Below are 113,039 nucleotides of genomic sequence, written 5' to 3'. Positions count from 1 at the left end.
GCCGCTTGCTGAGTACTCACGAGACTTCCTCCTGTCCGGTGGACTTTGCCCACCGACGAAGGAGGCCGCCCGGGATGGACATCGGCCGGGCGACGAAGTTCGAGTACAGCCCTTTCCCGCCCCGCCGGCTCCGCAGGCTCCGCCGGCTGCCATCCCCCGGTCGTCAGAGCTCGCGGAGGCGGCCGGACAGGTAGCGGCGCTCGGACTCGGTGGGCGCGAGCTTCCGGGCTTCCTCGTACGCGGCCTTGGCCTCGGCGGTACGGCCGGCCCGGCGGAGCAGGTCGGCCCGGGTGGCGGGCAGCAGGTGGTACTCGCCGAGCCGGCCGGACGCCGCGATCTCGTCGACGAGGGCCAGGCCGGCCGGGATGCCGTCGGCCATCGCGACCGCGACGGCCCGGTTGAGGTCCACGACCGGGGACGGCGCCACTCGTGCCAGTTCGGTGTACAGGGTGGCGATCTGCGGCCAGTCCGTGCTCGCCGCATCGGGCGCGGTCGCGTGGCACGCGGCGATCGCGGCCTGCACCTGGTAGGGCCCGGTACGCCGCATCGCCAGAGCCTGATCGAGCGTCTCCACTCCCTCGGCGATCAGCGTCCGGTCCCAGCGGGATCGGTCCTGGTGCTCCAGCGTGACCAGCACACCGTCCTCCGTGCGGGTCGTCCGGCGGGCCTCGTGCAGCAGCATCAGCGCGAGCAGTCCGCGCGGCTCGGGTTCGGCTGGCATCAGCCGGACCAGGATCCGGGTCAGGCGGATGGCCTCGGCCGTCAGGGCCCGGCGTACGTCCTCCTCGTCGTAGCCCTCGTTGAAGATCAGATACAGCACGGCGAGCACGGCGGCGAGTCGCTGTGGCAGGAGCTCGGCGGGTGGGACCCGGTACGGGATACCGGCCTCCTGGATCTTGCGCTTGGCGCGGACCAGGCGTTTCGCCATCGCGGGCTCGGCGGTCAGGAACGCGCGGGCGATCTCGGCGGTGGTGAGGCCGGCCAGCGTGCGCAGGGTGAGCGCGACCCGGGCCGGGAACGGCAGCGCAGGATGGCAGCAGGTGAAGATCAGCCGCAGCCGTTCGTCGGGGATCTCCTCGACCGTCGGCTCGTCCGGGGTGCGGGCCAGCACGGCGAGCTGACGGAGCTTGACCGCACCGGCGGCGTCACGGCGCAGCCGGTCGGTCGCCCGGTTGCGGGCCGTCGTGGTGAGCCAGGCGCCCGGGCGGTGCGGGACACCGTCGCGCGGCCAGGCCGCCAGCGCGGCGGCGAACGCGTCCTGCGCGGAGTCCTCGGCCAGGTCCCAGTCACCCGTGAGCCCGATCAGGGTCGCGACCACCTGACCCCACTCGTCGCGGTAGGCGGCGTCCACGGCCGTCCGGACGTCGTCGGGTGCGGTCATCCCCAGACCGGGCGGATCTCGACACCGCCCCGGCGCGCGTACGGATGGCCGGCGGCGATCTCGATCGCCTCGTCCAGATTCGCGCACTCCACGATCACGATCCCGCCCACGAAGTCCTTGGTCTCGGCGAACGGCCCGTCCGATACCAGGGTCTCGCCGTCGCGGACCCGGACCGTGGTCGCGTCCACCACCGGCCGCAGCCGCTCACCAGCCAGCTCGGCGCCGCGCCGCTCCAGGTCCGCCTCCCAGGCCTGGTGCACCGGATCTGCGGCCAACTCCTCGTTGGTCGGCGAGTCGGTCTCGTCGTCGCAAATCAGCAGCACGTACTTCATGCCGCCGATTGTGCCCCGACGGCACTGGCAGGACGGCCCCCTGGACCTGCGGATCCACCGCTCGACATCAGAGCTCGCGAATGATGATCAGCTTCTCGAACCTCACGAAGGTACGAACCACGGGGGTCACGAACCGAGGCCGGCCTCGCGGGCCAGGAGGCCCAGCTGCGTGCGGTTGGTGCAGCCGAGCTTGTCCAGCGCGTTGGAGACGTAGCCCTTCACCGTCGCCTCGGTGAGGTGCAGCCGCCGCGCCACCTCGGCGTTGGAGCAGCCCTCGCCGAGCAGCGCGACGACGTCGCGCTCCCGCTCGGTCAGCGACGCGAGCCGGCCCTTGGCGCGGCGGCGGGCCACGTGCACGTCACCGGCGCGGTCCACCAGCCGGCGGGCCGCCGACCGGGACAGCACGGTGTGCCCCTGCGCCGCCACGCGCACCAGATCGACCAGCTCGTCCGGTGGCGTCGACTTGAGCAGGTAGCCCGCGGCGCCGGCCCGCAGAGCTCGGTGCACGTGCTCGTCGCCGTCGAACGTCGTGAGCGCCACCACCGGGGGCGCGGAGGGGAGCTCGACGATCCGCGCGGTCGCCGCGATCCCGTCGACGCCGGGCATCCGCAGGTCCATCACGACGACGTCCGGCTCGTGCAGCACGACGGCCTCCACGGCCTCCGCGCCGTCCGCGGCGCTCGCGACGACCTCGAGCCCGTCCGCCGCCCCGAGGATCGTGCGCAGGTGAGCGCACACCATCGGCTCGTCGTCGACCACCAGCACCCGGACAGCCACCGTCTTCTCCTTCATCGCGCCATGGGGAGCTGCGGGTCCTGCTGCGGGCCGACGAGATGCGCCCGTACCGCTTCCTGGCCGTGACCTTCCTCGTGCTGTACGCCGTGTTCGTCGCGGCTCCGGGCCGTCCTTACTACCTGGGCGGGCTGTACGGGATCGTCGCCGCGGCAGGCGCGCTCGGCCTGCAACGGCGCCGGGAGGCCGGGAGGACCCGGTTCCGCTGGGTGGCCTGGCCCGCCTACGCGCTCAGCGCCGTCGCGGCGGGCGGGCTCCTCCTCTTCTCCGCCACGACGATCACGTCGACGTCGGACGAGATCGGCAGGGCGATCGCGCAGCGCACCTCCACCGCCCACCGGGCGCTCGCCCCCGAGACGCGCGAGCACACGGCGGTGCTGGGCGGCTCCTACATCGTCGCCGCCTACCTCGACGGCTACTCGCTGCAGTACGGGCTCCCGCAGGCCTACAGCAGCAGCCGCGGCTACGGCTGGTTCCCTCCTCCGCCGGAGGACGACACCACGGTGCTCTTCGTGGGCGGCGACCCCGACGCGCTGCGGCCGCACTTCTCGGACGTGCGCATGGTCGCCGACGGCGGGCAGGACGCGAGCGTGTGGCTGTGCACCGGCCGCCGGGAGCCGTGGGTGGACCTGTGGCCGCGGCTGCGCACCCTCACCGTCGGATGAAGCTGTTAGGCCAGGCTAACATCACCGGGTGAAGCTCATCCCCACGATCGCGCTCGCCGCGCTGCTCACCCTCGTCGCCGCGTGCGGCTCCGCCCCGCAGACCACGCAGGCGGAGGCACCATTCCGGGTCGTCACGCACGCCATGGGCGAGACCGCGATCCCGGCCCAGCCGAAGCGGGTGGTCGCGCTCGACCAGAGCTTCGTCGACGCGGTGCTGACGCTGGAGACCCCGCTCGTCGGCTACACCACCTATCGCGCGATCGAGGGCGGGCTCCCCACGTACCTCGGCCCGCTCGCCGCGACCTACGGCACGGAGGCCGTTTCGGTCGGCGAGCTCGAAAAGCCGAGCCTCGAGCAGATCGCCGCGCTGAAGCCGGACCTCATCCTGTCGGCCAAGGTGCGACACGAGGCGCAGTACGCGCAGCTCTCCCAGATCGCGCCCACCGTATTCAGCGAGACGACGGGGCCCACGTGGAAGGAGAACCTCCGCCTCACGGGGCAGGCGCTGGGCGAGGAGGAGCTCGCGGAGGCCAAGATCACCGAGTACGAGCAGCGGGCCGCCGCGATCGGCCGGGAGATCACCGCCAAGTCCGGCGGCACGCTACCCACCGTCTCGATCGTCCGCTTCGCGGGCGAGGACACCGTGCGCCTCTACAGCGAGAAGTCCTACGCCGGGATCGTGCTGCACGACGTCGGGTTCCCGCGCCCCGCCACCCAGCCCACCACCGACAAGATCGCGGTGGACGTCTCCCAGGAACGCATCCTCGACCTCGACGCCGACCAGATCTTCGTCGCGACGTGGGCCGACCCCACGGCCACCGGGCCGAAGGCGCAGTTCACCACCAACCCGCTGTGGAGCCGGCTCACCGGCGCCCAGCACGAGATCGACGACCTGACGTGGATGAGCGCCGTGGGGCTCCAGGGCGCGCACACGGTGCTCGACGACGTCGCCAGGGCCTTCTCGGTCGACCCGGTCAGGCCATGAGCGCGGCGTAGCCGGGCTTGATCACCTCGTTGATCAGCGCGAGCCGCTCGTCGAAGCCGATGAAGGCCGACTTCATGGCGTTCACGGTGAACCACTGCAGATCGGCCCACCCGTAACCGAACGTGTCGGCCAGCGCGGTCATCTCACTCGTCATCGACACGTCGGACATCAGCCGGTTGTCGGTGTTGACGGTGACCCGGAACCGCAACTGGGTCAGCAGCCCGATCGGGTGGTCTGCCAGCGATTTCGCCGCACCGGTGTGCACGTTCGACGTGGGGCACATTTCGAGCGGGATCCTCTTGTCACGCACATAGGCGGCAAGAAGGCCCAACCGGGGGGTTCCATCGGCACCCAGAGTGATGTCGTCGACGATTCGGACGCCGTGCCCGAGGCGGTCGGCACCGCACCACTGCAGCGCCTCCCAGATCGACGGCAGGCCGAATGCCTCACCCGCGTGGATCGTGAAGTGCGCGTTCTGCTGGCGCACGTACTCGAACGCGTCCAGGTGACGCGTGGGCGGGAACCCGGCCTCGGCTCCGGCGATGTCGAACCCGACGACGCCGAGGTCCCGGTAGCGCACCGCCAGCTCCGCGATCTCGCGCGAGCGCGCCGCGTGCCGCATGGCCGTGAGCAGGCAGCCCACCCGGATCCGCCTGCCGTGCTCGGCCGCGCGCGCCGCGCCCACGCGGAAGCCCTCGATCACCGCCTCCACCACGGCGTCCAGCTCCAGACCGGCCTCCACGTGCAACTCGGGGGCGAACCGCACCTCCGCGTAGACGACGCCGTCGGCCGCGAGGTCCTCCGCGCACTCGGCCGCCACGCGGACCAGCGCGTCCGCGGTCTGCATCACCCCGACCGTGTGCCCGAACGTCTCCAGGTATCGCACCAGCGACCCGGAGTGCGCCGCGGCCAGGAACCACCCGCCCAGCTCCGCCGCGTCCGTGGACGGCAGGTCGCGATAACCCGCGGCATCGGCGAGCTCGATGACCGTGGCCGGCCGCAGCCCGCCGTCGAGATGGTCGTGGAGTAGCACCTTCGGGGCGTCGCGGATGGTGTCGACGGTCAAGGGTGCAGGCACCGGGCCACGCTAGAACACGCTCCCTACCTTGGGGTATCCGGGCGCGGGCCACTGCTCCGATCGGGGCACGACACCTCCGATCGGGGAGCCGCGGAAGGGTGATCGGCCACGGTCGCTACCCTCATTGCCGCACGACCCGATGTCCGGCTCAGAGGAAGCTCCCCCGCCGCCATGAGCAATGACTCCACCCTCTCGTTCGACCGCATGCGCGGGATGCTGATGCGCGCAGCGGAGATCCGCGACAGCGAGCAGCAGCAGATCTTCGATTCGCTCGACGAGATCCACGCTCGGCTCGCGGCCCTGGACGCTCTCGGCACAGTGCGCAAGCGCCTCACCGAGCTCCCCGACCGCACCGAGGTCAGCGTCCTCGCGGAGCGCCTCGACGAGACGGTCGCCAAGCTCGACGCGCAGGACGCCTCGATCGCGTCCGTCCTTCGCGCGGTCGAGGCGATGCCGGACAAGCTGGCGAAGCCGATCGCACAGCTCGACGGCCGCCTCGACGGGATGGCCGGTCGCCTCGAAGGCGTCTCCGGACGGATGGACGGGCTGGACGACCGCCTCGGCGGCCTGCACAAGCGCCTCGACGACCTGGACAACCGCCTCGACCGGCACGAGATGCGCCTCGACGCCATGCCGTCTTCGGTGGGTGCGCCGATCAAGGAGCGCGTCGACGGGATCGAGCGCATCGTCCGCGAGCAGCTCGACAACGCCCTCCGCTCGGTCGACGAGTCCGGTGAGGGCCTGCGCAACCTGCTCGGCGACACCAGCATCGGCCTGCACCGCAGGCTCGAGGACCTGGCCGCCCGCCCCGCCGTCGACCCGACCGAGCCGCTGAGCAACCTCGAGAAGCGCCTCGAGAACCTCGCCGCCCGCCTCGACGCCATCGAGGAGAGCATGTCCGGGCGCCTCGGCAACCTCGGTGGCACCATCGACGAGAAGCTCGGCAAGCTCGACGCCGCGATCGTGGAGCGGCCCGACACCAGCTCGCTGCGCTCGCTCGTGGAGCGCGCCAACGCCGAGTCGGAGCGGCGCAACGCGGGCCAGCTGGACGAGGCCATGGCCACGTTCGCCGAGCTCATCCTCGGCCGCGGCCCGTCGGTGCACCAGATGCCGCCGCCCCCGCCCCGCCAGACCCCGCGCCGCAACCGCAGCAAGGTCACGGTGAAGAGCCCCAACGGCGCGTCCGCCCACGACACGGTGACCGACGACCCCGACGTCTGAGACGAGCGGGGCCTCGCGGGCGGTGATCGCTCCGAGATCCGGCCCTGCGCCCTGGTGAGAGCGTATCCACGGATCTCGCGACGATCATCCCTTCTCGGCGGCCCCTCGCACGGCCCGTCAGCCCCGCACTGCGTCCAGCAGCAGGGTGGGACGCGACATGGGCTCGTCGGACACCAGCACGCCGCCGTTCAGCGCCGCGCGGGCTCCGGGAACGGCGTCGGGGGTGTCGGTGTGCAACTCCAGCAACGGGTGCCCGGCCTCGACCTCGTCACCCACGTCCACCAGCAGCCGCACGCCCGCGGCGGCCTGCACCGCATCCTCCTTGCGGGCCCGACCGGCGCCGAGCCGCCAGGACGCCACCCCGATCGCGTAGGCGTCGAGCCGGGTGAGCACGCCCGATCGCTCGGCCACCAGCTCCTCCACGTGGGCGGCGACGGGCAGCGGTGCGCCCGGGTCGCCGCCCTGCGCGGCGATCATCCGCTCCCACACCTCGTAAGCCTTGCCGGAGGCGAGCACCTGCGCCGGGTCGACGTCGGTGATGCCGGCCAGCACGAGCATCTCGCGGGCCAGCGCCACGGTCAGCTCCACGACGTCGGCCGGGCCGCCCCCGCGCAACACCTCGACCGACTCGGCCACCTCCAGGGCGTTGCCCACCGCGCGACCGAGCGGCACGGACATGTCGGTCAGCAGCGCGGTGGTGGCGAGGCCGTGCGCCGTCCCGATCGCGACCATCGCCTCGGCGAGCTCACGCGCCCGCTCGGGCGTCTTCATGAACGCCCCGGACCCGAACTTCACGTCGAGCACCAGGCCGTCGGTGCCCTCGGCGATCTTCTTGCTCATGATCGAGCTGGCGATCAGCGGGATCGACTCGACGGTGCCGGTGACGTCGCGCAGCGCGTAGAGCTTGCGGTCGGCCGGGGCGAGGGTCGGGGTCGTCGCGCAGATCACCGCGCCGACGTCCGCGAGCTGCGCCGCGATCTCCTCCTCCGAGAGCGACGCCCGCCAGCCGGGGATCGACTCCAGCTTGTCCAGGGTGCCGCCGGTGTGGCCGAGCCCGCGCCCGGACAGCTGCGGCACCGCCGCCCCGCACGCCGCCACGAGCGGGGCGAGCGGCAGCGTGATCTTGTCGCCGACCCCTCCGGTGGAGTGCTTGTCCACCAGCGGCCGCCCGACGTCCCCGAATGCCAGCACGTCGCCGGAGTCGATCATCGCCTGGGTCCACCGGGCGATCTCGCCCGCGTCCATCCCGTTGAGCAGGATCGCCATGGCCAGCGCCGCCATCTGCTCGTCGGCGACGACACCGCGGGTGTAGGCATCGACTACCCAGTCGATCTGCTCGTCGGTGAGCCGGGCACGGTCGCGCTTGGCGATGATCACGTCGATCGCGTTCACGGCCCCGACCCTATTCCGGTTCCGACGAGCGGCGCGTTCGTCGGTACCTATCCGACGAACGCGCCGTTCGTCGGGTCAAGAGGGCAGGTCCTCCGGGCCGAACGCGTCCGGCAACACCTCGCGCAGCGGGAGCACGCCCCTGGGGGTGTCCAGGAGGCAGTCGGGGCCGCCGAACTCGTAGAGCACCTGGCGGCAGCGGCCGCACGGCATGAGCAGGTCGCCGGTGCCCGAGCGGCAGGCGACGGCGGTGAAGCGGCCGCCGCCGGTGAGGCGCAGCTGCCCTGCCATCGTGCACTCCGCGCACAGCCCGAGGCCGTACGAGGCGTTCTCGACGTTGCAGCCGGTCACGACGCGCCCGTCGTCGCACAACGCGGCCGCCCCGACGTGCAGGCGGGAGTACGGCGCGTAGGCCGAGGCGGCGGCCGCGACCGCGGCGTCGCGCAGGGAGGGCCAGTCGGGATCAATCACCTTCACCTCGCCGGTACTCGACACCGATCGCGGCGGGCGGCCGCAACCGTTGCGATGCCACCGCGAGCACGAGCAGCGTCACCAGCTGCGGCGCGTAGGACGCGAACTCGCGCGGCACCTCGGGGATCGCCCAGTACACGGCGTAGACGACCACGCCGGCGGCGAGCGCGACCGCGGCCGAGCGCCAGTGCCGCCGCGCCGCCCAGAACACCGCCACGATCACCGCGAGGATCGTGGTGGCGTAGAGCAGGGCGTGCACGGCCTCGCCACCGGCGCGCAGCTGGACGCCGTCGACGTACCCGAACAGCGCGGCTCCGGCGAGCAGGCCACCGGGCCGCCAGTTGCCGAAGATCATCGCCGCCAGGCCGATGTAACCCCGCCCGCCGGTCTGTCCCTCGAGGTAGCCGAGCTGTCCCGGGTTGAGCGTGAGCGCCGCGCCACCGAGCCCGGCCAACCCACCCGAGACGATCACGGCGATGTACTTGTACGTGAACACCTGCACGCCCAGCGACTCGGCCGCCACCGGGTTCTCCCCGCACGAGCGCAGCCGCAGACCGAACCGGGTGTGCCACAGCACGTAGTAGCTCACCGGCACGAGCAGGAACCCGAGCACGACGAGCGGGGTGAGGCCGGAGACGAGGCCGCCGAGCAGCCCGGCAGCGTCGGAGAGCAGGACGCGTTGTTCGCTCTCCAGGGCGGAGAGCCAGTCGGCGAGCGGCTGGACCGAGAACGTCTCGAAGCCCTCGATGCGCGGCGACTGCCGCGGGTTCTGCGAGAGCGGCACGAAGATCAGCTGGGCCAGGTACTGCGTGATGCCCATCCCGAGCAGCGTGATCGCGACACCGGACACGATGTGGTTGACGCCGAAGGTCACGGTGGCGATCGCGTGCAGCACGCCACCCAGCGCGCCGAACACGAGCCCACCGATCACGGCCGCCCACGGGCCCCAGTAGAACCCGGCCCACGCCGCGCCCCAGGTTCCGAGGATCATCATGCCCTCGAGACCGATGTTGATGATCCCGGAACGCTCGGACCAGAGCCCGCCGAGCGCGGCGAACAGGATCGGCAGCAGCAGCCGGACCGCGGCCTGGGTGGTGCCGCTCGAGGTCAGCTGGTACTGCCCGGTCAGCGTCGTGGTGACCGCCAGGATGCCGACCCCGATCGCCACGACGATCGCGGCCCGCGCCCAGCCGGGAAGCCGCCGCCCGTTCCGGGTCTGGGGGACGGGCGCGGCCGCCGTGTCGACCGTGGTCACGATCCCACCTCCGCAGGCACGCCCGCGCCGGCGCGCAGCTGCGCGGCGACCCGACGCTGCTCGGCGGCGAGCTCGTAGCGGCGGACGATCTCGTACGCGATGATCACGGACAGCACCACCGATCCCTGCATGATCAGCACGATCTCGCGCGGCACCCCGACGTTGTCCAGGGCCAGCGCCGACTTGTCCAGGAACGCCCAGAGCAGCGCACCGAGTGCGACGCCGACCGGGTGGTTGCGCCCGAGCAGGGCCACCGCGATGCCGGTGAAGCCGTAGCCCGCGGGCGAGGTGAGTGTGTAGGCGTGGTCGCGGCCGAGCAGCTCGGGCAGGCCGACGAGCCCTGCCATCGCACCGGACAGCAGGAGCGCGACGATCACCATCCGGCGCGCGTTCACCCCGCCCGCGGCCGCCGCTGTGGGCGACTCGCCCGACGCCTTCAGCTCGAACCCGAACCTCGTGCGGTTGAGCATGAACCCGTAGGCCAGTCCGAGCGCGGCGGCCACGAACACGAACCCGAAGATCGTGCCGCTCGCCCCGAACGAGAGGCCGATCAGGTGCCCGGTGGGCTCGATCGGATCGGTCGAGATGTTGTTGCCCTGCAGCACGCCGAACGCTTCGGTGCTGATCAGGTAGGCGATCAGGCCGGTCGCGATGAAGTTCATCATGATCGACGAGATGACCTCGTGCACGCCGCGAAATGCCTTGAGCAGCGCCGGCACCGAGGCCCAGAGCGCGCCCACCGCCGCGCCCACCAGGATGATCGCAACCGTGTGCAGCACCGGCGGGAGCGAGAGCGCGCCGCCGGCGATCGCGGCCACGCACGCGGCGAGTCGGAACTGGCCCTCGATGCCGATGTTGAACAGCTTCATCTGGAAGCCGATCGCCACGGCGAGCCCGGCGATGTAGTAGATCGCGGCGCTGTTGACGATGTCGACGGCGGTGGTTCCCTCACCGACCTGGGTGACCATCACCGTCAGGGCCGTGAGCGGCGAGTCGCCGCTGATCAGCAGCGCCACCGCGCACAGCAGGGCGGAAAAGACGATCGCCAGCGCGGGCGGCAGCAGAGCCGTCCGAATGCGGGTCACGCCGCCCCCTCCGCATCGGCCCCGGTCATCGCGGCCCCCAGCTCCTCCGGTGTGACGGTGGCCGGGTCGGCGTCGGCGACGAGCCGTCCCCGCAGCATCACCTTGATCGTGTCGGACAGCCCGATCAGCTCGTCCAGGTCGGCGCTCACGAGCAGCACCGCGAGGCCGTCGGCCCGGGCGCGCCGCAGCACGTCCCAGATCCCGGCCTGCGCGCCGACGTCCACGCCGCGCGTCGGGTGGGCGGCGATGAGCAGCACCGGGTCGCCGGAGAGCTCGCGGCCCACCACCAGCTTCTGCTGGTTGCCCCCGGAGAGCGCCGCCGCGGGCACGTCGACGCCCGGCGTGCGCACGTCGAACTCCTCGACGATGCGCTCGGTGTCGCGCCGCGCCGCCGCCCGGTCGAGCACGCCGAGCAGCCCGCCCGAGGCGACCGGTTTGCGGCTCTGGTAACCGAGGATCCGGTTGGCCCACAGCGGCTGGGTGGCGAGCAACCCGTGGCGGGTGCGGTCCTCCGGCACGTAGCCGATGCCCGCCTCGCGGCGCTGCAGCGTGTGGGCACGGGTGATGTCCTTGCCGGACAGCACGATCGTGCCGCCGCTCGCCCGCCGCATCCCCATGATCGTCTCAACGAGCTCGGTCTGCCCGTTGCCCTCCACACCGGCGATCCCGAGCACCTCGCCCGCCCGCACCACGAGGTCCACCCCGTCGAGCACCGGGCGACCGCCGCCCTCGGCGTCGAGCGTGAGACCGGTGACGCGCAGCACCTCGCGGTCGGTGACGGTGGACTCCCGGGTCTCGGGGCTGGGCAGCTCGCTGCCGACCATCATCTCCGCGAGCTGGCGGGTCGTCACCGTCTTCGGGTCGGCGCTGCCCACAACGGCCCCGCGGCGGATGACCGTGACCGTGTCGGCGATGGCCCGCACCTCGTCGAGCTTGTGGGAGATGAAGACGAACGTGAACCCCTCCGCCCGCATCCTGCGGAGCGTGGTGAACAGCTCGTCGACCTCCTGCGGTACGAGCACGGCCGTCGGCTCGTCCAGGATCACCGTGCGCGCGCCGCGGTAGAGCACCTTGAGGATCTCGACGCGCTGCCGATCGGCCACCCCGAGCCGCTCGACGAGCATGTCGAGCCCGGCCCGCAGGCCGACCGTGCCCTCGAGCTCGGCGATGCGCTGCCGGGCCTTGGCACCCATGCCGTGCAGCGCCTCCGCGCCGAGCAGGATGTTCTCGGCGACGGTGAGGTTGTCGGCCAGCATGAAGTGCTGGTGCACCATGCCGATCCCGGCCTTGATCGCATCGGCGGGCGACCGGAAGTGCACCACCTCGCCGTCCACGGAGATGGTGCCCTCGTCGGGCTGCTGCATCCCGTAGAGGATCTTCATCAGGGTCGACTTGCCCGCCCCGTTCTCCCCGCACAGGGCGTGCACCTCGCCGTGGCGCACCCGCAGCGAGATGTCGCTGTTGGCGACCACGCCGGGGAAGCGCTTGGTGATCCCCGCCAGCTCGACGGCGTACTCGGTGCGCGGTGGCGCGGTCTCGACTACGGCCATTCCCTCCCAGCCTTCCAGGGATCTACGGCACGGGGGCCGGGATCCGTTCGGACCCGGCCCCCGATGGTGCCTCACGCGACTCGCCGCGCCCTACTGCCGCGCACTGGGCACCTTGATCTCGCCGCTGATGATCGCGGCCTTGTAGGCGTCCAGCTGATCGGTGATGTCGTCGATCTTGCCGCCTGAGGTGGAGTACCCCACGCCGTCGACGGAGAGGTCGAACGCCTCCGGCAGCGAGCCCGTGGAGCCGCCCGCCACCGCGTTGATGTAGTTGAACACCGCGACGTCGACCCGCTTGAGCATCGAGGTCATGATCACCTCGTTGACCGGCGCCGCGACCGTGTTGTACTGGTCGGAGTCGACGCCGATCGCGAACTTCTGCGCATCCGGCGTGGTCGCCGTGTTGACGGCCTCGAACACGCCCTGGCCGGAGGCACCCGCGGCCTGGTAGACGATGTCGGCCCCGCCGTCGAGCTGGCCGCGCGCCACCTCGGTGCCGCGGGCCGAGTCGTTGAAGCCCGAGAAATCACCGGCGGGGCTGATGTAGTCGACGTCGACCTCGATGTTCGGCGCCACCGCCTTGGCGCCCGCAACGTAGCCCGCCTCGAACTTGTGGATCAGCGGCACGTCGACGCCACCCACGAAGCCGATCTGGCAGGACGTCGTCTTCAACGCCGCCGCGGCGCCCACGAGGAACGAGCCCTGCTCCTCGGCGAAGACCAGCGGGGTGACGTTCGGCAGCTCGACCGTCGCGTCGTCCACGATCGCGAACTGCACGTTCGGGTTCTCGGCGGCGACGGTCTGCAGTGCCGTCGCGTACTTGAAGCCCACGGCGATGACCGGGTTGAAGCCATCGGCCACGAGCTGGCGCAGGCGGGTGGCCGCCGCGTCCTCGCTCTCGTTCTCGGCAGCGGCGAGCTCGCGGGTGTTGGCCTGCTGCAGGCCGAGGTCGCTGATCGCCTTCTCGAGCCCGGCGGCCGCGGAGTCGTTGAACGACAGGTCGCCACGCCCGCCGATGTCGTAGGCCAGCCCGACCTTCAGCCCGCTGGCGTCGGCGTTCGGGGCGATCGGCGCCGGGGTGGCGGCGGTGCCGCCTGCCGCGGCCGGGGCGGGGTTGCGGGTGCACTCGGTGCCTGCCGTGCCACCACCGCCCTGCTGCGGGGTGCCGGTGTCGCGAGCGCAGCCCGTCACCACCAGTGCGCTGGTCAGCACAGCGGCTGCCAGAACGAATCCTCGACTGATCCGCAAGGGAGACCTCTCCTGTTCCGGCCCGGGACGACGGTGGGGAACCGTATCCGAGGCTCCCGGGTGTTCACATGATCGACCGATGGGCGTGACCGAATCGTCGACTCCGGAGCGTGACCGGGTGACCGCGTCCCCCATTCGATGATCATCCCTGTTCTCGCCGGGCGCGCGCGGACGACACCGATCTACAGTCGATGACGTGCGATGGGTCGCTGCGGTGACGCTGGTGCTCGCACTGGCGTGCCCGACCGTCGCGGTCGCGGATCCGCAGCCGGTGGCGAGTGTGACGGTCGGCTGCCCGGGCGCGCAGGTCCCGCCCGGCCCGCCCGCCGACGAGGAGAAGGCGGACCCCCCACCCGCCCCGCTGCCGTGGCCGCCCGAACCCGTCGGCGGGCCGCAGATGGGCGCGTGCGACGAGATCGGCCCGGGCGGAGGCCCCGAGCTGACCGCCGCCTCGTGGGTGCTCGCCGACCTCGACACCGGCGAAGTGCTCGCCGCGCGCGCCCCGCACGCGCGGCACCGCCCCGCGTCCACGCTCAAGGTCCTCACCGCGCTCACCGTCGTGCGGTCGCTGAACCCGGACCAGGTCGTCCAGGGCACGGCCGAGGACCAGGCGATCGACGGCAGCAAGGCAGGCATCGGCCCCGGCGGGCAGTACACCGTGCGCCAGCTGCTCGCCGGGCTCATGCTCAACTCCGGCAACGACACCGCGCAGGCGCTGGCCCGCTCGATGGGCGGCGACGGCCCCACGCTCGCGCGGATGACCGACATCGCCCGCGAGGTGGGTGCACTCGACACCCGCCCCGCCACGCCCTCCGGGCTCGACGGTCCCGGTATGGCGTCCTCGGCGTACGACCTCGCCGTGCTGTTCCGGGTGGCCATGCGCGAACCGCTGTTCGCCGAGACGGTCGGCCTGCGCTCGATCCCGTTCCCCGGCTACGCCGACCACCCCGGGTTCGTGCTCTACAACAGCAGCAAGCTGCTCGCCAACTACGAGGACACGATCGGCGGCAAGACCGGCTTCACCGAGGCCGCGCGGCACACCCTCGTCGGTGCGGCCGAGCGGGGCGGGAGGCGCCTCGTCGTAGCGCTGATGCGGGGCGAGCAGACGCCGGTCCCGACGTGGAAGCAAGGCGCCCGCCTGCTCGACTGGGGATTCGAACTGCCCGCCACCACCCCCGCCGTCGGCCGGCTGGTGGACGCCGCTCCGGTCCCACCGGCCCCGCCGCCCGTGGCGGACCTGGCGGCCGGCAGGACCCTCGCCCTCAGGCCCGTCCCCCCGCTGCTCCCGGTCAGCCTCGGCGTGATCGCGGTCACCGGGTTGGTCATCGGCGGCCTCGCCCTGCGCCGCCGCCGCTGACACGCGGGTCGCAGGCGTCCCGAGCGCGCGACTCACCCGCCCCGAACGGCGGACTCGCCGTGTCCGTTCGTCGGACTCGCCGTGCTCGAACGCAAGACTCGCCGTGCTCGGACGCAAGACTCGCGTGACGCAGGCGAGTCCGACATCCCAGCACGGCGAGTCCGACATCCCAGCACGGCGAGTCCGACGTTCGAGCACGGCGAGATCTGCGTTCGGGCTCAGGCGGGTTGCTGGGCGGGGATCGGGAACGCGCGCTCGGGGCTGTAGCGCGGCGAACCGTCCGGGGCGTCGCCCAGGTAGAAGTGGGTGGCCATCGTGCGGCTCTCCAGGTCGAAGACGGTGCGCCACAGCGTGCGGACGGGGTAGGGCGTGTCGGTGGCCGCGTCGACGCGCACCGCGTCGAGGGCCTCGCGCATCCGGGCGGCGGAGAGACCGGCGCCCGCCGAGCGATCGGCGATCGTCCGGTAGCGCTGGTAGGTCAGCAGCGCCTCGTCGGTGTCCTCGGGAAGGGCCGCCTGGTCGCGGTGGCGGTGCAGCGGGTGGTTGGTCATGCAGAGCGCGCCGCCGGCCGCCTCCACGATGTGCTCGTCGCCGCCCGGTCCGCGCTCCCACACGAACGCCGCCCCGCTCGGGTCCGCGACGAGGTAGTGCAACGAGACGCCGAGGTCGTACTGCTTCGCCCCGAGCAGAGCGGCCTTCGCTTCCTCGACGGTCCTGCAGGTGTCCAGCAGGAACCGCAGGAGCTGGCTGCTCGACACACCGACCTGAGGACCTGCATCGACCGGCCCGCTCGTGTTCTCGGCATCGGCCAGGTTGAACACGGCGGCGAGGCCGTGCTCGTTGATCCCCTCCATGCAGCCGTCGAGCTCGTTCATCGTGAGCACGGTGGTGGCCGGGCCGTCATCAGGGACAGTCGTGATCACGTAGGGCCGCGCGCTGAGGGGCATCTCGTCGCTCGGCGCGGAGTGTCCTCCGGCGAGCATCGCGAAGAGCTCGGTGGCGCTGGTGGTGAAGAAGTCGTAATTGCGGCCGAGCACCCCTCGGCCGTCCGCGGTGACGGCCGGTGGGTAGTAGCTCGCCGAGCAGGCCGAGCCGAGCGGGATCCCGCCGGCTCCGTCCAGGTGCACCTCGTCGGTGTCCGGGTCGAGGCCGAGTGCCTGCGCGGCACCCCGCATCCGGGCCAGGTGCTGCGGCCAGTGGCGGGCGAACCAGGCCCGCCGGGCACGGGCCTTGACGGGGTCGGCCGGTGCGGGCGTCCAGCCGTAGGCGCGCTGCGCCTCCAGGGCGAGTGCGCGCCCGATGTCGGCCTGGCGACCGGACGCGACGACGTGCCGCACGGTCATGAAGTCGGCGCTGCCGCCGGCGACGATCTCGGTGGTGACGGTCATGTCTTCTCCTTGTCGAACGGACTTCAGGGGCGGGCGGGGCGCCACATCGGCCAGACGGTCGGGCCGTCGGGCAGGTGGATCGGGTCACCGGTGTCGCGGAACCCGTGGCGCTCGTAGAGCGCCCGGCTGCTCCGCGACGTCGCCTCCAGGTATGCGGGCAGGCCCGCGGCGTCGGCGCGGCCGAGGCGCTCGCGCAGGAGCGCGCCACCGAGCCCGCGGCCCTGCGCGCCGGGCACGACACCGAGCAGCACCAGGTACAGGTGCGCGGTGCCGGTGGGGTGCCGCGCCTCGGTCAGCTCCATGAACGCGCGGAGGTGCGCGAGCGCCTCCGGGATCGGCTGCTGGTCCCGCTCGGGGGGATCGGCTGCGCGAGGAAGCCAGACGGCGGCCGCCGTCGCGTCCGGGGCGACCGCGAGCTCGCCGTGCGACGACGAGGCGTGCACGAGCGGGCCGAACACGATGTCGGCGGCCGCCCCCGCCGGATGGCCGGGCAGCAGCCACCGCGCAAGGGGATCGTCGGCGAAGGCCGCCGTCAGCACGCGGACCGCGGTATCGGTGTCACCCATGCGTACACCGTATTGGCAGAACTTTTTCCGCAGTTGAATTGCCAGTGCGCTTTTCCTTCGCACTAGTACAGTTGCCGTGTGACGGAGCCTCCGTACCTGCACATCGCCGCGGCCATCCGCCACCGGATCGAGACAGGCGCCCTGCGCCCCGGTGACCGCGTGCCGTCCACTCGACAGGTGGTCCGCGACTTGGGGGTGGCGATGGCGACCGCGACCCGTGCCCTCGCAGTACTGCGGGACGAGGGCCTCGTCGTCACGCGCCCCGGCTCGGGCACCGTCGTGCGCACGCCGGACCCGCCGGCCCGCAGGCGAGCGCCGGTCCAAGAGCTCACCACGGACCGCATCGTGACCACGGCCATGGCCGTGGCCGACGCCGAGGGACTGGAGGCCGTCTCGATGCGCAGGCTCGCCGCCGAGCTCGGGGTCGGCCCGATGTCGCTGTACCGCCACGTGGCCGGCCGCGACGCGCTGGAGGTGCTCCTCGTCCGTGCCGTGCTGCGCGAGCACCCGCTGCCCGAGCCGGGACCTCCGGGCTGGCGGGCGAAGCTCGAGCTGGTGAGCCGCGTGCAGTGGCGCGCCTACCGCACCCACCCGTGGCTACCCGAGCTGATCTCGATGACGAGACCCGTGCTCGTCCCCGAGGCGATGGCCCACACGGAGTGGACGCTGCAGGCGCTGGCCGGCCTGCCCCTGCCCCAGGCCGAACGCTTGCGCGAGGCGCTCACGCTGCCCGCGCTGGTCCGCGGCCTGGCCGCGAGCGTCGCCGCGGAGACCCGGGCCGAACGGGAGACCGGCCAGGACAACCACGAGTGGTGGACCACCCTCGGCGGGGAGGTGCGCGCGTTGCTCGGCTCGGGCCGGTTCCCACACCTCGCGGCGGTCCAGGGCCAGACCCTCGAGGACATGGACGCGCTCCTGGAGCACGCGTTGACCCGCCATCTGGACGGCCTGGAGATGCGCCTGCGGGCCGCTACCTCCGCCGGCGGATCAACCAGCCGGTGAGCGCGCCCGCACCGAGGAGGCTCAGGGCTGTGGTGGCGGTCGGCCCCTTCCGGAGCACCACTTCCGTGCGCAGCACCGGCGGTTCCGGAACGGGCACGGGCTTCTCCTGCTCGTTCTCCCGAGCGGTGGCGGCCCACGCCGTGACGAAGAGGACGAAGCGGGACCCGAAGAACACGAAGACCAGCAGGCCGAGGAACGAGCCGAACACCGCCCCGCTCGGCGACGACGTCACGGTCGCCAGGTAGTAGGTCATGACGATCTTCAGGATCTCGAACCCCACCGCACCGAGCAGGGCGGCCTTGGCGGCGCTGCGCAGCGTGGCGTGCTCACGTGGCAGCCGGGCGATGACCCACAGGAAGATCAACCAGTTGGCGAGCAGACCGAGCAGGAACCCGAGCACGCCGAGCAGGAACAGGGCCCAGCCCTCGTCGGCGAGCCCGACGAGCCCGAGCAGGGTCTCGGCGAACCCGGCGACCGCACCCGTGATGGCGAAGGATCCGACCAGCGCCAGGCCGAGCCCGCCGAGCGTGAGCAGGTCGAACAGGATCCGCTTCGGCAGGGCAGGAACGGCGGGCACCTGCGCCCACTGCTCCGAGAGCGCCTCGCGCAGGTTCGACATCCATCCGATTCCGGAGTACAGGGCCGCGAGCAGGCCCAGGAACCCGACGGCCCCCCGCTGGTCGATCGCCTGCTGGATGACCTGATCGATGGTGTCGCTCAGCCCGGGCGGGACGTTCTCCGTGATCGCGGCCAGCAGTTCGTTCAGCAACTCCGGGTTGAAGAACAGCACGTACCCTGCGGCGGCGAACGCGATCATCAGCAGCGGCACCACCGACAGCACGCTGAAGAACGTGATCGCCGCTGCGTAGTGGTCCCCGTGCCGCTCCGTGTAGCGGATGCCGGCCCGCACCATGTGATCGAGCCACTTGTACCGGGCGCGCAGCCGCTCGAGCTTCGACGGCGTCTCGTCAGCTCGCTCGGCCACGCCCGTCATCCCATCACGTCGGCGGCAGGAAACCGATCCTCTCGTGGACGACCGCGAGGGTGGCGCAGGCGACCTCGCGCGCCCGGGTGGCTCCGCGGGCGAGCACCCGATCCAGCTCCGCCGGGTCGTCCCGGTAGGTACGTACCCGTTCCCGCAGCGGTTCGACGAACTGGGCGACGACCTCGGCGAGATCCTTCTTCAGGTCGCCGTAGCCCTTGCCGGCGTAGTCGGCCTCGATCTCGGAGATCTTCCGGTCGGTGAGCGCCGAGTAGATCGTGAGCAGGTTGGAGATGCCCGGCTTGGCCTCCGGGTCGAACCGGATCTCCCGCTCGGTGTCGGTGACCGCAGAGCGGATCTTCTTGGCGCTCACCTTCGGGTCGTCGAGCAGCTCGATGATGCCGGCCGGGCTGGAGGCCGACTTGCTCATCTTTGCCGACGGGTCCTGCAGGTCCTGGATCTTCGCGATCCCGGCGGGGATGAACGGCTCCGGCACCGTGAACGCCTTGCCGAAGCGGGTGTTGAAGCGCTGCGCGAGATCGCGGGTGAGCTCCAGGTGCTGGCGCTGGTCCTCGCCCACCGGCACGCCGTCGGCCTGGTAGAGCAGGATGTCGGCGGCCTGGAGGATGGGGTAGGTGAACAGGCCGACGGTGGCCCGGTCGGCACCCTGGCGCGCTGCCTTGTCCTTGAACTGGGTCATCCGGCTCGCCTCGCCGAAGCCCGTGAGGCAGCCCAGCACCCACTCGAGCTGCGCGTGCTCCGGCACGTGGGACTGCACGAACAAGGTGCAGCGTTCCGCGTCCAGGCCGAGAGCCAGCAGCTGCGCCACGGCGTTGCGGGTGCGGTCGGCGAGCGTCTTCGGATCGTGCTCGACGGTGATCGCGTGCAGGTCCGGGATGAAGTAGAACGCGTCGGAGGTGTCCTGCATCGCCACCCACTGCCGGACCGCGCCCAGGTAGTTGCCCAGGTGGAACGAGTCCGCGGTCGGCTGGATGCCGGAGAGCACCCGCTGGCGACGGTCGGTGGGGGCGGTCATGCCCCCGATTCTCCCAGCTCCCGCGATCGGGCTACGCCGGGGCGGTGCCGTCCTGCTCGGGCTCGTCGGCAGCGACGCGCTGCACCTGGACCGTGCGGTTGTCCAGATCGATCGGCCCGAGCTGGAAGTGCTCCTGGCCGTCGCCTGCCTCCGTCGACTCGTCCTTGATCTCCCGCCCGGGGAACATCTCGCCAAGCACACCCATGCGGCCACGGTACGCGTCGCACCGGACGGGATCGCCGCAGTGGACGCCACCGAACTGCTGGTCACGGGATGCGCGGTGCGCGACGAGGGCACGGGCCGTGAACCGTCCCATGATGAGACAGGATGCAGTGACCTGCCTCACTAGCGTCGCCGGTGCCGACCCGCCCGACCAGCGGCGAGTCCGGCACGCGACCAGCGGAGGCACCAGATGAAGGCACTCGTCTACCACGGTCCGGACAACAAGGCCTGGGAGGACGTCCCGGACGCGACCGTGCAGGAGCCGACCGACGTCGTCGTCAGGGTCGACACCACCACGATCTGCGGTACCGACCTGCACATCCTGCAGGGGGACGTCCCCGCTGTCACCGACGGGCGGATCCTCGGCCACGAGGCCGTGGGGACCGTCACCGAGGTCGGCGACGCCGTCCGCGGGTTCTCGGTCGGCGACCGGGTGCTGGTGCCGGCGATCACCAAGTGCGGCCGCTGCGAGTACTGCCAGCGGGGGATGCCGTCGCACTGCCAGACGGTCGGCGGGATCGGCTGGATCTTCGGGCACCTGATCGACGGCACCCAGGCCGAGTACGTCCGCGTCCCGTACGCCGACACCTCCCTGTACGCGGTACCCGAGGACGTCTCCGACCAGCAGGCGATCTTCCTGGCCGACTCGCTGCCCACCGGGTACGAGGTCGGGGTGCTCGCCGGCAACGTCCGCCCGGGCGACACGGTCGCCGTCGTCGGGGCGGGAGCCGTCGGGCTGGCCGCGGTGCTCACGACCGGCCTGTGGGGCGCCTCGAAGGTCATCGCCGTCGACACCAACAAGTTCCGGCTGGAGAAGGCCATCGAGTTCGGCGCCACCGACACCGTCGAGGCCGGCCCCGGCGCGGTCGACGAGGTCACCGCGCTCACCGACGGCCTCGGCGTGGACGTCGCGATCGAGGCGGTCGGCTACCCGGAGACCCTGCTCACCGCGGCCTCCCTGGTCCGGCCGGGCGGCACGATCGCCAACATCGGCGTGCACGGGGTCCCGGTGGAGATCCCGATGCAGGACATGTGGATCCGCAACGTCACGATGACGATGGGCCTGGTCGACACCGTCTCCATCCCGACCCTGCTCAAGATGGTCGCCGGCGGTCGCATCCCGGCCGAGAAGATGGGCACCCACTCGTTCACGTTCGACCGGATCGACGAGGCCTACGACGTCTTCAAGAACGCCGCGGCCAACCAGGCGCTCAAGGTCGTCATCACGCCGGGCTGACGACGCAGAAGTCGGTCGACGCCGCCGCAGCCCTGACCTACCGTCCGGGCCGTGGCGGACGTCGTCGTGGTGGGCGCCGGGATCATCGGGGCGTCGGTGGCCTACCACGCGGCCCGGCTCGGAGCGACCGTGACGATCGTCGACAAGGCGCTGCCGGGCACGGGTGCCACCGGCGAGTCGTTCGGGTGGATCGGCGCCTCCCAGCGGGTGCCGGGCCCGGGTGGCGCCCTGCGCGCCGTCGCGACGCAGGAGTACCGGCGATTGGCCGCCGAGCTCCCCGACGTGCGCGTGTCCTGGAGGGGTTCTCTGCAGTGGGGTGGGCCGGAGCCGCTCGGCGACCTCGAACCCGGCCGGCACCTGGTGGACGCCGAACAGGTCGCCGCCATGGAGCCGAACCTGCGCACACCTCCGGCCCGGGCCGTCCACATCCCCGGCGACGGGGCAGTGGATCCGCCGGCCATCACCGACGCCCTGGTCTCCGCTGCCCGCGCGAGGGGTGGCCGGCTCGAGGCGGGCACCGCGGCCACCCGGCTGCGGGTCGCGCGGGGCCGCGTCGTCGGCGTCGAGACGACGAGCGGCCTCCTCGAATCCGGCACCGTGGTGCTGGCGAACGGCGCCGACGTCGCCGTGCTCTGCGGGCCGCTGGGCGTCGCGGTGCCGGTCGCGCCGTCACCGGCGATCCTGCTGCGGCTCGCCGGTCCACCGGATCTCGTGCGGACCGTCGTGGCCACCCGGGACGTGGAAGTTCGCACTGCCCGCGACGGCGAGCTCGTCTCCGCTGTCGGGTACGCCGGGGAGACGACGGCCGCCGAGCTGGCGCGTTCCGCTGGACGCATCCGCGGGCGGATCTCCGAGATGTTCCGCGGGGGCGAGGAGGTGCGGCTGCTGGGCGCGCGCGTCGGGATGCGGCCGATGCCGGCCGACGGACACCCGGTGATCGGCCCGCTCCCCACGGTCCGTGGTGCCTATGTGGCGGCGATGCACTCCGGCGTGACGCTCGCGGCGGTCGCCGGACGGCTCGTCGCCGAGGAGATCGTGCACGGCGTCGATGCCCCTGAGCTGCGCGGCTGCCGGCCGAGGTGAAGCGTGCCGAGGCCGCGACCCGCGGGCTGGGTGCACCGGGATCGTGGTCAGGGCTCCAGCGCGACGACCGTCATCCCGGCGGGCGTCGGGCCGTCCATCGCCGCGAGCGCCGGGCCGGCCTCCTCGAGGGAGACGACCCGCCCGACCAGTGCCGCCGGGTCGAGGCCTGCGGTCGTGATGAGGTCGAGCAGACCGCGGTACTCGTGGGCGGCGATGCCGTGCGAGCCGTGGACCGACAGCTCCCATGCGAGCACCCGGTCCATCGGCAGCGGCGGTGTGGCGGACGCGCCCAGCAGCAGGCCGACCTGCACGTGCCGGCCCCTGCGGCGCAGCGACAGCACCGAGGACGCCGCGGTCGCGGGCGAGCCGAGCGCGTCGAGCGAGACGTGCGCGCCTCCGCCGGTGATCTCGTGGATCGCGGCCTCGACGCCGTCCGGGGCGGAGGCGTCGAGGACCGCCTCTGCGCCGCGGGCCCTGGCCAGCGCAAGGGCCTCCTCCGAGACGTCCACGGCGATCACCCGGGCGCCCAGCGCCGTCCCGAGCAGCACGGCCGACAGGCCCACGCCGCCGCAGCCGTGCACGGCGAGCCACTCCCCCGCAGCGAGCCTGCCGTGTGCGGTGAGGGCCCGGTAGGCCGTGGCCACCCGGCAGCCGAGCCCGGCGGCCGCGACGAACGACATCGCGTCGGGCAGCCGCACCAGGTTGAACTCCGCGGCCCGCACGAGCACCTGCTCGGCGAAGGAGCCGGGGTGGGTGAAGCCGGGCTGGGTCTGGTCGGGGCAGACCTGCGGGTCGCCGGACCGGCAGTACGCGCACCGCCCGCACCCGCACACGAACGGCGCCGTGACCCGGTCCCCCGGCCGCCACGACCTGACGTCCGCACCCACCCGTGCGACGACGCCGGCGAACTCGTGCCCCGGCACGTGCGGCAGCGCCACCGGGTCGTGCCCGCGCCAGGCGTGCCAGTCCGACCGGCACACCCCGGTGGCGTGGACGTCGAGCACCACGCCGTCCGGCGGGCAGTCCGGCTCGGGCACGTCCCGGACCTCGAGCGGCCCGCCGACGGTGTCGAAGACGACCGCGCGCACTACGCCGTGGTCAGCGGCAGCAGGCGCGGGGCGGGCCGCTGGGCCGGCACCAGTCGCTCGACCGGCTCCCGGTAGGTCGTGCTGCGCTGGCGCACCGGCCGCCCGGCCGCGGTGGCGATCGCGGTCAGCTCCGTGACCGTGCGCGCGGAGCCGTTCTCCGACCCGGCCATCCGGCTGATGGTCTCCTCCATCAGCGTGCCGCCCATGTCGTCGGCGCCGCCGCGGAGGATGTCGGCGGCGGGTCCGTCGCCGAGCTTCACCCACGAGCACTGGATGTGGTCGATCCGCCCGTGCAGGGCCAGCCGGGCGAACGCGTGCACGGCCCGGTTGTCCCGCACCGTCGGGCCGGGGCGGGCGATGCCTGCCAGGTAGATCGGCGCGTTGTGGTGCACGAACGGCAGCGGCACGAACTCGGTGAACCCGCCGGTCTCGTCCTGGAGCGCGGCGAGCGTGCGCAGGTGCCCGAGCCAGTGGCGGGGCTCGTCGACGTGGCCGTACATCATCGTGGACGACGACGGGATCCCCAGCCGGTGCGCCGTGCGCACCACCTCCAGCCACTGGGCGGCCGGCAGCTTGCCCTTGGTGAGCACCCAGCGGACCTCGTCGTCGAGGATCTCGGCGGCGGTGCCCGGGATCGAGCCCAGCCCGGCGTCGCGCAGCTCGGTGAGCCACTCCTCGATCGACACGCCTGCCTTGGCCGACGCGGACACGATCTCCATCGGCGAGAACGCGTGGACGTGCATGCCCGGTACCGCTGCCTTCACCGCGCGCACGAGGTCGGCGTAGAAGGTGACCGGCAGCTGCGGGTCGATCCCGCCCTGCATGCACACCTCGGTGGCGCCCGCCTCGGCCGCCTCGACCGCGCGGGAGGCGACCTCGTCGAGCGAGAGCCGGAACGCGTCGGTGTCGCGCTCCCGCTGCGCGAAGGCGCAGAACCGGCAGCCGACGTAGCAGACGTTCGAGAAGTTGATGTTGCGGTTGACGACGTAGGTGACCTCGTCGCCCACGACGTCCGCGCGCACGGCGTCGGCGAGGCGGGCCAGCTCGTCCAGCGCGGGTCCGTCGGCGGTGAGGACGGCCATCGCCGACGACTCGTGGGCGGGGTCCAGCAGCGCCGCGGGGTTCGACGCCGCGAGCTCGAGCCCGGCGCGCACGTCGGCGTCCAGCCGCTGCGGGGCCGACCGCTGCGTGGCGGCCAACTCCTCGGCGACCGCGTCCCAGTCGCCGTAGACGGACGCGAAGTCGCCGCGCCGGTCGGCCGTGCGACCTTCGCTGTCGATCGCCGTGTTCAGGTCGACCCGACCGGTGGAGTCGAACCCGCCGTCCGGCTCCTGCCACGGCCGCCCGATCACGACGGCGCTCTCGTCTGCCAGACCGGTCTCCTGGTCGGCGAGCGCGGCGATGTGCACGGAGATCCGGGAGTCGATCCACGGCGAGCCGGCCAGCACGTACTTCGGGTACACGGCGAGCCGCTCCCGGATCCGGAAGCCGGCCGCGGCCGAGCGGGTGGCGAGCTCGTCGATCGCGGGCCACGGCATCTCCGGGCTGACGTGGTCGGCGGTGACCGGCGAGACGCCGCCCCAGTCGTCGATCCCGGCGCGCAGCATGAGCGCGAACTCGTCGCCGATCAGGTTCGGCGGCGCCTGGATTCGCATCTTGGGGCCGAGCACGATCCGCGCGACGGCGATCGTGGCGGCGAGGTCGTGCAGGTCCGCGTCCGGGTCCTTCGCCATCGCGGTGTCCGGCTTGGCCCGGAAGTTCTGGATGATCACTTCCTGGACGTGCCCGTGGGCCCGCGCTGCCGAGCGGATCGCGAACAGCGAGTCGGCCCGCTCGGTGCGGTTCTCGCCGATCCCGATCAGGATCCCCGTGGTGTACGGGACGCCGACGCGCCCGGCGTCGGTGATGGCGCGCAGCCGGACCGCGGGCTCCTTGTCCGGGCTGCCGAAGTGCGGTCCGCCGGGTTCGCTCCACAATCGCTCGGCCGTGGTCTCCAGCATCATCCCCATGCTCGCGGCCACCGGCTTGAGCCGCGTCAACTCGGCCCAGGACAACACGCCCGGGTTGAGGTGCGGCAGCAGGCCGGTTTCCTCCAGCACCGCGATCGCCGAGGCCCTGACATAGTCAAGGGTGGAGTCGTACCCGCGCTCCTCCAACCACTCCCGGGCCGCGGGCCAGCGGTCCTCCGGCCGGTCGCCGAGGGTGAACAGCGCCTCCTTGCACCCGGCGGCCGCGCCGGCGCGGGCGATCTCCAGCACCTCGTCGCGCTCCAGGAACGCGGCCGGCAGCCGGTGCGGCACGGTGGCGAACGTGCAGTAGTGGCAGCGGTCGCGACACAGCCGCGTGAGCGGGATGAACACGTTCTTCGAGTACGTGACCACACCCGGCCGCCCCTCGGCCACCAGGCCGGCATCCCGCACCCGGGACGCCACGGCGAGCAGCTCGTCCAGCGCGTCGCCGCGGGCGGCCAGCAGCACGGACGCCTCGGCGACGTCGATCGTGACGCCGTCGCGGGCTCGCCGCAACGCGCGGCGGAGGGCGGCGTCGGACGGCGCGGTCTCGCGGGGCACCTCGACCATGTCCTGAACAGTAGGTCGGCCGGACGGGCACGGTCGACCTACCGGGCGCCGCTACAGATCACAGCGCACCTGGGAATAAGACGGCGCCGTGGTCAGGTCAGGACGGCTGAGATCTTCCCGACCAGAGCGTCGATCACGGTCGGGAGGCTGAGCACGGTGCCCCACGTCCACGCCGCGGAGACCATCGGGTCGTCGACGAAGATCGCGCGCCCCTCCTCCACGACGTTCAGCCGCGAGTACAGCGGCGCGCGCTCGATGTCCTCGCGCACCTCCGGCGAGAAGCCGGTGTTCCACAGCAGGACGTCGCGGTCGAGGAGGGCCATCTGCTCGTCGCTGATCGTCGCGCCGTCCATGTCGCCTGCGAGTTCGCCGATCTCGGGCGGGATCGTGAACCCGAGCGCGGCCACCAGCTGCGAGCGCGGGTCGTTCGGCGAGCGGACGAAGGATTGGCCGCCCTCGAACCGCTCCGCGACCACGGCCGTGCGCCCCTCGAACCGCGGATTCGCGGCGGCCGCCGCCTCGAGCTGCGCGTTGACGCCGGTGATCAGCTGCTCGGCCCGGTCCGGGACACCGAGCGCGCGGCCGGCGAGACGGGTGTACTCGTCCCACGGCGCACCCCACTCCGGGTAGCCGGCAGGCGGGGCGACGGTGGGGGCGATCCGCGAGAGCGTCTGGTACTGCGTGTCGTCCATCGACGTGTAGAGCCCGACGATCAGGTCCGGGGAGAGCGCGGCGATCTCCTCGTACCGGTAGTCGGGGGTGCCGGTGAACGCGCCCCGGTTCAGCACCACCGGCTGCGCGTCGCCGAGCTCGTCCTGCGCCCACGGCCAGGTGGCGTACGGGTGGTCGCCGTACCAGTCCGTGACGGCCACCGGCCGGACACCCATCGCGAGCACCGGGTCCTGGTCGCTGAACCCGACCGTGACGACCCGCTGCGGGGCGCTCTTGATCTCGGTGGCGCCCTTGCTGTGCTCGACGGTGAGCGGGAACGCGCCCGCCGGGGCCGGCCCGGCCGCCGGCGGCGGCGGCGTGGAACCGCCCCCGCAGGCGGTCAGCAGGCCCGCGGCCCCGAGTGCTCCGACGCCGGCGAGCAACTGGCGGCGGCTGAGGTGACCGAGGAGGCGGGGAACGGCAGGCACAGTGCCTGAGGTTAGCCTCCCTTAACGACCCGCGTCGCGCCGGTGTCATTCATGCCGGCCCCGATCCCCGAGGCGGCGTCTCCCAGGCGGTCGGGGTCCCCACCGGGGTTCCCGACCCGTCGACAGCGACGAATCGGAACCGGTGGATCGTCCTGGACTCGGTCTCGCCCCGACAGGACGGGGTCGCCGGACGCCGGGTGTAGAAGTCGTCCCTACCGTCCGTGGGGTCGATCTGAATGCCGATCGATGTGCCGTCCCGGTTGAAGTCGCAGGCCGCGAAGATCGTCCAGGATTTGCCCTCGACGTATTCCAGGCTCCCGATGTCGGTGGTGCTCTCGCCGGGATCCGGGGTGCCGCCGGGCCACCACCGGCGAATGCACTCGAGCCGGCCACCACTGACCTCCGCGCAGCTGCCGGCCGTCGCCGAGTCCTCGTCCGAGTCGTCGTCCGGGGCCTGGCTCGGTTCGCGAGTCCCGGCGCGGTCGTCCTCGGACGACGGCGGTACGGGTGCATCCGGCTCCGGCGGGGTGTCGAGGACCCGCAGCAGGGTCGCAGGCTCCGCCGCCCGCGCCGGCTCCACCGTGCTCGTCGCGACCGACAGGATGGACGACAGCGCGACCACAGCCATGCCGGCGAAGGTCATCCTCAGGAAAGCAGTCACCGCAGCTCCGTTACGTTGGTGAACGATTTCAAGGCGTACCTGCTACCGCCGGGCCCAGAGGACCTTTCCGTCGGGCGTGCGGAGGGTCAGGTTCTCGTCGTCCTGAACGTGCAGGGTCACGTTCTTGCCCTTGGTACCGGTGTGGAACAGCGCCTTGCCGTTCTTCGTGACCGTGAGGTTCCCGTCGGCCTGCATCGTGGCCACGGCGCCCGCGTTCGGGGCCGTAGCCGTGTGCCACAACACCTTGCCCGCGGCGTTGGTCAGGACCAGGTTCCCGTCCGTCTGCATGCGCAGCGTGTTCTTGCCGTTGAACGACTTGCGCTCCTCGCCGCCCTTCAGTGCCTGCCCGGTCCGGAGCTCGGCCTTCGACTGGTTCACGTCACTGAGCGCCCAGAGAACCTTGCCGTCGGGCGTCCGCAGAGTGAGGTTGCCGTCGTCCTGGACGTGCAGGGTCACGTTCTTGCCGGTGGTACCGGTGTGGAACAGCGCCTTGCCGTTCTTCGTGACCGTGAGGTTCCCGTCGGTCTGCATGGTGGCCACGGCACCCTCGTTCGGGGCCGTTCCGGTGTGGAACAGCACCTTGCCCGCATCGTTGATCAGGACGAGGTTGCCGTCCGTCTGCATGCGCAGCGTGTTCTTGCCGTTGAACGACCTGCGCTCCTCGCCGCCCTTCAGGGCCTGCCCGGTCCGGAGCTCAGCCTTCGACTGGTTCACGTCACTGAGCGCCCAGAGGACCTTGCCGTCGGGCGTGCGGACGGTCAGATTGCCGTCGTTCTGGATGTGCATGTTCACACCGGTGCCCGTGGTGCCGGTGTGGAAGAGCGCCTTGCCGTTCTTCGTGACCGTGAAGTTCCCGTCGGTCTGCATGGTGGCCACGGCACCCTCGTTCGGAGCCGTACCCGTGTGGAACTTCACCTCACCCTTGTCGTTCAGGAGAACGAGGTTCCCGTCCGTCTGCATGCGCAGGGTGAACGTCCCGTTGGCGGACTCGACCTCCTGGCCGCCCTCCAACTTCTCCCCGGACTTCAGCACTCCGCTCGTCGCGGCCGCCGACGCTGCGCTCGCCGCCGCCACCGGCTGATCCGCCAGGGCGGTGCCCGCGGTGGTCAGGATCGAGCCCGCGAACACCACGGCGGTCGCGACGGCGGCCGCCCCGGCCCGCAACCCGACACGTCTCGGCCTGATCGACATATGTCCCCCCACTGTTACGAGATGCGTTCGGACCCGATTCGTTCCCATCCATCGGCCGCTGACGCGCAAATTCGGGCCAAGGTGCCGGCGAATGCGCGAATCAGGCCGGAGGGAAGATCTCCGGGCGTGCGGACGCTATCAACGGAGATCTCCCGGCCGTAAGGCGGAGAATGGACAAGGATCGCCCTGTTCTTGCCACCGCCGTCCATTCGGCGACAACGAAACGGGACAACCTATCCGATCCGATCCGGCCTGAATCATTCAGGGTGGGTTCGCAGCGCCCTTCGCGGTCCTGATCCGACGCGAGCCCGCACGGGACCGAGCCTGCGTCCGGAGCCGGGCCGGGCATCGATCGGCCCCGACCACGCCCTGTGATCAGGGTCACGTGCCCGTTCCTGAAGCGGAGGGGTCTACCGGCATACGTACCTGTGAGCAGCAGTGAAACCGACGGGGACGTGCCTGTCGGCACTGCAGATGGGGGAACCAAGTGACGAGGTTCTGTGCCCGCGCGATCGCTGTCGCCGGCCTTGTGATCGCGGCGATGCTGTCCGTCGCCACCATCGCGTCCGCAACCGAGGCGATGGGAGCGGTTCCGCACCCACGGCCGTGCCCGGCACTCCGGTCTCGTTGTACATCGAGTACGGGATCGACCTGGGCATCGACCTGCTCGCGATCTTCCTGCTGGCCTACGTGCTGTACTACCGCCGCCACCGCCGCGCCGACCTGTTGCTGGCCTACGTCACGCTCAACATCGGGATCTTCGTGGCGATGTCGTTGCTGAGCACGGTGCGGGTGGACCTGGCGCTGGGCTTCGGGCTGTTCGCGATCCTGTCGATCATCCGGCTGCGCTCGTCCACCGTGACCCAGCAGGAGGTCGCGTACTACTTCGTCGCGCTGGTCGCCGGCCTGGTCAACGGACTGAGCCTGGACGACCGCGTCCTGGCCGTGGGGATCAACGTGCTGTTGGTCGCGACCATGCTGGTGGTGGACAGCAGGCCGTTGCGTGCCCGCGCCCAGCGCCTGGAAGTCACCCTCGACGTGGTGCACCACGACGACGACGCGCTGATCGCCGACCTCGAACGCCGCCTGGGCGGCCGGGTGATGCACCACGTGGTCGACCAGATCGACTACGTGCGCGACGTGATGATCGTCGACGTGCGGTTCCAGGCCGCCACCCGCGCCCCCGACCCCTCCGTGAACCAGCAGGTCGCAAACGCCCAGCAGGCCCTGCTCAACCAGCAGCCCGCGATCAACCAGAAGCCCGCGATCAACCAGCAGGGCCCGATCAACCAGCAGCCCGCCATCCACCCGCGGCCCTCCGTCGGCCGCCGGGCCGCGGTCCGCCCGCAGCCCGGCAACGGTCAGCAGCCCGGGAACGGCCGGCAGATCGCCAACAGCGGGCAGCCCGCCGACAACTCGCGGACCGTCATCGTGGACCGGCGATGAACACCCGCACCCCGTGCGCCGCACCCGGCTACCGCGCATTCTCGCCGGCAACCCGGGTCACCCCGGCCGAGCGGGCGGCGGGCGAAGCCGCCGCGATGGTCGCCCCCATCGGGCTGGAAGAGCTGATGGCTCTGGCCGAACTGCAGACCCGCGTGGACCGCAAGTACTTCGTGCCCGCCGCGATCTTCCACCGGATGATCGCCGAACTCGCCCCCGGGATGCAGGTGCTGGAGATCGACGGGCGGCGCACCTTCGGCTACGAGTCGATCTACTTCGACACCCCCGGCCTGGACGGCTACCACTCCCACATCCAGCGCCGCCGTCAGCGGTTCAAGGCCCGAACCCGCACCTACACCGACAGCGGGCAGTGCATGTTCGAGGTCAAGCTCGAGGGCGCCCGCGGGGAGACGGTGAAGCGACGCGTGCCGCACCCGGTCGAGCACAGCGGCGAGCTCACCGGTGCGGCGCTGGCGCACCTGCGCACCGCTCTGTCCGACGCCTACGGCTGGTCCCGGCCACTCCGCCTGCACCCCGCCCTGGCCACCACCTACCGACGCACCACCTTCGTCTCCCGCACCGGCGACGTCCGACTGACCTGCGACGTCGCGCTGTCCTGCCTCGATGCCCACCACGAGGTCCGCGACACCGGCACCCACGTACTCGTGGAGAGCAAGTCCGCCGGAGGCGGCAACGCCCCCGACCAGATCCTGCGCCGCTTCGGCGTCCGCCCCGTCTCGGTCAGCAAGTACTGCGTCGGCATCGCCGCCCTCCACCCCGAACTGCCGTCCAACCCCTGGCACCGCACCCTGCGCCGCTACTTCGGACCCCTGCGGGTCGCCGCATGAGGCCGACCGAGGATCCGGCTCGTTCACTCGCCGGCGGAGCCGTGGAAACCGCCCCGATCACGGATGGCGCGGTGGACCAGCCTTTTGGCCGACGCGGGGGCCGAAGATCCGGCTTTGTGGCCGAGGCCGTCCGACCCGAACTCGGTGACCATCGCCTCTCTGCACGAGATGATCAGTGGAATCGGCGTGACACCGGTCGAAGCAGTCCTGGTGGTGGGCGCACTCGCGCTGGTGTCGGCCCGTTGGTTGCCGCCGCGGTTCCGGCGCCGAGTCGCGATCGGCGCCGCAGCGGTGTCGTCGGCGTCGGCGGCGGTGCTCCCGGTGGTGGGTCTTCGCTGGCAGCTGGTCCCGGTGCTGGTGGCGGTCGCGGTGGCGCTGCCGATCGCAGCCCGGACCATGATGGGGAAGCCCGACGGCCGGCGGATCCGCTGGTGGCTGGCCGGACCGGGTTCGGCGGCCGGCGTCCTGGCGATCGTCGCCGGTGTGGGCGCGGCGATCGCCTTCCCGATCCCGGACTTCCCGACACCGACCGGCGAGTACGCGGTCGGCACCACCGTCGTCGAGTGGACCGATCCCGATCGGCCCGAGACGTGGACGACCGATCCCGACGACGTGCGTGCGGTGCAGGCCCAGATCTGGTACCCGGCCGAGGCGAGCCCGGACGAGGTGGAGCGGGCGCCCTACCTGGGCCGCTCGGAGGCCGAGGCGAACGCCGTCGCCGAGGGCGTCGGAGACTTCCTCGGGATCCCCCGGTTCCTCTTCGACGGGCAGGTGGTGGCCCGCACCAACGCGGTGCCCGAACCGCCCGTCGCCTCCGGCGATGAGCGGTTCCCGGTGGTGCTGTTCTCGCCGGGTGGGGGCATGGGGCGCACCACGAACACCGCATGGGCCGAGGAGTTGGCCAGCCACGGCTACGTGGTCGCCGCGCTCGACCACCCCTACGACTCGACCGCGGTCGTGTTCGCCGACGGCCGGACGGTTCGCAGGGCGGAGCACTCCGTCAGCTCCGAGGCCGAGGCCTTCCGGTTGAGCGAGGAGTTGGCGGCGGTGAAGGCCGGCGATCTCCGTTCGGCCCTCACCCACCTCGGCCGCCTCGACAACGGCGAGGTGGGGAGCGTCCTCGCCGGTCGGCTGGACACCGGCCGCGCCGCGGTCGTCGGCATGTCGGCCGGCGTGGGCGGCGCCTTCCAGGCAGCCCGCAGCGATGAGCGCTTCTCCGCGGTGGTCGCCCTCGACGGCCGTCCGTACGACGCCCATCCCGGACCGTACGACCAGCCGGCGCTGGCGCTGACCAGCCAGATCGGGCTCGAGGACAACCCCACCTACCTCCCCCATCTGGCGGGGGCGCTCGAGCGCACCACGACGACCGGCTACATGCTCACCATCCCCGGCACCGCCCACCCGACCTTCACCGACGCGCCCCTGTGGATGCCGCCGGTGCCGTCGCTGGTCGGCTCCCTCGGGCGCACCGAAGGCAACCGCATCATCACCGAGGTGACGATCGGCTTCCTCGACGCCGAGCTCCGCGACCGACCGACGGACCTTCCCGTCCTCTTCTCCGAGCACGGCGAGCTGAGCGTCCACGACGCCGGTGGATGGCGGTGGCACACGTAGGTCTGGCCGAGCTGAGAACGGATCTCGCTACGCCACGTCCGCCGGCGTGCCGCCCGTGACCGCCACCAACTCGCCGTACGTAGTGGGAAAGACAGCGTGCGGGATCCCGCCGGCCGCCCACACCTCGTCGTAGGCCTCGAGCGCCCGGTCGACCAGCGTGCGCAGCGGTTGCGGGTGCCCGACGGGGGCCACGCCGCCGATCGCCTGCCCGGTGGCGGCCCGGACGAACTCCGGCGAGGCCCGCCGTACGCGCTGCGCGCCGATCAGCTGGGCGACCTTCGCGGTGTCCACCCGGTGCGCGCCGGAGGTCAGCACGAGCAGCGGGTCGCCGTCGGCGTCGAAGACCAGCGAGTTCGCGATCTGCCCCACCTCGACGCCCAGTGCGGCCGCCGCGGCCGCGGCGGTCGTGACGGCGTCGGGCAGCACCTGCAGGCGCGCCACCCGGGAGGGGTCGGCGCCGCCCGCGGTGAGGGCGGCGACCACGAGGTCGATGTTGCGGTGGGTCGCGGTGCTCACCCTGAGAATCAGACCACGCGCGTCATCCCACTTTCCCGGGGGAGCGCGCCACGCAGTGCACGATCCGCTCACCGGCATCGAACGCCGCCTGAGTGGGGACCAGCGCAACGAGTTCCAGGCTCGCCCGCCGGGGCCGCTCGACCACGGCGTCGAACGCCGGTGTGCACGCCCCCGCCGCGAGCCCGACGAGCGCGTCGCGGCCGGGGAAGCGTTCGCCGGACAGCTGGAGGGACGCGACGATCTCGGCGCCGTGCGGACCGGCACAGTCCGCACCGCTGATCACGGCACCGGGAGCCGGCGCCGCGTCGAGGCACGCGGCCGGACCGGAGAGCCGCACGTCGCCGTCCGGCCCGTAGGTGAGCGCCTGGATCCGCGGCGTCGCGAGCGCGAACCCGGCGGCCAGCCCGACCAGGAGGCCGACCACCACTCCCGTGACCGCGAACCACCAGCGGCGCCCGCCGCGGGGGGCCGCGCCTGCCAACATCCGCGCGGCGTCGAGCGCACCGACCACGTGCTGGGCCGCCGGCCGGTCCCGCGGCGCCGGCTGCAGCAGCCCGGCGAGGGTGCTCCCCAGCACGCCGCCCCCGAACTCCGGCACGACGCCGTCGGCGGGCGGGCGGCCGAGCAGCGCGACGTGCAGCGTGGCGCCGAACGCCCACAGGTCCGATTCCGGGGTTGCCGGCGCGCCGTCGCGCAACTCCGGAGCCAGGAAATGCGGATCGCGGGTCGTGCGCAGCGGGTCGACCGCCTCGGCGACGCCGACACCGGCGAGGAGCACCTTCCCGTCCGCTCCGAGCAGCACGGTGTGCGGGGTGATGTCCCCGTGCACGATCCCCGCGCCGTGAGCCGCGTGCAGCGCGGCTGCCAGCTGGCGCGCCATCGCGGACGCCGCGCGCTCGTCCAGCGGCCCGTCGCCCGCCACGCGCTCGGCGAGTGTCGACGCGTCGACGAGCTCGGTCACGATGTGGTCGACGTCGCCGTCGGTGACGACGTCGTGGATGGCGACGAACGCGGCGTGGTCGAGCCGACCCGCTGCACGCGCCACCCGCAGCAACCGCTCGCGCACGATCCGCCGCTCGTCGGGATCGGGGGGCAGGTGCAGTTCCGCCACCGCCACCGACCGGCCCGTCACGCGGTCGGCGGCACGCCACACCACGCCCGCGCCCGCGCTGCCGATGTCCCCCAGCACGACGTACCGCCCGCCGATGACCCGGGTGGGGCTGAGTCCGGTCATGAAGGGTCACCGATCGACGGGCGGACCATGATCATCGCTCAGGCACAGTCCGAACCCGGCAGCGGGGCCAGGAACTGGTCGGCCGCCCACCGGCCCGCCTCCAGCTCCCGGAATCCGTCCGTGACAACCTTCGTGCCGTCGACGCGCATGCCCCGCGTCAGCGTCTCGACGGACGCGGCACCCGGGCTCGGCCCGTTGCGGACGTTCAGCTCGTCGGCCACCACTTCCAGCTGGCAGCCGGTGGAGCCGTTGGCGACCGTGGTCGCGCCGAGCCCGCCCCGGTCGACGATCGCGAGGAGCGCCAGCACCACGCCCGCGACCAGCACGAACGTCCACCCCTTGAAGGTGGAGGCCTCCAGCTTGGGAACCGTGATCCTGGCCACGACCGTGCCTCCCCGAGAACGTGTGGAAACCCACGGTAGCGGGCATGTGGCCTCCCGCGCCTCATGACGCGGTCCACTCCCGGTTCGGGATAGCGTGTCCGGGTCCGACCACCCGTCCCGAGGCAGGCCGAAGCAGAAGATGAAGGTCATCTACACCTACACCGACGAGGCGCCCGCGCTGGCCACGCACTCGTTCCTGCCGATCATCGAGGCGTACGCCGGCAAGGCGGGCGTCGAGGTCGAGACCCGCGACATCTCCCTCGCCGGGCGCATCCTCGCCGCGTTCGACCTGGCGCCCGACTCGCTCGCCGAGCTCGGCGAGCTCGCCAAGACCCCGGCCGCCAACATCATCAAGCTGCCCAACATCAGCGCCTCGATCCCGCAGCTCAAGGCCGCGATCAAGGAGCTGCAGGCCGCCGGCTACACCGTGCCGGACTTCCCGGACGACCCGAGCACCGACGAGGAGCGCGCCGCGCGTGCCGCGTACGACGCGGTGAAGGGCAGCGCGGTGAACCCGGTGCTGCGCGAGGGCAACTCCGACCGCAGGGCGCCCGCGTCGGTCAAGAACTACGCGAAGAAGCACCCGCACTCGATGGGCGCGTGGTCGGCCGACTCCACCTCGCACGTCGCCACGATGTCGGACGGCGACTTCCGGCACTCCGAGCGCTCGGTCACCGTTTCCGAGGCAGGCGAGCTGCGCATCGAGCACGTGGCCGAGGACGGCGCCGTCACCGTGCTCAAGCCGTCGGTGCCGGTGCAGGCGGGCGAGGTGGTCGACGCCGCCGTCATGCGGGTCGAGGCGCTGCGCGCGTTCCTCGCCGAGCAGGTCGCCGACGCCAAGGCCAAGGGCGTGCTGTTCTCGGTGCACCTCAAGGCCACGATGATGAAGGTCTCCGACCCGGTCCTGTTCGGGCACGCGGTGCAGACCTACTTCGCCGACGTCTTCGCGCAGTACGGCGACGAGCTCGCGAGCGTGGGTGCCGACCCGGACAACGGCGTCGCGAGTCTGCTGACGGCGCTCGAGAAGCTCCCCGCCGGGAAGCGGGATGCGATCGAGAACGCGATCACCGCCACCTACGACAGCGGCCCCGGGCTCGCGATGGTCGACTCCGACCGCGGCATCACCAACCTGCACGTGCCGAGCGACGTCATCATCGACGCCTCGATGCCGGCCGCGATCCGCTCGTCCGGGCAGATGTGGAACGCGAAGGGCGAGCTGCAGGACACGAAGTTCGTGATCCCGGACTCGTCCTACGCGGCGCTCTACGCCGAGGCCGTCGCCTTCTGCCGCGAGCACGGCGCGTTCGACCCCACCACGATGGGCACCGTGCCGAACGTGGGCCTGATGGCGCAGAAGGCCGAGGAGTACGGCAGCCACGACAAGACGTTCGAGATCAGCGCGCCCGGCACCGTCCGCGTGGTGGACGGCACCGGCACCACGCTGCTCGAGCACGAGGTCGCCGCGGGTGACATCTGGCGCGCCTGCCAGACGAAGGACGCCCCGATCCACAACTGGGTGCAGCTGGCCGTCTCGCGCGCCCGTGCCACCGGCTGGCCGGCTGTGTTCTGGCTCGACGAGACCCGCGCCCACGACGCCCAGGTGATCGAGAAGGTGCGCGCGTACCTCGCCGAGGAGGACACCGACGGTCTGACGATCGAGATCCTCCCGGTGGCCGAGGCCACCCGGTACACGCTCGAGCGCGCCAAGCGCGGCGAGGACACGATCTCCGTCACCGGCAACGTCCTGCGTGACTACCTCACCGACCTGTTCCCGATCATGGAGCTGGGCACGAGCGCCAAGATGCTCTCGATCGTGCCGCTGATGAACGGCGGCGGGCTGTTCGAGACGGGCGCGGGCGGCTCGGCCCCCAAGCACGTCCAGCAGCTCGTCCGCGAGAACCACCTGCGGTGGGACTCCCTCGGCGAGTTCCTCGCGCTGGCCGTCTCGTTCGAGTTCCTCGCCGAGAAGACCGGCAACCCGCGCGCCGCGGTGCTCGGCAAGGCCCTCGACGACGCGACCGGCACGCTGCTGGAGACCGGGAAGTCCCCGTCCAGGCGGGCGGGCGAGCTCGACAACCGCGGCAGTCACTTCTACCTGGCCCTCTACTGGGCCCAGGCCCTGTCCCGCCAGACCGAGGACGCCGAGCTGGCGGGGATCTTCGCCCCGCTCGCCGAGCGGCTCGCGGCGGACGAGGAGAAGATCGTCGGCGAGCTGAACGGCGTTCAGGGCGAGCCGGTCGAGCTGGGCGGCTACTACTTCGTCGACAAGGCCAAGGCCGACGAGGTGATGCGCCCCAGCGCGACGTTCAACGCGGCGCTCGCGGAGTTCTGAGGCCGCGGAAGTTCAGGAAAGCCACTTTCAGGGCCGTGCAGGCCCGGAAAGTGGCTTTCCTGTACCGCGGCCGGCTCACGCCGCCGGGGTCAACGCGTCGAACACCGCCTCCGCCTCGTCGCGGGCGACGTACATGTGCCACGCGGTGTCGGCGATCTCGTCGGGGTCGAGCGTGGGCAGCGGCATGCCCTGCTCGACCATCGTGCGGTGGATGTCGCCGCGTTCGATCAACCCGCCGATCGTGAGGGTCGCCGCGTACACCCCGTGCTCCTTGACGGCCGCGGCGAGCGTCAGGACGTACATGCGCAGGGCGGCGGACGCGGGTGCGAGGTTGCCCAGCATCGGCATCGGCCGCAGGCCGCTCAACCCGCCGCCGAAGAACAGGGCGCCGTCGCCGCGCTCCAGCATCCGCGGCAACACGGCGGTCACGACGCCGACGGCGGGGAGCACGGCGGACTCGAACGGCGCCCGCACGGCGGCAGCGTCAGCATCCGGGAGCGGGACGATCCGCGCTCCGAGATCCGCCGCGGCCGGGCCGTAGTACACGGTGTCGATGTCCCCCAGGTCGGCGGCGATCCGCGTCAGCACGTCCCGGACCTGCTGCGGGTCGGTGACGTCGGCCGCGTAGCTGCGGGACTCCACACCGTCGGCCGCGAGCTCGGCCCGGTACCCGGCGTGCCGCACATCGGTGCGCGACACGAGCGCAACGGCGAAGCCCTCCCGCCTGAACCGCCGGGCCACCGACATCCCCAGCCCCGGTCCCACGCCGAGGACCGCGATCACCTTGCGCGAAGTTGAGGTCATGCTCAACTTCATACCGGTAACCTGAGGACATCGTCAACTTCCTGGATGGAACATGCCCCTGCGCAAGGACGCCCAGCGCAACCGCGCACGGCTCGTCGAGGCCGCGCGCGCGGTGTTCGCCGAGCGCGGCCTCGACGTGGCCCTCGACGAGGTCGCCCGGAGGGCGGGCGTGAGCATCGGGACGCTCTACAACCGCTTCCCGACCAGGACCGACCTGGTGGACGCGGTGTTCGCCGACCGTCGCGAGACGCTGATCGAGGTCGCCGAGCACGCGCTCGCGATGGACGACGCGTGGGCCGGCTTCGTCCACTTCGTGGAGCAGGTCTGCCGGATGCAGGCCGCCGACCGCGGCTACAACGACCTGTCCGCCCGCAGCATCCCGCAGGCCGCGCCGACCCCCGACCACGTGCGCGGCCACGAGCTGATGACCGAGATCGTCGAGCGCGCGAAGCGCAGCGGCGAGCTGCGGCCGGACTTCGTGCTGGCCGACATGGCCTTCGTGACCTGGGCGATCACCCGGACCATCGAGGCCACCGGCGACGTCGATCCGCAGGCATGGCGCCGACACCTCGGGTTCGTCCTCGACGGCCTCCGCGCAGGGGCCGCCCATCCGCTGCCCGTCCCGGCCCTCACCGAGGAGCAGGTCAGCCGCATCATGCGCAGCTGCTGACGGACACGAGCCGCTCCTGGCGAGAAACGGCCGCGCCACCGAGGCCTGATCGCCGATCAAGGCGAGATGGTCGCTAGTTGATCTTCAACAGCGGCCATCAGCCCTTGATCGCGACCATCTGACCTTGATCGTCTGTGCAGCACGGATCCCACCTGCTGATCATGCGCGGGACCGCCTCCTGGCGGCGCCGCGCGCCCCACCGGGCAGGCCCCGGCCTGCCCGCACCGCATGCCCGAGGGGCCGCAGAGGCTCGCAGGTCAAGGGTCGCGAAGCGATCGCGCAGCGACGCCGCAGGCGCCCTTGAGCTGGGAGGGGCGGCCCCGCACGATGCGCGGCGCCGCCAGGAGGCCCTGAGCAGGAGGCCCTGAGACAGCCAGCCGGTGACGACAGCGATGAGACGTGGGAAAACCGGTTGCGCCCGGGCCTAGCGTGGACAGACGTGCTCAGGCCCTACCTCCACCTGGTCAGGGCGGGCTTCCGGCGCCACTCCACCTACCTCGCGGCGAGCATCGCAGGCCTGTTCACCAACACCGTGTTCGGCCTCCTGCGGGTGGCCGTGCTGCTCGCCGTCGTCGGGCAGACCGGCAGCGCGGCCGGCTACGACGCCGCCGACACCGGCACGTTCGTCTGGCTGGGCCAGGGCCTGCTCGCGGTCGTCATGATCTGGCCGGACCGGGAGCTCGCCCAGCGCGTTCGCTCCGGCGACGTCGCCATCGACCTCGGGCGGCCATGGAACCTCCAGCCCGCGCTGCTGGCGCAGGACGTCGGGCGGGCCGGGCACGCCATGCTGATCCGGTTCGCACCGCCGGTGCTGTTCGGCGCGCTGGTCCTGCCGTTCCGGTGGCCGCAGAGCCCGTGGACGGTGCTGCTGTTCGTGGTGTCGACGGTGCTCGCGGTGGTGGTCAGCTTCGCGGCGCGCTTCCTGCTCGACCTGACGGCGTTCTGGCTCCTCGACAACCGCGGCGTGGTCACGGTCTACGCGGCGGCGACCGGGGTCGTGTGCGGGCTGACCGTCCCGATCGCCTTCTTCCCCGAACCCCTCCGGATCGCGCTGTACGCCACCCCGTTCCCGGCGATGCTGCAGACGCCGATCGACGTGTTCGGGGAGCGAGGAGCGACCGCGGCCCTGCTCGCCCACCAGGCGCTCTGGGCTGCCCTGCTGCTGGCCGCCGGGCAGCTGCTCCTCGTACGGGCGACCCGGAAGCTGGTGGTGCAGGGTGGCTGATCTCGGCGTCCACCTGCGCATCCTCGGCTCGCGGGTACGCAGCCAGCTCGCCTATCCCGTCTCGTTCGGTCTCGACGCGCTCGGGCAGGCGATCGCCCAGGCCAACGAGCTCGCCGTGATCCTCATCGTGTTCGCGCAGGTCGAGTCGCTCGGCGGCTTCAACCGCGACGAGGTGCTGCTGATCTACGGGTTCGCCGGGATCTCGTTCGGCCTCGCCGACCTCGCCGTCGGCCAGCTCGACGACCTGCCCCGCTGGATCCGCACCGGCGAGCTCGACGTCCTGCTCGCCCGGCCCCTCGGCCTGCTCCCCCAGCTCATGACGAGCGATCTGCAGCTGCGCCGCCTCGGCCGCGCGGCGGTCGGCGCGATCGTGCTGGCCGTCGTCCTGGCCCATGGCGAGGTGGAACCCACGCCGCAGAACGCGCTCCTAGTCCTGTGCACCCCGCTGGTCGGCGCGACGATCACCAGCGCGATCTGGGTGGCCACCTGCTCGGTGTCGTTCTGGGTGGTCGAGGGGCGCGAGGTGGCGAACGCATTCACCTACGGCTCCCAGCTCACCACGGCGTACCCGATCACCGTGTTCGGACCGTGGCTGCGCCGCCTGCTCTGCTACGCGGTGCCATCGGCGTTCGTCGCCTACTTCCCCGCCCTCGCGCTCCTGGACCGGCCCGACCCGCTCGGCCTGCCGCACGCCCTGCGCTACGCCGCACCGCTCGTCGCCGTCGTCGCCGTGCTCGTCGCGGCGCTCGTCTGGCGCGCCGCAATCCGCCACTACCAGGGAGCCGGGTCATGAGCGCCGAGAACATCGTCGAGACCGAGGGCCTGCGGCGCGAGTTCACGGTCGGCCGCCGCCGCGCGCGGCGCCGCGTCGTTGCGGTGAGCGACGTCGACCTGCGCATCGCGCCCGGCGAAGCGGTGGGCTTCCTCGGCCCGAACGGGGCCGGCAAGTCGACGACGATCAAGATGTTGACCGGCATCCTCGTCCCGACCACCGGCCGGCTCCGGGTCTGCGGGCTGGACCCCACGCGGCAGCGGCGCGAACTCGCCCGCCGGCTCGGCGTGGTGTTCGGGCAGCGCAGCCAGCTGTGGTGGGACCTCCCGCTGCGCGACAGCTTCGAGCTGCTCGGGGCGATCCACCGCGTGCCCGGACCAGAGCACCGGGCACGGTTGGAGCGATGCGTGGAGGTGCTGGAGCTCGCCCCGTTCCTCGACGTCCCGGTGCGGCAGCTGTCGCTGGGCCAGCGGATGCGCGGCGAGGTGACCGCCGCCCTGCTGCACGGCCCGCGGTTGCTGGTGCTCGACGAGCCGACCGTCGGGCTCGACCTGGTGAGCAAGGAGCGGCTCCGCGCGTTCCTGCAGGAGGTCAACGTCGTCGACGGCATGACGATCCTGCTCACCACGCACGACCTGCCGGACGTCGAGCGGCTCTGCCGGCGCGTCGTCGTGATCGATCAGGGGCGGGTCGTGGCCGACGACACGATCGACGCGCTGCGCGCCCGCTCCGGCGGTGCGCGCGAGGTCGTCGTGGAGCTGACCGAGCCGGCCGCGCCGCTGAACGGCCTGTCAGGCGTCCGCGACGTCCGCGTCGAAGCAGGCGGCCTGCGCCAGCGGCTGGCGTTCGCCCCGGCCGACACCACCGCCGCTGCGCTGATCGCCGCGGTCGCGGCGCGGGTGGAGCTGCGCGACGTGACCGTCGTCGAGCCGTCGATCGAGGACCTCGTCCGCACGTTGTACGCCCGCCGATGAGGTGCGGTGTGTGGTGCGGTGTATGCACCGCACGAACATCTACCTCACGGACGAGCAGGTCGCGCAGCTCGACCGGCGCGCTCGTGCGGAAGGGGTGTCGCGTGCCGAACTGATCCGGCAGCTGCTCGACCGGTTGCTGCACAGCGACTCGGACCGACTCGGTGCCGACCTGGCGGCGATCGACATGTCGTTCGGCCTGCTCACCGACGTGGAGATCGAGCTCGATCGCACCGACGGCGAACGCGGTGCCCACCTGGAGCGGATCGCCACCTCGTGATCCTCGTCGACTCCGACGTGCTGATCGCACACCTGCGCGGCGTGGAGGTCGCCCGCGACTGGCTCGTCGACGCCCGGCGCCGCACCGGGCCGCTGGCCGTCAGCGTCGTGTCGATCGCCGAGATCGCGGGCGGGATGCGATCGGGCGAGCGCCTCGAGGTCACCCGGCTCCTCGGCTCCCTCCAGCCGATGCCGATCGACCCGTCCGTCGCGTCGCGGGCAGGCGAGTTCCGCCGGAAGTTCCGCCGATCGCACGCCGCGATCGGCACGGCCGATTACCTGATCGCGGCGTGCGCCGAGGTGCACGGGTGCGAGCTCGCCACGGTCAACGTCACGCACTTCCCGATGTTCGACGGTCTCGAGCCGCCGTTCGCGCTCTGATTCACGCTCCGGCGGAAGCGGACACGCCCGGGACGCGGCCGTGCCGGAACGCCTCGACGAAGAGGGCGTGGTCCTCCCGCACCTGCGCCGCGTAGTCGTGGGCGAACTCCACCACCCACGCCACGAACTCGTCCTCCCGCCCGGCGACGACCTGGGCGATCGCTTCCTCGGTCTGGAACGGCACGAGGGAGTGGTCGGCGTCGGAGTCGGCCACGCAGTGCACCTTCGCCGTGGCCCGGCCCAGGTAGTCCACCACGGGGGCGATCTCGGCCGGCTCCGTGAGCTCCGACCAGTCCAGGTCCGCCTCGTACGGCGACACCTCGCTCACCACGAAACCGACGCCGTCGAGGTCGGTCCAGCCCAGCAGCGGGTCGGCGTGGGCCTGCAGCGCCCGCTGCGACACCGCCGTGCGGTGGCCGTGGTGGCGGAAGGCGCCCGCGATCGCGGGATCGGTCACCACCCGCGACGGGGCGGCGACGTTGCCCTGCTTCATCGACAGCACCACGTCGTTGTCCAGCGCCTGGTTGTAGCCCTCGATCAGCACGGTGTACGCCGGGAGCCCGGCGCTGCCGATACCGAAGCCGGAGCGCCCGGCCACGTCCTTGACCCGGTAGGTCACCCCGCGGAACCGTTTCGCCTGCGGGATCGAGTCGAGGTAGCGCTCGAACGCCTCCGTCGCCGCCGCTCGCTCGGCCTCCTCGAGCCGCCGCAGGCCCGGCACCTCTCGCAGCACGCGGTCGAACCCCTCCGTCTCGGTGACGGCATCGAGCAGGCCGACCCGCGTGCGCAGCTTCGCCAGCTGCAACACCTGGTGGATGGCGCCTTCGGTGGTGTCGAGCCGCAACGAGAAGCTGCGGTCGTCGGCCTGGTCGACGAACCACCGCACCCGGTCGAGATACGCCCGCACGTACCGCTCGACGAGGCGGGAGATGTCGGCGTCCGAGATCGCCTTGCGCCAGCCCAGCAACGCCATGCTGGCGGCGAACCGGGTGATGTCCCAGGTGAAGTGCCCGACGTACGCCTCGTCGAAGTCGTTCACGTCGAAGATCAGCACACCGTCGCCGTCCATGTAGGTGCCGAAGTTCTCCGCGTGCAGGTCGCCCTGGATCCAGATCCGGCTCGTCCGCTCGTCGGCCCACGGGTCGTCCCGCTCGGCGACGTCCGCGTAGAACAGGCACGCACTCCCGCGGTAGAACGCGAACGGATCGGCAGCCATTTTGCGGAATTTTGTCCGAAATGCTGCCGGATCGGCCGTCATGAGGTCGGCAAAGGCCTCGACCAGGGTGTCGACGATCCGTTCCGAGCGGTCGGTCATTCCCCGATGATGCCGCGCGGTCCGTCCCAACCGACCGCCGGAGCGTCCGGCGGGAGCGGCACGCGCAGCACGCGCATCTGCATCGCGAGGAGCGAGTAGTAGCCGACGAGCGTCGTGAGCTCGACCGCGCCGGCCTCACCGAGCGCGCCGACGACGCCCGCCCAGGCGTCGTCGTCGACGTCGCCCGTCGCGAGCAGCTGCGTGACCGCGACGGACGCCGCGCGCTCCGCCGGGTCGTCCGGCTCGACCGGCCCGCCGGTCCGGACCGCATCCACCAGCGCCGCGGGCAGCCCGGCAGCGGTTGCGAGCGGCGCGTGCGCGAACCACTCGAAGTCCGACCGGTGGTGCGCCGCCACCTGGAGCGTCGCGAGCTCGCGGACCCGCTCGGGCAGCACGCTGCCGTACCGCAGCGCCGCGCCCACCGACTGCAGGGCAGCACCCGACCGCGGGGCCCGCAGCATCGCGTCGAACGGGCCGCGCAGGCTCCCGTCGGCATCCAGCCCCACCCGGCCGGGCGGATCGGCGAGCGCGTCGTACACGGCGCGCTGGTCGGGGTCGAGCTCGTCGGGACGCAGCGGGCGCAGCCGTCGCCGGGACATCCTCACCCGCCGTTCAGCAGGCTCGCGGTGATCGTCATGGCCAACACGGAGATCACCGTGCCGAGGCCGCCGTAGCAGAGCACGTCGATCGGGCGGCTGCGGATCGCGAGCAACCCGACCCGTTCCGTCGGCAGCAACAACCGCAGGATCGCCGCCACGATCAGCGCACCGCCGAGCAGCACCGCTCCCTCACGCCAGTGCTGCGTGAGCGTCCTGACCATGCCCGCAGCCGCGATGAGCAGCACGAACGTCATCGGCGCGTGCACCGGCAGGCGAGAGCGGAGCGCGGTCACGACCGCTCGCCAACCGCCCGTACTGCATTGATGCTCACTTCGACAAGCTCCGTTCGGCGTCGATGCTCACTCCGACAAGCTCCGTTCGGCGTCGATGCTCACTCCGACAAGCTCCGTTCGGCTGCCTCGACCACGTTGGTCAACAGCATCGCCCGCGTCATCGGCCCGACCCCACCCGGCATCGGCGCCAGCAGCCCGGCCACCTCCGCCACCTCGGGTGCGACGTCCCCGACCAGTCCGGCCTCGGTGCGCGTGACGCCGACGTCCAGGACCGTGGCCCCCGGCCGCACCATGTCGGCGGTGATCAGCCCCTGGACACCGGCCGCGGCGACCACGACGTCCGCCCGGCGCACCTCCGCGGCGAGGTCCTTCGTGCCGGTGTGGCAGAGCGTCACGGTGGCGTTCTCCGAGCGGCGGGTGAGCAGCAGCCCGAGCGGCCGCCCGACCGTGACCCCGCGGCCGACCACGGTGACGCGCGCGCCGTTCAGGTCCACGCCGTAGCGGCGGCAGAGCTCGACGATCCCGCGCGGCGTGCACGGCAGCGGCCCCGGCTCGCCGAGCACCAGCCGCCCGAGGCTCACCGGGGCGAGCCCGTCGGCGTCCTTCATCGGGTCGATGCGCCCCAGCGCGGCCCCGGCGTCGAGCCCCTTCGGGAGCGGCAGCTGGACGATGAACCCGGTGCAGGCCGGGTCGGCGTTCAGCTCGTCGACGGCCCGCTCGACGTCGGCCTGGGACGCATCGGCGGGCAGCTCCCGCTGGATCGAGGTGATCCCGACCTTGGCGCAGTCGCGGTGCTTGCCCCGCACGTACGAGTGCGAGCCCGGGTCGTCGCCGACGAGGAGCGTGCCCAGGCCCGGCGTCACGCCGTTCGCCTGCAGCTTCTCGACCCGCCCCGCCAGCTCGCCGAGCAGCTCCTGCAGGGTGGCCTTCCCATCCATCACCGTCGCCGTCACGTGGCCATCCTCCCAGCCGTGCGGCTGCCGTTCATCGTCCGGTGTGCCGAGACACGGTACGTCAGGCGACGCGGAGGCCATGGGCCGACGCGAACGCGATGGCCTGCTCGACGTCCACCGAGGCGCCCGCCAACCGCGCCTGCACCAGGCCGTTCGCATCGATCCGGGCTCCGCGCAGGTCGGCGCCCTCCAGCCGGGCGCGCAGCAGGCGGGCTCCGGTGAGGTCGGCGCCCTGCAGGTCGGTACCCCGGAGGTCGGCCTCCACCAGGTTCGCCTCCCGCAACCGCAACCCCGACAGGTCCGTGTCACGCAGGTCGGAGCGGCCGAGGGCGGCGAGGGTGAGGTCGCAGTCGGTGAAGGTGATCGGGCGCAGCCGGGAGTCGATCAGCGACGTGCCCAGCAGCGAGCAGCCGCGGAACGTCGCGCCTCCGAGGGTGGCCCGCACGATCCGGCAGGTGCGGAACGCGCCGCCCTGGTGAACCGAATCGCCGAGGTCAACGCCGGTGAAGTCGCACTCGTCGAACGTGCACGCCTCGGTGACCAGCCCGCGCAGGTCCGCCTCCTCGAAACGGCAGCGCACGAACCGGCGGCGCCGCCACGGAGCCTCTCCCGCCCGCACCTCGGACATGTCGAGGTCGGTGTATTCGGCGTCGTCGGACAGGTCCACCCGGGCAGCCTGCCAGTCCTCTGCTCGTCAGGGCTGGGCCGGGCTGCCGCGAGCGGCGACGTCGGGCGCGGGGTGTCTACTGTGTCCTGTGCTGCGCGTCGAGGACCTCCGCTCGCTGCCGCTGTTCGGCGACCTGTCCGACGACCAGATCGCGCAGCTGATCGCGGCCGGCACGGTCGTCCGGATCGAACCCGGTGTCGAGCTGTTCCACGAGGGCGAGCCGGCGGACGCCTGGTGGGCGCTGGTGGACGGCGCGATCGAGCTGAGCCGTCGCGCCGGCCGCGAGGAGACGGTGGTCGGCCGGATGGACGTGCCGGGCAGGTGGGCGGGCGGGTTCCGCGCCTGGGACGAGGGCGGCGTCTACCTCGCGACCGGTCGCGGACAGGTCGCCGGGCGGGTGCTCCGGGTGCCCGCCGCGGCGCTGGCTGAGCTGGCGAGGGCCTGGTTCCCCTTCGGCAGCCACCTGATCAGCGGTCTCTACCGCACGGCGCGCTCGATCGAGTCGACCGCGCGCCAGCACCAGTCGCTGGTGGCGCTGGGCACGCTCGCCGCGGGTATCGCCCATCAGATCAACAACCCGGCCGCGGCCGCCACCAGGGCGATCGACGAGCTCGATGCGACGTACCGGACCCTGGTGTCGTCGCAGGTCCTGCTCGCCGGCGGCGAGCTCTCCGCCCGGCAGTTCGCCGCGCTGGACGCCCTTCGCGGCGAGCTCGGCTCCCGCTCGGCCACCTCGGACCCGCTCACCGTGTCCGACCTCGAAGGCGACATCGAGGACTGGCTCGCCGACCACGGTGTCGAGCGGGAGTGGCTCCTCGCCCCGGCGCTGGCCGCGGCGGGCGCCGACATCGCCTGGTGCGAGCGGGCGGCCGCCGTGATCGGCGGACCGGCCCTCGGGCCCGGCCTGGAGTGGGTGGCGAGCACGCTGTCGGCCACCGCGCTGCTCGCCGAGCTCAAGGAGTCGACCGCCCGGATCTCCGAGCTGGTCGCGACCGTGAAGGTCCTACTCCCAGATGGACCGCGCGTCGCTGCAGCGCGTCGACGTGACGAGTGGACTCGACAGCACACTCGCGATGCTCGGTGACCGGATCGGCGGCGGTGTCACGGTCGTCCGCGACTACGGGTCCGACGTGCGGCCGATCGACGCCTACGCGAGCGAGCTGAACCAGGTCTGGACCAACCTGATCGACAACGCGCTCGACGCGATGGACGGCGCGGGAACGCTCCGGCTGACGGTGCGCGCCGACGGCGACGCCGTGGCGGTGTCGATCGCCGACACCGGGCCGGGGATGTCGCCCCAGGTGGCGGAGCGCGCGTTCGACGCGTTCTTCTCGACCAAGGACGTCGGCAAGGGCACGGGCCTCGGCCTCGACATCGCGCGGCGCATCGTCGTGGAGCGCCACGGCGGGACCATCACGATCGACTCCCGCCCGGGCGCGACCGCCCTGCACGTCCGGCTGCCTCGCTCGGGTGTCGCTGCCGGGTCATGATCCCTCGTACCGGTTCCTCATCGCCGTCACGACAGCGGTGGACGACTGCTCACCGCCACCGTGCGATAGCGCGCCCACAGCCCCTCCGAGCAGGTGACGTTGAGCATGCCGCTCTCGTCCTCCAGGTTCGGGAACGGGACGGCGCAGCGCGCGGTGGTCCGGCAGGACCGGCGTCGCGCCGGGGCGAGACCCGTCAACGGCGTGCAGCCGGACGCGCACCACGAGCAGCTCGGCACCGAGCACCCGGACGTTCATCGCATTGAGGATCCGCAGGGGGTGCCAGCGGATGATCGCCCGCTGCCGCGCCAGCGCATCGTCGTGCGGACGGATCTCGGCGACTCCGGAAACCCAGCGGTAGCGCCATCCGACGCGCAGCCGGATCCGCACGCGCGGGTCGTGCTCGATGTTGCGGACGTACCCGGCCTGCAGCCCGTGCTCGGCGATGATCCAGAACTCGTCGCCGACACGTCCGTTGCCGACCGGCGTCGTGCGCGGCTGACCGCTCACCCGACCCCGCGTCTCCAGGATCGCGAGACCCAGCGGGTTGATCCCGACCCGGAACAGCAGCCGGACCAGCGGGTTCACGACGCGTCGCTGGACCGCCCGCACGATCAGGATCTTCGTTCGCGGGCTCCTCGTCGTCACCGCCAGGTTTGCCAGCAACAGCGCGGTCTGCGCGATCGCGCCGGTCAGCCCCGGCCATGCGGACGGGTCGAGCGCGTACAGCCCCCACACCAACGCGGTCGCCGCCGCGGTCGCCACCACGAGCCCACGTGGCACTCTCATACGATCGTATGGTCTCATACGGTCGTATGATTCCAGGTGTGGCTCCCGTGTCAATCCGCCCCACGAAGGACGTCCTCACCGACGCGCTCCTGGACATCACCGCCCGGCACGGCCTCGAGCGCGTGAGCGTCCGGCAGGTGGCAGCCGCGGCCGGCGTCGCGATCGGGACCGTCCAGCACTACTTCCCCACCAAGGACGCCATGCTGGACGCCGCGTTCGGCGAGGTCGTGCGGCGCATCCGCGCGCGGGTCTCGAACCTCGCACTCGGCCCCGACGTCCGCCGCAACCTGACGACCGTGCTGCGCGAGCTGCTGCCGCTGGACGAGGAGCGGACCACCGAGGTCCGTGTCCAGGTGGCATTCGCGGCACGCGCCGCCACATCGCCGTCGCTGGCTGCCGTCCAGGCCGGAATCCTCGCCGAGGTCAGCGAGTCGATCGCCGAGGCACTCGCACTGGCCGGCCGGGGTGACGACACCCCGGAGGAGCTACGCCGGAAGGCGCGCATCGCGCTCGCGGCCGTCGACGGGCTCGCGCTGCACGCCGTCAGCTCCGGCTCGTGGCTGGACGCGGCTGCGCTGACCGACGCGGTGGACCAGCTGATCGACGCGCTCCTGCCGACCCGGGGCGTCAGCGGAAGTCGCGCGACTTCACCGGCACCGTGAGCGCCAGCTTCTGCAACCGGTCGGCCACCAGGTTGAGCACGCCCTCCGGGCTGCGCTCCAGCCGTCCGCGCACGAGCAGCGCGGAGCTGCTCAGCGCCACCGTGCGGTAGCGCGCCCACAGCCCCTCCGAGCAGGTGACGTTGAGCATGCCGCTCTCGTCCTCCAGGTTCAGGAACGTGACGCCGCGGGCGGTGGCGGGCCGCTGCCGGTGGGTGACGAGCCCGCCGACCAGCACCCGCGGCATCCCGTGTTCCGGGTCGCCGGCCGGGACGGCGCGGCCGATGCCCTCGAGCGCTTCGATCCGGACGGCGCCGAGGCCGTCGAGCCGTTCGCGCAGGTGCTGCATGGGGTGGGCGCCGGGCGAGACGCCGGTGGCCCACACGTCGGCCGCGGTGAGCTCGACGTCGGTGAGCCCGGGCAGGGCGGGCGCCTCCAGCCCGACGGCGGTGCCGGGCAGCTGCTCGGGCCGCACCGCCGCGACCACCCCGGCCGCCCACAGCGCCGAGCGGCGGTCGATGCCGAAGCTGCCGAACGCGCCCGCGGTGGCCAGTGCCTCCGCCTGCGGCACGGTGAGCCGGACGCGGCGGGCGAGGTCGGCGAGGTCGCGGTACGGCCCGCCCCGGTCGCGCTCGGCGTCGATCTGCTCGGCCAGCTCGAGGCCGATTCCCCTGACCTCGGCGAGCCCGAGCCGGATGGCCTGCCCGCCGGTGGAGAGCGGGTCGGGTTGCAGGATCGCCTCGGCCCGGCCGAGGTTGACGTCGGCTCCGCGGGTGAGCACCCCGTGCCGGCGCGCGTCGGCGACGAGCGACTGGGGTGAGTAGAAGCCCATCGGCTGGGAGTTGAGCAACGCGGCGCAGAACGCGGCCGGGTAGTAGAGCTTGAACCAGGCGCTGTAGTAGACGAGCGACGCGAAGCTGATCGCGTGGCTCTCCGGGAAACCGAAGTTGGCGAACGCGATCATCTTGTGGAAGATCCCGTCGGCCACCTCGCCGGTGATCCCGTTGGCCGCCATGCCGGCGAAGAAGCGGTCGCGCAGCCGCTCCATCTTCTCCTCCGAGCGCTTGGCGCCCATCGCGCGGCGCAGCTCGTCGGCGTCGGCGGCGGAGAACCCGGCGACGTCCACCGCGATCTGCATGAGCTGCTCCTGGAACAGCGGGACGCCCAGGGTCTTCTCCAGCGCACCCTTGAGCAGCGGGTGGTCGTGCTCCCACTCCTCCAGCTTGTTGCGCCTGCGGATGTAGGGGTGCACCGAGCCGCCCTGGATCGGGCCGGGCCGGATGAGCGCCACCTCCACGACCAGGTCGTAGAACACCCGCGGCTTGAGCCGGGGCAGCGTGGCCATCTGCGCGCGCGACTCCACCTGGAACACCCCGACCGAGTCGGCGCGCGCGAGCATCGCGTAGACGTCCGGGTCGGTGGGCTGCAGCTCGTGCAGCTGGATCCTCTTCCCGTGGTGCTCCTCGACGAGGTCGAGCATCAGGTGCAGTGCGGTGAGCATGCCGAGCCCGAGCAGGTCGAACTTGACCAGGCCCGCGTACGCGCAGTCGTCCTTGTCCCACTGCACGACGGTGCGGCCGGGCATGCGCGCCCACTCGACGGGCACCACCTCCGAGACCGGCCGGTCGCAGATGACCATGCCGCCGGAGTGGATGCCGAGGTGGCGCGGGAAGCCGAGCAGCTCGTTGGCCAGCTCGACCACCTGGTCGGGTATCTCGACGGGCACGTCGGCGACCGGGCCGCCCCAGCGTTCGATCTGCTTGCTCCACGCGTCCTGCTGGCCCGGTGAGAACCCGAACGCCTTCGCCATGTCGCGGACGGCCGAGCGCGGCCGGTAGGTGATCACGTTGGCCACCTGGGCGGCGCACCCGCGCCCGTACTTGGCGTAGACGTACTGGATGACCTCCTCGCGGCGGCCGGACTCGATGTCGAGATCGATGTCGGGGTAGCCCTCGCGGGCCGGGGAGAGGAAGCGCTCGAAGAGCAGCCCCATCGCCACCGCGTCGACGTTGGTGATGCCCAGCGCGTAGCAGACGGCCGAGTTGGCGGCCGAGCCACGGCCCTGGCAGAGGATGTCGACCTTGCGGCAGAACTCGACGATGTCGTGGACGATCAGGAAGTAGCCGGGGAAGTTCTTCTTCTTGATGATCTCGAACTCGCGCCGGATCGTCTCGATGGCCTCGGGATGCTCGGCGTGGCTGCCGTAGCGGACGGTCATCCCGCGCTGGATCAGCTCCCACAGCCAGCTCGCCTCGTCGTGTCCCGGTGGGACGTCGAAGGGCGGCAGGTCCGGCGCGACGAGGCGGATCGGGAACGCGCACGCCGTGCCGATCTCCGCGGCACGCGCGACCGCGCCCGGGTAGCGGGCGTCGAACCGGGCCGCCATCTCCGCGCCCGAGCGCAGGTGGGCGGTGCCCGCGGGCGGGAGCCAGCCGTCGGCCTCGTCAAGGCTGCGCCGGGCACGCACCGCGGCAAGGGCCGTGGCCAGCGGGAACCTGCGTGCGGTGGCGTAGTGGGCCGCCGTGGTGGCCACCGTGGGCAGCCCGGCGTCGTGGGCGAGCTCGGCGAGCACGTCGTTCAGCTCGGTGTCGGTGGGCAACCCTGCGTAGGTGAGCTCGACGGCCACGTGGTCGGCCCCGAACCGTTCGACGAGCCTGCGCAGCTCCTTGCCCGCGGCGTCGCGCCCGCCCGCGCGCAACGCCTGCTGCACGCCGCCCTTGCGGCAGCCGGTGAGCACGAGGACCTGACCCGCGGTGTCGGCCACCACCTCCTCGAAGTCGTAGACCGGGCGGCCCTTCTCCTCCCCGCGCAGCTGGGCCGCGCTGATCGTGCGGCAGAGCCCGCGGTAGCCCTCGGGCCCGCGGGCGAGCAGCAGCAGGTGGCTGCCCTCCGGGTCGGCCACCCCGTTCTGCGGTGCCGTGAGCCCGAGGGAGAGCTCGGTGCCGAAGACCGTGCGAACGCCCAGCTCAGCGGCCGCCTCGGCGAACCGGACCACGCCGTACATGCCGTCGTGGTCGGTGAGCGCGATCGCGTCCAGCCCCAGCCGCGCGGCCTCCTCGACCAGCTCCTCCGGGTGGCTCGCACCGTCGAGGAAGCTGAAGTTGGAGTGGCAGTGCAGCTCCGCGTACGGCACGCGCTCGCCGGGCTCATCGAGCGGCGGGGCCACGTACGGCTCCCGCTTGCGCGACCACGCCGGGATGTCGCCGCCGTCGGCCTCCGGCCCGCCTGCGAGGCTCCCGCCGTTCCACGCGCGCCCCGACAGCGCGGCCTCCAGCTCGTGCCACGGGACGTCCGGGTTGTTCCAGCCCACGCCCTCAAGTCGAACAGGTGTTCGAGATCATCTCAACCGCCCGACCAGGCGAATCGGTCACACCACAGCGGGTGGCGCTCCGGTCACGCTCCTCCGGGACGACCCCGCGGCAGCTCACATGCGCGCGATCGCGTCCGCCGCCGCGAGCATCTGCCCACCGACCGGCTGCAGGCCGACGGCCACCGCGAGCAGGCCCGTCGAGACCCGCTCGACCACGCCCCACTCCCAGATCGCCACCGGGTCGCAGCCGGTCCGCGCGGCGAGCCACCGGGCGCGCCCGCGCGGGTCGCCCGCCATCAGCTCGACGGGGTCCTCGCGCATCAGGACGCCCATGTCGTACTCCGGCTCGGCCAGCAGGCCGTCCGGGTCGACGAGGGCGAAGCCGCCGTCGCGGGTCTGCAGGGTGTTCCACTGGTGAACGTCGCCGTGCACGAGCACGGCCCGCTCGGGCGAGTGGGCGGCGATCCGCCGGTCCGCGCAGTTCAGTGCGTGGTCGACGGTGGCGCGGGAGCACGGCCCGCCGAGGTCGGTCCACATGCGGAGGATGTGCTCGACCAGCCACCGGCCCTTCTCCGCGCCCGTGCGCAGGCCGGCGTCCGGGGCCGGGCGCCACAGCTCGGAGGCCAGCCGGCACATGATCTCCAACCGCCGCCCGATCGGCACGCCCAGCTCGTACAGCGACGGGCCGAGCCGGTCCAGCAGCAGCGCGTTCCGGCCGGCGTCCGAGGCGAGCAGCCGCACGCACCCGGCCCCGTCCGCGAGACGCAGCACGGTGATCTCGTCCGCTGCCTGGCCGGGGCGCGGGACGAGCAGCTTCAGCACCGCGGGCGTGCCGTCGGCGAGCTCGGCCTCGGCCACGTACGCCTCGGTCGGGTCCCGGTACGCCCGGCCGACCGTGATCCCCCAGTCCCGCTCCAGCCCGGCCACCAGCTCCGGCAGTCCGGCGAGCCAGCCGGCCTCGCCCGCCTGCACAGCCTTCGCCCGCACCACCGCCGGCACATCCACGGCCGGCACGCTAACCAGCCGTTCGCGGTGGTGCGACCGGGTTGGTTGCCGGACCAGCGTCATCGGCACGAGGAGCGGGCGCCCCTACGCCTCGACGAGTGCGATCGCCACGGCAGCGGACTGCGTGCGCCACAGCGGCAGGTCCTGGAAGTTCTCGGTCGGCAGTGGAGGCCGCATACGCCGAGGAGATCTTCACCGCGGTGCGCGGTCGGGGGATCCCGCTCCAGCGCGTCTACCTGGACGTCCCCGCCGACGAGCTGGCCCGCCGCCTCAGCGTCCGTGTCCACGCCCCGAGCGACCCGCAGCGGGAGGCGAGCGTGACGAACTGGGGCATCGCCCAGATCGAGCGCTGCGCCGCCGCCAGGGCACTGCTGCCGCCGGACGTCCGAGTGCTGGACGGCCGCAGGCCGACCACCGAGCTTGCGGCCGAGGTGCTGGCCGTCAGGCCACCGGCAGCGGAAGGTGCTCTGCGATCGCCCGCATGAGGGCCGCCTTCGGGCGCGCGCCGACGACCTGTGTGACCACCTGCCCGCGCACGTAGAGGTTGAGCGTGGGCATCCCGAGCACGCCCGCGGCCTGCGCGGTGCGCGGGTTGGCGTCGACGTCGAGCTCGGCGACGACCAGGCGGCCCGCCAGCTCGTCGGCCAGCTCGGCGAGCACCGGCTTGATCATCTTGCACGGCGGGCACCAGTCGGCGGTGAAGTCCACCAGCACCGGCAGCTCGGTGCGCAGCACGAGCTCATCGAACGTGTCGTCGGACACCGTGGCGATCATCAGCTCTCCTCCGAGAAAGAACAGCGTGGGACGGGCGGTTCACCGAGCTGGGCCACGAGCTCGCGGCGCACGGCGTGCAGCCGGGCCAGCCACTCGTCGACCTCGGTGAGCTTCCGGCGCTGCACGGCGCGCGAGTCCGGGCAGCTCGCCCCCGTCGGGTTGCCTGCACGCAGGCACTCGACGAACGGGCGCGTCTCCTCGAGCGCGAACCCGAGGTCGACCAGCGACCGGATCTCGGCGACGACCCGCAGGTCGCGCTCGTCGTAGTCGCGGTAGCCGTTGGCCCGGCGCCGCGCCGCGAGCAGGCCGAGCTCCTCGTAGTGCCGCAGCGTCCGGGGGCTCACCCCGGCACGGCGGCCCAGCTCACCGATCCGCACAGGAACGACGCTAAACCTTGCCGCCGACGGAAACGCCAGCGTGAAGCCCGCCCCATTCCGACGAACGGCGCGTTCGTCGGATAGGTACCGACGAACGCGCCGTTCGTCGGGATCAGCGGGGTGGGAGTTCGCCCGAGCCCCTCCGGATCAGCGTCGTCGGGACCAGGCGGACGCCCGGTGGGCCGGTGTCGCCGCCGATGCGGGCGAACAGCAGGGCCGCCGCGGTCCGCCCGATCGCGGCCGGGTCCTGGGCCACCACGGTGATGCCCGGCGAGAGCAGGTCGCCGAGCGGGACGTCGTCGAACCCGACGAGCGCGACGGACCACTCCGCGCCCAGCCTGCGCAGGGCCCGAACCGCCCCGATCGTGATCAGGTTCTGCGCGGTGAACAGGGCGGTGGGGGGATCGGGCCGGGCCAGCAGGGCGGTGACGGCACCGTCGGCATCGGCCGATTCGCGCAGGTCGTGCACCACGAGGCCGGGGTCGAGGGGCAGACCGAGCGAAGCGAGGGCGTCGCGGTAGCCCGCGAAGCGCTGGTCGGCGGTGCGGATCGAGCGCCGGTCGCCGAGGAACGCGATGCGCCGGTGCCCCACAGCGGCGAGATGCCGAACGCCCTCCGCGGCGCCGAGCCCGTTCGTGGTGATCACCGAGTCGACGGCGAGGTTGCGTGCCTCCCGGTCCACACAGACGACCGGGGTGCCGGTGGGGAGCTCGTCCGTGAGGTAGGACTGGTCGTCGCCCGCCGGGGCGAGCACCAGCCCGTCGACCCGCCGCGCGCCGAACTCGCGGGCCAGCGCACGCTCCCGCGCCGGGTCCTCGTCGATGCTGGCGGAGAACACGACGACACCGCGCTCCCGCGCCTCGTTCTCGACGGCCCGGTGCACCGCGGCCGAGTACGGGTTGGCGACGTCCTCGAGCAGCAGGGCGATCGCCGACGTCCGGCCGTCGGTGCGCAGGAGGCGGGCGCCCGGGTGCGGGTGGAAGCCCAGCTCGTCGATCGCCCGCTGCACCCGGACGGCGAGCTCGACCGAGACGCCCGGCTCGTCGTTGACCACGCGCGACACGGTCTTGAGGCTGACGTCGGCGAGCTGGGCGACGTCACGCATGGTCGGGCGACGGCGCCGCGCCGGGACGCTCTGCACGCCTGCCAGCATGGTCCCCGCGCTTTGACATCGTTGTCAACGTTATTCCTTCGTTACGAAGAGATCCACGATGCGGGCTTGTGGACCGGGGGCGATGGGGACCAGAGTTCGGACAACGTTGTCTCCACGTCGATGCTGACGAGAGGTCGTGCGATGAACCACGCAAGGACGGCCCGCAGGCGGGCCACCTCGCTCGCCATCGGGGCCGTGGCGGCCCTCACGCTCACCGCGTGCGGTGGCGGATCCGAGCCGGGTGGCGGAGGAGGCGGCGGCGACACGCCGATCGTCGGCCTCATCACCAAGACCGACACCAACCCGTTCTTCGTCAAGATGCGCGAGGGCGCCCAGCAGGCGGCCGACTCGGCAGGCGTCGAACTGCAGAGCTTCGCGGGCCGCCAGGACGGTGACAACGAGTCGCAGGTGCAGGCCATCGAGACCCTGATCTCCGCGGGCGCGACCGGCTTCATGATCACGCCCAGCGATTCGGCAGCGATCGTGCCCACGCTCGACCGAGCGCGACAGGCGGGCCTGATGGTGATCGCGCTCGACACCCAGACCGAGCCGCCGGACGCCGCGGACGCCACGTTCGCCACCGACAACTTCCAGGCCGGCCTGCTCATCGGCCAGTGGGCGAAGTCGAAGTTCGAGGCCGAGGGCAAGCAGGCCAAGATCGCGATGCTCGACCTCTCCCCCAACCGACCGACCGTCGACGTCCAGCGCGACCAGGGCTTCCTGCAGGGCTTCGGGATCGAGGTGGGCGACCCCACCCAGATCGGCGACGAGTCCGACCCGCGCATCGTCGGTCACGACGTCACCGACGGCGCCGAGGAGGGCGGCCGCACGGCGATGGAGAACCTGCTGCAGAAGGACCCGTCGATCAACCTCGTCTACACGATCAACGAGCCGGCGGCCGCAGGCGCGTACGAGGCGATCAAGGCCGCCGGCCGCGAGAACGACATCGAGATCGTCTCCGTCGACGGCGGCTGCCCGGGCGTCGAGAACGTCAAGGCCGGAATCATCGGGGCCACCTCGCAGCAGTACCCGCTGAAGATGGCGGCGCAGGGTGTCGAGGCGCTCTCCGCGTTCGCCAAGGACGGCACCAAGCCGCAGGCCACCGCGGGCAAGGACTTCGTCGACACCGGCGTCACACTGATCACCGACGAGCCGCAGCCCGGCGTCGAGTCGCAGGACACCGCGTTCGGTCTCGAGAACTGCTGGGGCTGATCGGATGACGGAAGAGACCCAGGGCCCGGTCGCCACGGCGGCCGGGCCACAGCCCCACGGGTTCGAGGATCGGCGGGCCGAGACGCCGCTGCAGCGACTCCAGCACGTCCTGCACGCCCGGCCGATCCTCGGCCCGCTGGCCGTGCTCCTGCTCGCGATCATCGCGTTCTCGTTCGTGAGCGACCGCTTCCTCACGGCGGCCAACCTCGGGCTGGTGATGCAGCAGGTCACGGTCATCGCGGTGCTCGCGCTCGGTCAGACGCTGGTGATCCTCACCGCCGGTATCGACCTGTCCGTCGGCGCGATCGCCGTATTCTCCTCGATCATCATGGCCAACCTGGCCACGGATCTCGGCCTGCCCGGCGTGCCCGCCCTGCTTGCCGGGATCGTGTGCGGCACCGCGATGGGGGCCTTCAACGGCTTCCTGGTGACGCGGATCGCGCTCCCGCCGTTCATCGTCACGCTGGGGACGCTCTCGATCTTCTTCTCGCTCAACTCGGTGGTGTCGCGCAGCGAGACCGTCCGCGGCACGGACATGCCGTCGATCATGACGTGGACCGGCACCGCCTTCCCCATCGGCGACTTCCGGCTCACCTACGGGTCGATCATCATGCTGCTGCTCTTCGCGTTCTTCTACTACGCGCTGGGCTACACCGCATGGGGCCGGCACGTCTACGCCACCGGCGACGACATCGAGGCGGCGCGGCTCGCCGGTATCAACACCGGCCGGGTGCTCTTCTCGGTGTACACGGTGGCCGGGCTGGTCTACGCGATCGGCGCGTGGGTTCTGATCGGCAGGCTCGCGTCGGCCAGCCCGAACGTCGGCATCGAGTACAACCTCAACTCGATCACCGCCGTCGTGCTCGGCGGCACCAGCCTGTTCGGCGGCCGCGGCTTGGTGGTCGGCACCCTGGTCGGCGCGCTCATCGTCGGCGTGTTCCAGAACGGGCTGCAGCTCGGCGGCGTCGACGTCGTGTGGCAGGGCTTCGCGATCGGCCTGCTGACGCTCGTCGCCGTCTCCATCGACCAGTGGATCAGGAAGGTCCGCGCATGACTCCTCCTGCCCACCCCGCCGGCTCCGCAAGCTCCGCCGGCTTCCCGTCCCCCGGCACCGACCAGCAGCCGGTGCTGCAGGCGCGCGGGCTCGTCAAGCGGTACGGGCCGGTCACGGCGATCGCGGGCAGCGACCTCGAGCTCTACCCCGGCGAGATCCTCGCGATCATCGGCGACAACGGCGCCGGCAAGACCAGCCTGATCAAGGCGCTGTGCGGGGCGCTCATCCCGGACGCCGGTGAGATCCTGCTGGACGGCGAGCCGGTGCACTTCCGCAGCCCGATGGACGCCCGGCGCGCCGGCATCGAGACCGTCTACCAGACCCTCGCCGTCGCGCCGGGGCTCGACATCGCCGACAACCTGTTCCTCGGCCGCGAGGAGCGAAAGCCGGGGATCCTCGGTTCGGTGTTCCGGATGCTCGACCGCAAGCACATGCGGTCGGAAGCGAAGCGGCACATGTCCGAGCTCGGCATCACGACGCTGCAGAACATCGGGCAGGCCGTGGAGAGCCTGTCCGGCGGGCAGCGGCAGGGCGTGGCCGTCGCGCGGTCCGCGGCGTTCGGCAGCAAGGTCGTGATCCTCGACGAGCCGACGGCGGCGCTGGGGGTCAAGGAGGGCAACCGGGTGCTGCAGCTCATCCGCGACGTCCGCGACCGCGGCCTGCCGGTGATCCTCATCAGCCACAACATGCCGCACGTGTTCGAGCTGGCCGACCGGATCCACATCCAGCGGCTCGGCCGCCGCGCCACGGTGATCACGCCGCAGTCGCACACGATGACCGAAGCGGTGGCGATCATGACGGGCGCAGCGGAGCCTCCCCCACCGGTCGCCTGAAACGGGCAGACTGCCGGACATGCGGACGGTCCGGACGCTGGTGCTGGTTGCGATCGCGGCGATGGCGTGCAGCGCGCCGCCCGCCTCGACACCTGCGCAACCGGCGCCACCCGCGCCCGATCCGGGGCTGCCGTCCCGGCTGGTCGAGGAGGTCAGCGGCGAGGGCGCGCTCACGCATCTCACCGAGCTGCAGCGCATCGCCGACGCGAACGGCGGCAACCGGGCCCTCGGCACCCCCGGCTACGACGCGAGCGTCGACCACGTCGTGGGTGTGCTGCGCGGCGCAGGCTACGACGTGCAGACGCCGATGTTCAACGCCCGGCGGTTCGAGGTGCAGCAGGCACAGCTCGCGGTGGACGGCGAGCCGGTGCCGATCGTGGCGCTCGGCTTCTCACCCACCACGCCGGAGGGCGGCGTCACCGGGCCGCTCGCCCTGATGGTGGGTGAGGGCTGCGCCCCGGCCGACGCCTCCGCCGTCACGCCCGGCTCGGTGGCCCTCGTCCGGCGGGGCACGTGCACGTTCGCGCAGAAGGCGACGCATGCGGCCGCGGCAGGCGCCGTCGGCCTGATCGTGATCAACAACGAGGACGCGCCGCTGGACGACGGCACCCTCGGCGAGACCGCCACCGGGGTGGTGCCCGCGGGCGGCGTGACCCGCTCGGCGGGCGACGCGCTCGCCGGTCGGGCGGGTGCGAACGTCACGCTGACGCTCGTGACCACGATCCGGGAGACCCCGAGCCGGAACGTGATCGCCCAGACCCGCACCGGGAACCCGGACGAGGTGGTCGTCGCGGGCGCGCACCTCGACTCGGTGCCCGAGGGGCCGGGCGTCAACGACAACGGGTCCGGCGTGGCCACGTTGCTGGAGACGGCCGTCCGGCTCGGCGCGGCCCCGCCTGCGACGAACGCCGTGCGCTTCGCCTTCTGGGGCGCCGAGGAGGTCGGCCTCGTGGGCTCCACCACGTACGTACAGGGGCTCACCGAGGAGGAGCGCAACCGGATCGCGCTGTACCTCAACCTCGACATGGTCGGCTCGCCGAACGCCGGCTACCTCGTCTACGACGGCGACGACTCCGACCGCGAAGGCGACGGCCCCGGCCCGCGCGGCTCGGCCGCCATCGAGCGAGCGCTCGTCGAAGGCCTGGCCGCCGCGGGTGTGCAGGCCGCCGGCACCGACTTCAGCGGCCGCTCCGACTACGGGCCCTTCATCGAGCGGGGCATCCCTTCCGGCGGGCTGTTCACCGGCGCCGAGGAGACCAAGTCGCCCGAGGAGGCGGAGCGCTGGGGCGGTACCGCGGGCGAGGCGTACGACCGCTGCTACCACCAGGTCTGCGACCGCCTGGAGACGATCGACCGCACCGCCCTCGACCGCAACACCGACGCCTTCGCCGCCACGCTGGCCCGCTTCGCGCTCTCCACGGAGGAACTGGCCGCGGGGTGATCGGCCGCCGGCGCCGAGCAAGCGGTGTCAGTCGTATTCGCCGATGACCCACCACCTCCCGTCCCGGAAGAGGAGCAGCAAGGCCCCGCCGTCGTCGAGGGCGAGCTGCAACCGGCTCGCCTCGGTACGGCCCGTCGCCCACCACCGCTGCTGCACCGGCCACGGCCCGGCCCACCCCTGCACGCGCCGCGGCGCGCCGCCGTCGACCGCGACGGACCCCGGCAACCCGAAGAGCAGATCGGGCGCACGGAGCAGGATCGGGCTGCCGTCGGCGGCGGTCAGCTCGGCCGGGAGGGGCTGCGGTGGCACCGTGGCCGGCGACGGCGCGGGGAGCCGGCCCGGCCACGACGGCGGGGGCTCGCGGGGTGTGGAGCGGCCGGCGGGACGGCGGGGTGCCGGAACCCGCCTACGCCGGTTGCTGGTGCGCATGCGCTCCGCCTCGGGCAGGTCGGCCGCGGAGACCCGGCCGGTGTGGCGCACGACGTCCTCCGGCCACCCGGCCGGCGCGACGTCGCTCGACTCCCCGGAACTCGCCCATGTCCGCCCCGCACCCGGCGGGCGGGCGGCACTCTCGCCCGACGGATCGGGACGGGAGTGTCGCTCGTGCGATCCGAGGTCGGGGCCCACGTCGCGGTCGTCGCCCCACGGGACGAGACGGACCTGCTCCGCAGGGTCCCGCCCGCCCACCAGCACGGCGGTGACCACCGACTCCGGCCCGAGCAGCGCCTGCACCCGCACCAGCGCGCGCCCGGCACGCTCGTCGGACTCCCCGACGTCGCCCCACAGGCCCATCTGCAGGGCCCCCGCGGTGACGGTCTCCTCCGGCACCAGCCGGAGGCGGGCCACCGCGCCGTCGGCCGCCTCCTCGGGGAGGTCGCCGGAGCGCCTGCGGCGGGTGAGCCAGGCGTCCAGCTGCCAGCGGACGCGATCGACGGTGCCGGCCGGGGTGAGCGGCTCGGCGCACCGCCAGATCCGGTGCAGCTCCTCCCCGCCCACGGTGTGGGCGGCGACGCCGAGCCGGGTGCACGAGAGGCCGTGCGAGGCCAGCGTGCGGTGCAGCCGCTCGGCGAGCCCGCGGGCGGCGAAGGCGGCAGCGTCGACCCGGTCGACGGGCGGGTCCAGCTCGACCTCCACCGCGAGCTCCTCCGGCGGGGTGCGGCGCACCGGAGGACGTGGGTCGAGGCCGCGCGCGAGCCGGTGGCAGTGCACGGCGTCGGCCCCGAACCGGGAGGCGACGTCCTCGGCGTCGAGCGCGGCGAACGCCCCCAGGCTGCGCAGCCCGAGGCGGCGCAGCAGCCCGACCAGCTCGGACCGGTCGACGTCGGGCTCGCGGTCCAGCTCCTCGACGCCGAGCGGGGCCAGGAAGGCCGGGGTGTCGCCCGGCGCGACGGCCAGTGCCCGCCGGGCCGCGAGCACCGCGGCGAACAGCCCGTCGGCCACCCCCACCTGGCTCTCGACGCCGGTGCGGGCGGCGACCTGGTCGACGAGGGCGACCGCGGCCTCCTGCTCCCCGCCGAACCAGCCCACCGGCCCCTGCGCGCCCAGCGCCACCAGCCCGGGCCGGACCACCTCCACCCCCGGCGCCACCTCCTCGACGGCGGCGACGACCGGCTCGAACGCGCGGGCGTCGCGGTCGGGGTCGCGCCCGAGCACGGCGAGGTCGGGGCACCGCGCCTGCGCCTCCCGCCTGCGCAACCCGCGCCGCACCCCCTGCGCCCTGGCCACCGCCGAGCACGCGAGCACCCGGTTGGCGACGATCACCGCCGCGGGCCGGTGGGGCGGGATGTGCGCCGCCATGGCCGCCGCGGTGACCGGCCAGTCGGGCGACCACAGCGCGAGCACCCGCGTGGCCCCGGCCTGCTCGCCGGATGAGGCCCTCACCGGGCCCACGGGCTCTGCGACGACCTCACTCGGCGCGCCGATCCCGCTGTGCGAGGGCGCCTTCATCCCGCCACTCGATCCACCTGCTCCGCGCGGGCCACCGGGCTTTCCGGCGCGAGGGCCACCGCGCCACCGGACGCCGGCAGCAACATGTCGCCCGACCGTCCACCGGTGGCCACGCCCCGCCCGCGCAGGCGCACCCGGACCTGCCGCGCCCTCAGCCGCCCTGCCCCGGCGCCCAGCCCCTGCCACCCCACGTCGGTGCAGCTCAGCTCGAGGTCGGCGCCCGGCCACGGCCCGAGCGCCACCAGCACCGTGCCGCGCTGCCGCGCCCGGGCCGCCAGCCGTTGCCGCTCGGCCGCACGAATCCCGGCCCGCTCGGCACCCGCGACCGCGACGACGTCCATCCCGTCGAGCAGGGCGACGGTGACGGCCATCAGATCGGGCCCCGGTTCAGGGACCAGCGCGAGCCGCTCCAGCCGCACCCCCGCCTCTGCCGCTGCCACCAGCCCCAGCCCCGGCCTGCCGACCACGGCCGTCCACGCTCCCCCCGAAGATGCCTCCGCGAGCAGCGCGAGCAGCAACGACGTGGCGGCGGGCGCAGGCGGGAGAGCGACCGTGGAGCCGCGGCGCAACCCTCCCGCCGGCAGCAGCCGGGCGAGCGGCTCGGCCACCGGGAGCAACCGGCCGTCCGACTCCGGTACGGGCACCGCCCGCACCGCCGCCGACCGGTCCTCCATGCGCCGCAGCAGCCCGCGGGCGAGCTCGAGCCGACCGGTCGAGTCGGGCCGGTGCCCGGCAGCGACAGCACGTACACCCACGCATGCCTCCCCAAGTCCAGACCGCGGGGAAGGCGGTATCGAACGCGTGTTCGACTCTAGCGGAGGGTGCGCCCACTCTCAAGCCCGGGCATCGCGGCTCCCCGGTGTCGCAGCTCCACGGCGCCGCAGCTCCACGGCGCCGCGGTACAGGGCGGCCCACCGCTCGGCGTTCAGCTCGCCCGGGCGCGTCCACCTGGTCAGGCCCTGCGCCGTGAGCCACCTGCGTGAGGCGGGTACCAGCCCCCGGATCGCGGGGAGCAGCCGGTCGCCGCGGAACGCCTCCGCAACCAGCCGCTGGTACGGCCCGCGCTCCGCGAGCGGCACGAGCGGCACCTCCCGCCTCCGGATCAGGAGGATGCCACCGTCGACGCTCGGACGCGGCCGGAACGCGGATGCGGGCACGCGGCCTGCGAGGTCGAACTCGTACCAGGGCCACCAGCTCGCCGTGAGCAGCGTGGTGCCGCCGACCGCCGCGCGCTTGCGGGCGACCTCCCACTGCAGCAGGAGCACGGCGGTGGTCCACGCCCGCTGCCGGAGCAGGTGCCGCAGCACCGGCGTCGTGACCCCGAACGGGACGTTGGAGACGACGTTCGGGGCGGTGGCCCGGACCCGCAGCATGTCGGCGTGGACGACGCGGACGCGGCCGCCGAGGGTCCGGCGCAGCCCGGCGACGCGGGCGGGGTCGAGCTCGACGGCGGTGACGGCCTCCTCGCGCCGGGCGAGTCGCCGGGTCAGCGCGCCGTCACCGGCGCCCAGCTCCAGTACGGGGCCGGGTGGCACGAGCGCGGCGATGCGCGCGACCACGCGCTGGTCGACCAGGAGGTTCTGGCCGAGTTCGTGCCGGCCGCCGACGGCGCGGCGGGAGGATGAGGGCATGAGAGAACCTGCGCTTCGCATCGATCGGGACGGTGGTCCGGATCGGGCGCGCGCAGCGCGGGAAGAACCCGAAGAAGGAGATCAGCTGCGTGGCGCCCGAGCGTCGCGCCACGGCCGTATGGATGCACCCATGACGATCACGCTACCGATGGCCGCGACCGGTTTTCCGGCCCGACGCCGGTACCGCCGGTGCGCCGGATCTCGCCGGCCCGAGCGACCTGTCCGTTGCTCACCTGGTGATCACGGCACCGCCCGCGACCGAGTTCAGTGCGCGAAGTGCCGGGTGCCCGTGAAGTACATGGACACGCCCGCCGCCGCGGCCGCGTCGATCGACAGCTGGTCGCGCACGGAGCCACCGGGCTGCACGACGGCCCGCACCCCCGCCTCGAGCAGCACCTCGAGCCCGTCCGCGAACGGGAAGTAGGCGTCGGAGGCCGCGACCGAGCCGCGGGCGCGGTCGCCGGCGCGCTGCACCGCGAGCCGGCACGAGTCGACCCGGTTGACCTGCCCCATCCCGATCCCGACCGCGGCACCGCCGGACGCGAGCAGGATCGCGTTCGACTTCACCGACCGGCACGCCCTCCACGCGAACGCGAGGTCGGCGAGCACATCGTCCGGCACCGGCTCGCCGGTGGCGAGCGTCCACGTCGCCGGGTCGTCGCCTGCGGCGTCCAGGGCGTCGCGCTGCTGCAGCAGCAGCCCACCCGATATCGGCCGCAGCTCGGCACCCCGCCGCTCGACCACGTCCGGCAGCCGCAGCACGCGGATGTTCTTCTTCTGCGTGAGCACCTCGAGCGCGCCATCCGCGTAGCCGGACGCCACCACGACCTCGGTGAACACCTCCGCCACCTGCTCGGCCATCGCGACGCTGACCTCGGTGTTCGTCGCGATCACGCCCCCGAACGCGCTGACGGGGTCGGTGGCGTGCGCCAGCCGGTGCGCCTCGGCGACGTCGGCGCCGACCGCGATACCGCACGGGTTGGCGTGCTTGATGATCGCGACGCACGGCCCGTCGTGGTCGTGCGCGGCGCGCCATGCGGCGTCGGCGTCGACGTAGTTGTTGTAGGACATCTCCTTGCCGTGCAGCTGCTCGGCCGCCGCGAGACCGGGCCGCCCGGAGACGTACAGCGCGGCCTGCTGGTGCGGGTTCTCGCCGTAGCGCAGCGTCGCGGCGCGGTCCCAGGTGGCACCGACCCAGGCCGGGAACACGCCCGAGCCCGCTTCGGGGGCGAGCACGCTGCCCATCCAGGACGCCACGGCCACGTCGTACGTCGCGGTGTGCCGGAACGCCGCCGCGGCGAGCGACCGCCGGTCGTCCAAGGCGAACCCGCCGTTCTTCACCTGCTCGAGCACCCAGTCGTAGCGCGCCGGCTCGACGACGACGGCGACGCTGTCGTGGTTCTTCGCCGACGCGCGGACCATCGCAGGCCCGCCGATGTCGATCTGCTCGACGCACTCCGCGGACGTGGCACCCGAGGCGACGGTCTCGGTGAACGGGTACAGGTTCGACACGAGCAGGTCGAACGGTGCGATCCCCAGCTCCTCGAGCTGGGCGACGTGCGCCGGGTTGTGCGTGTCGGCGAGCAGGCCCGCGTGCACGCGCGGGTGGAGCGTCTTCACCCGGCCGTCCAGGCACTCCGGGAACCCGGTGAGCTGCTCGACCGGCGTGACCGGGACCCCGGCGTCGGCGATCCGCTGCGCCGTGGAGCCGGTGGAGACGATCTCGACACCGAGCGCGTGCAGGCCCGCGGCCAGCTCCGCGAGCCCGGTCTTGTCGTAGACGCTGATCAGGGCCCGGTTCACGGGACGCCGCTCGCTCACGGAATGGTCACCTCTCGTCCGGTCACGGTGGCCCCTTCCCGGGCCAGCGCGGCGACGGCGCCGACCAGCAGCCGCCGCTCCTCGATCTTGATGCGTTCGTGCAGCGTGTCGACGGTGTCACCGGGCTCGACGGGTACCGCGCTCTGGGCGAGCACCGGCCCGGTGTCCACGCCGTCGTCGACGATGTGCACGGTGGCGCCGGTGACCTTCACCCCGTAGGCCAGCGCGTCGGCCACCCCGCGGACGCCGGGGAAGGCCGGCAGCAGCGCGGGGTGCGTGTTGATCATCGGGCTGCCGACGTTCGCGAGGAAGTCCGGACCGAGGATCTTCATGAAGCCGGCGCTCACCACGAGGTCCGGGCGGTGCTCGGCGACGGCCTTGGCGATGGCGGCGTCCCAGTCGGCGCGGGCGGCGTGGTCGGCGACCCGCACCGTGAACGTCGCGACGCCGGCGCGCCGGGCCCGCGCGAGGCCCTCGATCCCGTCGCGATCGGCCCCGACGGCCACCACCTGCGCCGGGTAACCGGGCTCGGCGGCCGCGTCGAGGAGCGCCTGCAGGAGGGTGCCCGACCCGGAGACGAGGACCACGACCCTGGCCGGGACGGGGATCTCGACCCGGTACGAACGGCTCGGGGACGCGGGCACGCGGGAGCTCCTCGAGGGGTCGGGAAATCGCCTCTGACGGTGTCAAGGGTAAGCGGAGGTGCAGGTCACACCGCCTTCGGATCCTCCAGACGCGTCACGAGGAGCCGTCGCGGCGCTCGCCGTCCTCCCGCTCCGCGGCCTCATCGGCCCGCTGGGCGACGAGGTCGGCCACGGTCTGCGGGCCGCGCTGATCCGGGACGGAGGCAGTCGCCTCCACATGCGGCTCCGCCCGCCTCCACCAGCGGCGACGGGACGGCTGCGCGTCAGGCTCCGGGGAACGGCGGGCCGCCGGGATGCGCCGCGGGGCGGCCCGTTCGGGGCCGTCTCCGCGCCGGCGACGTCGGGCACCGGCATCGCGGGGCCGGACGGCGCGCCCGGACGGCTCCTCCCCCGACCCCTCACCGGCCTTCACGCCCTGCTCCGCCTGCGCCTTCCCGGCGGGTTCGGCGTCCGAGCGCGGTGAGTCCGGCGAACGGGGCGGCGGGTCGGGGTCCTCGGCCCCGGAGTCGTCCTCGGCCCCGGAGTCGTCCGTCGCCGCGGAGTCTGCGTCGCCCTCGCCGTCGCCCTCGCCGTCGCCCTCGCCGTCGCCCTCGCCGTCGTCCTCGCCCCGATCGGCGGCCTGTTCGCCGTCGGCATCGGCTCGGTCGCCGTCGCCCTCCGGGGTGCCGGCCGCCTGATCGGCGTCGTCCCCACCAGGGGATTCGGCCACCGTCTCGCCTGCCTCGGACCGCTCGTCCTCGGTCGTGTCCTCGGGAGGAGCGGCGCCCGGCTCAGCGGCGCCCGGCTCAGCGGCGCCCGGCTCAGCGGCGCCCGGCTCAGCGGCGCCCGGCTCAGCGGCGCCCGGCTCAGCGGCGCCCGGCTCAGCGGCGCCCGGGGCATCGACGCCGGCCGGTACAGCGGCGCTCGGCGCGGCGTCCGGCCGGAGCACCGCGAGAAGCATGATGGGCACCCCGACCCACAGCAGCACCGCCGGCACCAACAGCTCGACGGGCAGCCGCACCGGGTCGAACGGGCCGGTGGCCAGGCGGCCACCCGTCAGGAACGCGAGCAGCCCGACGAGGACGGCGGTGGAACCGGTGGTGGCGAGCGCCGCCGAGAACCGGTGCCCGGGGGGCGCCGCGCGGCGGCACGTGAGGCCTGCCAGCAGGCCGACGCCGAGCGGCAGCAGGAACACCGTGAGCGCCCACGCAGGCGGCACGCCGCTCGGCAACGCGGCGAGCAGCGGGAAGCTCGACGGCGCCGTGGTGCTCGCGACGAACGGGGACGCCGTGGCGGCGCCTACCGTGATCCCCGGGCCGAGCGCCCAGCTGAGCCCGCCGATCACGGCGTTGGGCAGGTAGGCGATCGCCAGGAACGTCACGCCGACCGCGGCACCGAATCCGGGGGCCAGCCGCGCGTAGGCCGAGGCGACCGTGCCTGCCTGCAGGGCCAGACCGGCCAGCAGGACGGTGGCCCCGGTGAACGCGAGCCCGGTGAGCGCGACCGCCGTGCCGCGCATGGCCGCGGGCATCCACCCGGGCACCCGAGCCGCCACGTCCGCGGCCAGCCCGCACGCCCGCAGCACGCCCACGGCGGCCGCCAAGCCGGAGACGAGCCCACCCCCGACCATCGCGGACCACGGCGCAACGGCGACCTCCGTGGCCCGCGGCAGCAATGCGCTGCCCAGAACCGCAACCGCGGCGTGGGCGCCCGCGACCGCCACGAGCACGGCGCCCGCGTCGTGCCGCGGCCTGCCACCGAGCCTGCCCGCCGTCCAACCCGCACCCAGCGCGATCACCGCGGCGACACCGGCGGTCGGGAGGAGGGGCAGCACGCTGAGCGGTTGACCCTCCAGCACGAGTGGGATCTGGTGCGCCGCGAGCCAGAGCGGGATCGCGGGGGCGAACGCGCCGTCGATCGAGAGGGCGCCGCCCGCCGTGAAGATCACCACGGCGGCGGCAGGCACGAGCAGGGCATAGCTGAGCAGCACGGTGCCCATCGCCCCGGCCAGCAGGAGCCGCAGCCGGTCGAGGCCCTCGACTCCACCCTCGAGCCCGCTCGCGGCGGGCCCGGGCTCAGGATCGGGCGTCGGATCGTGGTCCGTGCCGGCGAGGGTGCGCGTCACCCACCCAGGGTCGCAGCGCTACCCGCCCGGGTGGAGCAGGCTCGCCGGGGGACACCGGATCCACGGTCGTGGACTAGAAGGCCCCGGGCGGGTTGTTCGACGGGCCGCCCTGGTCACCCGGCTGCTTGATGATCCGGGTCTGGTCGACGCTGGTCTTCTCGGCGTCACCGTCGTCGGGGCGCGCCGGCTGGTTCGCCTGCGGGATGGCGGTGGTGGGTTCGCCCGGGGTGCCCGATCCCACGGGAGTGCCGGGGGCGCTCGGCGTGTCGCCCTCGGTGGGGCCGCCGTACCAGCTCGGCGCTCCTGCGGGACGTGCACCGGCCTGCGGCTGCTGCTGACCGAAACCGCCGGGGGCGCCGAAACCCTGTTGCCCGTAGCCGGGCTGCTGTCCGTAGCCGGGCTGCTGGCCGTACTGCCCGGGCTGGCCGTAGCCGGGCGCCCCGTAGCCCGGTTGCCCCGGCGGGTACTGCCCGTACCCGCCCGGCTGGCCGTACCCCGGCGGGTACTGGCCGTACGCACCCGGCTGGGCGTATCCCTGCGGGGCGCGGGGCCGCGGCGCGGGCGCCTTGACCAGGCCCGCGTCGAGCAGCACGGCCCCGATCACGGCCACCGCCTGGAGGAACGCCAGCACGAGCGCGATGATCGCGGTGGTGGACGCCCCGCCCTGGGTGACCGCCTGCAGCAGGAACAGCGTGCCGGTGACCACGCTCACCGCGGCGGGCACGAGCACCCGCCCCACCTTCGGCAGCAGGGCCGTGCAGGCGAGCAACCCGCCACCGAGCAGCAGGAACCCGATGAGGCTGCCCGCGAGCCCCGTCTCGACGAAGCTGAGCACGTAGATCACGACGCCGAGTCCTGCGGTGGCGAGCACCAGCAGCCGCGCCGGGCCGGGAGCGAGCTGAGGCGCCTCCGGCGTGGTGGTCGCCGGCTCGGAGCTCGAGGCAGGGGCTGCCGGGGATCCGGAAGCCTGCGGAGCCGACGGGGACGGCGATGCGGACGGCGTGGGCTGCCCGGGCCCCTGGGCTCCCGGCTGCTGGCTCATTCCGACTCCTCGCTGACGCTCGTCGCGGGCATTCGCCCAAGGCGGTGCGCCCATGATTCGCTCGCACGCTCGCTCACAAGGAATCTCCCTCCGTGCGGACTCCCGCGGTCCAGCGCAGGCGGTGCAACCGAACGTAGTCCATCCATCGGGTACCGGCTCCGGCGGGCGATCAGCGCCGCCCCGGATGGACGAGCTCCTGCAACCCGTCGTCGACGCTCCACCACCGGCTGCAACCCACCCTCCGCAGGAACGGGACGTCGTGGCTCGCCACGATGATCGTTCCACGGAACGCGGCCAGCGCCTCGGTGAGGCGTTCGACACTGTCGAGGTCGAGGTTGTTCGTCGGCTCGTCGAGCAGCAGGAGCTGCGGCGGTGGTTCGGCGAGCAACAGCATGGCCAGCACCACCCGGAACCGCTCCCCACCCGACAGCGTGCCGGCCCGCTGGTCGACGGCGTCCCCGTGAACGCGGAACCTCGCGAGCCCGGCCCGCACGTCCTGCGGCGCGAGGGACGGCGCGGCGGTGCGGACGTTGTCGAGCACCGACCCCGCGTCGTCGAGCACGTCCAGCCGCTGCGGCAGGTACGCGTGCGGGACAGCCGGAACGAGGCTGCGCAGCAGCGTGGTCTTGCCGCTGCCGTTGGCGCCGAGCAGCCCGATCCGTTCCGGGCCGCGCACGACCAGTCCGCCGACCTCGAGCACGGTGCGTCCCGCCGGGACGGCCGTGCGCGGCAGGTCGACGCGGATCCGGTCGTCGTCGCGGACGGCCGACTCGGCGGTGCGCAGCTCGCGGCGGGCGCCTGCGAGCCGCTGCTCGTGCATGATCCGGTGCTTGCCCGCGGAGACCTGGGCCTCGGTCCTCCGCTGGTTCATCACGATCTTCGGCTTGCGCTTGTTCGCGTGGTCGGTGTTGGCGTAGCGGACGCGGCGGGCGAGCTTGATCCGCGCCTCCACCAGCTGGCGCCGCTCCCGCCGCAGGTCCGCCTCGGCCACCCGCACGATCCGCCGCGCCGCCTCCTGCTCGGCGGCGAGCTGCGCCTCGTACTCCGAGAGCGTTCCGCCGAACATCCGCACGGAGCCGCCACGCAGCTCGGCGATCGCGTCGACGAGCTCGAGCAGCTCCCGGTCGTGGCTCACCACGAGCAGCACTCCCGGCCAGGCCGAGACGGCCGCGTAGAGCAACTCGCGGGCCCGGCGGTCGAGGTTGTTGGTCGGCTCGTCGAGCAACGCCACGGCCGGTCGGCGCACGAGCAGGCCGGCCAACCCGGTGAGCACCACCTCGCCGCCGGAGAGCGTGCCGACGCGGCGGTCGAGATCGGTCGGCAGGCCGAGGCGGGCGAGCTCCGCGACCGCGCGTTCCTCGACGTCCCACCCGTCCCCGACGGCCGCGATCGCCGTGGCGTCCCCCGCCTCGACGGCGTGCAGCGCCGCCCGCTGCCCGGCGATCCCGAGCAGCTCGGCGACGGTGCGCCCTGTGTCGAGGGCGACGTCCTGGGGCAGGTGGCCGACGTCGCCTGCCGTGCTGATCGACCCCGCGGTGGGTGCGAGCCTGCCCGCGACCAGGCGGAGCAGGGTGGACTTGCCGGACCCGTTGAGCCCGACGATCCCGGTGCGGCCGGCGCCGAACGCGACGTCGAGGTCGCGCAGCACCGGGGTCCCGTCCGGCCAGGAGAAGGACAGGCCGGAGCAGACGACGGCAGGGGTTGACATGGGCGGACACCTCGCGGACGAACCGGAACCCGGTCGGGCGGAGCCTCGGACGCGGGCAAGGAGGTGTCAGCTGCGCACGGGGACACGGTACCCGAGACGAAGCCCAATTGCAACAGCCGTCGCATTAGTAGCGGAACCCCCGGATGCAGCAAGGCCACCTTCCTGCAACGTGGCTGCGGGAAGGTGGCCTTGCTGCAACTCGGCTCCGGCGCCTACTGCCCGGCGAGGATGTCCTTCATCAGCTGGGCGGTCTCGCTGGGGGTCTTTCCGACCTTCACCCCGGCCGCCTCCAGCGCGTCCTTCTTGGCCTGTGCGGTGCCCGCGGAGCCGGACACGATCGCACCGGCGTGCCCCATGGTCTTGCCCTCGGGCGCGGTGAACCCGGCGACGTACCCGACGACCGGCTTGCTCACGTTGGCCTTGATGTAGTCCGCGGCGCGCTCCTCGGCGTCGCCGCCGATCTCGCCGATCATCACGATCGCCCGCGTCTCCGGGTCGGCCTCGAACGCCTCCAGCGCGTCGATGTGCGTGGTGCCGATCACCGGGTCACCACCGATGCCGATCGCCGTGGAGAAGCCGTACTCCCGCAGCTCGTACATCATCTGGTAGGTCAACGTCCCGGACTTGGACACCAGCCCGATCGGGCCCGCACCGGCGATGTCGGCCGGGATGATCCCCGCGTTCGACTTCCCGGGCGAGATGATCCCCGGGCAGTTCGGGCCGATGATCCGCGTCTTGTTGCCCTTGGCGCAGGCGTGCGCCCAGAAGTAGGCCGAGTCGTGCACCGGGATGCCCTCGGTGATCACCACGGCGAGGGGGATCTCGGCGTCGATCGCCTCGATCACCGCGTCCTTGGCGAAGCGCGGCGGAACGAACACCACGCTGACGTCGGCACCGGTCTCCTTGATGGCCTCCTCGACGGTGCCGAACACCGTGAGGTCCTTGCCACCGATGGTCACCGTGGTGCCGGCCTTGCGCGCGTTCACACCACCGACGATGTTCGTGCCGGCGGCCAGCATCTTGGTGGTGTGCTTGGTGCCCTCACCACCGGTCATGCCCTGGACGATGACCTTGCTGTTCTCGTTGAGGAAGATCGACATCTCAGGCTCCTGCCGCGGCCAGCTCGGCGGCCTTGTCAGCCGCGTTGTCCATCGTGTCCACCTGGGTGACCAGGGGGTGGTTCGCCTCGTCGAGGATCCGCCGCCCCTCGACGACGTTGTTGCCGTCCAGCCGCACGACCAGCGGCTTGGTGGCCGCGTCGCCCAGGATCTTCAGCGCCTCGACGATGCCGGTGGCCACCGCGTCGCAGGCGGTGATCCCACCGAACACGTTGACGAACACGCTCTTGACGTCCGGGTCACCCAGGATCACGTCCAGCCCGGCCGCCATCACCTCGGCCGAGGCCCCACCACCGATGTCCAGGAAGTTCGCCGGCTTCACCCCGCCGTGCTTCTCCCCGGCGTACGCGACCACGTCGAGCGTGGACATGACCAGGCCCGCGCCGTTGCCGATGATCCCGACCTCGCCATCGAGCTTGACGTAGTTGAGGTCCTTGGCCTTCGCCTTGGCCTCGAGCGGGTCCTCGGTGCGCTGGTCCACCAGGTCCGCGTGGCCGGGGTGCCGGAAGTCCGCGTTGCCGTCCAGGGTGACCTTGCCGTCCAGAGCGACGACCTTGTCCTGCGGGTCGCGCACGAGCGGGTTGACCTCGACCAGCGTGGCGTCCTCGGAGACGAACGTCTCCCACAGCTTCACGATGACGTCGACGGCCTGGTCGGCCACCGCGGCCGGGATCTTCGCCTGGGCCACGATGTCGGCGGCCTTCGCGCGGTCCACACCGGCGATCGCGTCGACCGGCACCCGCGCCAGCGCCTCGGGGCGCTCCACCGCGAGCTGCTCGATCTCCATGCCGCCCTCGGCGGAGCACATCGCGAGGAACGTGCGGTTCGAGCGGTCCAGCAGGAACGAGAAGTAGTACTCCTCGGCGATGTCGCTCGCCTCGGTGACCAGCACCTGGTGCACGGTGTGGCCCTTGATGTCCATGCCCAGGATCGCGGCGGCCTTCTCCTTCGCCTCCTCGGGCGTCTCGGCCAGCTTCACGCCGCCCGCCTTGCCCCGCCCACCGGTCTTCACCTGGGCCTTCACCACGACGGCTGTGCCGAGCTCTGCGGCGGCGGCGCCTGCCTCCTCCGCCGTCTCGACCGTGCGGCCCGGCAGGACCGGCACTCCGTGCGCGGCGAAGAGCTCCTTCGCCTGGTACTCGTAGAGGTCCACTCGGGTTCTCCCTGCCCACTCCGCTGTGCGTCGCGGGCGCCGGGCCCGCGAGATCCGCTGCCTCGCCGACCCTAGCGACGCGTCCCGCACCCGCTCTGACCTGGTCCGGTGACGGCAGTCACCCCGCGTCGCCACTGTCTGCAGCATCATCGTCTCGGGCAGGCGGGAAAGGCGATCCTCATCTACCGTTCCGGTATGGCGCTGGTCCATATCGGGGTGGACCGCCTGGCCCGGGTGGCCGGGGCGGCGCAAGCCGCTGCGGTCGATGTCACGCGCGCCGGCGCCTACGCCGCCCGGACGTTCGGCAGCCCGGCCGGCCTCCGCGGGCTCGCGGTGGAGGGGGCGTGGCTCACCGCGCACCTCGCCGTCTACCCCGCGGGCCTCGTGCACGCGCAGCTGCGCGTCCCCGCCGTCCACCGCACCGACCCGTTGCCGCCGGTGCGCCGCAGCCTGGTGGTCACCGACGTCGAGGCCGCCGGAACCCCGATCCTGCTGCTGCACGGGATCATGGACAACCGTTCGGTCTTCACCGTGTTCCGGCGCTCGCTGCGGCGCCGCGGCTTCGGCGTGGTGCACGCGGTGAACTACAGCGTGTTCACCGAGGACATCCGCACGGCGGCGCACCGGTTGCACCGGCAGGTCGACGAGCTGCGCGAGCTCGCGGGCGCGGAGCGCATCCACATCGTCGGCCACTCGCTCGGCGGGATGATCGCGCGCTACTACGTCCAGCGGATGGGCGGCAGCGCCGCCGTCGACACGCTCGTCACGCTCGGCAGCCCACACGGCGGCACCCTCGCCGCCCACCTGCTCCCCACACCGCTCGCGCGCCAGCTCCGCCCCGGATCGGATGTGATCGCCGAGCTCGCGCAGCCCGCGCCCGGGTGCCACACGCGCTTCCTCGTGGTGTGGAGCCGGATGGACCAGATGGTGCTGCCGCAGCGCAACGGGCGACTGCGGCACCCCGACCTCGACGTCGAGGAGCTCGGAATACGTGACGTCGGTCACTTGGCTCTGCCGATCGACCCTCGGACAGTGCGCTGGGTAGCCGCCGCGCTCGGCCGTACGGCGCGGGCGACTCACCCGTTGCGCCCAGGTCAGACCTACTCACGGGTCACTTCCGAACGCTCCGCGACCGCGCGTCACCCGCATCCTGACGCTGCGTCGATCACACCGCCACGCCGAGCGAGAAGTTGCCCCTAGCGGACCAGCCTCGCTACCGTCCCCCGGTCCGTGTCACAAGCCGGTCACGGTGGCGCCCCGAAAAGCCACCACTGCGGGATCCCCAGCCCGCACCACCCGGTCACGGCGCGGTACCCCGGTCAGTCGAGAAGGGCAGGTCTTGGCGCGCCACCGCTCCCCCAGCGGCGCCGAGGCGGACGATCCGGGACGGACGACGCCCCTGCGTGTCGTCGACGTCCCGGGCGTGCACCGTCTCCCAGCGCCCCCTGCTGCATCGGTGCGCGGACGCGCCACCGTTGCCGCGGTGGCCGCTGGTGCCGTGGTGGCAGGCGGCCAGACCCTCGCCACGACGTTCTTCGACAGCACGCAGGCGGTCGCCGCGTTGCAGCCCGTCGCCCAGGTGTCGAACGATCCGCCCGCCGACCCCGACGCCTCGTTCGAAGGGGCGATCGGCGGCGACCAGCTGCTGCCCGATCCCCTCGCGATCGACGCGCTCGACCCGGCGTCCCAGGTGGACGTGCAGAACCTCGCCAAGGCCGTGGACATCGGGCGTGAACTCGCCCGGCAGGCGGCGAAGATCGAGGCGGCGCTGGCCGACGGCGCCCCCGAGGCGTTCCTCTACGGCGAAACCGCGTTCGTCAAGCCCACCGTCGGACACCTGACGTCCCTCTTCGGCAGCCGCTGGGGAAGGGCCCACGAGGGCATCGACATCGCGGGCCCGATCGGCACGCCCATCTACGCGCTCACCGACGCCGTGGTCGAGGAGTCCGGCCCGGCGACGGGATACGGGCTGTGGGTGGTGCTGCGCCACACCGACGGAACGCAGAGCGTGTACGGGCACGTCAACCGGACGTTCGTGAAAGAGGGCGAGCGGGTGAAAGCGGGCGAGGAGATCGCCGAGATCGGCAACCGGGGCTACTCCACCGGCCCGCACCTGCACCTGGAGGTCTGGAGCTCGGACGGAAGCAAGATCAATCCCTTGACCTGGCTGCGCAAGCGCGGGATCGAGTACTGAATCTGATTGCCTCCGCTTCGCTCCGGCGGCTCGCGGGCCTTCAAGGCGCCGCTCTGCTCCTCCGGTGCTCGGTCGCTCGTTCCTCGCTCCCTGCGCGCCTCCCCGCAGAACAGCGCCGGCCCGCTCGCTCCAGCCACGGCCTCACCGCGAACCTCCGGCCGCAGCCGAGCTCTAGAGCTTCTGCAACGGCACTCCGCCGATGAGCATCAGCCGGACCGTGCCCGCGCTGCCGAAGTCGATCAGCACCCGCTGCGTGGACTTGTCGGACTCGATGACGGTGCCCAGCCCGTACTTGTCGTGGTTGACCCGGTCGCCGACGTCGAGGGAGATCGACGCCTTGAGCGCGGCCTTCGGGACGTTCCAGCTGCCGCGGTCGGTTGCGGTGGGCCTGCGCCCGAACCCGAACCTCCCCACCGGCGCCGAGCGTTCCGGCTCGGCGCGCCGCCAGTCGACCAGGTCGTCGGGCACCTCGGCGAGGAAGCGGGAGGCCGGGTTGGCGTTGGGCTGCCCGAACGACGAACGGATCATCGCCCGCGACAGGTACAGCCGCTGCTGTGCGCGCGTGATGCCCACGTAGGCCAGGCGCCGCTCCTCGGCCAGCTCGGCCGGGTCGCCCATGGCCCGCATGTGCGGGAACACGCCGTCCTCCCAGCCGGTGAGGAACACGACCGGGAACTCCAGCCCCTTGGCCGTGTGCAGGGTCATCAGGGTGACCATGCCCTCGTCGTTGTCGGGGATGGAGTCGGCGTCGGCCACCAGCGCCACGCGCTCGAGGAACGCCGCCAGCGAGCCGGGCGCAGGCGCTCCCACCTCCACGTCCGAGTCGTCGAGGTCGGCCACCGCGGCGTCGCCGGCGAACTCCCGGGCCACCGTGACGAGCTCGGCGAGGTTCTCCCGGCGCGAACCGTCCTGCGGGTCGTCGCTCGCCTCCAGCTCGGCGGTGTAGCCGGTGCGCGCGTAGACGGCCTCCAGGATCTCCGCCGTGTCGTCGCCGCGCTCCACCAGCTCGTTCAGCTCGTCGAGTAGCTGGACGAACGAGGCGATGCACCGCTGCGACCGCGTGACCAGTCCCGGGATCCTCTCCGGCTGCTCCGCCGCGATCCGCAGCGCCGCCGCGAACGAGATCCGCTCCCGGTCGGCGTAGGTGGCCACCAGCTCCTCGGCGCGCTCGCCGATGCCGCGCTTGGGAACGTTGAGGATGCGGCGCAGGCTGACGGTGTCCTCCGGGTTGGACAGCACCCGCAGGTACGCCAGCGCGTCGCGCACCTCCTTGCGCTCGTAGAAGCGCACCCCGCCCACGACCTTGTAGGGCAGGCCGACGCGCAGGAACACGTCCTCGAACACCCGCGACTGCGAGTTGGTGCGGTAGAAGACCGCGACGTCCGAGTTGCGGATCTCGCCGGAGTCGACGAGCCGGTCGATCTCCTGCGCGACGAACGCGGCCTCGTCGTGCTCGTTGTCGGCGACGTACCCGACCACCTTCGCGCCGTCGCCCTGATCGGACCACAGCCGCTTGTCGCGCCGGTTGGGGTTGCGCGCGATGACCGCGTTGGCCGCCGACAGGATGCGCTGCGTGGAGCGGTAGTTCTGCTCCAGCATGATCGTGCGGGCGTTCGGGAAGTCCTGCTCGAACTCGATGATGTTGCGGATGCTCGCGCCGCGGAACGCGTAGATCGACTGGTCGGAGTCGCCCACCACGCACAGCTCGCCCGGCTCGACACCCTCGGCGGCGGGCGCGACCAGCTCGCGCACCAGCACGTACTGGGCGTGGTTGGTGTCCTGGTACTCGTCGACCAGCACGTGCCGGAACCGGCGCCGGTAGTACTCCGCAACGGCGGGGAGCCGCTGCAGCAGCGCGACCGTCTCCATGATCAGGTCGTCGAAGTCGAACGCATTGGCGGTGCGCAGCCGCGCCTGGTACACCGCGTAGACCTCGGCGACCTTGCGCTCGAAGTCGTTGGCGGCCCGCTCGGCGGCGGCGTCGGCCGACAGCAGCTCGTTCTTGAGGTTGGAGATCTGCGCCGCGACGCCGCGGCCGGAGAACTTCTTCGGGTCGAGCTCCAGGTCGCGCACGACCAGGCCGACGAGCCGGCGCGTGTCGTCGGCGTCGTAGACGGAGAACGCGCTGCGCACGCCGAGGTGCTTGGCCTCGCGCCGCAGGATGCGCACGCACATCGAGTGGAACGTGGACACCCACATCGCGTTGCCGCGCCTGCCGACGAGGGCGTCGACGCGCTCCTTCATCTCGGCCGCGGCCTTGTTGGTGAAGGTGATGGACATGATCTCGCCGGGGTGGACCCCACGCTCGGCGAGCAGCCACGCGATGCGGTGGGTGAGCACGCGGGTCTTGCCCGAGCCCGCCCCCGCGACGATCAGCAGCGGCGAGCCGGCGTGGACCACCGCCTCGCGCTGCCGCGGGTTGAGCCCCTCCAGCAGCGCCGCACCGCGCTCCGTGCGGGGCTGGACGGGGTTCTCTGTTGGCAGTTCGAACAGCGCACTCATCGTGTTCGAAAGGGTACCGCCGCTCCCCGACAGCCCCCGGTGTGGCACACTGCTGCGGTGCCACTGATCAGCCATCGATTTTTCTACGGGTACCGGACACCGGTGCCCGTGGCCTGCTGATCAGCCCCCACGACGCCCCGGAGTCCTTCGGACCCGGGGCGTTCGCGCGTCACGGGCCCGGGCCGGGCACCTGCAGGAGGAGACCGTGACCGTGACGACCGACAAGACCGAGAACGCCCCCACCGCCGACGACATCGACGCGCTGCGGGTCGAGATCGACCGCCTCGACGCGGAGATCCTGCGTCTCGTCAAACGCCGCACCGAGGTGTCGAAGACGATCGGCAGGGCCCGCATGGCCGCCGGCGGGCCGCGGATCGTCTACAGCCGGGAGATGGCCGTGCTCGCCCGTTTCCGGGAGCTCGGCAGCGAGGGCCGCGACCTCGCGCTGCTCCTCCTGCGGCTGGGCCGTGGTCGCCTCGGCACCAGCTGACGCACCGAACGCGGAGTTCCCGGGCGCGCCACCCCCCTTCCGTGGCACTCTGGTGCCATGGGTGCGGTGTTCGGGATCGTCGCGGCAGTGATCGCCCTCGCCGGGCTGGGAGTCGCCGCTTTCCACGTCCTCTACCTGGCGCTGCTGGGTAACGCGGCGAAGAGGAAGGGGCTGTCCGGCGGCACCACCTCCGACTACGTCAACAGCCGGTGGAAGGTCGCGGGCGGCGCGGCGGGCGTCGGGCTGCTCGGCCTGCTCCTCACAGCGTCCCCGTCGGTACCGGTCGACCTCGTCGGGCTGCTGCTGGGCGGCGGCGCCGGGATCTACGCCAAGCAGGCGCTCGACTCCACCCGCTCGCGCTTCCGCACGCTGCCGTGATCGAAAACGCGTAACGCCAGATCACGGATAGATCACGACGCGATCCATCCACCGCATGGCACCCGCGGGCCGAACGGCCCGGACGGGTCCGACGAGCGGGTCGACGAAGCGCCGGACGGCAGCTCGATCGGCCGAGCGGTCGGTAATCATCGTTGAACGGAAATAGACCGTTCGTGTGACATGCGACGAGCGGATGAATGACACTTGGTGCACGTCATCGGCATCCGGTAGACATTCGAGCGTCCGTTCACTCCAAGGGAGGACGTCCCGCTGTGGCTCAGATCCGGTTCGAAGGTGGATCAGATGCACCCGCGACGGAAGTGATCACCGTTGCCGACCTGCTGAGCCGCAATGCGCCCGCTCCCGTCAGGGAGGTCGAGCCGGACACCGGCGGCATCTCCGTGGGCGCCCTCCTGCGCCGCGAGGGCCGCGCTCCCCGCACCGCCGACCGGCCCCGGCAGGCTCGCCCCCAGCAGGAGCAGGACCCGGCAGGCGCCGACCGGCGAGTCCTGGTCCGCCGCGGCGCGATCGCCGCGGGCACGCTCCTGGCGGCGGGGTCGGTGCTCGGGGCCGCGATGCTCACCGACGTCACGCCCACCGCCAACCAGTCCCCGGCCGCAGGGGGCGCCGAGGACGGTGGCTCCTACCCCGGTCAGGGCCTGCTCGACCCCGAGAACCCGGTCGCCGCGCCCCCGGACAGCGTCGTGATCGACCAGGCGTCGGCACGCGACGCGCTCGACCCCGGCACCCCCGCCCCGTCCGACTGGGTCCCCGTCGCCTTCCCCGGCGCGCTGGCCGGCGAGAACACCGGCACGGGTGCCAGCGACGGCGGTGACACCGGCAACGGTGGCTCCACCAGCGGCTCCGGCGACGACAGCTCGTCCGCGGCGGCCGCAGGCGGCGACGACGAGGACGACGACACCGCGACGAAGTCCTCCTCCGGCAGCAGCGACTCGTCCTCGAGCGGCTCGGGCAGCGACTCCGGCGCCGGCGACGACTCCGGCAGCTCGAAGGACGAGAGCGGCGACAACGACGACAGCCGCGGCGACGAGGACGACGACGACCGCGGCGTCGTTGGCGGGATCCTCGACACGGTCGGCGGAGTCCTGGGCCTCGACGGCGGCGACGACGACGACGACAAGAAGAGCGACAGCAAGAACGACGACGGCGACGACGAGGACAGGAAGAGCTCCCGCTCGATGAGCCTGTTCTCCGCCGGTGATGAAGAAGACTCGTCCGCTCCCCAAGACGAGGATGACTCGGAGTCCGGCAGCGATGCCAAGAGCAGCGACAGCGACGACTCCGAGGACGGCGACGGCGACGGTGGTGACAGCGACGACGACGGCGATGGTGGCCTCGTCGGCGGTCTGCTCGGCACCGTCGGCGGCCTGCTCCGCTGACGCGGTCGTGGGCGTCGGGCCGGTGTCCTAGACGAGACGCCGGTCCGACGCCCACCGCGAGAGCTCGTAGCGGTTGGACAGCTGCGTTTTGCGCAGCACGCTCGAGACGTGGGTCTCCACGGTCTTGACCGAGATGAACAGCTCCCCCGCGATCTCCTTGTACGCGTAGCCCCGCGCGAGCAGGCGCAGCACGTCACGCTCGCGGCGGGTCAGCAGGTCCAGCTCCGGATCGCCAGGAGGAGCCGCGCCGGGCCGGTCGGAGAACACGTCCAGCACGAAGCCGGCCAGCCGCGGCGAGAACACCGCGTCGCCCGACTTCACCCGCCGTACCGCGTCGGCGAGCTCCCGCCCCGAGATCGTCTTCGTGACGTAGCCGCGGGCGCCGGCGCGGATGACCGCGATGACGTCCTCCGCCGCGTCGGACACCGACAGCGCCAGGAACACGACGTCGGGCAGCTCGGGGCGCAGCTGGCGCAACACCTCGGCGCCGCCGCCGTCGGGCATGTGGACGTCCAGCAGCACCACGTCGGGACGCAGGTGGCGGATGGCGGCCACCGCCTCGTCGACGGAGCCGGCCTCCCCCACCACGGTGACGTCCGGGACGTGCCGGTCGAGTTCGGCCCGCACCCCGGACCGGAAGAGGCCGTGGTCGTCGACCAGGAAGACGCGGATGGGCGCGTCGGTCGGTTCGGTGGTCATGTGTTGGATTCCTCCTGCGCCCGCACCGGGGGTGCGGTTTCGTCCTGCTCGGCGGCGCGCCCGTCGACCGGCATGGAGATGTGGACCTCGGTGCCCTCTCCCGGCGTGCTGCGCAGCCGCACGGTCCCGCCGTGCCGCTCCATCCTGCCGTGCACGGAGTCGGCGAGGCCGTGCCGGTCGCCGGGCACGCTGTCCGGGTCGAAGCCGACGCCGCGGTCGCGCACGAACACGTGCACCTCGTCCGGCTCCACCTCGACGTAGACGCTCACCTCGCCCACCTGCGCGTGCTTCGCGGCGTTGACCATCGCCTCGCGGGCCGCGAGCACGAGCGCGCGCAACCCGTCGTCGAGCGGACGGTCGCCGACCACGACCGGGCGCACGTCGATCGCGTACGTGTCCTCCACCTCGGCGGCGGCGGCGGTGATGGCGTCGGCCAGCCCCTCCGAGAGCGCCGGGTCGCCGGACGCGCGCCCGGAACGGCCGTAGCCGGTGGGGCCGTACAACCAGTGGCGCAGCTCGCGCTCCTGGCCGCGGGCGAGCCGCAGCACCTCGCGCGGCTGGTCGGACTGGCGCTGGATGAGCGCCAGGGTCTGCAGCACCGAGTCGTGCAGGTGGGCCGCGATCTCGGCGCGCTCGGTCTCGATGATGCGCTCGCGGCGCTCCTCGGAGAGCTCGCGCATCAGCCGCACCCACCACGGGATGGTGAGGACGCCGACGCCGAGCAGTGTGGCCAGCACCGCGAGCAGCCCGAACTGCACCTGCGAGAGGTCCAGGTTGCCCAACAGGAACACCCCGATCCCGGTGGCGACGAACAGCGCGCCTGCCAGCACGCGCCACAGCGCGGCCCGGCCGCCACCCGTGACACCGGTGACGCCCGACCTCGCCCCCGCGGTCCAGCGCCTGCGCTGCGACTCGTCGGCCTCCCGCCACACCACCGCGGCACCGACGGCCGCCACCCCGAGCGGGCCGACGATCCAGCCCACGACGGTGTTGCCCAGCGCCGCGGCCGCGAGCCCTGCCCCGATGCCCAGCGCGGCGAGCCCGAGGGCCTGCTGGCGCTCGGCACGTCCCAGCGGGCGCGGAACCTCCATCGGCTCCTGCCGCACGAAGATCCACAGCAGCCCGTAGGCGATGACACCGGCGCCGTTGACCGCCGCGAGCACGACGAACGCGGCGCGCACCCACAGCACGTTGACGCCGAGGTGGTCGGCGACGCCGCCGGCGACACCCGCCACGAGGCGGGCGCTTCGCCGGCGCGCGAGCGGCGGTGTGCCGGCGGTTGCGCCGGGACCGGGAACTCCCATCACACGTCAATGGTCACACGCGTGGAGGGGGAGGACATCGGGGAAACCTCCGGGACGGCTCGGGGCCATCCCCCATCCTCGTGGTGGGCGCGGGCGGGCAGTCTGAGCCTCATGAGTCGCACGGACGTCGGCGAGACGCTGCGGGAGATGTGGGAGACACGCCCTGCCCGGCCGAGGGACGACCGCCAGGTGGCGGGGGTGGCGGCGGGCATCGCGCGCCGCTACGACATCGACCCGGTGCTGGTGCGGGTCGGCTTCGTCGTGGCGGCCTTCTCCGGGATCGGGGCGGCGCTCTACATCGCGGGCTGGATCCTGCTGCCCGACGAACCCGCCGGTCCGGCGGACCCGCGAGCGAACCGGCCGCGCAAGTGGCTCGTCGTCGCGCTCGCCATCGCCGCCGCGGTGACCATGGGAAGCGTGTTCGGCGGCAACGGACCCGATTGGATCCTCCCGCTGCTGGTCGTGGCCGCGCTGCTGTACCTGCTCCACCGCAGCCGCGGTGACCGCGGCCAACGGGCGGCGGAGGCACCGACGGTCGCCGCTCCGATGGCCGCTGCGGGTCCACCGCTGGTGGGTGAGCCCACGGGGGCGGCCGGCAGCACCGAGCCCCCGGTGAACCCGCCCGCATGGGACCCGCTCGGCGCGGCACCGTTCGCATGGGACCTGCCGGAGCCCTCACCCCCGCCTGCCGAGCCACCGCCGCGCCGGCTACCCGTCACACCGGTGACGCTCGGCCTCGCGCTGATCGTCGGCAGCGCGACCGCGGTGATCATGATGCTCGGCGGCATGCTGACGCTCGCGAACCTGGCCGTGCTGTGCGGGGTGGTGCTCGCGGTGCTCGGCGCCGGTCTGGTGGTCGGGGCGTTCCTGCGGACCGGGCGCGGCCTCATCCCGTTCGCACTGCTGCTGGGCTCCCTCACCTGGGCGATCGTGGCGGCGCCCGTGGACCGATGGGAGGGTGACGGGTACGGCGAGCTGGTCGCCGCACCCACCACCGTGGCCGCGCTGCAGGCCAGCTACGAGCGCGGTGCCGGCGAGATCGACCTCGACCTGCGCAACCTGGACCTCACCGTGCCGCCGGACGGGAACACGAGCCCCGTGCGCACCCGGATCTCGATGGGCGCAGGCGACGTGACGGTGCGGGTGCCGAGCACGGCCGACGTCACCCTCACGGCACAGGCCGGGTTCGGAGACGTCCGCTTCGGTGCCCGCGAGGACGACGGTCCGGACGCGCACGTGCAGGTGATCAACGACCTCGGCACCGACGGCGTCCGCAGCGGACGCCCGCTCGTGATCGACATCGACGCAGGACTGGCAGACGTGGAGGTGCGCCGTGGCTGAGCTGGTGAAGAAGGAGACGACGCAGAGGCGCGGGCCCGACCCGCTGGCGCTGGTCGTCGGGCTGCTCACGCTGGGGATGGCCGCGAGCGCGTTCGTCGGCGAGGTGCCGTCGCTCGCCGGGTTCGACGCGAGGTGGTTGCTGGCGGCGGGGGCCGCCGCGATCGGCCTCCTGCTGCTGGTCGGCAGCCTGCGGGGGCGCCGCCGCTAGGAGAAAAGGGGCGTGAGCGGTTACGGGTGCGGGGGCACCCGTAACCGCTCACGCCTATTCCCACTCGATGGTGCCCGGGGGCTTGCTCGTGACGTCCAGGACGACCCGGTTGACCTCGGCCACTTCGTTGGTGATGCGCGTGGAGATGCGCTCCAGCAGGTCGTAGGGCAGCCGGGTCCAGTCGGCGGTCATCGCGTCCTCGCTGGAGACGGGACGCAGCACCACGGGGTGGCCGTACGTGCGCCCGTCGCCCTGCACGCCGACGCTGCGCACGTCGGCCAGCAACACCACCGGGCACTGCCAGATGTCGCGGTCGAGCCCCGCGTAGGTGAGCTCCTCGCGGGCGATCGCGTCGGCGGCTCGCAGCGTGGCCAGCCGGTCGGCCGTGACCTCACCGATGATCCGGATGCCGAGGCCGGGCCCGGGGAACGGCTGGCGGTGCACGATCGTCTCGGGCAGGCCCAGCTCGGCGCCCACCCGGCGCACCTCGTCCTTGAACAGCGCCCGCAGCGGCTCCACCAGCTCGAACTCGAGGTCGTCCGGCAGCCCGCCGACGTTGTGGTGGCTCTTGATGGTGGCCGTGCCCGACCCGCCGCCTGACTCGACGACGTCCGGGTAGAGCGTGCCCTGCACGAGAAAGCCGACGTGTTCGCTCTCCGCGACCTCCGCCGTGGCGGCCTCGAAGACCCGGATGAACTCCCGGCCGATGATCTTGCGCTTCTGCTCGGGGTCGCTGACCCCTGCGAGCGCGTCGAGGAAGCGGTCCCGGGCGTCGACGGTGTGCAGCTTCGCGCCCGTGGCGGCGACGAAGTCGCGCTCCACCTGCTCTCGCTCGCCGGAGCGCAGCAGGCCGTGGTCGACGAACACGCACGTGAGCCGGTCGCCGATGGCGCGCTGCACGAGCGCCGCCGCCACGGCCGAGTCGACGCCACCGGAGAGGCCGCAGATGGCCCGCCCCTCACCCACCTGCGCGCGCACGGCGTCGATCGTGTCGTCGATGATCGACGAGGTGGTCCAGCCGGGCGTGATGCCCGCGACCTCGTGCAGGAACCGGCGCAGCACCTCCTGCCCGTGCGGGGAGTGCCCGACCTCGGGGTGGTACTGCACGCCGGCCAGCCGGCGCACCGGGTCCTCGAACGCCGCCACCGTCGCCCGCTCCGACGAGGCCGTGACCGTGAAGCCCTCCGGGGCGCGCACCACGGAGTCGCCGTGGCTCATCCACACCGGGTGCCGCTCCGGCAGCCCGTCGTGCAACGCGCTCCCGCCGCAGAGGGTGAGCTCGGTGCGGCCGTACTCGCGGGTGCCGTCCGGGGCCACGTCCCCGCCGAGCGCCTGCGCCATCGCCTGGAACCCGTAGCAGAGCCCGAGCACCGGGATCCCGGTGCGGAACAGCTCGGGATCGACGGCCGGCGCACCCGGCTCGTACACGCTCGACGGCCCGCCGGAGAGGATCAGCGCAGCGGGCTTGCGGGCGACGATCTCGGCGACCGGCATGTCGCCCGGGATGATCTCCGAGTAGACCTGCGCCTCCCGCACCCGGCGGGCGATCAGCTGGGCGTACTGCGCGCCGTAGTCGACGACGAGGACGGTGGGGGGCTGCACGGCACCAGCGTAATCGCCGGTCCCGCCGCCCCGGCCCGCCCGGCCCGGGATCGCGGCGAGAAGCACACGTGCACCCGCCGTTGATCGTTGCGAGCAGCATCCGGCCGCCGTTGCAGCAGCGCTGTCGTGCTTCTCGATGGGAGTGATCGTTCGGATCAGCACGTAGGCCTCGCGAGAGCAACCCTGGCGTGCTGCTCGGCGCAGGGCGTGTGCAGGTGCGAACGTTGCGGAACCGCAGCGCCGTGAGCGCCGTCAGTGCCGGCCATGGACCTCACCCAGCCCTTCCGCGGGCTCCGCCGCGATCGCCGCCGGTCTCCTCACCCCGGGCGTGCTCCGCGGCCCGCGCTTCCGCCGCCTGTTCCCCGACGTCTACGTGCCCGTCCACGCCGAGGTCGACCGCGCGCTGCTCTCCCGGGCGGCGTACCTGCTGGTCGACGGTCGCGGTGCCCTGGGTGGCCACTCCGCAGCCGAGCTGCTCGGGGCCGACTGCGCCCCGGTCGGGGCGCCGGCCGAAATCGTCTCGCCACACCGCGTGCGCCGGCACCCGGGTCTGATCGCCCGCCAGGACCGGATCCCGCCCGACGAGCTGCAGGAGCTGGGCGGCCTCGTCGTCACGACTCCGGTGCGCACGGCCTACGACCTCGGCAGGCGCACCCCGCTCGTGGAGGCGGTCGTGGCCGTCGACGCCCTGTCCCACGTGCACGGCGTCGACCCGCACGAGGTGCTGGTCCTGGCCCGGCGGCACCTGGGATCCCGCGGCAGCGCTCAGCTGCCGCAGGTGGTCCCGCCGAGCAGCACACAACGGTTCCGCGGACGACGCCGACGTACGTCTCGCCACGATCAGGCCGCTCGAAAAGCACGCCATAGCGATCCCGAGCGCTGTCGCGTGCTTCTCGCCGCGATCAGCCGCGGACGGTGAGCCCGACCCGCTGGAACTCCTTCAGGTCCGAGTAGCCCGTCTTCGCCATCGCCCGCCGCAGGGCGCCGAAGAGGTTGACGGTGCCGTACGGGCTGCGGGTCGGGCCGTGGAGCAGGGTCTCCAGGTCGATCTCGCCCTGGAGGAACCCCGTGATCTCCGACCGGGGCAGCGACGGGTGTGCCACCGCCGAGGTCCAGTACAGGCCGCGGCCCGGGCTCTCGGCCGCGCCTGCGAGCTGCTCGCCCAGCATCACGGCGTCGGCGCCGCAGGCGATCGCCTTGGCCATGTCGCCGGAGCCGGCCATGCCGCCGTCGGCGATCACGTGGACGTACCGGCCGCCCGTCTCGTCGAGGTAGTCCCGGCGGGCGGCGGCCGCGTCGACGATGGCCGTGGCCATCGGCACGCCGATGCCGAGCACGTCGTCGGTGGTGGTGGCCGACGACTCGCCGTACCCGACGATCACGCCTGCGGCGCCGGTGCGCATGAGGTGCATGGCCGTGCGGTAGTCGCCGACGCCGCCCGCGACCACCGGGACGTCGAGGGAGTTGATGAACTCCTTGAGGTTCAGCGGCTCCCCGCCGGACACGTGCTCGGCGGAGATGATCGTGCCCTGCACGACGAGGATCTCGACGCCGCCTGCGAGCAGGTCGGGGGTGAGCTCGCGGGCGCGCTGCGGGCTCACCCGGGCGGCGACCGTGACGCCGGCCTCGCGCACGGTCTTCAGCGCCTCGGCGAGCAGGTCGGGCTGGATCGGGGCGGAGTGCAGCTCCTGCAGCAGCCGGATGGCGGCGAGGGGGTCGTCGTCGTCCGCCGCGGCCACGACGCGCTCCAGGGCACCCTCGGCGTCGGCGTGGCGGGCCCACAGGCCCTCCGCGTTGAGCACCGGCAGACCGCCGAGCCGGCCGATCCGCACCGCGGTGGCGGGCGACACGATCGCGTCGGTGGGATGGGTGACGAGCGGGATCCCGAACTGGTACGCGTCGAGCTGCCAGGCGGTCGAGACCTCCTGGGAACTGCGCGTCCGCCGGGACGGCACGATCTCGACCTGGTTCAGGTCGTAGCTGCGACGGGCCTCCCGGCCCATCCCGATCTCCACGAGGTCACGCACGGGTGACCACAGTAGAACGCCAGTGTCCCGGGCCGGAAACCCGGTGCGGATATCGGCGGATCCAGGTCTCCGCTGGGCGTGCCGACTGGCCGGCCTCGTACCGGGTGTACTCGGCCGGTTCGTCGGTGCGGCCAGCGGAAACCTGGGCCGTCGAGATGTGCGCCGGGTTTCCGGCCCGGGGCACTCCCTAGCGCGCCGAGTAGTTGGGCGCCTCGACCGTCATCGTGATGTCGTGCGGGTGGCTCTCCTTGAGCCCCGCTGCGGTGATCCGCACGAGCTGCGCCTGCTGGAGCTGCTCGATCGTCTGGGCGCCCGCGTAGCCCATGCCCGATCGCAACCCGCCCACGAGCTGGTGCACCACCTGCGCGAGCGGCCCGCGGAACGGGATGCGGCCCTCGATGCCCTCCGGCACCAGCTTGTCCTCGCTGAGCACGTCGTCCTGCGCGTAGCGGTCCTTCGAGTAGGACCGGGCGTCGCCGCGCGAGCGCATGGCCCCGATCGACCCCATGCCGCGGTAGGTCTTGAACTGCTTGCCGCCGACGAGGATCACCTCACCCGGCGACTCGGCCGTGCCGGCGAGCAGGCTGCCGAGCATCACGGTGGACGCGCCGGCCACGATCGCCTTGGTGATGTCGCCCGAGTACTGGATGCCGCCGTCGCCGATCACCGGCACGCCCGCGGCGGCGCACGCCTGTGCGGCCTCGTAGATCGCCGTGATCTGCGGTGCGCCGACGCCCGCCACCACGCGGGTGGTGCAGATCGAGCCCGGGCCGACGCCGACCTTCACCGCGTCGACGCCCGCCTCGACGAGAGCGGCCGCCCCCGCGCGGGTGGCGACGTTGCCGCCGACCACGTCGACGGTGTGGCCCACCTCGGCCTTGAGCTTGGCGACGGTCTCCAGCACCCGGCGGGAGTGGCCGTGGGCGGTGTCGACGATCAGCACGTCGACCCCGGCGTCCACGAGGCTCATCGCGCGCGCGTACCCCTCGTCGCCGACGCCCACCGCGGCCGCGACCACGAGCCGGCCGTCCGGGTCCTTCGTGGCGAGCGGGTACTTCTCCGTCTTGTTGAAGTCCTTGATCGTGATGAGGCCGCGCAGGATGCCGTCGCCGTCGATGATCGGCAGCTTCTCCAGCTTGTGGCGGCGGAGCAGCCCGAGCGCGGCCTCCGCGGTGACGCCGACCCGCGCGGTGATCAACGGCGCGTGCGTCATGACCTCGTGCACCGGCCGGGAGTGGTCCATCTCGAACCGCATGTCCCGGTTGGTGATGATCCCGACCAGATGGCCGCCCGCGTCGGTGACCGGCACGCCGGAGATCCGGAACTTGGCGCACAGCGCGTCGACGTCGGCGAGGGTGTCGTCGGGCGAGCAGGTGACCGGGTCGGTGACCATCCCGGCCTCGGATCGCTTCACCACCTCGACCTGCGCCGCCTGCTCCTCGGGCGACAGGTTGCGGTGCAGCACGCCCAGGCCGCCTGCGCGGGCCATCGCGATCGCCATCCGGGACTCGGTGACGGTGTCCATGGGGGAGGACACGATCGGCACCTTCAACCGGACGCGACGCGTGACCTGCGTGCTCGTATCGGCCGTGCTCGGCACGACGTCGGACTCGGCGGGCAGCAGGAGCACGTCGTCGAACGTCAGGCCCAGCATCGCGAACTTGGGGGCCAGTTCCTGGCTCGCGGCCTCGGTCGTCATCGCCACCATCCCGTCTCGCCTTTCGACCCCGTTCGCCCATCGTATCTGCGGGTGTCCCGCCGATCGCGTGGGTCGTGGGAGCCGTTGTCCGCGCCTGATCATCCGCAGGCGGCCGCGATCGCCGTGTGGCCGGGCCGGAGGGTCTCACGTGCGGGTATCGTGAGGCACGTGTCACGTGATGCGCTGCCACCGGACCCGTTCGCCGGAGATCCGCACGACCCCGCGCTGTCGCTCGACGGCCCGGAGACAGTCGAGCAGGAGTCGCTGAGCGAGGCCGAGCGCGACGAAGTGGTGGCCGACCTCGCCGATCTCGCTGTCTACCAGGCACTCCTCGAGGCCCGTGGCGTGCGCGGCATCGTCGTCGATTGCGGCGACTGCGGTGAGCAGCACTTCCACGAGTGGAGCCTGCTGCGCTCCAGCCTCCAGCAGCTGCTCGACGAGGGCCAGATGCGGCCCCACGAGCCGGCCTTCGACCCCGACCCCACCAACTACGTCACCTGGGAGTACTGCCGCGGCTACGCCGATGCGGTGCTGTCCGACTCCTGACGACGGCCCCGAACACGACGAAGCCCCCCGATCTCCACCGGATCGGGGGGCTTCGTCGTGGTCGGCGTCAGTTGGTGGCGGTCGGGGCTTCCGCGCCGGACGCGCTCGGGCCACCGGTATCAGGTGCCTCGCCGTCGACCTCATTGCTCGGTGACGGTGAGGTCGTGGCATCGGGCCTGCCCTCCGACGTGGCGGGCGGGTTGCCCCCGCTCGTCGGGTCGTCCGGCTCGCCCTCACCGTTCCCGGGCGGGGGCGGCTTCGGGCTGCTGGTGGGCGCCGAGCCGGCGTCCTCCGGCGCGACCGCCCGCCGGGGGTCGGCGGTGGGGCGGGTCGTCGGGTTGCCGGTGTTCTCATCCGGCGTGCTGGCGACCTCCGGCCCGGGCTCACCCTCCCCGGTGGCGGACGACGGGTCCGGCTCCTGGGTGGTGCTGTCGGGGTCATCGGACTCCGACGGCCGCGGCTCGCGGACGCTCTCCGGAACCCGCCGTGAGGGCTGCGTGGCGAGCGGCGACGCCGGGTTCACCTTCGTGCCCTCGGGGGTCTCGGCGGCCTTCGCCTGGAGGAAGTCCTGCGCCTCCGCCAGCTCGTCCTGGCCCTCCTGGGGACGAACGACCTGCAGATCCTTCTCGGCCTGCGCGAGCTCCTGCGCTGCGAGCACGGGCTGTCCGGCAGCGAGCGCGTCCTTGGCGCTCTCGATCCGCTCCTCGACGCGGGCCGCCGCCTCCACCGACTCGGCCCGCTCGCTGTAGAGCACCTTCGAGATGCCCCACAGGGCGTCGTCCGGATTGGCGTTGTAGGAGGTGACCGACACACCGCCGATGGCGAGGACCAGGAACGCGGCCGCCGCTGCGACCGGCACCAGGTGCCGGGTGCGCCCGGACGGTGGGCGCGCGGCGAGCAGTGTGGACACCGCCGTGTCGACGTCGACGAGCTCCGGCACCGGATCGGCGTCGACGTCCGCCTTCCAGGCGGCGAGTATCGCGGCTACGCGATCGTCGGCGTCGTAGCCGCCGACCCCGGGCGCCGAGACGGACATGCCGGCGGCCAGGGCGTTGATGAGCTCGTCGTCGGCCTGAACGGCGACCAGGTCGACCGGCTCGGCCAGATCGTCGAAGGCGACGGGCTTCGACTGCATGCCGGGGGGCCGGGACCCGTTCGTGCCTTTGTGGCCGTTGTGGCCGTTGTGGTTGCCGCCGAAGGGGTGGAGCGTGTCGTCGGGCACTCAGACCACCTCCTCCTCGGGCATCGACTTCCGCAGGCGCGCGAGCGCCCTGTGCTGTGCAACCCGGACCGCTCCCGGGGTGGAGCCGACGGCCTCGGCCGTCTCCTCTGCCGACAGTCCAACGACGACGCGCAGCACGAGGATCTCCCGCTGCTTCTCGGGGAGCGTGTCGAGCAGCTTGCCCATCTCGCTCGACAGTTCGATCCGCAGCGCGCGCTGTTCGGGCCCGTCGGCCGACTCGACCGCGTCCGGGATGTCCGCGACCGGCTCCGACCGGTTCCGGGTGGCTGCCCGGTGGGCGTCGATCACCTTGTGCGAGGCGATCCCGTACACGAACGCGAGGAACGGTCGTCCCTGCACGCGGTACCCGGGCAAGGCCGTGAGCACGGCCAAACACACCTCCTGTGCAACGTCGTCGGCGGAGACCGACGACCTGTCCACTCGGCCCAGCCGTGCCCGGCAGTAACGCACGACCATGGGCCGGATGAGCGCGATCAATGCCCCGACTGCCTGGTGGTCGCCCGTCATGGCACGGGCCACCAGTTCGTCGGGTACGTCTGTCTGCTCACTCATCGCGGCCCGCGGTACGCGCGTTACGGAACATCTTCGGCATCATCCGTTCGTGAGGCTGACCACGGAGAGTGTTCAACCGTGCCTCATTGCGGACCACCGTAGCGAAGCCGCTCGGCGGACCGGGATGGGCTACTTCGTCTGCAGAGGTAGACGCACGAAGGACGCTCTGGGTTGCCGAAAGTGGACGATGACCACCCGATCGGGTGCCCGAAGCCGCCGCGGGAAGTTGACACCGCAGGGCGGGATGTGCGTCATCGCGCAGAGCGAGTAGACGGCAGATGGTGCACAGGAGTGGCGCGAGGTGCCTGCCGGAACCGAGGGCGGTCGACGGCGAGCGCGAGAGCTCAGGAGCGCACGAACACGGAGCGCGAGCGGGAGCGGCGCCCCGCGGCGCCGCTCCCCGCGCTCGTCGTGCCTCCGGAGGTCAGGAGACGAGGCCCCTGCGGAAGCCGTGGGCCACGGCCTGGGCCCGGTCACGCACGCCGAGCTTGCGGAACAGGCGCCGTGCGTGGGTCTTGACCGTGTCCTCCGACAGGTAGAGCTCGCGGCCGATCTGGCCGTTGCTCTTGCCCTGGCTCATGCCGCGCAGCACCTGGAGCTCGCGCTCGGTGAGCTGCACGCCGGGATCCGTTGGCGCACGGGGCGTCGGTACGGCCGTGCTCGCCAGCGTGTGCGCGAGCGCGGCGACCAGCTCGGGGCGCGACGCGTCCCAACGCAGGTAGCCGCGTGCACCACCGGCGATCGCGGCAGCGATGCTGCCCGCGTCGTCGGGGGCGCCGAAGACGATGACGTTGGCTTGTGGATGGGCGGCGACCAGCCGCCGGGTGGCCTCGACCCCGGTGGGCACCGCACGCTGGGTACCGACCAGAACCACGTCCACCGGCTGCCGGGAGAACCTCGCCAGCAGCTCGTCCCCGTGCGCAACGCAATCGATCCGGTGCACCCCCGGCACCGCGGACATCACGCGGGTCAGGCCTTCGCGGACGCTGCGACGATCGTCGCAGATGAGTACCGTCGTCACGACGATTCCTTCCTGCAGCTTCCTGCAGCCGGGTGATGTGTCACCCCCCTCATCGGCGAGTGACCGGCTCACCTTGACACGATCAGGGCCGGTTTGTGCCCTCCATTCGGGAGTGTTGCGCCAAGTGGCACTCGTCATGTGGGTGACGTAGGTCCGAACGGACTAATCAGGTTACCGGGAGCAGAGCAGGTAGGCCCAGCGCCTCCCTCATCAGGCGCCTCCCAACGGGGTCACATCGGCCCAGGATGACGCTCACCGTGGCGGTCCCGGCGTGTCGTCGGCGTGGCGCGCCGCTCGTCCGCCCGTTCACCGACCGCTGCGCCGTTCGGGCGGCCGACTCGTTTGCTGTCCAGACTCCGTTCGGGGCGTTTTCGATCACGTCCGCGGCGGCGTACCTCGCGGGCCAGACGAGGGACAGCAACCCGGCCCGGCCGGCGTCGTCGGCGGCCGAGTCGAGCTCGGCGAGCACCTCGCCGGGGTCACCGCCCGCGACGCCCCGCGCGACGGCGTGGACGATCCGCGACTTCAGCACGTGCCGCACCGATCCGCTCTCCTCCGCGAGCTCGAGCGCGGTCCGGGCAGGGGCGACTGCCGCGGCGGCGTCGCTGCGCAGGAGCGCCAGCTCCGCGCGCACCCAGCCGAGCCGCACGGCGGGCCGCCACGAGGGACGACGCTCCGCGGCGGCAGCCGCGGTATCGAGAAGCCGCTGCGCCGGTCCCACCGCACCCGTCCCGACCGCGTCGGCGGCCAGCCCGGTCAGCGCGTCGATGCGCGCGGCGGACGCGTCGGCCCCGTCGGGGTCGGGCGGGCCCGGGGGCGCCGCGGCCGCGAGCCGCAGCCCCACGGCGTCGAGGCGGCGCGCCACGGCGTGCCCGCCGAGCTGCCGGCGATGGGCCGCGAGCGTGACGGCGGCGTGCGCCGCCACCGCGGGTGGCACCCCGGGTGCGGTCAGCAGGTCGTCGAGGACGGCGGCGGCCGCCGCGTACCGGCCCTGCCCGCCGAGGGTCACCGCCACCAGCCAGCGGTCCGCGCCCGACATGCCCGGTCGCACGCGGACGGCGGCGCCGGGGTGGGCGCCGAAGGCGGCGGCGCGGATGCCTGCGGGCGGGCTCACACCAGGACCGCGTCGCTGATCGCCGTGACGGCGGCGCGCAGCGACGTCAGCCGGCCGGTGCGCCGCGGGAGCGCGGCGTCGGCCCATCCGGGGCCGGCGGCGAACGTGCGGTAGCGGGGGCGGGTGCGGGGCATTGCCGAGAGCATGCACGGGTCGGCGGTGCCCGGCATCAGCGACCAGAGCACCACGGCGACCGGGGCCGTGCGCCGCGCCGCTGCCGCGAGGGCGTCGGCCGGCAGGTCCGCGCCCAGGTAGCGGGGGACGACGCCGTGTGCGTGCAGCGCGGCCGCCAGCGCGAGGATCGGCAGGGCGTGCTGCTCCCCCGGCATCGCGGCGAGCAGCACGGGGCGAGTGTCGTGGGCGGCCGGTCCCGTCCGGCCGAGCAGCGCCCCGAAGACGGCGCTCACGCAGGCGGTGACGAGGTGCTCGACCTCCACACCGGTGGCGGTGTCGGCCCACCGCGTGCCGACCGCCCCGAGCACCGGCCGCACGAGCTCGTCCCACGTGATCTCGACCCCGTCGCTGCGCACCGACTCGGCGAGCAGGCCGGAGACCGCCACGGAGTCGAGCGCGAGCGCTGCGCGGCCCAGGCCGCGGGCGCGGCCGTCCACACTCGGCAGCCGCAGCACCCGGCCGCCGACCCGCGCGCGGCTCTCGTCCGGCTCCGGCCGCACGGGCGCACACTCGGGCTCCTGGACGGACAGCGCGTAGCGCGCCGCGTCGCCGGGGGACACCCCGCGCACGAGCGCGCGCTGCATCAGCTCGAGGCGGGCCACGTCGGCCGTCGAGTAGCGGCGGTGCCGGCCGGGCGCGTGGTCGCTGGGCCCGATCCCGTAGCGGCGATCCCAGGTGCGCAGCGTGCCGGGGGCCACCCCGAGCCGACGCGCCGTCGCGGCCACGGTGAGACCCGGCGCGTCCGCGGTATGGGCCACCACCCCATCGTCGACGCCGCAACGGGTCGCGGGCAACCCGGCCCTATACCGACGAACGGCCCTCTCGTCGGACGAGAGGGCCGTTCGTCGGGGACTGCTCACTGATCGCTCAGTGACCGTGACCGCTCAGTGGCCGTGACCGTGGCCGTGGCCGTGGCCGCCCGCGGCGGGCGCCGGCGGCTCCGGCTTGTCGACGACCGAGCTCTCGGTGGTGAGCACCATCCGGGCGATCGACGCGGCGTTCACCACGGCGGACCGGGTGACCTTGACCGGGTCGATCACGCCGTCGGCCATGAGGTCGCCGTAGGTGAGGGTGGCGGCGTTGAAGCCCTGGCCCCACTCCTGCTCCGCGACCTTGCCGACGACGACGGCGCCCTCCTGGCCACCGTTGGCGGCGATCCAGAACAGCGGCGCGGTGAGCGCCTTGCGCACGACGGCGACACCGGTGGCCTCGTCACCGCTGAGGCCGAGGCCGCCGTCGAGAGCCTTGGCGGCCTGCACCAGCGCGGACCCGCCGCCGGGGACGATGCCCTCCTCGACCGCTGCCCGAGTCGCCGACACGGCGTCCTCGATGCGGTGCTTGCGCTCCTTGAGGGCCGTCTCGGTGGCGGCACCGGCCTTGATGACGGCGACGCCGCCCGCGAGCTTCGCGAGCCGCTCCTGCAGCTTCTCGCGGTCCCAGTCGGAGTCGGTCTCGTCGATCTCGCGGCGCAGCTGCGCGATGCGCCCCTCGATGGCCTCCTTGGACCCCGCGCCCTCGACGAGGGTGGTGTTGTCCTTGGTGACCACGACGCGCCGAACCCGGCCGAGCAGGTCCAGCCCGGCCTCGGAGAGCTTGAGGCCGACCTCGGGCTTGATAACCGTGCCGCCGGTGGCGGTCGCGAGGTCGTCCATGAACGCCTTGCGGCGGTCACCGAAGAACGGCGACTTGACCGCGGCGACCTTGACGGTCTTGCGGATCGAGTTGACGACGAGGGTGGACAGGGCCTCGCCCTCGACGTCCTCGGCCACGATCAGCAGCGGCTTGCCCTCACCGAGCACCTTCTCCAGAAGCGGGAGCAGGTCGGCGATCGCGCTGATCTTCTCCTGGTGCAGGAGGACGTAGGCGTCCTCGAGCACTGCCTCCATCGACTCGGCGTCGGTGACGAAGTACGGCGAGAGGTAGCCCTTGTCGAACTGCAGGCCCTCGGTGATCTCCAGCTCGGTGGCGAGCGTGGAGCCCTCCTCGACGGTGATGACGCCGTCGGTGCCGACCTTCTCGAGCGCCTCGCTGATCAGCGCGCCGATCTCCTCCTCGCGGGAGGCGATGGTGCCGACCTGCGCGATGGCCTTCCCCTCGACGGGGATGGCCTTCTCCTTGAGCACCTCGGCCACCTTCTCGGCGGCGGCCGAGATGCCCTTGCCGAGCGCGGTGGGGTTGGCGCCGGCCGCCACGTTGCGCAGGCCTGCGGCGACCATCGCCTGGGCGAGGACGGTGGCGGTGGTGGTGCCGTCACCCGCGACGTCGTTCGTCTTGGTGGCGACGGACTTCGCGAGCTGGGCGCCCAGGTTCTCGAACGGGTCGTCCAGGTCGATCTCGCGGGCGATGGTGACGCCGTCGTTGGTGACGGTCGGCCCACCGAACTTCTTGTCCAGCACGACGTGGCGCCCACGCGGGCCGAGGGTGACCTTGACCGCGTCGGCCAGCTGGTTCACCCCGCGCTCCAGCGCCCGGCGCGCCGTCTCGTCGAAGCTGATCTGCTTCGGCATGCCTGCCTCTCTTGTTCAGCCGGAAATACGACGCCGCCCCGGCGGCCCGCTCGGTCGAGGGACCACCGGGGCGGCGGTGCTACGGAGACTGCGTCAGTTGACGACCGCGAGCACGTCGCGGGCGGAGAGGATGAGGTACTCCTCGCCGTTGTACTTGACCTCGGTGCCGCCGTACTTCGAGTAGATGACGACATCGCCGACGTTCACGTCGAGCGGGACGCGGTTGCCGTTGTCGTCGATGCGCCCGGGGCCGACCGCGAGGACCTTGCCCTCCTGCGGCTTCTCCTTGGCGGTGTCCGGGATGACGATGCCGGACGCGGTGGTGGTCTCGGCCTCGCTGGCCTGGACGACGATCTTGTCCTCGAGCGGCTTGATGTTCGCCACTTGATGACCTCCCCTTCCTGGGGTGCGTGCACTCGCTGAATGGGTTCTGGTGGACAGCGCGCGGGCGCCCCGTCGTCGCGGGTGCCGGAACGTCCGGGCCGTTCCGTTGGCACTCTACCCATGAGAGTGCCAACGGTTCAACGCCGGTCGGGCCCGGCGGTTCGCGGCCCCCGATGGGGCCGTCCGGGCGCCCGACGTGCACACTTCCGGGTGAATCACGGGGGAGGCCCCACCGCCCGCCAGTGGGGACCGACAGGGGGCCGGGACGTCCGGGAGCCCCGACCGTCGTCTGTGCTGGGGGCACGGATGGACGAGCTGCAACCCGACGACCGACCCGCATCGGGCCCTTCCGGCTCGTCGTGAGGCTCGGCGCGGGCGGGATGGGCCAGGTGTACCTCGGGCGCGACATCGGCGGCCGGCAGGCGGCGGTCAAGGTCGTGCGTCCCGGCCACGCCGCCGACCCCGAGTTCCGCAACCGCTTCGCCCGCGAGATCACGACCGCCAGGAGCGTCAACTCCCCGTGGACCGCGGCCGTCGTCGCCGCCGACCCGCACGCCCCGCAGCCGTGGCTCGCCACCGAGTACGTCGCGGGATCCGACCTCGCGGCCGCCGTGGCGGCTTCCGGCCCCTCCCCGAGGGCGCCGCGACGGTCCTCGCGAGCCGGCTCGCCCAGGCACTGGCGCACCTGCACGCCGCCGGTGTGGTGCACCGCGATCTCAAACCGTCCAACGTCCTGCTGAGCGCGGACGGGCCCCGCCTCATCGACTTCGGTATCGCACGCGCGGTGCGGCAGCACCCTCTTCGTCACGTCGGAGGCCGGTCTCACGGTGGTGCCGATCGAGGGTGGGGGTGGGTGAACCGGCGCCCGCCGCATGTCACCCCGTCCGTAGGCTTGGGGGCATGCTGAAGATCGGCTCGAGCGACCTCGAGGTGAGCCGGCTCTGCCTGGGCGGCAACGTGTTCGGTTGGACGGCGGACCGGGACACGTCCTTCGCCGTGCTCGACGCGTACGCCGCCGCGGGCGGCAACTTCGTCGACACCGCCGACTCCTACTTCTGGCGCGCACCGGGCAACTCCGGTGGCGAGTCCGAAGCGATCATCGGGGAGTGGATGGCGTCCCGCGGCAACCGCGACGCCGTCGTCGTCGCCACGAAGGTGGGCTCGTGGCCGGAGCGCAAGGGGCTCTCCGCGAAGAACATCGCCGAGGCCGTGGACGACTCGCTCCGGCGGCTGCGCACCGATTACATCGACCTCTACTACGCCCACCGCGACGACCCGGACACCGCGCAGGAGGAGACCGCCGACGCCTTCGACGCGCTGGTGCGCGCCGGGAAGGTGCGTGCGATCGGGGCGTCCAACTTCACGGCCGAACGGCTGCGCTCGGCCCTGGAGATCTCCGCGCGCGACGGGCTCGCCTCCTACGTCGCGCTGCAACCGCACTACAACCTGATGGAGCGCGAGGAGTACGAGAACGCGCTCGCCCCGCTCGTCGAGAGCGAGGGCCTGGCCTGCATGCCGTACTACGCGCTCGCGAAGGGCTTCCTCACGGGCAAGTACCGGCCGGACACCCAGGTCGACAGCGAGCGCTCCGAGGGGGCGCTCGCCTACCTCGACGACCGCGGGCGCGCGGTGCTCGCGGTGCTGGACGAGATCGCGGCGGGCCACGGGGCTCCGGTGGCCGCCGTGGCCCTCGCCTGGCTCGCCGAGCAGCCGACCGTCACCGCGCCGATCGCGAGCGCCCGGAACCCCGAGCAGCTGGCCGCCCTCCTGCCGATGCTGGACCTGCAGCTGACGGACGACGAGCTGAGGCTGCTCTCGCACGTGTCGGCGTAGGCGTCGAGCGACATCAGCGAGGTGGCTCTACTGCCGTGTTGCAGCAAGGCCACCTCGCTGACGCTCTCGTGACGCGCGCTGCACCAGCACCACCCCCGTCAGCGTGACCGCCAGGCCGGCCAGCGTCCGCGGCTCGAGCGGCTGCCCGAGGACGGGCACGGCGAGCACGGCGGTGACCGGCGGCACGAGGTAGAGCAGCCCGCTGACCGAGGCCGCCGTGCCCCGGCGCAGCAGTGCGAAGAGCAGCAGGACGGCCGCGCCCGAGTTGACGACCGTGAGCCAGGCGAGCGCGCCGGCACCGGTCGCGGTGTGCGGCAGGACGACGCCACCGTCCACCAGGAGGGCGAGCGGCGCCAGCACGGCCGCACCGACCAGCACCTGCACGGCGGAGCCCGTGCGCAGATCCATCCTGTCGCCCACCCGCTTCTGGTGGAGTGTCCCCCCTGCGAATCCCGCGAGCCCGAGGCCGAGCAGGGCGAGCCCCGCGATACTGCCGCCGTCGTCGAGGTGGTCGAGGCCTGCGACGAGCGCCCCGGCCACCGCGACAGCAGATCCGAGCCACCCGAGCGGGCCGAGCCGTTCCCCGAGTACCGGCCCACCGAGTGCGGCGACCACCACCGGGCTCAGGCAGAGCACCAGCGCGGCGAGGCCGGCCGAGACGCCGAACGCAAGCGCACAGCTGGTCGCGCCGTACTGCACCGCCTGGATCAACACGCCCGTGACGACCAGGTCGCGCCACTCCCTCCGACCGCGCGGCCATCGGGCGCCGGTGGCCACCGCGACCGCGACCAGCAGGCCGCCGGCCAGCATCAGCCGCACGGTTGCGAGCGACAGACCCGGCACGTCCCGCGTCGCGAACACGCCCGCCAGGAAGCCGGAGCTCCACAGCAGGACGAACAGCGGCCCCAGCACCCGGTCCACGCCCACCTCCATGTAACGGTCCGACCCGTTACAGGTTGACCGGCGGCGCCGTAACGTGTCAACCCGTTACAGTGGGGCGGTGCCCGCTTCGCCCGTCCTGCGCCTCGACGCCGGCGCCGCATGGCTGGACCTGCTGGCCAGCGTCGGGAACGCGTACGGCACCCATCCGGTCGAGCGCCTCACCGGGCCACCGGTCATGCAGCGCTGGCTCGCCCACCACGGGCTGACCGCCGGACGCACCCCGACCGACCGCGACGTCGCGAGCGCCCGTGCGCTCCGCGAGACGCTGCGCCCCCTCGCGCTCGCCGTGCTGGACGAGGCCCCGGTCCCCGCCGAGCCACTGCAGGCGCTCCAACGCTGGCTCGACGCGGACGCCCCGCTCCGCGCGGTCGAACGGAACGGGCGCCCCGCACCCGCACCACCGCCCACCCCGGCAGCCGCGCTCGCCCGCGTGGCCCGGCAGGCGCTCGAGCACCTGGGCGGCCCGGAGGCGCAGCACCTGCACGCCTGCGCCGCGGACGACTGCCGGATGGCCTTCCTCGACCCCGGTGGCCGCAGGCGATGGTGCGCCCCGGAACGCTGCGGTGTGCGCGCGCGGGTGCGGGCCCATCGCGCACGAGTCCGCGGCCGAGCGGGCTAGGCGGCGAGCAGGACCTCGGCGATGCCCCTGGCCACCTGTGCCGCGGCCGGCGAGCGCTCGCGGAATGCCGTGACGATGGCACCGTCGACGAGCAGCGTCAGGCGTGGAGCCATCGCCTGCGGGTCGGCGTGGCCCGCGGCGGTCAGCAGGTCGCCCAGGTAGGCGGTGAGCCGACGCTTGTGCTCGTCGGCCACTGCGTGCGCGGGACTCCCCGGATCCGCGGCCTCCACGATCGTGTTGATGAAGGCGCAGCCCCGGAAGTCGGCCCACGCGAACCGCTCCGCGAGCGCGTCGAACACCGCGAGTGGGCGCTGGGCCGGCGGTACGTCGCGCTGGTCGACGGCGTCGCGCCCGTGTTCGGCAACCCGTACCGGCGCCGGGTCGAGTCGCCGTCGGCACGGCACTTGTTCGCCGAGGCCACCCAGCTCGTCCACACCGCCGAGCAACGCACCCTGGGCGTGGGCCGACGTGCTGGACGCCGCCGAGCGCGGCCATTCCTTCTCGCCCGCCGAGTTCGCCCACGCGCGGGTTGCAGCTCATGGCCGCGGTACAGGACTGCCGCCTCGCGGTGGAGAAGCTCCTCGACCTGCACGGCTCCAGCGTGTTCGCCGCGGGGAACCCACTGGGGCGGTTCTGGCGTGATCTCGCGGTCGGCTCCCGCCACGGCGCGGTCAACCCGTGGGCGGCCGCCGACGACTACGGCCGCATCCTGACCGAAGACCGTCATGGCCCGACCAGCATCTGAACACCCGACGGCGCGCAGCTTTGATCAGGAAAGCGGAGCGGGGAGGGGGATGGCGACGGCGTTGTACGGCGTGTCCGGGGTCTGCGTCGTGGTGAAGCGAGCATTGGGGAGGTACAGCCGTGACTCGAAAGTGGCCATGGTGGCCGGCACGTCGAACTGCGGATCGCCGACCCGCCGCTCGACGCGGCCCTCGGTTCCCGCCTCGTTCAGCCGCAGGACGGCCACGACGTTGAGCCGGTTCTGCACCACCAGCAACGTCCGGCCGTGCAGCAGCATCCCGTCACCTTCCGGCAACGACTCGCCGTGCAGGTCCACCCGGCGGGTCGCGCCGGAGAAGTCGACGCGGAACAGTGCACCGGTGTTCGACTGCACCACGAGCAGGCCCTGGCCGTCCGGGGTCGGCGTGATGCCGTTGGCGTTGAAGCCGTCGCCGTACACGAGATCCCCGGTGAGCGGGATCCGCTCCGCGGCGACGGGGAGCTCTCGGTCACGCAGCGGCAGCTTGTAGAGCACCGGGGCGGTGGAGTCGGTGAACCACGCAGCGCCCTGGGTGAATGTGAGGTCGTTCACGAACGATGGTCCGGTGGCCAGCCGGTAGGAGGCCAGCACCTCGCCGGTGCGGGTGTCGACCACGCGCGCGTCACCGCCCGTACCACCCGCTACGAACAGCCGTCCCTGCGTATCCGTCTTCAAACCGAGGGACGGTGTGCCCGGCCCCCGGCTGAAGATCTCGCCACGTCCGGTGCGCAGGTCGGCGCGGTAGATCGAGCCGTCGGCCATGGAGCCGATGAAGGCGAACGGGCCAGGCCCGATGGCGATGCCTTCGGGCCGGAAACCGGCGGGCAGCGAGATCGATGTCGGAAGGGTTTCGGCCGGCAGCTCCGATTGTCCGCCGGCGCACCCGCCCATGGGGAGGGCCATAGCGAGTGCGGTGAGAGCCGCGCCGAAGCCCTTCAGCGATCGCATCGTCCATTCCCTCTTCCAGTTCCGTGTCGGCCCTGTCGAGGAGCCGTTGCAGCTCGCCCAGCACGAGCTCCACAGGAGTCTCGCCGGGCACGATCAATGAGTCCAACGCATGCTGTTCATGACATCGATCTCGATACAAGATGGATCGGTGGAGCTCCAGCAGATGCGCTACGTCGTCGCCGTCGCCGAGACGAACAGCTTCACCCGGGCCGCCGAGCGATGTCTGGTCGTCCAGTCCGCCCTCAGCCACCAGATCGCGCGCCTGGAACGCGAACTGGGAGCGAGACTGTTCGACCGCACAAGCCGTCGGGTGCGGCTGACTCCGGCAGGCGCGGCGTTCCTCCCCACCGCACGCCAGTGCCTGGAGGCCGCCGAGCGCGCTGCCGCCGAGGTCGCCGCCGCAGTCGGTGAGGTGCGCGGACGGCTCGCCGTGGGCCTGATCTCCACCGCCGCTGCGGTCGATATCCCGGGCGCGCTGCGCGACTTCCGCCAGCGGTACCCGCAAGTGCGCATCAGCCTGCGCGTCAGCCCGAGCGAGGAACTCATCGAGCGGGTCGAGCAGGGGGCCATCGACGTGGCCTTCTGCGGGCTGCCGACCGCGGCGTGGCCCCGGGGTGTCGACGCCCGGGAACTCGCCCGTGACCGATACGTCGCCGTGGTCGCGCCAGACCACCCGCTCGCCGAAGAACCAGTGGTCGACCTGCGGAGGCTTTCCTCCGAGGTGTTCGTGGACCTGCCGGCCAACACAGCCGGACGTGCCCAATCCGACCAGGCGTTCGCAGCCGCTGGTCTCAGCCGCGACGTCGCCTTCGAAGTGACGACGGCCTACCTCATAGCTCGGTTGGTCGGGCATGGCCTCGGCGTCGCCGTACTCCCCGCCGCATACGCGCCTCAGCTCACGGGCGTGACCACGATCGAGGTATCCGACGCGCCGGCCCGCGTCGAGTACGTCATCTGGAGCCGTGCCGGCCGCACGCCCGCGGCAACCGCGTTCCTCACCCTTGTCGGAGTCCCGGGGTTGTAGCGAATCACGGCAGGTGCAACGCGCGCGAAACCGGTGTGATGGCCCGGTCGGCGCTTGCCCGCGCTCAGCCGACCAGCACCTCGGTGACCGGGAGAGAGGAGTCGGCCGGCAGGTCCGGTGGGCTCGCCGCGGCACCGGCGGCCAGCAGGTGCGCGCCGAGCGCCGCGACCATCGCCCCGTTGTCGGTGCACAGCGCGGGCCGCGGCACGCGCAACCCGATGCCCGCGGCGTCGCAGCGCTCCTGCGCCAGCGCGCGCAGCCGCGAGTTGGCCGCCACCCCGCCGCCGAGCAGCAGGGTGTCCATCCCGCGCTCCCGGGCCGCACGCACGGCCTTCGCCGTGAGCACGTCGACCACGGCCTCCTGGAAGCTCGCGGCGACGTCCGCCACGGGCACCGGCGTGCCGACCCGCTCCAACGCCTCGACGTGGCGCGCGACCGCGGTCTTGAGCCCGGAGAACGAGAAGTCGAACGGGGCGTCACGCGGACCGGTGAGGCCGCGGGGGAACGCGATCGCCGCCGGGTCGCCGTCACGGGCCACCCGGTCGATGTGCGGACCGCCGGGGAACGGCAGCCCGAGCAGGCGCGCGACCTTGTCGAACGCCTCGCCCGCCGCGTCGTCGATCGTGGCGCCGAGCGGGGTGACGGGGCCGGCGAGGTCGGGCACGTCGAGGAGGCTCGAGTGCCCGCCGGAGACGAGCAGCGCGAGGCACGGCGGCAGCGGACCGTGCTGCAGCGTGTCGACGGCGACGTGCGCGGCGAGGTGGTTCACCCCGTACAGCGGCACGTCCCAGGCGGCCGCGTAGGCCTTGGCCGCCGCGACCCCGACGAGCAGGGCGCCGGTGAGCCCTGGGCCGGCGGTGACCGCGACCGCCTCGACGTCCTGGCCGGTGACGCCCGCGGTGTCGAGCGCGCGGTGCACGGCGGGCACCATGGCCTGCAGGTGAGCGCGCGACGCCACCTCGGGCACGACACCGCCGAACCGGGCGTGCTCGTCGACCGAGGAGGCCACCTCGTTGGCGAGCAGCTCCACCCCGCCCGCATCGTCGAGGCGCACCACGCCGACGCCCGTCTCGTCGCACGAGGTCTCGATCCCCAGGACGATCATGATCTGCGCTCCCGCCGCATCGTGTACGCGTCCGCGCCGCTGGGTCGGTAGTAACGCTTGCGCAGCCCCACCACCGTGAACCCCTCGGCCTCGTAGAGCGCCTGCGCGGCCTCGTTGTCGGTGCGGACCTCGAGGAACACGGTGGCGCCCAGCTCGTCGGCCACCGTGAGCAGCCCGCGCAACAGCGCGCGGCCGATGCCGCGGCGCTGGTGGGCGGGGTCGACGCCGATCGTGTGGATCTCCGCCTCGGCCTGCGGCGGCCCGGCGACGAAGCCGAGCCCCGCGTATCCGACGAGCAGCTCGCCGTCCCGAGCGGCCAGGTACGGGTGGCCCGCCTGCAGCTCGTCGCGGAACGCCCGCTCGCTCCACGGGTCGTCGCCCGGGAAGAGCAGCCGCTCCAGCTCGGCGCAGCGCGCCGCGTCCGACTCGCGCAGCACGTCGATCTGCACGGTGGCTGGCATCAGGCGCTCACCCGCTTGCGGGTGCCGGGCTCCACGGCGTCGGGGCGGCGCAGGTAGAGCGGCACGAGCGGGTCCGGCGCCGCACCCGCACGCAGGATGGGCGCCGCCACCGCGACGAGCCCCGTGGGCGACGGCGACTCCGGTGGCCGCGCCGGCAGCCCGACCAGCGCCGCCGACCCTCCTGCCGCGGCCACCGCCCCCAGCTCGCGCGCCCGCTCGGCCACTGCGGCCGGCGCCTGGACGTGCGGCCCGTCGACCCGCTCCCCGGACTCGTCGTAGGCGGCCCAGTAGACCTCGCGGCGCCGCGCGTCGGTGACGACGAGCAGCAGGCCCTCCCCCGCCGCGTCGACAGCGATGGCGTCGAGCGAGCACACGCCGTGCACCGGTACGCCGAGAGCGTCGCCGAGGGCCGCGGCGGTCACCATCCCGACCCGCAGCCCCGTGAACGGCCCCGGCCCCGCGCCGACGACGACCGCGTCGATCGCACGCAACGGCATGCCTGCATCGCCGCACACCGCCTGCACGGCGGGCATGAGCAGCTCGGCGTGCTTGCGCGCGTCATGCTCGACGCGGGCGGCACGCAGGAGGACAGCGTCATCGGTCAGCTCGACGACACCAGCGGTGACGGCGGGCGTGGCGGTGTCGAGGGCCAGGACCAGCACACTCCTGAGCCTACGAGCGGGGCGGATGCGGCGGTCGACTCGGGTCCGTCGACCAACCCGGCGTGACCTCCACGACCCGCTCGCAGCCGTGGAGGACGAATAGTCCCTCAGGCGATGCGCCGTCCCTGTTCGCACAGAACGGTCACGCCCAGCTCCACCGCCTCCAGCGCCGCCGCGATGCGGTCGGCCAGCACTGGCTTGACCTTGCCCCTGGCCTCAGCCACCGTGTGGAACCCCGCTGAGCGGATCTCCCCGTCCGGGAACACCGTTCCCACCAGGTCGGCCTCTTCGAGCACCCCACCGTCGAAGACGAACCTCATGCCCTCGGGACGCGGGCCCTCTGGACGCACGTGGTCGACCACCAGCAGCCGGCCCACCGGCCCGTCCCAGCCCAGCTCCTCGGCCAACTCGCGGCTCGCCGCCGCCCATGGGGACTCTTCGACCTCCACCACACCGCCGGGAATCTCCCAGTCCGGCTTGTAGGACGGCTCGACGAGCAACACCCGATCCGCCCGGTCCCGGAACAGCACTCCTGCAGCCATGTGCTTGCCGGGCAGCGAATCCATCGCAGCAGGCATTGCGGATTCCGACTCGGTCACCGCGAGGAGCCTCCCGGGTAGCGCTCGGCGATCAAGGGGAGAGGGTCGCTGGTGGGCCGGCGGCGGCCATCAGCCCTTGATCGCCGCTGTTGGCCGGCTACCAGTTGGCGATGAGCTCCGGCAGGTCCGTGAGCCGGTGCAGCACGGCGTCCGGATGCACGTCCACCGGAACCTGCTGCACGGCCGGGATGTCCGAGTGCGGCACGAAGACCGCCCGCATGCCCACGGCCTTGGCGCCGCTGATGTCGTCGTAGGGCCGGTCGCCCACGTAGACGCACGCCCGCGGATCGTCGACGCCCACCGCGTCCATGGCGGCCCGGAACGCCTCGGGGTGTGGTTTGGTCCACTCCAGGTCGCTCGACCAGACGCAGGCGTCGAACAGGTCCAGTACCCCGTCGGAGCGGAACCGGTCCTCGTGCCACTCCCGCGGCCACGAGGTGGACGACAGCACGCCGAGCTTCAGGCCGCGCTCCCGCAGGATGCGCAGCACGGGCCCGGCCTCCGGGTCGGTCGGCATCTGCCCGAGCCAGAACTCGCGGTGCAGGGCCAGCGCCGACTCGCGCACCTGGGCCGGGACGTCGGCCGGATGGTGGTGCGCGGCGTCGGCCAGCACCTGCTCGAGGGTGAACGCCAGGTGCTCCTCGCGGGCGGCGGCCCAGCGCGCGTCCTCCGCGGCCAGCAGTGCGTCCGCGAGGGCCGCAGCGCGCTCGGCGTCACCGTCGTGCAGCACCTCGGCGAGCAGGCGCCAGCCCTCGAGGTTGTCGATCCGTTTCCAGGGGGTGAGCGTGCCGCCCCAGTCGAAGATGACGGCCTTGATCACGCGTCCTCCACCCGGGACACGGTGGCCGTGCGCACGTCGTCGGGCCGGCGTTGCAGCCGCACGAGCAGGTGCCGGGACGCCAGCCGCTCCGCCACGCCCTCGCCCCACTCGACCACGACGACGGCCTCGGACAGGTCGGTGTCGAGGTCGAGGTCGTCGAGCTCGGCGGCGCCGCCGAGGCGGTAGGCGTCGACGTGCACGAGCGGCACGCCGCGCCCGCCGGGGAGCGGCCGGTGCTCGCGCGCGATCACGAACGTCGGCGAGGTGACCGGCCCGGCCACCCCGAGCCCGCGGGCGATGCCGCGCACCAGCACCGTCTTGCCCGCGCCCAGCGGCCCGGACAGCACGACGAGGTCGCCCGGCCCGAGCTCGGCGGCGAGCCGCTCGCCGAGCGCCTCCGTGTCGGCCGGTTCGGGCAGCACCAACTCGACGTCCAGCTCCAGCCCGGCGGTCATGCACGCCACCGGAAGCGGCGCGGGCGGACCCGGTCGGCGCTGCGCCGGATGAGGTCGACGAGCGCCTCGTCCATCTCGGCCGGCCGTTCCAGCATGGGCAGGTGCCCGACCCCGTCGAAGTGCACCAGCCGGGCGTCCGGCAGCTCTGCCGCGATGACGTCGCTGTGCGTGACCGGGATCACGCGGTCGGCGGTGCCCGCGGCGACGAGCACCTCGCAGTGGGCGAGCGCGGGCAGCGCGGCCACCCGGTTGTGGCTGTTGACGGTGTCGGCGAAGTCGATGAGTGCGTCGACGGCGTTGGCGCCGATCATCGTGTCGACGAGGTCGACGAGCCACGGGGCGACGTTGTGTTGGCCGTAGGCGAACTTGCGGGTGAGCGACCAGATCACGTCACCGAGTGCGCGCCGCGCGGTCTCCACGAGCGTGGGCTGCAGCCGCGCGAGCAGGCCGACGGTGCGGGTGAGCGGGTTGTGCCGGGAGAGCAGCGTGCCGGGCAGGCCGCCGCTGGCCACCTCACCCGCCGACGTCGACACGAACGCGACACCGGCCACCCGCTCGGCGAACAGCTCCGGGTTCTGCTCGGCGAGCGCCATGATCGTCATGCCACCCATCGAGTGGCCGACGAGCACGAGCGGACCCTCGGGGGCCAGCGCCCTGATGACCGCGTCGAGGTCGTGGCCGAGCTGCTCGATGGTGCAGCTCTCCTGCGGGGCGCGCTCGGAACGGCCGTGGCTGCGCTGGTCGTAGAGGACCACGCGGATCGACGGGTCGGACAGCGCAGGCAGCGACTGGCGCTGGAAGTGCCACGTGCGCCGGTCCAGCGCGAAGCCGTGCACGAGCACCACCGTGAGCGCCGGGTTCCCGTCCCGCGCCTCGATCTCCTCTGCAGAGATGCGCACCCCGTCATCGGCGGTGACCGACGACGGCTCGCTCTCCGGCACCCCGGCCAGCTGCGGTGGCTTCTCCGACAGCTGCGTGGCGAGGCGCCTGCGCTCCGACGCGACCCGTGAGTGCTTCCGGGCGGCCACGCCGACGGCGACGCCGGTGACCGCCGCACCCGCCGCTCCGGCCACAGCTCCCCAGATCTGTCCTCGTCTCACTCTGCGATCCCGGTGTACGAACGGGTCACGCGTCTGCTGTGCACGCCCGTCACGATCTCGTAGTGGATGGTGCCGAGCTCGTCCGCCCAGTCCTGGGCGGTCGGCTCACCATGATCACCGGGGCCGAAGAACACCGCTGTGTCACCTTCCCGGACGTCCGTGCCGTCCTCGCAGTCGACCACGACCTGATCCATGCTCACCCGGCCGACGACCGGCCGCAGTGCGCCACCGAGCAGCACCCGCAGCCGACCCCCCAGCAGGCGCGGCACCCCGTCGGCGTACCCGACGGGAACGAGAGCAAGGGTGGTCTCGCAGGGAGTGGTCCACTCGTGCCCGTACGACACGCCCTCGCCGGCCGGCACGCGCTTGACCAGCGCCACCCGGCCGCGCAGCGTCATCGCAGGCCTCAGGGGGGTCCCGGCGGGCCTGCGACCCAACGGGTCGAGCCCGTAGACCGCGATCCCCGGCCTGACGAGGTCGAAGTGCAGATCGGGCCGGGTGAGCGTCGCCGCGGCGTTGGCCAGGTGGCGGATCGGGGTGAACCCGCGCGCGCAGGCCGCCTCCCACGCCGCCGTGAGCCGGGCCGCCTGCACCTCGAGGCTCGGGTGGTCCGGGACGTCGGCGTTGGCCAGGTGCGACCAGACCGCCACGACCTCCACGTGCCCGTCGGCGGCCGCCTTCTCGACGTCGTCGAGCAGCGCGTCCCACGCGGCGGGTTGCGCCCCACCCCGGGAGAGCCCCGTGTCGGTCTTCAGGTGCACCCGCGCAGGCCGGCCGGCGCGCCGGGCACCCGCCGTGACGGCAGCGAGGTGCGCCCTCGACGCGACCGAGAGATCGACGTCGGTGGCGACGGCCTCGGTGAAGTCGTCGTCCGGCAGGTGCAGCCACGACAGCAGGGGCGCGGTGATCCCGGCGCCCCGCAGCTCGGCGGCCTCCTCGAGGGTGCACACGCCCAGCCAGGACGCCCCCGCCACCAGCGCCGCCTCCGCGACCGGCACCGCGCCGTGCCCGTAACCGTCGGCCTTGACCACCGCCATCAGCTCGGCCCGAGGGGCCGCAGCACGGAGCACCGCGATGTTGTGGCGGACGGCGGCGAGATCGACGAGGGCTTCGGCCCGCGGCGCGCTCGACGGAGACTGCACGTAGTCAATCATCGCATTCATCACGGGCAACGCATCCCGGCTGGCCCGACCTCCGGCACCCGGCGGCCGGGCATCCCGTGACACAGTTCGGACGAACGGCGCTGTAGTGCCACTACCGGGCAGCGCCGCTCGTCGGAGTGGAAGAGGCTCGAACGGAGCGGATCGCTTCCGGGAGTGCGGCCTGCAGGCGAGAGGCCGGGGCCGGGGCACCCCGAGCCGCCAGACCCGCCGCCAGGTCGTGCACGTACGCGGCGCATCCCGCCGCCCACCACGGTTCGAGGCCTGCGGCCAGCAGGGCGCCGATCATGCCGCTCAGGACGTCACCGGACCCGGCCGTGGCCGCCCACGAGGACGCGGCGGGGTGCACGAGCGCGCGCCCGTCCGGGTCGGCGACGACGGTGGCGTTGCCCTTGAGCAGCACGGTGACGCCGAGGTCGGCGGCCGCCCGGCGGGCCGCGCCGATCCGGTCGGTGCCCACCTCGCCCGCCACCCGGGCGAACTCGCGGTCGTGCGGGGTGAGCAGCACCGGCCGCCCCCGCAGCGCGTCCCTGAGGTCCTTGTGGGCCGCGAGCAGCGTGATGGCGTCGGCGTCGACGCACAGCGGCACCTCGTCCGCGATCGCCGCCGCGAGCACCGCGCGGCCCGCGTCGTCGGTGCCGATGCCCGGCCCGACCGACCAGGCCTGCACCCGCCCAGCCTCCTCGATCGATCCGGCGGCCACCACCTCCGGCCAGTGGTCGCGCACGCCGGGCGCGGCGCTGCCGGCGAACCGCACCATCCCGCTCGTCGCGAGCGCGGCGGCACCGGTGGCCAGCACGGCCGCGCCGGGGTAGGTCGCCGATCCGGCCGCGATCCCCACCACGCCCTGGGTGTACTTGTCGTCGGCCGGGCCCGGCGCGGGCCACCGCCGCCCCACGTCGGGGGCGTCGAGCACGTGGGCGTGCGGCTCGGGCAGGAGCGGCGCGAGCCCGATGTCCACCAGGTGCACCGGCCCGCAACGGGCGGCGGCGAGGACGTGCACCGGCTTGAGCGCGCCGAACGTCACGGTCGCGGCGGCGGTGACGGCGGGCCCGTCGGCGGCGCCCGTGTCCGGGTCGACCCCGCTGGGCAGGTCGACGGCGAGCACCGGCACGCCCGCCCCGTCGGCGGCCGCCACGAGCCGGGCGGCGGGCTCGCGCAGCGCCCCCCGGCCGGAGATGCCGATGATGCCGTCGATCACCAGGTCGGCGCCGGGCACGGCGACCAGCCCGGCCTCCGCATCCACCGCGCGCCCGCCGACCCGCAGCAACGCGGCGAGCCCCGCCGGATGTGCCCGCGCCGGGTCCAGCAGCACCGCGGTGACGCCCACCCCCCGCCTGCGCAGCTCCACGCCGGCCCAGAGCGCGTCGCCGCCGTTGTTGCCCGCGCCGACGAGCAGCACGACCCGTCGCCCGGCCACCCTTCCGTCCCCGGCGAGCATCCGGCGGGCGTGCACCGCGAGCCCGAACGCGGCCCGCCGCATCAGCGCGCCGTCCGGGGTGCGGGCCAGCAGCACCGCCTCGGCGTCCCGTACCTGCTGCGCGGTCCAGACCCCCCTCATGCGACGAGCGTAGGGCCGACGCGCGCGTCCCGTCGCCCCGCTCGCGCGCGGGCGGCTAACGTGCGCGTGTGACCCGCACCCGCTCCGCTCTCCGACCGCCCGAGGTGCGCGGGGCCAAGGACGCCGTCGAGCGGCTGTCGCGCCCCGGTCCGCACACGGTGCTGCGCGGCGATCTCGGCATGGTCGGCCTCCCCGGCGTGGTCTTCGCGCCCGAGGAAGGGCTGGGGCTGCCCGCCGTCGCGTTCGGGCACGACTGGCTGCAGCCCCCGGAGCGCTACGCCGACCTGCTGCGCCACCTCGCGTCCTGGGGCATCGTCGCGGCCGCCCCCGGTAGCCACCGCGGGCCGCTGCCCAGCCACGCCGGTTTCGCCGCCGACCTGCGCACCACCCTCGACGTCTGCGTGGGAGTGCGCCTCGGCGACGGGAAGATCAGCGTCGACGCCCGCCGCACGGCCTTCGCCGGACACGGGATCGGCGGCGCGGCCGCGCTCATCGCCGCACAGGGCCACCCGCGGGCCGCCGCCGTCGTCACGATCGCGGTGGCGCAGACCCACGCGACCGTCCACGACGCGGCGCGCGCCGTCACCGTGCCGGTGCTGCACCTCGCCGCCGGCCGCGACACCGTCGCACCGGCCGCGGGCAACGCCGAGCCGGTCGCCGCGGCGGCGGGCGGGCCGGTATGGCTGCGAACCCTCGACAAGGCCTCCCACACCGGCTTCCTCGAGGGCACGCACTGGAGCGACTTCGTGCTCTCCGGCAGCCCCGACGCCAAGACCCGCCGCCGCACCCGCGCCCTGGTCACCGCGTTCCTGCTGCACCACCTGCAGGACGAGGACCGCGTCGACGTGCTCGTCGACGGCAAGGTCCCCGGCACCACCCTCATCGCCCGCCCCTGACCTACGGCGCGAGTCCCCGCGCCCGAACGCAAGACTCGCCCGGCGGAGCGCAGGACTCGCCGTGACCGAACGCAAGACTCGCGGAACGAAGCCGCAACGCCCAGACCCGCGAGTCCGACATCCCGACACGGCGAGTCCGACATCCACGCACGGCGAGTCGGGCACCCCGACACGGCGAGTCCGACACCCGGACACGGCGAGTCCGACACCCGGACACGGCGAGTCCGACACCCGAGCACGGCGAGTCCGACACCCCGACACGGCGAGTCGGGCGTCGTTGCACCGTCCGCTCGGGTTTGTGAGCCGGTCAGCCGGACGGCGGTGGGTCGAGCTCGGCGATCCGCATTCCGCGCTCGTCGTCGGTGCGCTGGGCGTCCGTGCCGCCCAGCCGCATCCCGGTTCGCCTGCCGGCGCCGCCGGTCGCCGGGAGCGGCGGGGTGGGCGCGTCGGCCGCCTGCCGCGCGTACGACTCGCCCAACTCGGCCGCCGTCGTCGCCTCGCGCCCGAGCAGGGAGCAGAGCACCGAGGTGCGCTCGGCCCACTCGCGGCCACGGGGGTCGGGCCAGTCGCGGGCGACCAGCTCCGCGAGCTCCCCGGCCCGGCGCCCGACGTCGCAGAGCACCTCGGCGAGCCGTGCACCCCACCGCGCCGCCTCCTGCAGCGGATCGTCGGTCACTGCTGGTCCAGCGCATCCCTGAGGCGGACCAGCACGGCCGACACATGGGCATCGGCGTCGAGCCCGGCCGCCGCGGCAGCGCGAAGTGCGGCGCTCAGCTCCGCGAGCTCGTGCACCGCCGCACCGACGACGCCCTGCAACCGCTCGACGTCGAAGCCTGCCGGCGCGCCACGCAGCGCCGCGTGCAGCTCCTCCGCCAGCCCGGACGCGGAGCGCGCGTGATCGTGCAGCCGGTCGGGACGCAGGTGCAGCTCGGGCGGCATGCGCCGATCGTGCCCCGAACCCACCCTTCGCCGAGGGCGAACGCGGAAATCACCGCGAGGCGGAGCGCGTTGGCGGCGTCGTGGGGGATGTCACGGGGGATGTCGTCGTCGTGGGTGCCGGTCCAGCCGGCCTCGTACTCGCTCGCCTGCTCCAGCGGGCCGGGATCCCGGTCACGGTGTTCGAGCGCCGGTCGCGGGCCGAGCTCACCGCCAAGCCGGGGGC

113 protein-coding genes and 2 pseudogenes (2 of these 115 running past the window's edge) are annotated in these 113,039 nt (G+C 72.9%); 42 read left to right on the top strand and 73 right to left on the bottom strand.

Features of this window, described 5'->3' with window-relative positions; genetic code table 11:
• From FHX44_RS21810 to FHX44_RS21795, 4 genes are all read right to left on the bottom strand, one after another.
• A protein-coding gene (locus tag FHX44_RS21810; RefSeq protein ID WP_246170509.1) for an MFS transporter crosses the window boundary here: on the bottom strand, window positions 1-20 show its 5' end (the start). The gene continues 1,207 nt to the left of window position 1, outside the view; the window shows 20 of its 1,227 coding nt (coding positions 1-20); it begins with the start codon at window positions 18-20; its stop codon lies off the left edge, out of view.
• A 143-nt stretch (window positions 21-163) separates the two neighbouring features.
• On the bottom strand, window positions 164-1,381 hold the full coding sequence (locus FHX44_RS21805) for an RNA polymerase sigma factor (protein WP_147257492.1): 1,218 nt from the start codon (window positions 1,379-1,381) through the stop codon (window positions 164-166).
• Window positions 1,378-1,713 carry a YciI family protein gene (locus tag FHX44_RS21800; protein WP_147257491.1) on the bottom strand — a complete coding sequence of 112 codons (336 nt, stop codon included), beginning with the start codon at window positions 1,711-1,713 and terminating at the stop codon, window positions 1,378-1,380. Before FHX44_RS21800 ends, FHX44_RS21805 begins: the two co-directional genes overlap by 4 nt.
• Before the next feature lie 126 nt (window positions 1,714-1,839).
• Entirely contained in the window at window positions 1,840-2,490 is a 651-nt protein-coding gene (locus FHX44_RS21795; protein ID WP_425469148.1) for a response regulator transcription factor, read from the bottom strand.
• Window positions 2,491-2,546: 56 nt separating this feature from the next.
• On the opposite strand from FHX44_RS21795, the gene FHX44_RS21790 reads away from it, so the two are divergent.
• A complete protein-coding gene (locus FHX44_RS21790) occupies window positions 2,547-3,170 on the top strand; it encodes a hypothetical protein (protein WP_147257489.1) in 624 nt (207 codons plus the stop codon).
• A gap of 28 nt (window positions 3,171-3,198) precedes the next feature.
• Window positions 3,199-4,155, top strand: a complete 957-nt coding sequence (locus tag FHX44_RS21785; protein ID WP_147257488.1) for an ABC transporter substrate-binding protein — start codon at window positions 3,199-3,201, stop codon at window positions 4,153-4,155.
• Here FHX44_RS21785 and FHX44_RS21780 read toward each other — a convergent pair.
• Window positions 4,145-5,233: an adenosine deaminase gene (locus FHX44_RS21780; RefSeq protein WP_147257487.1), complete on the bottom strand. Its 1,089-nt coding sequence runs from the start codon at window positions 5,231-5,233 to the stop codon at window positions 4,145-4,147. The two genes, FHX44_RS21785 and FHX44_RS21780, sit on opposite strands and share 11 nt — an antisense overlap.
• A 171-nt stretch (window positions 5,234-5,404) precedes the next feature.
• Here FHX44_RS21780 and FHX44_RS21775 point away from each other — a divergent pair, with 171 nt between their 5' ends.
• A complete protein-coding gene (locus FHX44_RS21775) occupies window positions 5,405-6,454 on the top strand; it encodes a PA containing protein (protein ID WP_147257486.1) in 1,050 nt (349 codons plus the stop codon).
• A 117-nt stretch (window positions 6,455-6,571) separates the two neighbouring features.
• Here the strand turns inward: FHX44_RS21775 and FHX44_RS21770 are convergent, their stop codons facing one another.
• The 6 genes from FHX44_RS21770 to FHX44_RS21745 all read right to left on the bottom strand — a co-directional run bounded on the left by FHX44_RS21770 (window position 6,572) and on the right by FHX44_RS21745 (window position 13,413).
• Window positions 6,572-7,846: a thymidine phosphorylase gene (locus FHX44_RS21770; protein ID WP_246170508.1), complete on the bottom strand. Its 1,275-nt coding sequence runs from the start codon at window positions 7,844-7,846 to the stop codon at window positions 6,572-6,574.
• Between the two features lie 75 nt (window positions 7,847-7,921).
• On the bottom strand, window positions 7,922-8,314 hold the full coding sequence (locus FHX44_RS21765; protein ID WP_147257484.1) for a cytidine deaminase: 393 nt from the start codon (window positions 8,312-8,314) through the stop codon (window positions 7,922-7,924).
• Window positions 8,307-9,572: an ABC transporter permease gene (locus tag FHX44_RS21760; protein ID WP_425469194.1), complete on the bottom strand. Its 1,266-nt coding sequence runs from the start codon at window positions 9,570-9,572 to the stop codon at window positions 8,307-8,309. Before FHX44_RS21760 ends, FHX44_RS21765 begins: the two co-directional genes overlap by 8 nt.
• Window positions 9,566-10,654, bottom strand: coding sequence for an ABC transporter permease (locus tag FHX44_RS21755; protein WP_147257482.1), 1,089 nt, complete (start codon window positions 10,652-10,654; stop codon window positions 9,566-9,568). Before FHX44_RS21755 ends, FHX44_RS21760 begins: the two co-directional genes overlap by 7 nt.
• Window positions 10,651-12,204 carry an ABC transporter ATP-binding protein gene (locus FHX44_RS21750; RefSeq protein ID WP_147257481.1) on the bottom strand — a complete coding sequence of 518 codons (1,554 nt, stop codon included), beginning with the start codon at window positions 12,202-12,204 and terminating at the stop codon, window positions 10,651-10,653. The genes FHX44_RS21755 and FHX44_RS21750 overlap by 4 nt, the downstream gene beginning before the upstream one ends.
• 90 nt (window positions 12,205-12,294) lie before the next feature.
• Window positions 12,295-13,413, bottom strand: coding sequence for a BMP family lipoprotein (locus FHX44_RS21745; RefSeq protein ID WP_170309313.1), 1,119 nt, complete (start codon window positions 13,411-13,413; stop codon window positions 12,295-12,297).
• Between the two features lie 235 nt (window positions 13,414-13,648).
• Between FHX44_RS21745 and FHX44_RS21740 the strand changes: the two genes are divergently transcribed.
• Window positions 13,649-14,809: a D-alanyl-D-alanine carboxypeptidase family protein gene (locus tag FHX44_RS21740; RefSeq protein WP_246170507.1), complete on the top strand. Its 1,161-nt coding sequence runs from the start codon at window positions 13,649-13,651 to the stop codon at window positions 14,807-14,809.
• Window positions 14,810-15,027: 218 nt separating this feature from the next.
• Here FHX44_RS21740 and FHX44_RS21735 read toward each other — a convergent pair whose 3' ends face one another.
• Window positions 15,028-16,197, bottom strand: coding sequence for a C45 family peptidase (locus tag FHX44_RS21735; protein WP_147257479.1), 1,170 nt, complete (start codon window positions 16,195-16,197; stop codon window positions 15,028-15,030).
• Window positions 16,198-16,220: 23 nt separating this feature from the next.
• Window positions 16,221-16,763 (bottom strand): GNAT family N-acetyltransferase, encoded by a 543-nt coding sequence (locus FHX44_RS21730; protein WP_147257478.1) that lies wholly within the window; start codon window positions 16,761-16,763, stop codon window positions 16,221-16,223.
• A 78-nt stretch (window positions 16,764-16,841) separates the two neighbouring features.
• Here FHX44_RS21730 and FHX44_RS21725 point away from each other — a divergent pair, with 78 nt between their 5' ends.
• Window positions 16,842-17,765 carry a GntR family transcriptional regulator gene (locus FHX44_RS21725; RefSeq protein WP_147257477.1) on the top strand — a complete coding sequence of 308 codons (924 nt, stop codon included), beginning with the start codon at window positions 16,842-16,844 and terminating at the stop codon, window positions 17,763-17,765.
• Here the strand turns inward: FHX44_RS21725 and yhjD are convergent.
• Genes yhjD through FHX44_RS42240 form a run of 3 tightly spaced genes read right to left on the bottom strand, consistent with a single transcriptional unit; the run spans window position 17,734 to window position 19,988 of the window.
• Entirely contained in the window at window positions 17,734-18,759 is a 1,026-nt protein-coding gene (gene yhjD, locus FHX44_RS21720; protein ID WP_147257476.1) for an inner membrane protein YhjD, read from the bottom strand. The genes FHX44_RS21725 and yhjD overlap by 32 nt on opposite strands.
• Window positions 18,760-18,763: 4 nt before the next feature.
• Window positions 18,764-19,783 (bottom strand): tryptophan--tRNA ligase, encoded by a 1,020-nt coding sequence (gene trpS / locus FHX44_RS21715; RefSeq protein ID WP_147257475.1) that lies wholly within the window; start codon window positions 19,781-19,783, stop codon window positions 18,764-18,766.
• Between the two features lie 31 nt (window positions 19,784-19,814).
• The gene (locus FHX44_RS42240) at window positions 19,815-19,988 is read right to left on the bottom strand and encodes a hypothetical protein (protein WP_170308984.1); all 174 of its coding nucleotides are present in this window, start codon (window positions 19,986-19,988) and stop codon (window positions 19,815-19,817) included.
• Window positions 19,989-20,195: 207 nt separating this feature from the next.
• Here FHX44_RS42240 and FHX44_RS21710 point away from each other — a divergent pair, with 207 nt between their 5' ends.
• A complete protein-coding gene (locus FHX44_RS21710) occupies window positions 20,196-21,242 on the top strand; it encodes an alcohol dehydrogenase catalytic domain-containing protein (protein WP_147257474.1) in 1,047 nt (348 codons plus the stop codon).
• Window positions 21,243-21,293: 51 nt separating this feature from the next.
• Window positions 21,294-22,325, top strand: a complete 1,032-nt coding sequence (locus FHX44_RS21705) for an NAD(P)/FAD-dependent oxidoreductase (RefSeq protein ID WP_147257473.1) — start codon at window positions 21,294-21,296, stop codon at window positions 22,323-22,325.
• Window positions 22,326-22,372: 47 nt separating this feature from the next.
• Here the strand turns inward: FHX44_RS21705 and FHX44_RS21700 are convergent, their stop codons facing one another.
• The 5 genes from FHX44_RS21700 to FHX44_RS21680 all read right to left on the bottom strand — a co-directional run bounded on the left by FHX44_RS21700 (window position 22,373) and on the right by FHX44_RS21680 (window position 29,031).
• Entirely contained in the window at window positions 22,373-23,413 is a 1,041-nt protein-coding gene (locus FHX44_RS21700) for a zinc-dependent alcohol dehydrogenase family protein (RefSeq protein WP_147257472.1), read from the bottom strand.
• On the bottom strand, window positions 23,413-25,992 hold the full coding sequence (locus FHX44_RS21695; protein ID WP_147257471.1) for a bifunctional FO biosynthesis protein CofGH: 2,580 nt from the start codon (window positions 25,990-25,992) through the stop codon (window positions 23,413-23,415). The genes FHX44_RS21700 and FHX44_RS21695 overlap by 1 nt, the downstream gene beginning before the upstream one ends.
• Before the next feature lie 92 nt (window positions 25,993-26,084).
• The gene (locus tag FHX44_RS21690; protein WP_212612584.1) at window positions 26,085-27,131 is read right to left on the bottom strand and encodes an iron-siderophore ABC transporter substrate-binding protein; all 1,047 of its coding nucleotides are present in this window, start codon (window positions 27,129-27,131) and stop codon (window positions 26,085-26,087) included.
• Between the two features lie 49 nt (window positions 27,132-27,180).
• Window positions 27,181-27,792, bottom strand: coding sequence for a hypothetical protein (locus tag FHX44_RS21685; protein ID WP_147257470.1), 612 nt, complete (start codon window positions 27,790-27,792; stop codon window positions 27,181-27,183).
• A 42-nt stretch (window positions 27,793-27,834) separates the two neighbouring features.
• Window positions 27,835-29,031 carry a hypothetical protein gene (locus FHX44_RS21680; protein WP_147257469.1) on the bottom strand — a complete coding sequence of 399 codons (1,197 nt, stop codon included), beginning with the start codon at window positions 29,029-29,031 and terminating at the stop codon, window positions 27,835-27,837.
• 558 nt (window positions 29,032-29,589) lie between these two features.
• Here FHX44_RS21680 and FHX44_RS21675 point away from each other — a divergent pair.
• The 3 genes from FHX44_RS21675 (at window position 29,590) to FHX44_RS21665 (ending at window position 32,888) form a co-directional block, all read left to right on the top strand.
• Window positions 29,590-30,429: a DUF4956 domain-containing protein gene (locus FHX44_RS21675; RefSeq protein WP_246170506.1), complete on the top strand. Its 840-nt coding sequence runs from the start codon at window positions 29,590-29,592 to the stop codon at window positions 30,427-30,429.
• Entirely contained in the window at window positions 30,426-31,274 is an 849-nt protein-coding gene (locus FHX44_RS21670; RefSeq protein WP_147257468.1) for a polyphosphate polymerase domain-containing protein, read from the top strand. Before FHX44_RS21675 ends, FHX44_RS21670 begins: the two co-directional genes overlap by 4 nt.
• Before the next feature lie 144 nt (window positions 31,275-31,418).
• Window positions 31,419-32,888: an alpha/beta hydrolase family protein gene (locus tag FHX44_RS21665; RefSeq protein WP_246170505.1), complete on the top strand. Its 1,470-nt coding sequence runs from the start codon at window positions 31,419-31,421 to the stop codon at window positions 32,886-32,888.
• A 27-nt stretch (window positions 32,889-32,915) separates the two neighbouring features.
• Here the strand turns inward: FHX44_RS21665 and FHX44_RS21660 are convergent, their stop codons facing one another.
• Genes FHX44_RS21660 through FHX44_RS21650 form a run of 3 tightly spaced genes read right to left on the bottom strand, consistent with a single transcriptional unit; the run spans window position 32,916 to window position 35,021 of the window.
• Window positions 32,916-33,404: a YbaK/EbsC family protein gene (locus FHX44_RS21660; protein ID WP_425469147.1), complete on the bottom strand. Its 489-nt coding sequence runs from the start codon at window positions 33,402-33,404 to the stop codon at window positions 32,916-32,918.
• 22 nt (window positions 33,405-33,426) lie between these two features.
• The gene (locus tag FHX44_RS21655; RefSeq protein WP_147257465.1) at window positions 33,427-34,638 is read right to left on the bottom strand and encodes a serine/threonine-protein kinase; all 1,212 of its coding nucleotides are present in this window, start codon (window positions 34,636-34,638) and stop codon (window positions 33,427-33,429) included.
• Window positions 34,639-34,676: 38 nt separating this feature from the next.
• Entirely contained in the window at window positions 34,677-35,021 is a 345-nt protein-coding gene (locus tag FHX44_RS21650) for an SH3 domain-containing protein (RefSeq protein ID WP_246170504.1), read from the bottom strand.
• A 139-nt stretch (window positions 35,022-35,160) separates the two neighbouring features.
• Between FHX44_RS21650 and FHX44_RS21645 the strand changes: the two genes are divergently transcribed.
• Entirely contained in the window at window positions 35,161-37,353 is a 2,193-nt protein-coding gene (locus FHX44_RS21645) for an NADP-dependent isocitrate dehydrogenase (protein WP_147257464.1), read from the top strand.
• 75 nt (window positions 37,354-37,428) lie between these two features.
• Here the strand turns inward: FHX44_RS21645 and FHX44_RS21640 are convergent, their stop codons facing one another.
• Window positions 37,429-38,157: an SDR family NAD(P)-dependent oxidoreductase gene (locus FHX44_RS21640; RefSeq protein ID WP_147257463.1), complete on the bottom strand. Its 729-nt coding sequence runs from the start codon at window positions 38,155-38,157 to the stop codon at window positions 37,429-37,431.
• A 52-nt stretch (window positions 38,158-38,209) separates the two neighbouring features.
• Here FHX44_RS21640 and FHX44_RS21635 point away from each other — a divergent pair, with 52 nt between their 5' ends.
• From FHX44_RS21635 to FHX44_RS21610, 6 genes are all read left to right on the top strand, one after another.
• The gene (locus tag FHX44_RS21635) at window positions 38,210-38,827 is read left to right on the top strand and encodes a TetR/AcrR family transcriptional regulator (RefSeq protein WP_147257462.1); all 618 of its coding nucleotides are present in this window, start codon (window positions 38,210-38,212) and stop codon (window positions 38,825-38,827) included.
• Window positions 38,828-39,266: 439 nt separating this feature from the next.
• Window positions 39,267-40,052, top strand: coding sequence for an ABC transporter permease (locus FHX44_RS21630; RefSeq protein ID WP_147257461.1), 786 nt, complete (start codon window positions 39,267-39,269; stop codon window positions 40,050-40,052).
• Window positions 40,045-40,845, top strand: a complete 801-nt coding sequence (locus tag FHX44_RS21625; protein ID WP_147257460.1) for an ABC transporter permease — start codon at window positions 40,045-40,047, stop codon at window positions 40,843-40,845. The genes FHX44_RS21630 and FHX44_RS21625 overlap by 8 nt, the downstream gene beginning before the upstream one ends.
• A complete protein-coding gene (locus FHX44_RS21620; RefSeq protein WP_147257459.1) occupies window positions 40,842-41,798 on the top strand; it encodes an ABC transporter ATP-binding protein in 957 nt (318 codons plus the stop codon). The genes FHX44_RS21625 and FHX44_RS21620 overlap by 4 nt, the downstream gene beginning before the upstream one ends.
• Before the next feature lie 22 nt (window positions 41,799-41,820).
• Window positions 41,821-42,075: a ribbon-helix-helix domain-containing protein gene (locus tag FHX44_RS21615; RefSeq protein ID WP_147257458.1), complete on the top strand. Its 255-nt coding sequence runs from the start codon at window positions 41,821-41,823 to the stop codon at window positions 42,073-42,075.
• The gene (locus tag FHX44_RS21610; RefSeq protein ID WP_147257457.1) at window positions 42,072-42,455 is read left to right on the top strand and encodes a type II toxin-antitoxin system VapC family toxin; all 384 of its coding nucleotides are present in this window, start codon (window positions 42,072-42,074) and stop codon (window positions 42,453-42,455) included. The genes FHX44_RS21615 and FHX44_RS21610 overlap by 4 nt, the downstream gene beginning before the upstream one ends.
• Before the next feature lies 1 nt (window position 42,456).
• Here FHX44_RS21610 and FHX44_RS21605 read toward each other — a convergent pair whose 3' ends face one another.
• The 5 genes from FHX44_RS21605 to FHX44_RS21585 form a co-directional block, all read right to left on the bottom strand.
• The gene (locus tag FHX44_RS21605) at window positions 42,457-43,770 is read right to left on the bottom strand and encodes a DUF2252 domain-containing protein (protein ID WP_147257456.1); all 1,314 of its coding nucleotides are present in this window, start codon (window positions 43,768-43,770) and stop codon (window positions 42,457-42,459) included.
• Entirely contained in the window at window positions 43,767-44,369 is a 603-nt protein-coding gene (locus FHX44_RS21600) for a carboxymuconolactone decarboxylase family protein (RefSeq protein ID WP_147257455.1), read from the bottom strand. Before FHX44_RS21600 ends, FHX44_RS21605 begins: the two co-directional genes overlap by 4 nt.
• A 2-nt stretch (window positions 44,370-44,371) precedes the next feature.
• On the bottom strand, window positions 44,372-44,662 hold the full coding sequence (locus FHX44_RS21595; protein ID WP_425469146.1) for a DUF3017 domain-containing protein: 291 nt from the start codon (window positions 44,660-44,662) through the stop codon (window positions 44,372-44,374).
• Window positions 44,663-44,760: 98 nt separating this feature from the next.
• Window positions 44,761-45,615, bottom strand: a complete 855-nt coding sequence (locus FHX44_RS21590) for a bifunctional methylenetetrahydrofolate dehydrogenase/methenyltetrahydrofolate cyclohydrolase (protein ID WP_147257454.1) — start codon at window positions 45,613-45,615, stop codon at window positions 44,761-44,763.
• A 61-nt stretch (window positions 45,616-45,676) separates the two neighbouring features.
• Window positions 45,677-46,243 (bottom strand): pentapeptide repeat-containing protein, encoded by a 567-nt coding sequence (locus tag FHX44_RS21585; protein ID WP_147261353.1) that lies wholly within the window; start codon window positions 46,241-46,243, stop codon window positions 45,677-45,679.
• A gap of 127 nt (window positions 46,244-46,370) precedes the next feature.
• Between FHX44_RS21585 and FHX44_RS21580 the strand changes: the two genes are divergently transcribed.
• The gene (locus FHX44_RS21580) at window positions 46,371-47,366 is read left to right on the top strand and encodes a cyclic nucleotide-binding domain-containing protein (RefSeq protein WP_212612582.1); all 996 of its coding nucleotides are present in this window, start codon (window positions 46,371-46,373) and stop codon (window positions 47,364-47,366) included.
• Window positions 47,326-47,772 (top strand): sensor histidine kinase, encoded by a 447-nt coding sequence (locus FHX44_RS42840; protein ID WP_212612581.1) that lies wholly within the window; start codon window positions 47,326-47,328, stop codon window positions 47,770-47,772. Before FHX44_RS21580 ends, FHX44_RS42840 begins: the two co-directional genes overlap by 41 nt.
• On the opposite strand, the gene FHX44_RS21575 is transcribed toward FHX44_RS42840, so the two are convergent.
• The gene (locus FHX44_RS21575) at window positions 47,767-48,558 is read right to left on the bottom strand and encodes a nitroreductase/quinone reductase family protein (RefSeq protein WP_147257453.1); all 792 of its coding nucleotides are present in this window, start codon (window positions 48,556-48,558) and stop codon (window positions 47,767-47,769) included. The two genes, FHX44_RS42840 and FHX44_RS21575, sit on opposite strands and share 6 nt — an antisense overlap.
• A 38-nt stretch (window positions 48,559-48,596) precedes the next feature.
• On the opposite strand from FHX44_RS21575, the gene FHX44_RS21570 reads away from it, so the two are divergent.
• Complete coding sequence (locus tag FHX44_RS21570; RefSeq protein WP_170308983.1) at window positions 48,597-49,220, top strand: TetR/AcrR family transcriptional regulator; 624 nt, start codon at window positions 48,597-48,599, stop codon at window positions 49,218-49,220.
• On the opposite strand, the gene FHX44_RS21565 is transcribed toward FHX44_RS21570, so the two are convergent.
• Window positions 49,186-52,527 (bottom strand): error-prone DNA polymerase, encoded by a 3,342-nt coding sequence (locus FHX44_RS21565; protein ID WP_147257451.1) that lies wholly within the window; start codon window positions 52,525-52,527, stop codon window positions 49,186-49,188. The genes FHX44_RS21570 and FHX44_RS21565 overlap by 35 nt on opposite strands.
• Before the next feature lie 114 nt (window positions 52,528-52,641).
• Window positions 52,642-53,532: an aminoglycoside phosphotransferase family protein gene (locus FHX44_RS21560; protein ID WP_212612580.1), complete on the bottom strand. Its 891-nt coding sequence runs from the start codon at window positions 53,530-53,532 to the stop codon at window positions 52,642-52,644.
• A 164-nt stretch (window positions 53,533-53,696) separates the two neighbouring features.
• On the opposite strand from FHX44_RS21560, the gene FHX44_RS21555 reads away from it, so the two are divergent.
• On the top strand, window positions 53,697-54,017 hold the full coding sequence (locus FHX44_RS21555; protein WP_147257449.1) for a hypothetical protein: 321 nt from the start codon (window positions 53,697-53,699) through the stop codon (window positions 54,015-54,017).
• Here FHX44_RS21555 and trxA read toward each other — a convergent pair.
• The 3 genes from trxA to FHX44_RS21540 all read right to left on the bottom strand — a co-directional run bounded on the left by trxA (window position 53,974) and on the right by FHX44_RS21540 (window position 55,824).
• Window positions 53,974-54,306 (bottom strand): thioredoxin, encoded by a 333-nt coding sequence (gene trxA / locus FHX44_RS21550; protein ID WP_147257448.1) that lies wholly within the window; start codon window positions 54,304-54,306, stop codon window positions 53,974-53,976. The two genes, FHX44_RS21555 and trxA, sit on opposite strands and share 44 nt — an antisense overlap.
• Window positions 54,306-54,683: a MerR family transcriptional regulator gene (locus FHX44_RS21545; RefSeq protein ID WP_147257447.1), complete on the bottom strand. Its 378-nt coding sequence runs from the start codon at window positions 54,681-54,683 to the stop codon at window positions 54,306-54,308. The genes trxA and FHX44_RS21545 overlap by 1 nt, the downstream gene beginning before the upstream one ends.
• 112 nt (window positions 54,684-54,795) lie before the next feature.
• Window positions 54,796-55,824, bottom strand: a complete 1,029-nt coding sequence (locus tag FHX44_RS21540; RefSeq protein ID WP_246170503.1) for a LacI family DNA-binding transcriptional regulator — start codon at window positions 55,822-55,824, stop codon at window positions 54,796-54,798.
• Window positions 55,825-55,977: 153 nt separating this feature from the next.
• Here FHX44_RS21540 and FHX44_RS21535 point away from each other — a divergent pair, with 153 nt between their 5' ends.
• Genes FHX44_RS21535 through FHX44_RS21520 form a run of 4 tightly spaced genes read left to right on the top strand, consistent with a single transcriptional unit; the run spans window position 55,978 to window position 60,376 of the window.
• On the top strand, window positions 55,978-57,048 hold the full coding sequence (locus tag FHX44_RS21535; protein WP_147257445.1) for a sugar ABC transporter substrate-binding protein: 1,071 nt from the start codon (window positions 55,978-55,980) through the stop codon (window positions 57,046-57,048).
• A 4-nt stretch (window positions 57,049-57,052) separates the two neighbouring features.
• Window positions 57,053-58,102, top strand: a complete 1,050-nt coding sequence (locus FHX44_RS21530) for an ABC transporter permease (protein ID WP_147257444.1) — start codon at window positions 57,053-57,055, stop codon at window positions 58,100-58,102.
• Window positions 58,099-58,935, top strand: coding sequence for an ATP-binding cassette domain-containing protein (locus FHX44_RS21525; protein WP_147257443.1), 837 nt, complete (start codon window positions 58,099-58,101; stop codon window positions 58,933-58,935). The genes FHX44_RS21530 and FHX44_RS21525 overlap by 4 nt, the downstream gene beginning before the upstream one ends.
• Before the next feature lie 19 nt (window positions 58,936-58,954).
• Window positions 58,955-60,376: a M28 family metallopeptidase gene (locus FHX44_RS21520; RefSeq protein ID WP_212612579.1), complete on the top strand. Its 1,422-nt coding sequence runs from the start codon at window positions 58,955-58,957 to the stop codon at window positions 60,374-60,376.
• 27 nt (window positions 60,377-60,403) lie between these two features.
• On the opposite strand, the gene FHX44_RS21515 is transcribed toward FHX44_RS21520, so the two are convergent.
• From FHX44_RS21515 to purN, 5 genes are all read right to left on the bottom strand, one after another.
• Window positions 60,404-62,173 (bottom strand): DNA polymerase Y family protein, encoded by a 1,770-nt coding sequence (locus FHX44_RS21515; protein WP_246170985.1) that lies wholly within the window; start codon window positions 62,171-62,173, stop codon window positions 60,404-60,406.
• 146 nt (window positions 62,174-62,319) lie between these two features.
• Window positions 62,320-63,078 (bottom strand): hypothetical protein, encoded by a 759-nt coding sequence (locus FHX44_RS21510; protein ID WP_147257441.1) that lies wholly within the window; start codon window positions 63,076-63,078, stop codon window positions 62,320-62,322.
• Window positions 63,079-63,156: 78 nt separating this feature from the next.
• The gene (locus FHX44_RS21505) at window positions 63,157-63,954 is read right to left on the bottom strand and encodes a ribosomal RNA small subunit methyltransferase A (RefSeq protein WP_212612578.1); all 798 of its coding nucleotides are present in this window, start codon (window positions 63,952-63,954) and stop codon (window positions 63,157-63,159) included.
• Window positions 63,955-64,218: 264 nt separating this feature from the next.
• Window positions 64,219-65,775 carry a bifunctional phosphoribosylaminoimidazolecarboxamide formyltransferase/IMP cyclohydrolase gene (purH, locus tag FHX44_RS21500; protein ID WP_147257439.1) on the bottom strand — a complete coding sequence of 519 codons (1,557 nt, stop codon included), beginning with the start codon at window positions 65,773-65,775 and terminating at the stop codon, window positions 64,219-64,221.
• Entirely contained in the window at window positions 65,772-66,419 is a 648-nt protein-coding gene (purN, locus tag FHX44_RS21495) for a phosphoribosylglycinamide formyltransferase (RefSeq protein WP_147257438.1), read from the bottom strand. The genes purH and purN overlap by 4 nt, the downstream gene beginning before the upstream one ends.
• Before the next feature lie 610 nt (window positions 66,420-67,029).
• Between purN and FHX44_RS43365 the strand changes: the two are divergent.
• A pseudogene (locus FHX44_RS43365) lies at window positions 67,030-67,236 on the top strand (pentapeptide repeat-containing protein); the annotation flags it as partial.
• 126 nt (window positions 67,237-67,362) lie between these two features.
• Here the strand turns inward: FHX44_RS43365 and FHX44_RS43360 are convergent.
• From FHX44_RS43360 to sucC, 5 genes and pseudogenes are all read right to left on the bottom strand, one after another.
• Window positions 67,363-68,397: pseudogene (locus FHX44_RS43360) on the bottom strand (cell division protein PerM); the annotation flags it as partial.
• Window positions 68,398-68,596: 199 nt separating this feature from the next.
• The gene (locus tag FHX44_RS42235; RefSeq protein ID WP_170308982.1) at window positions 68,597-69,565 is read right to left on the bottom strand and encodes a DUF5336 domain-containing protein; all 969 of its coding nucleotides are present in this window, start codon (window positions 69,563-69,565) and stop codon (window positions 68,597-68,599) included.
• Between the two features lie 169 nt (window positions 69,566-69,734).
• Window positions 69,735-71,273 (bottom strand): ABC-F family ATP-binding cassette domain-containing protein, encoded by a 1,539-nt coding sequence (locus FHX44_RS21480; RefSeq protein ID WP_147257437.1) that lies wholly within the window; start codon window positions 71,271-71,273, stop codon window positions 69,735-69,737.
• 212 nt (window positions 71,274-71,485) lie between these two features.
• Window positions 71,486-72,373 (bottom strand): succinate--CoA ligase subunit alpha, encoded by an 888-nt coding sequence (gene sucD / locus FHX44_RS21475; RefSeq protein WP_147257436.1) that lies wholly within the window; start codon window positions 72,371-72,373, stop codon window positions 71,486-71,488.
• A 1-nt stretch (window position 72,374) separates the two neighbouring features.
• Window positions 72,375-73,544: an ADP-forming succinate--CoA ligase subunit beta gene (sucC, locus tag FHX44_RS21470; protein WP_147257435.1), complete on the bottom strand. Its 1,170-nt coding sequence runs from the start codon at window positions 73,542-73,544 to the stop codon at window positions 72,375-72,377.
• Between the two features lie 195 nt (window positions 73,545-73,739).
• Between sucC and FHX44_RS21465 the strand changes: the two genes are divergently transcribed.
• Together FHX44_RS21465 and FHX44_RS21460 are read left to right on the top strand one after the other, a co-directional pair.
• Window positions 73,740-74,744, top strand: coding sequence for a lipase family alpha/beta hydrolase (locus tag FHX44_RS21465; protein ID WP_147257434.1), 1,005 nt, complete (start codon window positions 73,740-73,742; stop codon window positions 74,742-74,744).
• A gap of 283 nt (window positions 74,745-75,027) precedes the next feature.
• Window positions 75,028-75,738: a M23 family metallopeptidase gene (locus tag FHX44_RS21460; RefSeq protein ID WP_147257433.1), complete on the top strand. Its 711-nt coding sequence runs from the start codon at window positions 75,028-75,030 to the stop codon at window positions 75,736-75,738.
• 171 nt (window positions 75,739-75,909) lie between these two features.
• Here FHX44_RS21460 and pcrA read toward each other — a convergent pair whose 3' ends face one another.
• Window positions 75,910-78,240: a DNA helicase PcrA gene (gene pcrA, locus FHX44_RS21455; protein WP_147257432.1), complete on the bottom strand. Its 2,331-nt coding sequence runs from the start codon at window positions 78,238-78,240 to the stop codon at window positions 75,910-75,912.
• A gap of 190 nt (window positions 78,241-78,430) precedes the next feature.
• Here pcrA and FHX44_RS21450 point away from each other — a divergent pair, with 190 nt between their 5' ends.
• From FHX44_RS21450 to FHX44_RS21440, 3 genes are all read left to right on the top strand, one after another.
• On the top strand, window positions 78,431-78,730 hold the full coding sequence (locus FHX44_RS21450; RefSeq protein ID WP_147257431.1) for a chorismate mutase: 300 nt from the start codon (window positions 78,431-78,433) through the stop codon (window positions 78,728-78,730).
• Between the two features lie 57 nt (window positions 78,731-78,787).
• Window positions 78,788-79,108 (top strand): hypothetical protein, encoded by a 321-nt coding sequence (locus FHX44_RS21445; RefSeq protein ID WP_147257430.1) that lies wholly within the window; start codon window positions 78,788-78,790, stop codon window positions 79,106-79,108.
• A gap of 320 nt (window positions 79,109-79,428) precedes the next feature.
• Window positions 79,429-80,508, top strand: coding sequence for a hypothetical protein (locus FHX44_RS21440; RefSeq protein WP_147257429.1), 1,080 nt, complete (start codon window positions 79,429-79,431; stop codon window positions 80,506-80,508).
• A gap of 27 nt (window positions 80,509-80,535) precedes the next feature.
• On the opposite strand, the gene FHX44_RS21435 is transcribed toward FHX44_RS21440, so the two are convergent.
• Both FHX44_RS21435 and FHX44_RS21430 read right to left on the bottom strand, forming a co-directional pair.
• On the bottom strand, window positions 80,536-81,207 hold the full coding sequence (locus FHX44_RS21435) for a response regulator (RefSeq protein WP_147257428.1): 672 nt from the start codon (window positions 81,205-81,207) through the stop codon (window positions 80,536-80,538).
• Complete coding sequence (locus FHX44_RS21430; RefSeq protein WP_147261351.1) at window positions 81,204-82,511, bottom strand: ATP-binding protein; 1,308 nt, start codon at window positions 82,509-82,511, stop codon at window positions 81,204-81,206. Before FHX44_RS21430 ends, FHX44_RS21435 begins: the two co-directional genes overlap by 4 nt.
• 111 nt (window positions 82,512-82,622) lie before the next feature.
• On the opposite strand from FHX44_RS21430, the gene FHX44_RS21425 reads away from it, so the two are divergent.
• Window positions 82,623-83,852 (top strand): PspC domain-containing protein, encoded by a 1,230-nt coding sequence (locus FHX44_RS21425; RefSeq protein WP_170308981.1) that lies wholly within the window; start codon window positions 82,623-82,625, stop codon window positions 83,850-83,852.
• Entirely contained in the window at window positions 83,845-84,060 is a 216-nt protein-coding gene (locus FHX44_RS21420; RefSeq protein WP_246170502.1) for a hypothetical protein, read from the top strand. Before FHX44_RS21425 ends, FHX44_RS21420 begins: the two co-directional genes overlap by 8 nt.
• 54 nt (window positions 84,061-84,114) lie before the next feature.
• Here FHX44_RS21420 and guaA read toward each other — a convergent pair whose 3' ends face one another.
• Window positions 84,115-85,662, bottom strand: a complete 1,548-nt coding sequence (guaA, locus tag FHX44_RS21415) for a glutamine-hydrolyzing GMP synthase (RefSeq protein WP_147257426.1) — start codon at window positions 85,660-85,662, stop codon at window positions 84,115-84,117.
• Between the two features lie 328 nt (window positions 85,663-85,990).
• Between guaA and FHX44_RS42230 the strand changes: the two genes are divergently transcribed.
• The gene (locus tag FHX44_RS42230) at window positions 85,991-86,581 is read left to right on the top strand and encodes a hypothetical protein (protein WP_170308980.1); all 591 of its coding nucleotides are present in this window, start codon (window positions 85,991-85,993) and stop codon (window positions 86,579-86,581) included.
• Here the strand turns inward: FHX44_RS42230 and FHX44_RS21405 are convergent.
• Both FHX44_RS21405 and guaB read right to left on the bottom strand, forming a co-directional pair.
• Window positions 86,565-87,689, bottom strand: a complete 1,125-nt coding sequence (locus tag FHX44_RS21405) for a GuaB3 family IMP dehydrogenase-related protein (RefSeq protein WP_147257424.1) — start codon at window positions 87,687-87,689, stop codon at window positions 86,565-86,567. The two genes, FHX44_RS42230 and FHX44_RS21405, sit on opposite strands and share 17 nt — an antisense overlap.
• 187 nt (window positions 87,690-87,876) lie before the next feature.
• Window positions 87,877-89,388: an IMP dehydrogenase gene (gene guaB / locus FHX44_RS21400; RefSeq protein WP_147257423.1), complete on the bottom strand. Its 1,512-nt coding sequence runs from the start codon at window positions 89,386-89,388 to the stop codon at window positions 87,877-87,879.
• A gap of 159 nt (window positions 89,389-89,547) precedes the next feature.
• On the opposite strand from guaB, the gene FHX44_RS21395 reads away from it, so the two are divergent.
• Window positions 89,548-89,934, top strand: a complete 387-nt coding sequence (locus FHX44_RS21395; protein WP_170308979.1) for a DUF5319 domain-containing protein — start codon at window positions 89,548-89,550, stop codon at window positions 89,932-89,934.
• A 67-nt stretch (window positions 89,935-90,001) separates the two neighbouring features.
• On the opposite strand, the gene FHX44_RS21390 is transcribed toward FHX44_RS21395, so the two are convergent.
• The 7 genes from FHX44_RS21390 to groES form a co-directional block, all read right to left on the bottom strand.
• Window positions 90,002-91,156 (bottom strand): anti-sigma-D factor RsdA, encoded by a 1,155-nt coding sequence (locus FHX44_RS21390; RefSeq protein ID WP_147257422.1) that lies wholly within the window; start codon window positions 91,154-91,156, stop codon window positions 90,002-90,004.
• Window positions 91,157-91,729, bottom strand: coding sequence for a sigma-70 family RNA polymerase sigma factor (locus FHX44_RS21385; RefSeq protein WP_147257421.1), 573 nt, complete (start codon window positions 91,727-91,729; stop codon window positions 91,157-91,159).
• 424 nt (window positions 91,730-92,153) lie between these two features.
• Window positions 92,154-92,750, bottom strand: a complete 597-nt coding sequence (locus tag FHX44_RS21380; protein ID WP_075942692.1) for a response regulator transcription factor — start codon at window positions 92,748-92,750, stop codon at window positions 92,154-92,156.
• A gap of 166 nt (window positions 92,751-92,916) precedes the next feature.
• A complete protein-coding gene (locus FHX44_RS42225) occupies window positions 92,917-93,864 on the bottom strand; it encodes a hypothetical protein (protein ID WP_170308978.1) in 948 nt (315 codons plus the stop codon).
• Window positions 93,861-94,796 carry a MerR family transcriptional regulator gene (locus tag FHX44_RS21370; RefSeq protein WP_246170501.1) on the bottom strand — a complete coding sequence of 312 codons (936 nt, stop codon included), beginning with the start codon at window positions 94,794-94,796 and terminating at the stop codon, window positions 93,861-93,863. Before FHX44_RS21370 ends, FHX44_RS42225 begins: the two co-directional genes overlap by 4 nt.
• A 126-nt stretch (window positions 94,797-94,922) precedes the next feature.
• Window positions 94,923-96,545 carry a chaperonin GroEL gene (gene groL / locus FHX44_RS21365; RefSeq protein WP_147257419.1) on the bottom strand — a complete coding sequence of 541 codons (1,623 nt, stop codon included), beginning with the start codon at window positions 96,543-96,545 and terminating at the stop codon, window positions 94,923-94,925.
• A 93-nt stretch (window positions 96,546-96,638) separates the two neighbouring features.
• Window positions 96,639-96,929, bottom strand: a complete 291-nt coding sequence (gene groES / locus FHX44_RS21360; RefSeq protein ID WP_142106560.1) for a co-chaperone GroES — start codon at window positions 96,927-96,929, stop codon at window positions 96,639-96,641.
• A 520-nt stretch (window positions 96,930-97,449) separates the two neighbouring features.
• Here groES and FHX44_RS44255 point away from each other — a divergent pair.
• Together FHX44_RS44255 and FHX44_RS21350 are read left to right on the top strand one after the other, a co-directional pair.
• Complete coding sequence (locus tag FHX44_RS44255) at window positions 97,450-97,836, top strand: protein kinase domain-containing protein (protein WP_425469145.1); 387 nt, start codon at window positions 97,450-97,452, stop codon at window positions 97,834-97,836.
• Window positions 97,830-98,762 (top strand): aldo/keto reductase, encoded by a 933-nt coding sequence (locus FHX44_RS21350; protein WP_147257418.1) that lies wholly within the window; start codon window positions 97,830-97,832, stop codon window positions 98,760-98,762. Before FHX44_RS44255 ends, FHX44_RS21350 begins: the two co-directional genes overlap by 7 nt.
• 27 nt (window positions 98,763-98,789) lie before the next feature.
• Here the strand turns inward: FHX44_RS21350 and FHX44_RS21345 are convergent, their stop codons facing one another.
• Complete coding sequence (locus FHX44_RS21345) at window positions 98,790-99,683, bottom strand: DMT family transporter (protein WP_170308977.1); 894 nt, start codon at window positions 99,681-99,683, stop codon at window positions 98,790-98,792.
• Between the two features lie 79 nt (window positions 99,684-99,762).
• Here FHX44_RS21345 and FHX44_RS21340 point away from each other — a divergent pair, with 79 nt between their 5' ends.
• Window positions 99,763-100,323: a CGNR zinc finger domain-containing protein gene (locus FHX44_RS21340; RefSeq protein WP_147257416.1), complete on the top strand. Its 561-nt coding sequence runs from the start codon at window positions 99,763-99,765 to the stop codon at window positions 100,321-100,323.
• Here the strand turns inward: FHX44_RS21340 and FHX44_RS21335 are convergent.
• A complete protein-coding gene (locus FHX44_RS21335; RefSeq protein ID WP_212612577.1) occupies window positions 100,320-100,757 on the bottom strand; it encodes a hypothetical protein in 438 nt (145 codons plus the stop codon). The genes FHX44_RS21340 and FHX44_RS21335 overlap by 4 nt on opposite strands.
• A gap of 104 nt (window positions 100,758-100,861) precedes the next feature.
• Here FHX44_RS21335 and FHX44_RS21330 point away from each other — a divergent pair, with 104 nt between their 5' ends.
• A complete protein-coding gene (locus FHX44_RS21330) occupies window positions 100,862-101,068 on the top strand; it encodes a hypothetical protein (protein ID WP_147257415.1) in 207 nt (68 codons plus the stop codon).
• A gap of 24 nt (window positions 101,069-101,092) precedes the next feature.
• On the opposite strand, the gene FHX44_RS21325 is transcribed toward FHX44_RS21330, so the two are convergent.
• A complete protein-coding gene (locus tag FHX44_RS21325) occupies window positions 101,093-102,034 on the bottom strand; it encodes an SMP-30/gluconolactonase/LRE family protein (protein WP_147257414.1) in 942 nt (313 codons plus the stop codon).
• A gap of 148 nt (window positions 102,035-102,182) precedes the next feature.
• Here FHX44_RS21325 and FHX44_RS21320 point away from each other — a divergent pair, with 148 nt between their 5' ends.
• Complete coding sequence (locus FHX44_RS21320) at window positions 102,183-103,058, top strand: LysR family transcriptional regulator (RefSeq protein ID WP_212612576.1); 876 nt, start codon at window positions 102,183-102,185, stop codon at window positions 103,056-103,058.
• A 64-nt stretch (window positions 103,059-103,122) separates the two neighbouring features.
• Here FHX44_RS21320 and tsaD read toward each other — a convergent pair whose 3' ends face one another.
• The 9 genes from tsaD to FHX44_RS21275 all read right to left on the bottom strand — a co-directional run bounded on the left by tsaD (window position 103,123) and on the right by FHX44_RS21275 (window position 110,981).
• Window positions 103,123-104,163 carry a tRNA (adenosine(37)-N6)-threonylcarbamoyltransferase complex transferase subunit TsaD gene (gene tsaD, locus FHX44_RS21315; protein ID WP_147257412.1) on the bottom strand — a complete coding sequence of 347 codons (1,041 nt, stop codon included), beginning with the start codon at window positions 104,161-104,163 and terminating at the stop codon, window positions 103,123-103,125.
• Window positions 104,160-104,624: a ribosomal protein S18-alanine N-acetyltransferase gene (gene rimI / locus FHX44_RS21310; RefSeq protein WP_147257411.1), complete on the bottom strand. Its 465-nt coding sequence runs from the start codon at window positions 104,622-104,624 to the stop codon at window positions 104,160-104,162. Before rimI ends, tsaD begins: the two co-directional genes overlap by 4 nt.
• Window positions 104,624-105,286, bottom strand: a complete 663-nt coding sequence (gene tsaB / locus FHX44_RS21305; RefSeq protein ID WP_147257410.1) for a tRNA (adenosine(37)-N6)-threonylcarbamoyltransferase complex dimerization subunit type 1 TsaB — start codon at window positions 105,284-105,286, stop codon at window positions 104,624-104,626. Before tsaB ends, rimI begins: the two co-directional genes overlap by 1 nt.
• A 107-nt stretch (window positions 105,287-105,393) precedes the next feature.
• Window positions 105,394-105,885, bottom strand: a complete 492-nt coding sequence (locus FHX44_RS21300; protein ID WP_246170500.1) for an NUDIX domain-containing protein — start codon at window positions 105,883-105,885, stop codon at window positions 105,394-105,396.
• Between the two features lie 97 nt (window positions 105,886-105,982).
• Window positions 105,983-106,705: an HAD family hydrolase gene (locus tag FHX44_RS21295; protein ID WP_147257409.1), complete on the bottom strand. Its 723-nt coding sequence runs from the start codon at window positions 106,703-106,705 to the stop codon at window positions 105,983-105,985.
• Window positions 106,702-107,160: a tRNA (adenosine(37)-N6)-threonylcarbamoyltransferase complex ATPase subunit type 1 TsaE gene (gene tsaE / locus FHX44_RS21290; protein ID WP_147257408.1), complete on the bottom strand. Its 459-nt coding sequence runs from the start codon at window positions 107,158-107,160 to the stop codon at window positions 106,702-106,704. The genes FHX44_RS21295 and tsaE overlap by 4 nt, the downstream gene beginning before the upstream one ends.
• Window positions 107,157-108,260 carry an alpha/beta fold hydrolase gene (locus tag FHX44_RS21285; RefSeq protein ID WP_147257407.1) on the bottom strand — a complete coding sequence of 368 codons (1,104 nt, stop codon included), beginning with the start codon at window positions 108,258-108,260 and terminating at the stop codon, window positions 107,157-107,159. The genes tsaE and FHX44_RS21285 overlap by 4 nt, the downstream gene beginning before the upstream one ends.
• On the bottom strand, window positions 108,257-109,414 hold the full coding sequence (gene alr, locus FHX44_RS21280; RefSeq protein WP_147257406.1) for an alanine racemase: 1,158 nt from the start codon (window positions 109,412-109,414) through the stop codon (window positions 108,257-108,259). Before alr ends, FHX44_RS21285 begins: the two co-directional genes overlap by 4 nt.
• A 100-nt stretch (window positions 109,415-109,514) precedes the next feature.
• Window positions 109,515-110,981 carry an NAD(P)H-hydrate epimerase gene (locus FHX44_RS21275; RefSeq protein WP_147257405.1) on the bottom strand — a complete coding sequence of 489 codons (1,467 nt, stop codon included), beginning with the start codon at window positions 110,979-110,981 and terminating at the stop codon, window positions 109,515-109,517.
• 68 nt (window positions 110,982-111,049) lie between these two features.
• On the opposite strand from FHX44_RS21275, the gene FHX44_RS21270 reads away from it, so the two are divergent.
• Window positions 111,050-111,877 carry a poly(ethylene terephthalate) hydrolase family protein gene (locus FHX44_RS21270; RefSeq protein WP_212612575.1) on the top strand — a complete coding sequence of 276 codons (828 nt, stop codon included), beginning with the start codon at window positions 111,050-111,052 and terminating at the stop codon, window positions 111,875-111,877.
• Between the two features lie 307 nt (window positions 111,878-112,184).
• On the opposite strand, the gene FHX44_RS21265 is transcribed toward FHX44_RS21270, so the two are convergent.
• Both FHX44_RS21265 and FHX44_RS42220 read right to left on the bottom strand, forming a co-directional pair.
• Window positions 112,185-112,553, bottom strand: a complete 369-nt coding sequence (locus tag FHX44_RS21265) for a hypothetical protein (RefSeq protein ID WP_147257404.1) — start codon at window positions 112,551-112,553, stop codon at window positions 112,185-112,187.
• Window positions 112,550-112,816 carry a hypothetical protein gene (locus tag FHX44_RS42220; RefSeq protein ID WP_170308976.1) on the bottom strand — a complete coding sequence of 89 codons (267 nt, stop codon included), beginning with the start codon at window positions 112,814-112,816 and terminating at the stop codon, window positions 112,550-112,552. Before FHX44_RS42220 ends, FHX44_RS21265 begins: the two co-directional genes overlap by 4 nt.
• A 110-nt stretch (window positions 112,817-112,926) precedes the next feature.
• Between FHX44_RS42220 and FHX44_RS21260 the strand changes: the two genes are divergently transcribed.
• Window positions 112,927-113,039, top strand: the 5' portion of a protein-coding gene (locus FHX44_RS21260; RefSeq protein ID WP_170308975.1) for an FAD-dependent monooxygenase. Its footprint extends 1,051 nt past the window's final position; 113 of the gene's 1,164 nt are visible here — the first part of the coding sequence; it begins with the start codon at window positions 112,927-112,929; its stop codon lies beyond the right edge, outside the window.

Origin of the sequence: Pseudonocardia hierapolitana (assembly GCF_007994075.1) — a bacterium.
Classification (GTDB): domain Bacteria; phylum Actinomycetota; class Actinomycetes; order Mycobacteriales; family Pseudonocardiaceae; genus Pseudonocardia; species Pseudonocardia hierapolitana.
The sequence above is the reverse complement of the archived record's forward strand: the minus strand, read 5'-3'. Positions and strand labels throughout refer to the sequence as shown.

Coding starts and splice junctions, on each gene's coding strand:
- FHX44_RS21750 (WP_147257481.1), bottom strand. CDS start 12,204: ATGGCCGTAGTCGAGACCGCGCCACCGCGCACCGAGTACGCCGTCGAG.
- FHX44_RS21680 (WP_147257469.1), bottom strand. CDS start 29,031: ATGGGAACGAATCGGGTCCGAACGCATCTCGTAACAGTGGGGGGACAT.
- pcrA (WP_147257432.1), bottom strand. CDS start 78,240: ATGAGTGCGCTGTTCGAACTGCCAACAGAGAACCCCGTCCAGCCCCGC.
- FHX44_RS21730 (WP_147257478.1), bottom strand. CDS start 16,763: ATGGGTGACACCGATACCGCGGTCCGCGTGCTGACGGCGGCCTTCGCC.
- FHX44_RS21575 (WP_147257453.1), bottom strand. CDS start 48,558: ATGAGAGTGCCACGTGGGCTCGTGGTGGCGACCGCGGCGGCGACCGCG.
- FHX44_RS21635 (WP_147257462.1), top strand. CDS start 38,210: ATGCCCCTGCGCAAGGACGCCCAGCGCAACCGCGCACGGCTCGTCGAG.
- groL (WP_147257419.1), bottom strand. CDS start 96,545: ATGCCGAAGCAGATCAGCTTCGACGAGACGGCGCGCCGGGCGCTGGAG.
- FHX44_RS21735 (WP_147257479.1), bottom strand. CDS start 16,197: ATGACCGTCACCACCGAGATCGTCGCCGGCGGCAGCGCCGACTTCATG.
- FHX44_RS21615 (WP_147257458.1), top strand. CDS start 41,821: ATGCACCGCACGAACATCTACCTCACGGACGAGCAGGTCGCGCAGCTC.
- alr (WP_147257406.1), bottom strand. CDS start 109,414: ATGATTGACTACGTGCAGTCTCCGTCGAGCGCGCCGCGGGCCGAAGCC.
- FHX44_RS21445 (WP_147257430.1), top strand. CDS start 78,788: ATGGGTGCGGTGTTCGGGATCGTCGCGGCAGTGATCGCCCTCGCCGGG.
- FHX44_RS21790 (WP_147257489.1), top strand. CDS start 2,547: ATGCGCCCGTACCGCTTCCTGGCCGTGACCTTCCTCGTGCTGTACGCC.
- yhjD (WP_147257476.1), bottom strand. CDS start 18,759: ATGACGGGCGTGGCCGAGCGAGCTGACGAGACGCCGTCGAAGCTCGAG.
- FHX44_RS21695 (WP_147257471.1), bottom strand. CDS start 25,992: ATGGTCGAGGTGCCCCGCGAGACCGCGCCGTCCGACGCCGCCCTCCGC.
- FHX44_RS21605 (WP_147257456.1), bottom strand. CDS start 43,770: ATGACCGACCGCTCGGAACGGATCGTCGACACCCTGGTCGAGGCCTTT.
- FHX44_RS21640 (WP_147257463.1), bottom strand. CDS start 38,157: ATGACCTCAACTTCGCGCAAGGTGATCGCGGTCCTCGGCGTGGGACCG.
- FHX44_RS21430 (WP_147261351.1), bottom strand. CDS start 82,511: ATGGGAGTTCCCGGTCCCGGCGCAACCGCCGGCACACCGCCGCTCGCG.
- sucD (WP_147257436.1), bottom strand. CDS start 72,373: ATGTCGATCTTCCTCAACGAGAACAGCAAGGTCATCGTCCAGGGCATG.
- FHX44_RS21645 (WP_147257464.1), top strand. CDS start 35,161: ATGAAGGTCATCTACACCTACACCGACGAGGCGCCCGCGCTGGCCACG.
- FHX44_RS21505 (WP_212612578.1), bottom strand. CDS start 63,954: ATGCCCTCATCCTCCCGCCGCGCCGTCGGCGGCCGGCACGAACTCGGC.
- FHX44_RS21480 (WP_147257437.1), bottom strand. CDS start 71,273: ATGTCAACCCCTGCCGTCGTCTGCTCCGGCCTGTCCTTCTCCTGGCCG.
- FHX44_RS21350 (WP_147257418.1), top strand. CDS start 97,830: ATGCTGAAGATCGGCTCGAGCGACCTCGAGGTGAGCCGGCTCTGCCTG.
- FHX44_RS21520 (WP_212612579.1), top strand. CDS start 58,955: ATGCGGACGGTCCGGACGCTGGTGCTGGTTGCGATCGCGGCGATGGCG.
- FHX44_RS21275 (WP_147257405.1), bottom strand. CDS start 110,981: ATGAGGGGGGTCTGGACCGCGCAGCAGGTACGGGACGCCGAGGCGGTG.
- FHX44_RS21465 (WP_147257434.1), top strand. CDS start 73,740: ATGGCGCTGGTCCATATCGGGGTGGACCGCCTGGCCCGGGTGGCCGGG.
- rimI (WP_147257411.1), bottom strand. CDS start 104,624: ATGCCAGCCACCGTGCAGATCGACGTGCTGCGCGAGTCGGACGCGGCG.
- tsaE (WP_147257408.1), bottom strand. CDS start 107,160: ATGACCGCCGGGCTGGAGCTGGACGTCGAGTTGGTGCTGCCCGAACCG.
- FHX44_RS42220 (WP_170308976.1), bottom strand. CDS start 112,816: ATGCCGCCCGAGCTGCACCTGCGTCCCGACCGGCTGCACGATCACGCG.
- FHX44_RS42235 (WP_170308982.1), bottom strand. CDS start 69,565: ATGAGCCAGCAGCCGGGAGCCCAGGGGCCCGGGCAGCCCACGCCGTCC.
- FHX44_RS21775 (WP_147257486.1), top strand. CDS start 5,405: ATGAGCAATGACTCCACCCTCTCGTTCGACCGCATGCGCGGGATGCTG.
- FHX44_RS21710 (WP_147257474.1), top strand. CDS start 20,196: ATGAAGGCACTCGTCTACCACGGTCCGGACAACAAGGCCTGGGAGGAC.
- FHX44_RS21585 (WP_147261353.1), bottom strand. CDS start 46,243: ATGTCCGAGGTGCGGGCGGGAGAGGCTCCGTGGCGGCGCCGCCGGTTC.
- FHX44_RS21670 (WP_147257468.1), top strand. CDS start 30,426: ATGAACACCCGCACCCCGTGCGCCGCACCCGGCTACCGCGCATTCTCG.
- FHX44_RS21525 (WP_147257443.1), top strand. CDS start 58,099: ATGACTCCTCCTGCCCACCCCGCCGGCTCCGCAAGCTCCGCCGGCTTC.
- FHX44_RS21515 (WP_246170985.1), bottom strand. CDS start 62,173: ATGGCGGCGCACATCCCGCCCCACCGGCCCGCGGCGGTGATCGTCGCC.
- FHX44_RS21535 (WP_147257445.1), top strand. CDS start 55,978: ATGAACCACGCAAGGACGGCCCGCAGGCGGGCCACCTCGCTCGCCATC.
- FHX44_RS21325 (WP_147257414.1), bottom strand. CDS start 102,034: ATGCGATCGCTGAAGGGCTTCGGCGCGGCTCTCACCGCACTCGCTATG.
- FHX44_RS21530 (WP_147257444.1), top strand. CDS start 57,053: ATGACGGAAGAGACCCAGGGCCCGGTCGCCACGGCGGCCGGGCCACAG.
- FHX44_RS21435 (WP_147257428.1), bottom strand. CDS start 81,207: ATGACCACCGAACCGACCGACGCGCCCATCCGCGTCTTCCTGGTCGAC.
- FHX44_RS21655 (WP_147257465.1), bottom strand. CDS start 34,638: ATGACCGGACTCAGCCCCACCCGGGTCATCGGCGGGCGGTACGTCGTG.
- trpS (WP_147257475.1), bottom strand. CDS start 19,783: ATGACCGCCCCCACCGACCGTCGCCAGCGGGTGCTCTCCGGCATCCAG.
- FHX44_RS21425 (WP_170308981.1), top strand. CDS start 82,623: ATGAGTCGCACGGACGTCGGCGAGACGCTGCGGGAGATGTGGGAGACA.
- FHX44_RS21620 (WP_147257459.1), top strand. CDS start 40,842: ATGAGCGCCGAGAACATCGTCGAGACCGAGGGCCTGCGGCGCGAGTTC.
- FHX44_RS21805 (WP_147257492.1), bottom strand. CDS start 1,381: ATGACCGCACCCGACGACGTCCGGACGGCCGTGGACGCCGCCTACCGC.
- FHX44_RS21330 (WP_147257415.1), top strand. CDS start 100,862: ATGGCCGCGGTACAGGACTGCCGCCTCGCGGTGGAGAAGCTCCTCGAC.
- FHX44_RS21600 (WP_147257455.1), bottom strand. CDS start 44,369: ATGTCCCGGCGACGGCTGCGCCCGCTGCGTCCCGACGAGCTCGACCCC.
- trxA (WP_147257448.1), bottom strand. CDS start 54,306: ATGATCGCCACGGTGTCCGACGACACGTTCGATGAGCTCGTGCTGCGC.
- FHX44_RS21385 (WP_147257421.1), bottom strand. CDS start 91,729: ATGAGTGAGCAGACAGACGTACCCGACGAACTGGTGGCCCGTGCCATG.
- FHX44_RS42240 (WP_170308984.1), bottom strand. CDS start 19,988: ATGGGTGTGCTTGGCGAGATGTTCCCCGGGCGGGAGATCAAGGACGAG.
- guaB (WP_147257423.1), bottom strand. CDS start 89,388: ATGACGACCGAGGCCGCGAGCCAGGAACTGGCCCCCAAGTTCGCGATG.
- FHX44_RS21800 (WP_147257491.1), bottom strand. CDS start 1,713: ATGAAGTACGTGCTGCTGATTTGCGACGACGAGACCGACTCGCCGACC.
- tsaD (WP_147257412.1), bottom strand. CDS start 104,163: ATGATCGTCCTGGGGATCGAGACCTCGTGCGACGAGACGGGCGTCGGC.